The 110,895-nt window shown below is 60.0% G+C and carries 115 protein-coding genes and 1 pseudogene (2 of these 116 only partly in view); 64 read left to right on the top strand and 52 right to left on the bottom strand.

What is annotated here, in order from left to right; all coding sequences use genetic code 11:
• Together GAO09_RS17070 and GAO09_RS17065 are read right to left on the bottom strand one after the other, a co-directional pair.
• Positions 1 to 854 carry the 5' portion of a hydrogen peroxide-inducible genes activator gene (locus GAO09_RS17070; protein ID WP_153355202.1) on the bottom strand. It extends 43 nt beyond the left edge of the window, so the window shows 854 of its 897 coding nt (coding positions 1-854); it begins with the start codon at positions 852 to 854; its stop codon lies beyond the left edge, outside the window.
• Positions 855 to 948: 94 nt separating this feature from the next.
• A complete protein-coding gene (locus tag GAO09_RS17065; RefSeq protein WP_153355201.1) occupies positions 949 to 1,899 on the bottom strand; it encodes a LysR substrate-binding domain-containing protein in 951 nt (316 codons plus the stop codon).
• A 190-nt stretch (positions 1,900 to 2,089) separates the two neighbouring features.
• Here GAO09_RS17065 and GAO09_RS17060 point away from each other — a divergent pair, with 190 nt between their 5' ends.
• Entirely contained in the window at positions 2,090 to 2,383 is a 294-nt protein-coding gene (locus GAO09_RS17060; RefSeq protein ID WP_153355200.1) for a YjiS-like domain-containing protein, read from the top strand.
• Between the two features lie 82 nt (positions 2,384 to 2,465).
• Here the strand turns inward: GAO09_RS17060 and GAO09_RS17055 are convergent, their stop codons facing one another.
• The 7 genes from GAO09_RS17055 to GAO09_RS17025 form a co-directional block, all read right to left on the bottom strand.
• The gene (locus GAO09_RS17055; RefSeq protein WP_153355199.1) at positions 2,466 to 3,212 is read right to left on the bottom strand and encodes a DUF937 domain-containing protein; all 747 of its coding nucleotides are present in this window, start codon (positions 3,210 to 3,212) and stop codon (positions 2,466 to 2,468) included.
• Positions 3,213 to 3,400: 188 nt separating this feature from the next.
• Positions 3,401 to 4,774 (bottom strand): glutamate--cysteine ligase, encoded by a 1,374-nt coding sequence (locus tag GAO09_RS17050; RefSeq protein WP_153355198.1) that lies wholly within the window; start codon positions 4,772 to 4,774, stop codon positions 3,401 to 3,403.
• Positions 4,775 to 4,913: 139 nt separating this feature from the next.
• The gene (locus GAO09_RS17045) at positions 4,914 to 5,651 is read right to left on the bottom strand and encodes a 16S rRNA (uracil(1498)-N(3))-methyltransferase (RefSeq protein ID WP_153355197.1); all 738 of its coding nucleotides are present in this window, start codon (positions 5,649 to 5,651) and stop codon (positions 4,914 to 4,916) included.
• Between the two features lie 24 nt (positions 5,652 to 5,675).
• On the bottom strand, positions 5,676 to 7,181 hold the full coding sequence (locus GAO09_RS17040; RefSeq protein ID WP_153355196.1) for an inorganic phosphate transporter: 1,506 nt from the start codon (positions 7,179 to 7,181) through the stop codon (positions 5,676 to 5,678).
• 108 nt (positions 7,182 to 7,289) lie between these two features.
• Positions 7,290 to 7,817: an NUDIX hydrolase gene (locus GAO09_RS17035; RefSeq protein ID WP_153355195.1), complete on the bottom strand. Its 528-nt coding sequence runs from the start codon at positions 7,815 to 7,817 to the stop codon at positions 7,290 to 7,292.
• A 312-nt stretch (positions 7,818 to 8,129) separates the two neighbouring features.
• Positions 8,130 to 8,819, bottom strand: a complete 690-nt coding sequence (locus tag GAO09_RS17030) for a L,D-transpeptidase (RefSeq protein ID WP_153355194.1) — start codon at positions 8,817 to 8,819, stop codon at positions 8,130 to 8,132.
• A 164-nt stretch (positions 8,820 to 8,983) separates the two neighbouring features.
• Positions 8,984 to 9,829, bottom strand: coding sequence for a L,D-transpeptidase (locus GAO09_RS17025; RefSeq protein WP_153355193.1), 846 nt, complete (start codon positions 9,827 to 9,829; stop codon positions 8,984 to 8,986).
• A gap of 231 nt (positions 9,830 to 10,060) precedes the next feature.
• Between GAO09_RS17025 and GAO09_RS17020 the strand changes: the two genes are divergently transcribed.
• On the top strand, positions 10,061 to 10,684 hold the full coding sequence (locus GAO09_RS17020) for a DNA-3-methyladenine glycosylase I (protein WP_153355192.1): 624 nt from the start codon (positions 10,061 to 10,063) through the stop codon (positions 10,682 to 10,684).
• Here the strand turns inward: GAO09_RS17020 and GAO09_RS17015 are convergent.
• From GAO09_RS17015 to GAO09_RS17000, 4 genes are all read right to left on the bottom strand, one after another.
• Positions 10,671 to 11,381 (bottom strand): HAD family hydrolase, encoded by a 711-nt coding sequence (locus tag GAO09_RS17015; RefSeq protein WP_153355191.1) that lies wholly within the window; start codon positions 11,379 to 11,381, stop codon positions 10,671 to 10,673. The two genes, GAO09_RS17020 and GAO09_RS17015, sit on opposite strands and share 14 nt — an antisense overlap.
• 114 nt (positions 11,382 to 11,495) lie before the next feature.
• Complete coding sequence (copM, locus tag GAO09_RS17010) at positions 11,496 to 11,870, bottom strand: CopM family metallochaperone (protein ID WP_153355190.1); 375 nt, start codon at positions 11,868 to 11,870, stop codon at positions 11,496 to 11,498.
• A 53-nt stretch (positions 11,871 to 11,923) separates the two neighbouring features.
• Positions 11,924 to 12,295, bottom strand: coding sequence for a hypothetical protein (locus GAO09_RS17005; protein ID WP_153355189.1), 372 nt, complete (start codon positions 12,293 to 12,295; stop codon positions 11,924 to 11,926).
• 50 nt (positions 12,296 to 12,345) lie between these two features.
• Positions 12,346 to 13,122 carry a hypothetical protein gene (locus GAO09_RS17000; protein WP_153355188.1) on the bottom strand — a complete coding sequence of 259 codons (777 nt, stop codon included), beginning with the start codon at positions 13,120 to 13,122 and terminating at the stop codon, positions 12,346 to 12,348.
• Between the two features lie 185 nt (positions 13,123 to 13,307).
• Here GAO09_RS17000 and hisS point away from each other — a divergent pair, with 185 nt between their 5' ends.
• The 5 genes from hisS (at position 13,308) to GAO09_RS16975 (ending at position 17,804) form a co-directional block, all read left to right on the top strand.
• Positions 13,308 to 14,819, top strand: a complete 1,512-nt coding sequence (gene hisS / locus GAO09_RS16995) for a histidine--tRNA ligase (RefSeq protein WP_153355187.1) — start codon at positions 13,308 to 13,310, stop codon at positions 14,817 to 14,819.
• An 11-nt stretch (positions 14,820 to 14,830) separates the two neighbouring features.
• A complete protein-coding gene (locus tag GAO09_RS16990) occupies positions 14,831 to 15,217 on the top strand; it encodes a hypothetical protein (RefSeq protein WP_153355186.1) in 387 nt (128 codons plus the stop codon).
• 157 nt (positions 15,218 to 15,374) lie between these two features.
• A complete protein-coding gene (locus tag GAO09_RS16985; protein WP_153355185.1) occupies positions 15,375 to 16,484 on the top strand; it encodes an ATP phosphoribosyltransferase regulatory subunit in 1,110 nt (369 codons plus the stop codon).
• On the top strand, positions 16,484 to 17,182 hold the full coding sequence (gene hisG, locus GAO09_RS16980) for an ATP phosphoribosyltransferase (protein ID WP_153355184.1): 699 nt from the start codon (positions 16,484 to 16,486) through the stop codon (positions 17,180 to 17,182). The genes GAO09_RS16985 and hisG overlap by 1 nt, the downstream gene beginning before the upstream one ends.
• Before the next feature lie 13 nt (positions 17,183 to 17,195).
• Entirely contained in the window at positions 17,196 to 17,804 is a 609-nt protein-coding gene (locus GAO09_RS16975) for a class I SAM-dependent methyltransferase (protein WP_153355183.1), read from the top strand.
• A gap of 80 nt (positions 17,805 to 17,884) precedes the next feature.
• On the opposite strand, the gene GAO09_RS16970 is transcribed toward GAO09_RS16975, so the two are convergent.
• Entirely contained in the window at positions 17,885 to 18,340 is a 456-nt protein-coding gene (locus GAO09_RS16970; protein ID WP_153355182.1) for a DoxX family protein, read from the bottom strand.
• Positions 18,341 to 18,463: 123 nt separating this feature from the next.
• On the bottom strand, positions 18,464 to 18,595 hold the full coding sequence (locus tag GAO09_RS30260) for a hypothetical protein (protein WP_274379769.1): 132 nt from the start codon (positions 18,593 to 18,595) through the stop codon (positions 18,464 to 18,466).
• Between GAO09_RS30260 and GAO09_RS16965 the strand changes: the two genes are divergently transcribed.
• Positions 18,594 to 18,917: a hypothetical protein gene (locus GAO09_RS16965; RefSeq protein ID WP_153355181.1), complete on the top strand. Its 324-nt coding sequence runs from the start codon at positions 18,594 to 18,596 to the stop codon at positions 18,915 to 18,917. The genes GAO09_RS30260 and GAO09_RS16965 overlap by 2 nt on opposite strands.
• A 60-nt stretch (positions 18,918 to 18,977) precedes the next feature.
• Here GAO09_RS16965 and GAO09_RS16960 read toward each other — a convergent pair whose 3' ends face one another.
• From GAO09_RS16960 to GAO09_RS16950, 3 genes are all read right to left on the bottom strand, one after another.
• Complete coding sequence (locus GAO09_RS16960; RefSeq protein WP_153355180.1) at positions 18,978 to 20,519, bottom strand: cation:proton antiporter; 1,542 nt, start codon at positions 20,517 to 20,519, stop codon at positions 18,978 to 18,980.
• Between the two features lie 282 nt (positions 20,520 to 20,801).
• Positions 20,802 to 21,533, bottom strand: a complete 732-nt coding sequence (locus GAO09_RS16955; RefSeq protein WP_153355179.1) for a hypothetical protein — start codon at positions 21,531 to 21,533, stop codon at positions 20,802 to 20,804.
• A 38-nt stretch (positions 21,534 to 21,571) separates the two neighbouring features.
• The gene (locus tag GAO09_RS16950; RefSeq protein ID WP_153355178.1) at positions 21,572 to 22,297 is read right to left on the bottom strand and encodes a hypothetical protein; all 726 of its coding nucleotides are present in this window, start codon (positions 22,295 to 22,297) and stop codon (positions 21,572 to 21,574) included.
• A gap of 241 nt (positions 22,298 to 22,538) precedes the next feature.
• Between GAO09_RS16950 and GAO09_RS16945 the strand changes: the two genes are divergently transcribed.
• The gene (locus GAO09_RS16945) at positions 22,539 to 23,471 is read left to right on the top strand and encodes a lytic transglycosylase domain-containing protein (protein WP_153355177.1); all 933 of its coding nucleotides are present in this window, start codon (positions 22,539 to 22,541) and stop codon (positions 23,469 to 23,471) included.
• On the opposite strand, the gene GAO09_RS29680 is transcribed toward GAO09_RS16945, so the two are convergent.
• Positions 23,458 to 23,988: an AAA family ATPase gene (locus GAO09_RS29680; protein WP_209018743.1), complete on the bottom strand. Its 531-nt coding sequence runs from the start codon at positions 23,986 to 23,988 to the stop codon at positions 23,458 to 23,460. The two genes, GAO09_RS16945 and GAO09_RS29680, sit on opposite strands and share 14 nt — an antisense overlap.
• 72 nt (positions 23,989 to 24,060) lie before the next feature.
• Complete coding sequence (locus tag GAO09_RS29675) at positions 24,061 to 24,621, bottom strand: TetR/AcrR family transcriptional regulator (protein ID WP_209018742.1); 561 nt, start codon at positions 24,619 to 24,621, stop codon at positions 24,061 to 24,063.
• Between the two features lie 97 nt (positions 24,622 to 24,718).
• Here GAO09_RS29675 and GAO09_RS16935 point away from each other — a divergent pair, with 97 nt between their 5' ends.
• Positions 24,719 to 25,912 carry an MFS transporter gene (locus GAO09_RS16935; RefSeq protein ID WP_209018741.1) on the top strand — a complete coding sequence of 398 codons (1,194 nt, stop codon included), beginning with the start codon at positions 24,719 to 24,721 and terminating at the stop codon, positions 25,910 to 25,912.
• A gap of 127 nt (positions 25,913 to 26,039) precedes the next feature.
• Here the strand turns inward: GAO09_RS16935 and GAO09_RS16930 are convergent, their stop codons facing one another.
• From GAO09_RS16930 to GAO09_RS16905, 6 genes are all read right to left on the bottom strand, one after another.
• Positions 26,040 to 26,429 carry a hypothetical protein gene (locus tag GAO09_RS16930; protein ID WP_153355175.1) on the bottom strand — a complete coding sequence of 130 codons (390 nt, stop codon included), beginning with the start codon at positions 26,427 to 26,429 and terminating at the stop codon, positions 26,040 to 26,042.
• 10 nt (positions 26,430 to 26,439) lie between these two features.
• Positions 26,440 to 26,997, bottom strand: coding sequence for a hypothetical protein (locus tag GAO09_RS16925; RefSeq protein ID WP_153355174.1), 558 nt, complete (start codon positions 26,995 to 26,997; stop codon positions 26,440 to 26,442).
• A gap of 48 nt (positions 26,998 to 27,045) precedes the next feature.
• A complete protein-coding gene (locus GAO09_RS16920) occupies positions 27,046 to 27,588 on the bottom strand; it encodes an SMI1/KNR4 family protein (RefSeq protein ID WP_153355173.1) in 543 nt (180 codons plus the stop codon).
• 159 nt (positions 27,589 to 27,747) lie between these two features.
• The gene (groL, locus tag GAO09_RS16915; protein WP_153355172.1) at positions 27,748 to 29,391 is read right to left on the bottom strand and encodes a chaperonin GroEL; all 1,644 of its coding nucleotides are present in this window, start codon (positions 29,389 to 29,391) and stop codon (positions 27,748 to 27,750) included.
• Between the two features lie 68 nt (positions 29,392 to 29,459).
• A complete protein-coding gene (groES, locus tag GAO09_RS16910) occupies positions 29,460 to 29,756 on the bottom strand; it encodes a co-chaperone GroES (RefSeq protein WP_153355171.1) in 297 nt (98 codons plus the stop codon).
• 211 nt (positions 29,757 to 29,967) lie between these two features.
• Positions 29,968 to 30,528: a hypothetical protein gene (locus GAO09_RS16905; RefSeq protein ID WP_153355170.1), complete on the bottom strand. Its 561-nt coding sequence runs from the start codon at positions 30,526 to 30,528 to the stop codon at positions 29,968 to 29,970.
• A 153-nt stretch (positions 30,529 to 30,681) separates the two neighbouring features.
• Between GAO09_RS16905 and chrA the strand changes: the two genes are divergently transcribed.
• The 4 genes from chrA (at position 30,682) to GAO09_RS16885 (ending at position 34,260) form a co-directional block, all read left to right on the top strand.
• A complete protein-coding gene (chrA, locus tag GAO09_RS16900) occupies positions 30,682 to 32,025 on the top strand; it encodes a chromate efflux transporter (RefSeq protein WP_153355169.1) in 1,344 nt (447 codons plus the stop codon).
• 122 nt (positions 32,026 to 32,147) lie between these two features.
• Complete coding sequence (locus GAO09_RS16895) at positions 32,148 to 32,996, top strand: TIGR01459 family HAD-type hydrolase (protein ID WP_153355168.1); 849 nt, start codon at positions 32,148 to 32,150, stop codon at positions 32,994 to 32,996.
• Between the two features lie 17 nt (positions 32,997 to 33,013).
• On the top strand, positions 33,014 to 34,018 hold the full coding sequence (locus tag GAO09_RS16890) for a bifunctional riboflavin kinase/FAD synthetase (RefSeq protein ID WP_153355167.1): 1,005 nt from the start codon (positions 33,014 to 33,016) through the stop codon (positions 34,016 to 34,018).
• A 2-nt stretch (positions 34,019 to 34,020) separates the two neighbouring features.
• A complete protein-coding gene (locus GAO09_RS16885) occupies positions 34,021 to 34,260 on the top strand; it encodes a BrnA antitoxin family protein (RefSeq protein ID WP_153355166.1) in 240 nt (79 codons plus the stop codon).
• Between the two features lie 3 nt (positions 34,261 to 34,263).
• Here the strand turns inward: GAO09_RS16885 and GAO09_RS16880 are convergent, their stop codons facing one another.
• A complete protein-coding gene (locus tag GAO09_RS16880; RefSeq protein ID WP_324185419.1) occupies positions 34,264 to 34,722 on the bottom strand; it encodes a type II toxin-antitoxin system VapC family toxin in 459 nt (152 codons plus the stop codon).
• Entirely contained in the window at positions 34,719 to 34,991 is a 273-nt protein-coding gene (locus GAO09_RS16875; protein ID WP_153355165.1) for a type II toxin-antitoxin system prevent-host-death family antitoxin, read from the bottom strand. The genes GAO09_RS16880 and GAO09_RS16875 overlap by 4 nt, the downstream gene beginning before the upstream one ends.
• A 295-nt stretch (positions 34,992 to 35,286) precedes the next feature.
• Between GAO09_RS16875 and ileS the strand changes: the two genes are divergently transcribed.
• Positions 35,287 to 38,193, top strand: coding sequence for an isoleucine--tRNA ligase (ileS, locus tag GAO09_RS16870; protein WP_153355164.1), 2,907 nt, complete (start codon positions 35,287 to 35,289; stop codon positions 38,191 to 38,193).
• Between the two features lie 704 nt (positions 38,194 to 38,897).
• Positions 38,898 to 39,524 (top strand): hypothetical protein, encoded by a 627-nt coding sequence (locus GAO09_RS16865; protein ID WP_153355163.1) that lies wholly within the window; start codon positions 38,898 to 38,900, stop codon positions 39,522 to 39,524.
• Between the two features lie 163 nt (positions 39,525 to 39,687).
• On the opposite strand, the gene GAO09_RS16860 is transcribed toward GAO09_RS16865, so the two are convergent.
• Positions 39,688 to 40,140, bottom strand: coding sequence for a nucleoside deaminase (locus GAO09_RS16860; protein ID WP_153355162.1), 453 nt, complete (start codon positions 40,138 to 40,140; stop codon positions 39,688 to 39,690).
• Positions 40,141 to 40,296: 156 nt separating this feature from the next.
• On the opposite strand from GAO09_RS16860, the gene GAO09_RS16855 reads away from it, so the two are divergent.
• The 3 genes from GAO09_RS16855 to GAO09_RS16845 are packed head-to-tail and all read left to right on the top strand — an operon-like array spanning position 40,297 to position 44,019.
• Positions 40,297 to 42,555, top strand: coding sequence for a pseudouridine synthase (locus tag GAO09_RS16855; RefSeq protein WP_153355161.1), 2,259 nt, complete (start codon positions 40,297 to 40,299; stop codon positions 42,553 to 42,555).
• 6 nt (positions 42,556 to 42,561) lie between these two features.
• Positions 42,562 to 43,122 carry a 16S rRNA (guanine(966)-N(2))-methyltransferase RsmD gene (rsmD, locus tag GAO09_RS16850; RefSeq protein ID WP_324185420.1) on the top strand — a complete coding sequence of 187 codons (561 nt, stop codon included), beginning with the start codon at positions 42,562 to 42,564 and terminating at the stop codon, positions 43,120 to 43,122.
• Between the two features lie 15 nt (positions 43,123 to 43,137).
• Positions 43,138 to 44,019 (top strand): patatin-like phospholipase family protein, encoded by an 882-nt coding sequence (locus GAO09_RS16845; protein ID WP_153355160.1) that lies wholly within the window; start codon positions 43,138 to 43,140, stop codon positions 44,017 to 44,019.
• Positions 44,020 to 44,234: 215 nt separating this feature from the next.
• On the opposite strand, the gene GAO09_RS16840 is transcribed toward GAO09_RS16845, so the two are convergent.
• Entirely contained in the window at positions 44,235 to 44,666 is a 432-nt protein-coding gene (locus tag GAO09_RS16840; protein ID WP_153355159.1) for a hypothetical protein, read from the bottom strand.
• Positions 44,667 to 44,723: 57 nt separating this feature from the next.
• A complete protein-coding gene (locus tag GAO09_RS16835; RefSeq protein ID WP_153355158.1) occupies positions 44,724 to 46,544 on the bottom strand; it encodes a monovalent cation:proton antiporter-2 (CPA2) family protein in 1,821 nt (606 codons plus the stop codon).
• A gap of 109 nt (positions 46,545 to 46,653) precedes the next feature.
• Between GAO09_RS16835 and GAO09_RS16830 the strand changes: the two genes are divergently transcribed.
• From GAO09_RS16830 to lpxK, 6 genes are all read left to right on the top strand, one after another.
• A complete protein-coding gene (locus GAO09_RS16830) occupies positions 46,654 to 48,000 on the top strand; it encodes a TldD/PmbA family protein (protein WP_153355157.1) in 1,347 nt (448 codons plus the stop codon).
• Position 48,001: 1 nt separating this feature from the next.
• Complete coding sequence (locus GAO09_RS16825; protein ID WP_153355156.1) at positions 48,002 to 48,796, top strand: 3'(2'),5'-bisphosphate nucleotidase CysQ; 795 nt, start codon at positions 48,002 to 48,004, stop codon at positions 48,794 to 48,796.
• 74 nt (positions 48,797 to 48,870) lie between these two features.
• Complete coding sequence (locus GAO09_RS16820) at positions 48,871 to 49,113, top strand: DUF4170 domain-containing protein (protein ID WP_153355155.1); 243 nt, start codon at positions 48,871 to 48,873, stop codon at positions 49,111 to 49,113.
• A gap of 161 nt (positions 49,114 to 49,274) precedes the next feature.
• Positions 49,275 to 50,591 (top strand): lipid IV(A) 3-deoxy-D-manno-octulosonic acid transferase, encoded by a 1,317-nt coding sequence (gene waaA, locus GAO09_RS16815; protein ID WP_153355154.1) that lies wholly within the window; start codon positions 49,275 to 49,277, stop codon positions 50,589 to 50,591.
• Positions 50,591 to 51,304 (top strand): HAD family hydrolase, encoded by a 714-nt coding sequence (locus GAO09_RS16810; RefSeq protein ID WP_153355153.1) that lies wholly within the window; start codon positions 50,591 to 50,593, stop codon positions 51,302 to 51,304. Before waaA ends, GAO09_RS16810 begins: the two co-directional genes overlap by 1 nt.
• A 166-nt stretch (positions 51,305 to 51,470) precedes the next feature.
• Entirely contained in the window at positions 51,471 to 52,502 is a 1,032-nt protein-coding gene (gene lpxK, locus GAO09_RS16805) for a tetraacyldisaccharide 4'-kinase (protein ID WP_153355152.1), read from the top strand.
• Between the two features lie 6 nt (positions 52,503 to 52,508).
• Here the strand turns inward: lpxK and GAO09_RS16800 are convergent, their stop codons facing one another.
• Together GAO09_RS16800 and mutL are read right to left on the bottom strand one after the other, a co-directional pair.
• Positions 52,509 to 52,742 carry a DUF2093 domain-containing protein gene (locus GAO09_RS16800; RefSeq protein ID WP_153355151.1) on the bottom strand — a complete coding sequence of 78 codons (234 nt, stop codon included), beginning with the start codon at positions 52,740 to 52,742 and terminating at the stop codon, positions 52,509 to 52,511.
• Between the two features lie 195 nt (positions 52,743 to 52,937).
• Positions 52,938 to 54,875: a DNA mismatch repair endonuclease MutL gene (gene mutL, locus GAO09_RS16795; protein WP_153355150.1), complete on the bottom strand. Its 1,938-nt coding sequence runs from the start codon at positions 54,873 to 54,875 to the stop codon at positions 52,938 to 52,940.
• Between the two features lie 292 nt (positions 54,876 to 55,167).
• Between mutL and GAO09_RS16790 the strand changes: the two genes are divergently transcribed.
• The 4 genes from GAO09_RS16790 (at position 55,168) to GAO09_RS16775 (ending at position 61,170) form a co-directional block, all read left to right on the top strand.
• Positions 55,168 to 56,838, top strand: coding sequence for a response regulator (locus GAO09_RS16790; RefSeq protein ID WP_153355149.1), 1,671 nt, complete (start codon positions 55,168 to 55,170; stop codon positions 56,836 to 56,838).
• Positions 56,839 to 56,922: 84 nt separating this feature from the next.
• Complete coding sequence (locus GAO09_RS16785; protein WP_153355148.1) at positions 56,923 to 58,284, top strand: putative bifunctional diguanylate cyclase/phosphodiesterase; 1,362 nt, start codon at positions 56,923 to 56,925, stop codon at positions 58,282 to 58,284.
• 38 nt (positions 58,285 to 58,322) lie between these two features.
• The gene (locus GAO09_RS16780) at positions 58,323 to 58,940 is read left to right on the top strand and encodes a hypothetical protein (protein ID WP_153355147.1); all 618 of its coding nucleotides are present in this window, start codon (positions 58,323 to 58,325) and stop codon (positions 58,938 to 58,940) included.
• Between the two features lie 184 nt (positions 58,941 to 59,124).
• Entirely contained in the window at positions 59,125 to 61,170 is a 2,046-nt protein-coding gene (locus tag GAO09_RS16775; RefSeq protein ID WP_153355146.1) for an NADH:flavin oxidoreductase, read from the top strand.
• A gap of 336 nt (positions 61,171 to 61,506) precedes the next feature.
• Here GAO09_RS16775 and GAO09_RS16770 read toward each other — a convergent pair whose 3' ends face one another.
• From GAO09_RS16770 to GAO09_RS16750, 5 genes are all read right to left on the bottom strand, one after another.
• The gene (locus tag GAO09_RS16770) at positions 61,507 to 62,115 is read right to left on the bottom strand and encodes a PRC-barrel domain-containing protein (RefSeq protein ID WP_153355145.1); all 609 of its coding nucleotides are present in this window, start codon (positions 62,113 to 62,115) and stop codon (positions 61,507 to 61,509) included.
• Between the two features lie 205 nt (positions 62,116 to 62,320).
• Entirely contained in the window at positions 62,321 to 63,211 is an 891-nt protein-coding gene (locus tag GAO09_RS16765; protein WP_153355144.1) for an SMP-30/gluconolactonase/LRE family protein, read from the bottom strand.
• A gap of 3 nt (positions 63,212 to 63,214) precedes the next feature.
• Positions 63,215 to 63,859 carry a 2-dehydro-3-deoxy-6-phosphogalactonate aldolase gene (locus GAO09_RS16760; RefSeq protein ID WP_153355143.1) on the bottom strand — a complete coding sequence of 215 codons (645 nt, stop codon included), beginning with the start codon at positions 63,857 to 63,859 and terminating at the stop codon, positions 63,215 to 63,217.
• 10 nt (positions 63,860 to 63,869) lie between these two features.
• Positions 63,870 to 64,805, bottom strand: coding sequence for a 2-dehydro-3-deoxygalactonokinase (locus GAO09_RS16755; protein WP_324185421.1), 936 nt, complete (start codon positions 64,803 to 64,805; stop codon positions 63,870 to 63,872).
• Positions 64,802 to 65,572: an SDR family NAD(P)-dependent oxidoreductase gene (locus tag GAO09_RS16750; protein ID WP_324185422.1), complete on the bottom strand. Its 771-nt coding sequence runs from the start codon at positions 65,570 to 65,572 to the stop codon at positions 64,802 to 64,804. Before GAO09_RS16750 ends, GAO09_RS16755 begins: the two co-directional genes overlap by 4 nt.
• Before the next feature lie 128 nt (positions 65,573 to 65,700).
• On the opposite strand from GAO09_RS16750, the gene GAO09_RS16745 reads away from it, so the two are divergent.
• From GAO09_RS16745 to GAO09_RS16695, 11 genes are all read left to right on the top strand, one after another.
• Positions 65,701 to 66,501, top strand: a complete 801-nt coding sequence (locus GAO09_RS16745) for an IclR family transcriptional regulator (RefSeq protein WP_209018740.1) — start codon at positions 65,701 to 65,703, stop codon at positions 66,499 to 66,501.
• Between the two features lie 198 nt (positions 66,502 to 66,699).
• Positions 66,700 to 67,437: a helix-turn-helix transcriptional regulator gene (locus tag GAO09_RS16740; protein ID WP_235938226.1), complete on the top strand. Its 738-nt coding sequence runs from the start codon at positions 66,700 to 66,702 to the stop codon at positions 67,435 to 67,437.
• A gap of 405 nt (positions 67,438 to 67,842) precedes the next feature.
• A complete protein-coding gene (locus GAO09_RS16735) occupies positions 67,843 to 68,994 on the top strand; it encodes an Mrp/NBP35 family ATP-binding protein (RefSeq protein ID WP_153355231.1) in 1,152 nt (383 codons plus the stop codon).
• Between the two features lie 102 nt (positions 68,995 to 69,096).
• Positions 69,097 to 70,071 carry a magnesium transporter CorA family protein gene (locus GAO09_RS16730; protein ID WP_410768843.1) on the top strand — a complete coding sequence of 325 codons (975 nt, stop codon included), beginning with the start codon at positions 69,097 to 69,099 and terminating at the stop codon, positions 70,069 to 70,071.
• 269 nt (positions 70,072 to 70,340) lie between these two features.
• On the top strand, positions 70,341 to 71,516 hold the full coding sequence (locus GAO09_RS16725) for a cell wall hydrolase (RefSeq protein ID WP_235938245.1): 1,176 nt from the start codon (positions 70,341 to 70,343) through the stop codon (positions 71,514 to 71,516).
• 229 nt (positions 71,517 to 71,745) lie between these two features.
• Positions 71,746 to 72,096, top strand: coding sequence for an AtpZ/AtpI family protein (locus GAO09_RS16720; RefSeq protein ID WP_153355142.1), 351 nt, complete (start codon positions 71,746 to 71,748; stop codon positions 72,094 to 72,096).
• Between the two features lie 72 nt (positions 72,097 to 72,168).
• Positions 72,169 to 72,921 carry a F0F1 ATP synthase subunit A gene (locus GAO09_RS16715; RefSeq protein WP_324185423.1) on the top strand — a complete coding sequence of 251 codons (753 nt, stop codon included), beginning with the start codon at positions 72,169 to 72,171 and terminating at the stop codon, positions 72,919 to 72,921.
• A 69-nt stretch (positions 72,922 to 72,990) separates the two neighbouring features.
• Positions 72,991 to 73,218, top strand: coding sequence for a F0F1 ATP synthase subunit C (locus tag GAO09_RS16710; RefSeq protein ID WP_028750571.1), 228 nt, complete (start codon positions 72,991 to 72,993; stop codon positions 73,216 to 73,218).
• 85 nt (positions 73,219 to 73,303) lie between these two features.
• On the top strand, positions 73,304 to 73,930 hold the full coding sequence (locus GAO09_RS16705) for a F0F1 ATP synthase subunit B (protein WP_209018739.1): 627 nt from the start codon (positions 73,304 to 73,306) through the stop codon (positions 73,928 to 73,930).
• A 3-nt stretch (positions 73,931 to 73,933) separates the two neighbouring features.
• On the top strand, positions 73,934 to 74,419 hold the full coding sequence (locus GAO09_RS16700) for a F0F1 ATP synthase subunit B (protein WP_153355139.1): 486 nt from the start codon (positions 73,934 to 73,936) through the stop codon (positions 74,417 to 74,419).
• A 108-nt stretch (positions 74,420 to 74,527) separates the two neighbouring features.
• Positions 74,528 to 75,301 (top strand): hypothetical protein, encoded by a 774-nt coding sequence (locus GAO09_RS16695; protein WP_153355138.1) that lies wholly within the window; start codon positions 74,528 to 74,530, stop codon positions 75,299 to 75,301.
• 86 nt (positions 75,302 to 75,387) lie between these two features.
• Here the strand turns inward: GAO09_RS16695 and GAO09_RS16690 are convergent, their stop codons facing one another.
• From GAO09_RS16690 to GAO09_RS16680, 3 genes are all read right to left on the bottom strand, one after another.
• Complete coding sequence (locus tag GAO09_RS16690; protein ID WP_209018738.1) at positions 75,388 to 75,852, bottom strand: hypothetical protein; 465 nt, start codon at positions 75,850 to 75,852, stop codon at positions 75,388 to 75,390.
• Between the two features lie 272 nt (positions 75,853 to 76,124).
• The gene (locus GAO09_RS16685) at positions 76,125 to 76,793 is read right to left on the bottom strand and encodes a ribonuclease HII (RefSeq protein ID WP_153355136.1); all 669 of its coding nucleotides are present in this window, start codon (positions 76,791 to 76,793) and stop codon (positions 76,125 to 76,127) included.
• A 147-nt stretch (positions 76,794 to 76,940) separates the two neighbouring features.
• Positions 76,941 to 78,098: a PA0069 family radical SAM protein gene (locus tag GAO09_RS16680; protein WP_153355135.1), complete on the bottom strand. Its 1,158-nt coding sequence runs from the start codon at positions 78,096 to 78,098 to the stop codon at positions 76,941 to 76,943.
• A 132-nt stretch (positions 78,099 to 78,230) separates the two neighbouring features.
• On the opposite strand from GAO09_RS16680, the gene GAO09_RS16675 reads away from it, so the two are divergent.
• On the top strand, positions 78,231 to 78,743 hold the full coding sequence (locus GAO09_RS16675) for a glycosyltransferase family protein (RefSeq protein WP_153355134.1): 513 nt from the start codon (positions 78,231 to 78,233) through the stop codon (positions 78,741 to 78,743).
• 2 nt (positions 78,744 to 78,745) lie between these two features.
• Here the strand turns inward: GAO09_RS16675 and moaB are convergent, their stop codons facing one another.
• The 4 genes and pseudogenes from moaB to GAO09_RS16655 all read right to left on the bottom strand — a co-directional run bounded on the left by moaB (position 78,746) and on the right by GAO09_RS16655 (position 83,517).
• Complete coding sequence (moaB, locus tag GAO09_RS16670; RefSeq protein ID WP_153355133.1) at positions 78,746 to 79,300, bottom strand: molybdenum cofactor biosynthesis protein B; 555 nt, start codon at positions 79,298 to 79,300, stop codon at positions 78,746 to 78,748.
• A 51-nt stretch (positions 79,301 to 79,351) separates the two neighbouring features.
• Entirely contained in the window at positions 79,352 to 80,242 is an 891-nt protein-coding gene (locus GAO09_RS16665) for a 4-(cytidine 5'-diphospho)-2-C-methyl-D-erythritol kinase (RefSeq protein ID WP_153355132.1), read from the bottom strand.
• 273 nt (positions 80,243 to 80,515) lie between these two features.
• A pseudogene (locus tag GAO09_RS16660) lies at positions 80,516 to 82,354 on the bottom strand (tetratricopeptide repeat protein); the annotation flags it as partial.
• Positions 82,355 to 82,500: 146 nt separating this feature from the next.
• Positions 82,501 to 83,517: a polyprenyl synthetase family protein gene (locus GAO09_RS16655; protein ID WP_153355130.1), complete on the bottom strand. Its 1,017-nt coding sequence runs from the start codon at positions 83,515 to 83,517 to the stop codon at positions 82,501 to 82,503.
• A 102-nt stretch (positions 83,518 to 83,619) separates the two neighbouring features.
• Between GAO09_RS16655 and GAO09_RS16650 the strand changes: the two genes are divergently transcribed.
• The 4 genes from GAO09_RS16650 to GAO09_RS16635 all read left to right on the top strand — a co-directional run bounded on the left by GAO09_RS16650 (position 83,620) and on the right by GAO09_RS16635 (position 85,826).
• Positions 83,620 to 83,850, top strand: a complete 231-nt coding sequence (locus GAO09_RS16650; protein ID WP_153355129.1) for a putative signal transducing protein — start codon at positions 83,620 to 83,622, stop codon at positions 83,848 to 83,850.
• Complete coding sequence (locus GAO09_RS16645) at positions 83,847 to 84,665, top strand: tRNA1(Val) (adenine(37)-N6)-methyltransferase (RefSeq protein ID WP_324185425.1); 819 nt, start codon at positions 83,847 to 83,849, stop codon at positions 84,663 to 84,665. Before GAO09_RS16650 ends, GAO09_RS16645 begins: the two co-directional genes overlap by 4 nt.
• Before the next feature lie 78 nt (positions 84,666 to 84,743).
• Positions 84,744 to 85,607 carry a S49 family peptidase gene (locus tag GAO09_RS16640; RefSeq protein ID WP_153355128.1) on the top strand — a complete coding sequence of 288 codons (864 nt, stop codon included), beginning with the start codon at positions 84,744 to 84,746 and terminating at the stop codon, positions 85,605 to 85,607.
• Positions 85,608 to 85,631: 24 nt separating this feature from the next.
• Complete coding sequence (locus GAO09_RS16635; protein ID WP_153355127.1) at positions 85,632 to 85,826, top strand: hypothetical protein; 195 nt, start codon at positions 85,632 to 85,634, stop codon at positions 85,824 to 85,826.
• A 318-nt stretch (positions 85,827 to 86,144) separates the two neighbouring features.
• Here GAO09_RS16635 and GAO09_RS16630 read toward each other — a convergent pair whose 3' ends face one another.
• Entirely contained in the window at positions 86,145 to 86,435 is a 291-nt protein-coding gene (locus tag GAO09_RS16630) for a hypothetical protein (RefSeq protein ID WP_153355126.1), read from the bottom strand.
• Positions 86,436 to 86,549: 114 nt separating this feature from the next.
• On the opposite strand from GAO09_RS16630, the gene GAO09_RS16625 reads away from it, so the two are divergent.
• From GAO09_RS16625 to GAO09_RS16575, 12 genes are all read left to right on the top strand, one after another.
• Positions 86,550 to 86,780, top strand: a complete 231-nt coding sequence (locus tag GAO09_RS16625; protein ID WP_153355125.1) for an AbrB/MazE/SpoVT family DNA-binding domain-containing protein — start codon at positions 86,550 to 86,552, stop codon at positions 86,778 to 86,780.
• Positions 86,780 to 87,199: a PIN domain-containing protein gene (locus GAO09_RS16620; protein ID WP_153355124.1), complete on the top strand. Its 420-nt coding sequence runs from the start codon at positions 86,780 to 86,782 to the stop codon at positions 87,197 to 87,199. The genes GAO09_RS16625 and GAO09_RS16620 overlap by 1 nt, the downstream gene beginning before the upstream one ends.
• Positions 87,200 to 87,266: 67 nt before the next feature.
• Positions 87,267 to 88,223, top strand: coding sequence for a glycine--tRNA ligase subunit alpha (locus tag GAO09_RS16615; protein ID WP_153355123.1), 957 nt, complete (start codon positions 87,267 to 87,269; stop codon positions 88,221 to 88,223).
• Between the two features lie 268 nt (positions 88,224 to 88,491).
• Positions 88,492 to 89,046 (top strand): LemA family protein, encoded by a 555-nt coding sequence (locus GAO09_RS16610; protein ID WP_153355122.1) that lies wholly within the window; start codon positions 88,492 to 88,494, stop codon positions 89,044 to 89,046.
• Positions 89,047 to 89,165: 119 nt separating this feature from the next.
• The gene (locus GAO09_RS16605) at positions 89,166 to 90,419 is read left to right on the top strand and encodes a 3-phosphoshikimate 1-carboxyvinyltransferase (RefSeq protein ID WP_153355121.1); all 1,254 of its coding nucleotides are present in this window, start codon (positions 89,166 to 89,168) and stop codon (positions 90,417 to 90,419) included.
• Between the two features lie 39 nt (positions 90,420 to 90,458).
• The gene (locus tag GAO09_RS16600) at positions 90,459 to 92,411 is read left to right on the top strand and encodes a DUF2207 domain-containing protein (protein WP_153355120.1); all 1,953 of its coding nucleotides are present in this window, start codon (positions 90,459 to 90,461) and stop codon (positions 92,409 to 92,411) included.
• A gap of 74 nt (positions 92,412 to 92,485) precedes the next feature.
• On the top strand, positions 92,486 to 94,201 hold the full coding sequence (locus tag GAO09_RS16595) for a phospholipase D-like domain-containing protein (protein WP_153355119.1): 1,716 nt from the start codon (positions 92,486 to 92,488) through the stop codon (positions 94,199 to 94,201).
• 136 nt (positions 94,202 to 94,337) lie between these two features.
• Positions 94,338 to 94,463 carry a hypothetical protein gene (locus GAO09_RS30255; protein WP_274379768.1) on the top strand — a complete coding sequence of 42 codons (126 nt, stop codon included), beginning with the start codon at positions 94,338 to 94,340 and terminating at the stop codon, positions 94,461 to 94,463.
• Positions 94,456 to 96,609: a glycine--tRNA ligase subunit beta gene (gene glyS, locus GAO09_RS16590; RefSeq protein ID WP_153355118.1), complete on the top strand. Its 2,154-nt coding sequence runs from the start codon at positions 94,456 to 94,458 to the stop codon at positions 96,607 to 96,609. Before GAO09_RS30255 ends, glyS begins: the two co-directional genes overlap by 8 nt.
• A 185-nt stretch (positions 96,610 to 96,794) precedes the next feature.
• The gene (locus GAO09_RS16585) at positions 96,795 to 97,046 is read left to right on the top strand and encodes a type II toxin-antitoxin system ParD family antitoxin (protein WP_153355117.1); all 252 of its coding nucleotides are present in this window, start codon (positions 96,795 to 96,797) and stop codon (positions 97,044 to 97,046) included.
• Complete coding sequence (locus GAO09_RS16580) at positions 97,039 to 97,344, top strand: type II toxin-antitoxin system RelE/ParE family toxin (RefSeq protein ID WP_209018737.1); 306 nt, start codon at positions 97,039 to 97,041, stop codon at positions 97,342 to 97,344. The genes GAO09_RS16585 and GAO09_RS16580 overlap by 8 nt, the downstream gene beginning before the upstream one ends.
• On the top strand, positions 97,341 to 97,832 hold the full coding sequence (locus GAO09_RS16575) for a 2-thiouracil desulfurase family protein (protein ID WP_153355115.1): 492 nt from the start codon (positions 97,341 to 97,343) through the stop codon (positions 97,830 to 97,832). The genes GAO09_RS16580 and GAO09_RS16575 overlap by 4 nt, the downstream gene beginning before the upstream one ends.
• 96 nt (positions 97,833 to 97,928) lie before the next feature.
• Here the strand turns inward: GAO09_RS16575 and GAO09_RS16570 are convergent, their stop codons facing one another.
• From GAO09_RS16570 to GAO09_RS16550, 5 genes are all read right to left on the bottom strand, one after another.
• Positions 97,929 to 99,761: a methyl-accepting chemotaxis protein gene (locus tag GAO09_RS16570; protein WP_153355114.1), complete on the bottom strand. Its 1,833-nt coding sequence runs from the start codon at positions 99,759 to 99,761 to the stop codon at positions 97,929 to 97,931.
• A 172-nt stretch (positions 99,762 to 99,933) separates the two neighbouring features.
• On the bottom strand, positions 99,934 to 100,134 hold the full coding sequence (locus GAO09_RS16565; protein WP_153355113.1) for a hypothetical protein: 201 nt from the start codon (positions 100,132 to 100,134) through the stop codon (positions 99,934 to 99,936).
• A 6-nt stretch (positions 100,135 to 100,140) separates the two neighbouring features.
• The gene (locus tag GAO09_RS16560) at positions 100,141 to 100,650 is read right to left on the bottom strand and encodes a plant virulence effector HPE1-like domain-containing protein (protein WP_153355112.1); all 510 of its coding nucleotides are present in this window, start codon (positions 100,648 to 100,650) and stop codon (positions 100,141 to 100,143) included.
• Between the two features lie 143 nt (positions 100,651 to 100,793).
• Complete coding sequence (purD, locus tag GAO09_RS16555) at positions 100,794 to 102,065, bottom strand: phosphoribosylamine--glycine ligase (RefSeq protein WP_153355111.1); 1,272 nt, start codon at positions 102,063 to 102,065, stop codon at positions 100,794 to 100,796.
• 174 nt (positions 102,066 to 102,239) lie between these two features.
• Positions 102,240 to 102,437 (bottom strand): hypothetical protein, encoded by a 198-nt coding sequence (locus tag GAO09_RS16550; protein WP_153355110.1) that lies wholly within the window; start codon positions 102,435 to 102,437, stop codon positions 102,240 to 102,242.
• 241 nt (positions 102,438 to 102,678) lie between these two features.
• On the opposite strand from GAO09_RS16550, the gene GAO09_RS16545 reads away from it, so the two are divergent.
• The 6 genes from GAO09_RS16545 to ubiA all read left to right on the top strand — a co-directional run bounded on the left by GAO09_RS16545 (position 102,679) and on the right by ubiA (position 107,737).
• Positions 102,679 to 104,979, top strand: coding sequence for a Tex family protein (locus GAO09_RS16545; protein ID WP_153355109.1), 2,301 nt, complete (start codon positions 102,679 to 102,681; stop codon positions 104,977 to 104,979).
• A gap of 61 nt (positions 104,980 to 105,040) precedes the next feature.
• Positions 105,041 to 105,295, top strand: a complete 255-nt coding sequence (locus GAO09_RS16540; RefSeq protein ID WP_153355108.1) for a hypothetical protein — start codon at positions 105,041 to 105,043, stop codon at positions 105,293 to 105,295.
• Positions 105,296 to 105,567: 272 nt separating this feature from the next.
• Entirely contained in the window at positions 105,568 to 105,777 is a 210-nt protein-coding gene (locus GAO09_RS16535; protein ID WP_153355107.1) for a cold-shock protein, read from the top strand.
• A 315-nt stretch (positions 105,778 to 106,092) separates the two neighbouring features.
• Entirely contained in the window at positions 106,093 to 106,407 is a 315-nt protein-coding gene (locus GAO09_RS16530; protein ID WP_153355106.1) for a hypothetical protein, read from the top strand.
• The gene (locus GAO09_RS16525) at positions 106,404 to 106,724 is read left to right on the top strand and encodes a YkgJ family cysteine cluster protein (protein ID WP_153355105.1); all 321 of its coding nucleotides are present in this window, start codon (positions 106,404 to 106,406) and stop codon (positions 106,722 to 106,724) included. The genes GAO09_RS16530 and GAO09_RS16525 overlap by 4 nt, the downstream gene beginning before the upstream one ends.
• 56 nt (positions 106,725 to 106,780) lie before the next feature.
• Positions 106,781 to 107,737, top strand: a complete 957-nt coding sequence (gene ubiA, locus GAO09_RS16520) for a 4-hydroxybenzoate octaprenyltransferase (RefSeq protein WP_153355104.1) — start codon at positions 106,781 to 106,783, stop codon at positions 107,735 to 107,737.
• 74 nt (positions 107,738 to 107,811) lie between these two features.
• Here ubiA and GAO09_RS16515 read toward each other — a convergent pair whose 3' ends face one another.
• Positions 107,812 to 108,378, bottom strand: a complete 567-nt coding sequence (locus tag GAO09_RS16515) for a DUF6101 family protein (RefSeq protein WP_153355103.1) — start codon at positions 108,376 to 108,378, stop codon at positions 107,812 to 107,814.
• 341 nt (positions 108,379 to 108,719) lie between these two features.
• Here GAO09_RS16515 and GAO09_RS16510 point away from each other — a divergent pair, with 341 nt between their 5' ends.
• Positions 108,720 to 110,895 carry the 5' portion of a DUF1217 domain-containing protein gene (locus tag GAO09_RS16510; RefSeq protein ID WP_153355102.1) on the top strand. 194 nt of this gene lie beyond the right edge of the window, so only the first 2,176 of its 2,370 coding nucleotides appear in the window; the start codon lies at positions 108,720 to 108,722; its stop codon lies beyond the right edge, outside the window.

The following is a 110,895-nucleotide window of genomic DNA, read 5'->3' as shown; positions in this document are numbered from 1 at the left end:
GCCTCCATGTCCTTCCCTCGCCCACTCGATCGCCGCCAGATCAGCCCGATCCGCCGTGATGGCATCGGTTCCGCAAAGGGGACGATGCGCAGGTCGTTGCGCGCCGCTTCGGTGGCGATCGCCATTTCCGGGATCAGCGTCATGCCCATGTCGTGCGAGACCATCTGCAGAAGCGTGGTCATCGAGGTGGCGCCAAAATTGACGAGGCTACGTTTTCCGGCCGTGCCACAGACGGCCAGCGCCTGATCGCGCAGGCAATGGCCTTCCTCCAGCAGCAGAAGCCGCTCGGCGTCCACCTGCGTTTCCGTCAAGGGAGAGGTCAGCACATCGCTGTCATTATTGGCCATGGCCATGAAAAACCGGTCGGCAAACAGCGGCAGGCTTTCCAGCCCGTCGCCGTCGATCGGCAAAGCCGCAATCACCGCGTCGATGCGGCCTTCGCTCAGGTCGGCGACCAGCCGGTCGGTGACGGCCTCACGCAATTCGATCTCGACCTCGGGATAGGTTTTGCGCAGATGCGGTACCAAAGCCGGCACGAGATAAGGGGCAACCGTCGGAATGATGCCGATCCGTGTCAGCCCCTGCAGCACACCGCCGCCATCACGCGAAAATTCTTCCAGCCCTGCCACATCCTCAAGAATACGGCGCACTCGCTGCAGCACGGCTTCGCCCTTCGGCGTCAGAAGCACGCCGGAACGATGGCGCTCTACGAGAAGGACGCCGAGATGGTCTTCCATCTCCATGATCTGCGCCGACAGAGCCGGCTGGCTGACATTGACCATCGCCGCCGCCTTGCCGAAGTGGCGGGCAGCAGCCAGCGCTTCAAAGTAGCGCATCTGGCGCAATGTCAGCATGATAGATTTTTCCGATCTCAGTTGATGTTCACGATTGGAAAATATCGTGAGCGATTAACCGGCGCAACTGTTCACTGGTAGATCGGGAAGGCTGTCACCAGCCCGGCATCACCTGCGCCATGCGTGGCCGCACCAGCCGTGTCACCGTCTTCATGTCGCCATCCACATCGTCCGAAACGGGGGCGGGCGAGATGTTGTCGAGACAGGCGGTGATGTGGTCGGTAATGGCATGCAGCAGAGAAGGCGACAGGCCGGGGCGCTTCATCAGGCCGATCTGCACCGGCGGCAGCGGCGGGAAACCGTCGGCTGCGGTCAGCACTTTCATGCCGGTGCGCAGTGCCGATTCCGGCAGGACGGAGACGGCAAGGCCGGTCAGCACGGCAGCGGCAACCACGGTCGCCGACCAGCTGGTGAACAGGACCTGATAATCGCGGCCATCGGCATCGAGCGCCGAACAAGCAAGTTGCCGCCACAGGCAGTCCCGCCGCCCGACCGCCAGCGGCACCGGCGCATCGTCCTTCAGCGGATGGTTGGCGGAGCCGACCCAGCACAGCGGTTCGGTGCGCACCACGTCGGAGACGCGCAGGCGCGGATTGTGGGTGACAAGCGCGATATCCAGCTCGCCGCGTGACATCTTTTCGGCAAGGCTCGGCGAGGGTTCGCAGACGATGTAAAGCTCGACATTCGGATGCGTCTTGGCAAATCGGCCGATGATTTCCGGCATGTAGCGGTCGGCATAATCGTCCGGCGTGCCGATGCGCAACATGCCCTCCAGCCGGTTGTCGTCGAAGGCGGCCATGGCCTCGTTGCTGAGGCGGATGATGCGTCGCGCGTAATTCAAAAGCTTGTCGCCTTCGGCGGTCAGCTTGTTGCCGCGCCCGTCCTTCATGAACAGCTGCTTGCCCACCCGTTCTTCCAGCCGACGCATCTGCATGGAAACCGCCGATTGCGTCTTGAACACCCGGTCCGCCGCCTTGGTGAAGCTGCCAGTGTCAACGATGGCGACAAAGGTGTGCAACTGGTCGATATCGAGCGGGGCGGACATGGGTGTGATCCATCAGGTTGGTTGATGATAACCATTAGAAACATTCGTTGGACTGATCAATAGTGATCTCGCATAACGAAACGCAATTCCAGAGCAACAACGCTTCGAAAGAGCGAAGTTCCCCTGACCGCTTGCCGGCCGTTTACAGCGTCGGAGCGGTCTTTCCCGTGCCTGACGAGAGGATAAGGCCATGCGCACGAATGAACGGATGACAGAACTTGGATTGGTTGGCGTAACCCGCGGCACCACGTTTCTTGGCCGTCTGAACGTGCGTTTTGCCAGCCTGTGGCGCGCCTTGAAAAATCGCGCCGCGCTCAATCCCTTGCTGGATTTCGACGATCAGCAACTGAGCGACCTCGGTTTGACACGCAGCGATGTCGAGCGGGCGCTCACCCAGTCCGGCGTGCTGGACGATCCCTATCGCCTTCTTTCCGCAGCAAGACAGCGCGGCCGTCGCGCCTATCTTCTGTCGCTGGAAAGATAAGTCAGAGTTTTCCCCGCAGGGTCATGCCAATAGCCCTGCCTCTTGCCCGGCCCGGTCCGCCCCGTGCCGGGCTTTTTCGTGTCTAAGGCTTTTCGGCAGGACCGAGATAATGGTCGAAGATCGCTTCCATGTTTTTCTGGTAGCTCTTCTGAACTTCAAGCCCGCTTTCGAACATGCTGATGAGCGCATCGACAAGTGGACTGGATAACGGCGTGGGCAATTGCGGTTTTTCCGGCCCTTCCAGTCCCCACATGGCCCGCATCGCCTGGGCATAAAGGTTGTCGAAGGCGGACTGGAAGGCTTCATTGCCGCTTGTCGTCGCCTTTGAGGCGGCCTGGCCGAACCCCATGATCTTCATCCAGTTCTGACTGATCGCCGCCATCGGATAGATCTCCGTATCGCCCAACTGACCGGTTGCCTGCTTGAACAGCCCGCCCATCATCGTGCCGGCGATCACCGGCAGCATGCGTTTGAGAACGTCCTGTCCGATGCCGGTAAACTGTTCGGCCTGTGCGGCAACGGCACGGGAAACTTCCTTGGAACCGAACAGGTGTTCGAGCACGACATTGCCGTCCGCCTTGCCCTGATCGCTAAAAGCCTTGCCGATGTTGTCGAAATACTTGCCGTAAGTGCCGGAAAACATCGCCGATATCAGCGGGCCGAGATCGTAGGGATTGGCGGTCGTGCGTTTCAGGCCGGACGAAAAGGCCGGCATCAATGCCTCGATCGCGTGTTCCGCTTGGCTCTGCGCCAGGCCGAACTGCTTTGCCAGCGCCTCGGTCACGGCACCATTCTGCGCCTTCAGCATCATCTCGAACAATGGCAGCATGTGCCACGACCTCCCCAACACATCTGCCGCGTCCCTGCGCCTATCGCGCTTCTGGACATGCAGCGTTTTGATCTCCCGCATCCGCCTGTCGAAAATCGAGAAGATTTTCGAGGCGATGCGAAAGATTATATCGGGAAAGATTTTGCGCGAAGCTTGGTTCCGAAATCGCGCAATAAGTGTTGCAAGATTTAGTACTGGTACTGTTCGAAAACAGGATCGACGCTGTTCAGCCAGCTGCCATTGTAAAGCGTCAGCAGTTCCTGGGCGAGCGTTGCCTTGTTCTTGAGGATGCCGTCCAGCGGTGCCAGATAGACACTCTCATCCGCGCCTTCCGCATTACGAAAATCACGGGCTTTCAGGCCGGCAGAAGAGATGTCGAGAATATCGCGGGCGACATCGAAGAGCGGCATGCCGCGCAGTTCTGCTGAAAGGCCGACCGTCGGCACGGCATCGCGCATCGACTGCACGTCCTCGAAAGTCCAGTTCGCCGTCATCGCCTCGGCGGCATCGAATGCCGCGTCATCATAAAGCAGGCCGACCCAGAAGGCCGGCAGCGCACAGATATGCGACAGCGGGCCACCATCGGCACCACGCATTTCAAGGTAACGCTTCAGGCGCACATCGGGGAAGAGCGTGGAAAGGTGGTTGGTCCAGTCGCCGAGCGTCGGCTCCCATTCCGCGATCTTGCCCTTCAGCGCGCCGTCCATGAACTGGCGGAAGGTAATGTCGGTGCAGTCGCGGTAACGGCCATCACGGACGATGAAATACATCGGCACGTCGAGCGCCCATTCCACGTAACTGTCGAAACCGAAACCTGGCTCGAAGGCGGCGCGCAACAGGCCGGAGCGCGCATTGTCGGTATCGCCCCAGATATTGCCGCGCCATGAGAGAAAACCGTTCGGGCGGTTTTCGGTAAAGGGCGAGGCGGCAAACAGCGCTGTTGCTAGCGGTTGCAGCTTCATCGACAGCGACAGTTTTCGCGCCATGTCGGTTTCGGAGGCGAAGTCCAGGTTCACCTGGATAGTGCAGGTGCGGTACATCATGTCGAGACCGCGTGTGCCGACCTTCGGCATGTAGCGGGTCATGATGTCATAGCGCGATTTTGGCATGCGCGGGGTTTCCGCCAGAGACCATTTCGGGCTGCCGCCGATGCCGAGGAAACGGATGCCCATCGGGTCGGCCACTTCCTTGAGGGCGGCCAGATGGTGTTCGGTCTCGGTCCTGGTTTCGTGCAGCGTCTCCAGCGGCGCGCCGGAAAGCTCGAATTGACCGCCCGGCTCGATCGAGATCGCGCCCATGCCGCTGGTATCGGAAAGGCCGATAATGTTGCCGGCATCGGTGATCGGCTCCCAGCCAAGCTTGTCCTGCATGCCCTTGAGAAGCGCGGAAATGCTGGCCTCGCCCTCGTAGGGAACGGGCGCGAGATTACTGGTGAAGAAGCCGAATTTTTCATGTTCCGTGCCAAGGCGAAACTTGTCCTTGGGCTTGGCGCCGCCAGCCAGATAGGCCGACAGTTCGGACACCGAAGTGAGGGGCGTATGATCGGTGGTGTCACGTGCCATTTAAAGTACCTTTTGGAGTGCCGTTTTGTCTCACGAACGTCCGGCTGCTTGAACCGCTTTCATGTGCGGTGCAAGTGAATTTGTTTCAACGAGCCTTCAGAAAATCAGGTAGTTGTGTGTCAAATCTGCCGCTGTGGCTTTACTGCCAGTCGCCAATGCTTGCCTGAATGACGGTTAAGGCTGCCACGGCCGCCGTATCTGCCCTCAGGATGCGAGGCCCGAGTGGGATCGCTGTGACGAAAGGAAGGCTCCGCAAAACCTGCCTTTCCTCATCGGAAAAGCCGCCTTCCGGTCCCACCAGCAGCGCCAGTTTGGTTTCCTTGATGGCGGAAAGGATCGGCAGCGGGTTCTGTCCCTGGTCGCCTTCGTCGCAAAAGATAATACGCCGATCCGCCGGCCAGTTCTCCAGAAGTTCGCCAAGTTTTTTAGGGGGTGTTACTTCAGGGATCGACAATATGCCGCACTGTTCGGCGGCCTCGATGACATTCGCAGCCAGCCGGTCCATGCTGTTGATCTTGCCCTGCACGTGCTGGGTCATGACAGGCTGCAGCAGGCCGGCGCCCATTTCCACCGCCTTCTGCACCAGATAATCCAGCCGTCCGGTCTTCAAGGGTGCGAACAGGTAGTGCAGGTCGGAAGCTTGCGGCTGCGGCCGTGTCTGCTCCACGGGCTCAAGCAGCAGTTTCTTGCGGCTGGGGAAGGTGAGGCGCGCCCGCCACTCGCCATCGCGGCCGTTGAAGATCAGCACCTCGGCATCCGCCACCATCCGCAGCACGTTGACGAGATAGTTGAACTGTTCCGATGTCGCCTCGATCGCAGTGCCTGAGGTGATGTCGTTTTCAACAAAAAGCCGCTGCATCCGGAAATTGGCGCGCATGATTTCAAAATCCCGTTTTGGCGATCAAAGGAAGATCGCGAACATGATCAGGCTCATAACGACCGAAAGGGCTGCTGCGCAAGGAAGCGTGATCGTCCATGCGGCAATGATGCTCAAGAAATGCGAGCGGCGTACCAGATATCGGTGACGAAACTCGTCGTCGTTACGCTCGATCGGTTCCGCCGCATCGGGTTCTTCGCCGGCGCGCACGCGCAGATATTCGTAACGCCTGCGGGAGTGGCGCGTGTACCATTCGCGAAAGAAACCGACACCGAAAACCGCGCCGACAGCAATATGGGTGGAGGACACCGGCACACCGATCCATGCCGCGGTCATCACCGTCATCGCAGTCGACAACGAGACACAATAAGCCCGCATCGGGTTAAGTTTGGTGATTTCCGAACCCACGAGCTTGACCAGTTTCGGGCCGTAAAGCACAAGCCCGAGCGAAATGCCGAGGCCGCCGATTACAAGTGCCCACATCGGCACCTGCACCTGACCGATAACACCATGGCGTGAGGCTGACACAATCGCTGCCAGTGGGCCGATGGCATTCGACACGTCATTGGCGCCATGCGCAAACGACATCAGCGCTGCGGCAAAAACCAACGGAATGCGAAACAGTTTTCGAAGCGACTGGTTGCGGTTCTCAAGTCCCTCCGCCTGTCTGGCGATGACAGGGATCAGCAGCCGCCATGAGATCAGTCCGGTGCCTACCGTGACGAGGGTCGCGTTCAGCGTCGAAACCTCGATCAACTGCCCCAGCCCCACCAGCGCAAGGTAACCGGCAAAGGTGCCGGTCATGATACCGATCAGCACCGGCACCCAGCGTTTCGCCCCGGCGATCTTGTCGCTGCGGTAGATGATGGTTTGCTTGATGAAATACAGAAAGGCAGCCGCGAACACGGCGCCCAGTAGCGGCGATATCATCCAGCTCAGGGTAATGCCGCCCACCGTCGTCCAGTCGATGGCGGAAATCCCGGCCGCAGCAATGCCAGAGCCCATCACGCTGCCGACGATCGAATGGGTGGTGGAGATCGGCCAGCCCAGCCAGGTGGCGATATTGATGAAAAGCGCGGCGGAAAGAAGGGCGGCCATCATCGCCCAGATCAATACGTCCGGGCCGGTGATCACGCCTTCGCGCATGATGCCGTTGGCTATCGTGTTTGCCACATGGCCACCACCGATCACTGCGCCGGCGATTTCGAAGACGGCCGCCAGCGCAAGGCCGAAACCCATGGTCATGGCGCGGGCACCGACCGCCGCGCCGATATTGTTGGTCACATCATTGGCGCCGATGTTCATCGCCATGTAGCCGGCAATCGCGGCCGCGCAAACGACGAGAATGACATCGCTACGCCCGGTGGCGAAGCTGCCGGCCATCGCCGCCATCAGCACCAGAAAGATCAATGCCGCGCCATGAATGGCGAAGCCACGCGTCAGGTAACGCGAGGCTTCCTCGATCGTCGAGATTTTGGCGAGATCCTTGTCCAGCGTAGGTTTCGCCAGACGGGGTCTGTTGGCGGACATTCCTGTTCATCCTGATGGGCAAAGCGCTCTCTTCCTGAGGCGCTACCGGTGGCTATCGAACGCAACCGATGCCGGCACCGTTCCATTGGCATCTGCGTGGGGATTAATTCAGGCTTCGGCCGTTTTTGTGATGGTCATCGGTGCGGAAGCGTTGTTGGTGTTGGAATGCATCCCTCCGCCAAACTGCATGAACAGGACTTTCAGTTCCGGCTCGTTGACGCGGTTGGCCGCTTCTTCGCAATTGACCCACTCGTATTTGCGGCTGCCCTTTTCGGGAAAGCTTTTCAGCATGTCCTCGACTTCGAGCGCGTGCACCTGCACGATGACCGGCACTTTCATGCCGTTGGACAGCGTTTTGCGGTAGTGGAAATAACCGAGGGGATCCTTCGAAACCTTGCCCTTCACGCCCGCCTCTTCATAAGCCTCGCGTTCGGCAACGGCATGCGCCTTCTTGCCTTCCATCGGCCAGCCCTTGGGGATCACCCAACGGCCCGTATCACGGCTGGTCATCACCAGCACTTCCAGTTGACCCGCCTGCTTCTTGCGAACGCGATAACACAGGGCCGCATATTGCTGTCGCGGCGGGCGCTTCAGCATCAGACGGACATTGGCGGTAACGCGGTCGATAAAGCCCAATTTCTGCGAATCTCCTAGTTTATATGATTCTAATATAGAATTTGCCTGTCACAATCGAGAGTATATCTCCTTCGGGTAAAGGAGAATCACATGCTCTCTCGTTGATTCGAGTGATTGTGATTAACGGTTTTAAAGCGTCAAGCGGCGCTTTGCACAGCTGTTCACTTATCCATACATTACGTCTGAATCTGTTCTTAATACGACGGAAATGTCGGATTTTGCCTTGCTGTATGACAGTTTTGAGATTTGGCTGTCAGCTTTGGCGCAGAGCGGGAGGCCCGGCAGCGTTTTCACGCTGACGGGCCGGTGGATTTAACCACCAAAAATGGTTCGGAAAATATCAACGCCACGATCCCTGAAGGCGACGTCGCCCGGCTTCGAGCCCGGGCCGATGACGACAACCTTGGCGCCAACGGCGGCGCGGGCATAGAGATGCTCGACATCCTTGTTCATCAGGCGGATGCAGCCCGACGACAGGTTGAGGCCGATCGACCATGGCTGATTGGTGCCGTGAATGCGGAAGATGGTATCTCGGCCGCCCTTGTAGAGATACATGGCGCGGGCGCCGAGCGGGTTTTCCGGGCCGCCCTTCATGACGACCGGTAGGTTGATGCCGCGGCGGGCTTCGCGGGCACGCATTTCGGCCGGCGGCGTCCATGTCGGCCACTCGGCCTTGCGACCGATCTTTACTTCGCCCGACCAGCCAAAACCTTCGCGGCCGACACCAATGCCGTAACGCGTCGCGCGGTTCTTGCCTTCAACGAGGTAGAGGAACTTGTTGTTGGTATCGACGATGATCGTGCCGGGCGCTTCATTGGTGGCGAAGCGCACCATGCGACGCTTGAACTTTTCCGGAACCGGCTTGTTGCGCACCGAAGGCGCGACATCGCTTGCCGTGGTCTGCGGCTGGCGCGACTGCGCGCTCGCCTGCGTGACCGGCAATGCCAGCGACATGCTCAAACCCATCGCCGCGATGGCGAACAACACTTTACTCGACTTCATCGAGACCCCCTTCAATATAAAAAACCGGGACAAGATGTCCCGGCCTACTGATCACGGCAAGATCAGGCATGACAAATGTGAGGAACCAAACAGCATTATACGCCTGCCATCGTGTCTATCTTGTCACAATCATGCGGGCAAAATACCGGATTACATAAGCTTGCTCAGATGACGATGACGCGTGTGCCGACATCGACGAGACCATAAAGGTCGGTCACATCCTCGTTGCGCATGCGGATGCAGCCGGAGGAAACGGCGCTGCCGATCGTCCATGGCGCGTTGGTGCCGTGGATGCGATAGAGCGTCGAGCCGAGATAAAGCGCACGCGCGCCAAGTGGGTTTTCCGGCCCGCCGTCCATGCGCGCCGGCAGGTAATGGCCCTTGGCGGCTTCACGGCTGATCATTTCCTGCGGCGGGATCCATGTCGGCCATTCGGCCTTGCGGGTCACCTTGTGTTCGCCGGCCCATTCGAAACCCGGCTTGCCGACGCCCACGCCGTAGCGTTTGGCCTGACCGCCGTCCATCACGAGATACAGGAAGCGGTTATTGGTATCGATGACGATCGTGCCGGCCGGGTATTTCGTCTCGTAGGAAACCATCTGTGGCAGGAATTGTGGCTCGATCCTGCCCTGAATGACCGGCAGATTGGGGCGGCGCATGGACACCTGTTGCGCACCCTGCTGCTGACGCGTTGGACGTGCATCGCGCGAAGGGGCTGGCGGAAAACCGTATTGACGGGCCTGCTGGCTGCGACGGGGCTGTGCCTGCGGGCGATAATATTGGGGCTGGCCGTATTGCTGCTGGGGAGCGGCGGTACGGTAACGCGGTGCAGCCTGACGCGGGGCTTCACCCAACTGCATCAGCCATGGCGCGGTCAGGTCGGGGCTGACGACGACCGGCGGGCGCTCGCGGTAGCGATCCTGCGCGTTCGCCGGGGCAAAGGACAAGGTGGTGGCAAGGCCGAGGGCCAGAAGACCCAAAAATCTGGCGGAAGGCAGGTTCTTCTTCATCGTCATCGGCTCCAACGCTTTTCACTGGCCGATTGCGGGAATTCTTCTTCCGCTTCCGGCTTTGATCTTGCGGAACCTTGGTCGCCAATTCACAAGCGAATGGTAAATTTGATCTCGGTTGAAGATATCACCGCGCGTAAAGCTTTCAGCAGGGTTACCGGGTGGTTGGAAGACGTGGTTGACGTGTTATGAATGCCGCCGAAATCGCGTTAACGGGCAGGAAGAACGGGCATGACGGGCATTATCGAGGGGCCGGACGGAAAATTTCGCTGCGCCTGGCATGGTGGGCTGGAGGACTACCGGCGTTATCATGACGAGGAATGGGGGCACCCCGTCACCAACGATTTTCGCCTGTTCGAAAAGATCTGCCTTGAAGGGTTTCAGTCCGGCCTTTCCTGGCTGACGATCCTGCGCAAGCGTGAGAATTTTCGTGCGGCCTTCGCCGGTTTCGATTTCGACAAGGTGGCGCTGTTCGGTGAGGACGATATCGCCCGCTGCCTTGCCGATGCCGGTATCATCCGCCACCGTGGCAAGATCGTTTCGACGATCAACAATGCCCGCCGCGCCATAACCTTGCGGGACGAGTTCGGTTCGCTGGCCAGATTTTTCTGGTCCTATGAGCCGCAGGGCCATGAACGCCCTGATGTGATGGATCTGGAGACGTTGCGCGCCAACCCGACCACGCCGGTTTCCACGCGCCTGTCAAAAGACCTGAAGAAACGCGGCTGGACCTTTGTCGGGCCGACCACCGTCTATGCCTTCATGCAGGCCATGGGCATGGTCAACGACCATCTGGAAGGGTGTTTCTGCCAGCCGGAAATCGATCGCCTGCGGAAAGATTTCAAGCGCCCGTGATCGCCTCGAGAATGTCCGGCAATTCGCCAAGATGTGCGATCTGGCGAAAGCGCGGCGCGTCCTGCGGCGGTTCCACCTGTTCCAGAACCCAGGTCAGTTCATGCGGCACGAACACGCCGTAAGCACCGGCGGCAATGGCCGGCACGATATCCGATTTCAGCGAGTTGCCGATCATCATCGCCCGTTCCGGCCCGTCCGCCACGCGTGAAAAGACGCGGCGATAGGTGGTGGCGGTCTTCTCCGAAACGATCTCGACGGCATCGAAAAAATCGCCAAGTCCCGATTGTGCCAGCTTGCGCTCCTGATCGAACAGATCGCCCTTGGTGATCAGCACCAGCATGTAATGGCCGGACAAGGCCTCAAGCGTCTCGCGCACATGCGGAAGAGTTTCCACCGGGTGCCGCAACATTTCGCGGCCGACATCGAGAATATCGCCGATCGTGCGCGCCTCGACCTTGCCATCGGTGATCTCGATCGCGGTTTCGATCATCGACAACATGAAACCCTTGATGCCGTAACCGTAGAAATCGAGATTACGTTTTTCCGCTTCCAGAAGTTTTTCGGAGACGATCTCGTGCTCGGCAAACTCTTTGAGCAGACCGGTAAAATGGCTTTCGGTCGATCGAAAGAACTGTTCGTTCTGCCATAGCGTATCGTCGGCATCGAAGCCGATCGCGGTAATCGGGCGCATCGTCATGACAAAAATCCTCCAGCCGGAATATGGGCAGACGCGGAAAATCCGGCAAGTCGGAAAGTTTTTAGAGAAGATCGGGGCGAAGTTTTGATGCCTCGCCCCGGCTGCTTCGCTGGCTTACTTGGCGTGCGCCTTCAGCCATGCCTTCATGTCGGCGATCTCGGCCGTCTGTGCCGATATCACCGCTTCCGCCAGTTTGCGGATTTCCGGGTCCTTGCCGTATTCGAGTTGCACCCTGGCCATGGCAATCGCGCCTTCATGATGCGGGATCATGCTCGCCACGAAATCCACATCGGCATCGCCGGTAAGTTCGATCGCCATATCCTTGTGCATGGTGTCATTGGCCTGCCAAAAGGCCTGCGAGGAGGGCGTTTTCGCCGCGTCGCCCTGCTGCGCCATCGGTCCATGATGGGCGCTGTGATCCTGTGCTGCGAGCGGCGTGGCGGCAACCAGCGCGAGAACAATGCAGGCGCCAAAGAGTTTCGGAGACATGGTTTATCCTTCCGTGTCCGAGAATAGGTTGAGTTCGAGTGTAGGCTTGAAACTCAGGCTCGGGGAGGCGGAAGATTGAGGGCGGGTGCATGCGGCACCAGTTCCGATGCCGGTGAAGGGGCAGGATAGGAAAAGGCGATACGGCTCAGTGGCTGGAAGGCCTGATCGGGCAAAATGACAAGGCAGGCGGCGCAGAACGGCGTGACGCAGCCTTGTGCACCATGCGGGCAGGGTTTTGCGCTTTTGCCGGAATGGTTCGCATGATCCGTCACCATGGCCGACATGTCATGACTGTCGTGGTCATGCACCATCGCGGCCATCTCCATTGACGGCACGGCAACCGTGCCCATCGGCGTGGCCCATACGGGCATGGCTGCATAAAGCAGGCAGGCAATGGCCATCAATGTTGCGGCGAAGCGGTTCATGACCGTCAACCTATCCACGGATTGTGGCAAAGCAATCTACGGTGCGGCGATCAGACGGAAAATCGCGACAAGGCGGATGTGGCAATCACGTCATGCACGACCTGATAATCCCGGCTCTCCTCGCCAAATGGCGCGACGGGCCACGACCAGGATTGCGCGGCAGGCGGCGGTGTGATGCCGCACAGAAGGTCCGTGTCTTCCAGCACCGCGCCGCTGCGTTCGCTTACCCGATAGCGCGTATCGGTCAGCAGTGCCACTGTGCAGGGCAGGCCGGCAAGACCATTGATATGCGCAGAGATCAGTTTTGGCACGACCTCGGTCGCGTCACCGCTTTTGTCCGTCTCAAGCCTGCGGGTCGCGCCGACACCGATCTGCGAAAGGATGTTGGCGGAGATGACGAGGTCGAGATACGGCACCTGCCGCAGGAAAGAGAGCGGCTCCGTTTCCCGTCCAGCCAGCACATCGTCGAGCCCGGAAAGATCGCGTGAGATCAGTCGAACATTTCGCGGCCTTTTGGCCGAGAGCCACAGCCTGACGCTCGCGAGATGGACGAGATCGACCAGCACCACCGTATCGAAAGTCTTGCTGAGAAACGCCAGCGGCACATCCCGCAGCAGGCCGGACCCCAGAACCACGACGGTGCGACGCTCCTTCATTCCGGATACGGTCTCGCGGACAAAGGTCTGGCACTGCGCCTCATGCGTCGCCCAGTCTTTTGCGCAACGCCCGGCGCGCGCCCACAGATTGACCGAGGAGCGGATGAACGGGCGAAATGGTTTGGGCGTGACCGGATAGGTCGCCGCGTATTGCAGGGCTTCGAGGATCATGGGTTAGCGGTAGATTTCACGGCGATGCCGCTGTCAATCGTGATGATCCTTCAAGGCAGTCACTCTATCCCATCGCGCGGCACTCTTCGCCAGCGCTCGCCCTTGCCGCCCAAGGCTTGATCCTCTAAGAAACCGCACAATAATCCGGTCTTTCCCGAAGGCCCGCAGGCAATGGATATCCGATCATGAGCGACAAGCAGAAGAAGCCCCAGAAACTCAAAGCCCGCCTGCCGCGCGGTTTTGTCGATCGCTCGGCCGCCGATATCCATGCCACCAACGAGATGACGGCAAAGATCCGTGAAGTTTACGAGCGTTACGGTTTCGATCCGGTCGAAACGCCGCTGTTCGAATATACCGATGCACTCGGCAAATTCCTGCCCGACAGCGACCGCCCCAACGAAGGCGTGTTTTCGCTGCAGGACGATGACGACCAGTGGATGTCGCTGCGTTATGATCTGACCGCGCCGCTTGCCCGCCACGTCGCGGAAAATTTCAACGAGATCCAGCTGCCGTTCCGCACCTATCGCGCTGGTTACGTGTTCCGCAATGAAAAGCCGGGTCCGGGCCGTTTCCGCCAGTTCATGCAGTTCGATGCCGATACGGTTGGCGCGCCAGGCGTGCAGGCCGATGCCGAAATGTGCATGATGATGGCCGACACGATGGAAGCGCTCGGCATCAAGCGCGGCGATTACGTGATCCGGGTGAACAACCGCAAGGTTTTGGATGGCGTCATGGAAGCCATCGGTCTGGGTGGTGACGACAAGGCCGGCCAGCGTCTGAACGTGCTGCGCGCCATCGACAAGCTCGACAAGTTCGGCCCGGAAGGCGTGACGCTGCTGCTCGGCGAAGGCCGCAAGGATGAATCGGGTGACTTCACCAAGGGCGCCGGCCTGAACGCTGAGCAGATCGAAAAGGTCCTGTTCTTCGTCGGCATCAAGGATTACGCGGAAAGTGCCGCCCAGCTCGCTGAACTGGTTGCCGGCACCGCCAATGGCGGCGAAGGCGTCGATGAGCTGAACACGATTGGCGCGTTGGCAACCAGCGCCGGTTACGGCTCTGACCGCGTCAAGATCGATCCTTCGGTCGTGCGCGGCCTCGAATATTACACCGGCCCCGTTTTTGAAGCCGAACTTACCTTCGACGTCACCAATGAAAAGGGCGAAAAGGTCGTCTTCGGCTCTGTCGGCGGTGGCGGCCGTTATGATGGTCTCGTCTCGCGTTTCATGGGCCAGCCGGTTCCGGCCACGGGCTTTTCTATCGGTGTCTCGCGTCTGATGACGGCGCTGAAAAACCTCGGCAAGCTCGGTCAGGATGACGTCGTTGCTCCGGTCCTCGTCACCGTCATGGATGGCGATGTGGACAGCATGGGCCGTTACCAGCGGTTTACGCAGGCACTGCGCGCCGAAGGCATCCGCGCCGAAATGTATCAGGGCAACTGGAAGAAGTTCGGCAACCAGCTGAAATATGCCGACCGTCGCGGCTGCCCGATCGCCATCATTCAGGGTGGTGACGAGCGCGCGGAAGGCGTGGTGCAGATTAAGGACCTGATCGAAGGCAAGCGCCTCTCCGGCGAGATCGAGGATAACGCTTCGTGGCGTGAAGCCCGCGTTGCGCAGGAAACCGTTGCCGAGGCCGATCTGGTCGCCAAGGTGAAGGAAATCCTCGCCGCACAGGCGGAAGATCGCGAGCACCGGTAAGGATCAAACCCGTGACGGCAGGCGAAGCAGACTTGCCCTGGGGCCGTTTCGCCTCGCCCGTCAGGATCGAGCATTTCTGCAAGTTCGGGGATCGCGGGACCGACGGGGCGTTCGGCTTCAGCTACAATTACCTCGACTATTTCTTTCTCGATGAAAACGGCGAGGAAAAGTATATGGCGCGCAGCTATCTCGACGAGATCGGGACGGTCTCTGTCAAGCGGTCAATGGCGGAACTGGCGTCTCCGGCGATGGAGGCCATCCTCTGCTATCTGGCTCTGCGCTTTTCGCGCATTCTGGCTCTGGGCGGCGAGGGGTATCGCGAACTGGATGGCCCGATTGCCGCATCCGTCGAAAAACGGGTGGAGGACTTTCTTTCCAATTCCGAAGAAACCGCCTAACCGATTTTACCCCGTGCCGCGCATACATCGGGCCGACGCGATCCATATGACAAAAAAGGCATGGACATCGTTGACTCCGGCGGCAAAGGGTGGTGTTCGCAGTGTGCCGATACACGACGTGTCGCGAAGAATACGAATTGCATAGGCCGGATCCCAGATGCCTCTGATCAACATGCCCGAATTTTCGGGCCGTCTGCTCGATGAATTTGCCGCTCGTGGCACGGCGCGCATCGATACGCCGGTCATCCAGCCGGCTGCACCGTTTCTCGACATGGCCGGCGAAGACCTGCGTCGCCGTATCTTTCTCACCGAAAGCGAAACCGGCGAGAGCCTGTGCCTGCGTCCGGAATTCACCATTCCCGTCTGCCTGCGCCATATCGAAAGCGCCACCGGCACGCCGCGCCGTTACGGTTATCTCGGCGAAGTGTTTCGCCAGCGCCGTGAAGGGGATAACGAGTTTTATCAGGCCGGTATCGAAGACCTAGGCGAAACCAATATCGCCTCGGCCGATGCCCGTGCCGTCAACGATGCTGTGCAGATCCTCGAAAGCCTGATCCCCGGCCGCAAGCTGGATATCACGCTCGGCGATCAGGCGGTGTTCGAAGCCGTGGTCAAGGCATTGGGCCTGCCCGGTGGCTGGCAGAAGCGCCTGATCCAGTCGTTCGGCAACAATGCGCATTTGGCGCAATTGCTGATGACGCTGGCAAGCCCGCAAACCCCGTCCGGCCTGTCGCCGCAGCTTTCCGAGCTGTTGGCCAAGGATGATGCGGCCCTGATTGCTCATATCGATCAGACGATGCAGGATACCGGCTATTCCACCAATGCCAGCCGTTCGCCGCGCGAAATTGCGGCCCGGCTGAAGGAAAAGCAGTCGCTGACACAAACCCGTTTGGATGGCTCGGCGCTGGCGCTTCTGACCGAATTCCTGTCCTTGGAAATACCGCTGTCGCAGGCACCGGCAGCACTGGCCGGTTTTGCCGATGCGGCGGGTCTGGCGCTCGGTGCAGCGCTGGTCACCTTCGAGGCGCGCACGGCGGCCATGGCCGATCTCGGCGTCGATCTCGACAAGGTTACGTATCGCGCCGCCTTCGGACGTCCGCTCGATTATTACACCGGCCTTGTGTTCGAGGTCAGCCGCGACAATGCGGTTCTGGCTGGCGGCGGCCGTTTCGACCGGCTGATGACGCTGCTCGGCGCCAATGAAGACATTCCGGCCGTGGGCTTTTCGCTCTGGCTTGACCGGATCGAACAGGCGAGGGCGCGCTGATGTCCATCATTACGATCGCACTGCCCTCCAAGGGCCGCATGAAGGAAGATGCGTCCGCTATTTTCGAACGCGCCGGCCTGCCGATTGTTGCCGTCGGCAATGAACGCTCCTATCGCGGCCGCATCGAAGGCCATGACGATATCGAGATCGCCTTCCTGTCTGCCTCGGAAATCGCCCGCGAAATCGGGGCTGGTACGGTCGATTTCGGCGTCACCGGCGAAGATTTGATCCGCGAAGGCCTGATCGATGCCGACGCCAAGATGGAGATCGCTGCCCGCCTCGGTTTCGGCCATGCGGATGTCGTGGTCGCCGTGCCGGAAATCTGGCTCGACGTCGATACGATGGCCGACCTTGGCGATGTCGCCGCCGACTTTCGCGCCCGCCACGGTCGCCGTTTGCAGATCGCCACCAAATACTGGCGGCTGACGCAGCAGCATTTTTCTTCGCAACACGGCATCCAGCTCTATCGCATCGTCGAAAGCCTCGGTGCCACCGAAGGTGCGCCGGCTGCGGGTCAGGCGGATATCATCGTCGATATCACCTCCACCGGCTCGACGCTGAAGGCCAACCATCTGAAAATCCTGTCGGATGGCGTGATCCTGAAATCGCAAGCCTGTCTGGTTCGCGCCCGCAAGAGCGAACACGAAAACGACCCACGCGTGAAGCGGATCGTCGAAGCGGTTCGTTCCGTTTTCTGATGGTGTCATTCTAATGGCTGGCGAAGACGCCGATATCATCGATCTCTATGAGCGGCATGCGCTGGGTTTCGACCAGTTGCGCGGCCGCACCCTGTTCGAAAAACCCTGGCTGGATCGTTTTCGGGCGCTGATGCCGGCGCGCGGCCATGTGCTCGATCTCGGTTGTGGGAGTGCAGAGCCGATTGCGGGGCACCTCATCCGTGACGGTTTTCGCCTCACCGGTGTCGACAGTTCGAAAACGCTGATCGGTCTGGCACGCGAACGTTTTCCAGGCGTCGCCTGGTATGAAGCGGACATGCGCCAGTTCTATATCCCGACCAAGTTCGACGGGATCATCGCCTGGCACAGCTTTTTCCATCTGAACCCGGATGACCAGCGGGAAATGTTCCGCCGTTTCGCGGTCATGACCGCGCCGGGGGGCGCGCTAATGTTCACGTCGGGCCATTTCGAAGGCGTTGCGATGGGCGAGTTCGGCGGTGAGCCGCTCTATCATGCTTCGCTTTCGGGTCGCGATTATGCGGAACTTCTGGGCAAGAACCGTTTTGAACTGGTGGGCCATCAAGCGCAGGATCCGCAATGCGGCGGCGCTACCGTCTGGCTCGCCCGTCGGCGAAACGCCTGAAATCAGACGCTTTTGCAAACAAATGCCCGCCGGATGACAATCCGGCGGGCTGATCTGTTCGGGCAGGGAATGAGGGAATATTACCCTGCGATTGCGACAGAACCGCGGCGGGCATCGAGCGAGTAGAGGCCCGGGCCGAATGTGGCGAGCAGGATATAGGCGCCGGTCAGCGTAAAGTTCTTCTGTAGCATGATGCCGTTTAGGGCGTTGATCCAGCCAAGGGCGGCATCCGGCCAGCCGGGAACGGCAACCGTACCCGAGTGGAACATGACGCCGGTGAAGATGCAGAAGACTGCAAGCGCCCAGCCGACGATGCGGGTCTGGAAGCCGACGAGAACGGCAAGGCCGGTCACGAATTCAAACAGGCCGGCGAGATAGGCAAGCGCGGTTGCTGCCGGCAGGCCGGCACCGGTGATCATGCCGGCTGTGGCGGACGGATCGGTCAGCTTGCCGAAGCCGGCAGTGATGAAGATGTAAGACAGTAGGATGCGGGCAACCAGAATGATGATGTTGCCGGTCTGCGTATTGGCGGACATTTTTGGGTCTCCAGATCGCGGCCATTGGTGGCGGCGTTTGTTTCTCTGGAGCCTTATGTGCGCCATCTTTTTCGTCTTCGATAGATGAACGAAAGTTGACGGATTGTCGTCAATTAATGAACATCACGTCGCCGTGAGAATCCGCTTCATGAACGGAACCTTCATCAGGGGTTCAGGGTTGAAGCGCCACTTTGGTTTCATCGAGAAAAGAAGATTCAAAGCGAAGAACATCGCGCGATCAAGGAGGATACCCATGAAAAAGATCATCATCAGCGCTCTCGCCCTGCTGACCATCACCTTTGCGGCCGCGCCGATGGCGCAGGCTCAAAGCTACCGCAGCGAAGCGCGTGAATCGCGCCAGGATTATCGTATTCACCGCAGCGCGCGCCGTGGCGACCTGACGCCGCGCGAATATCGTAACCTGCAGCGCCAGCAGCACCGCATCGATCGCGCCAAGCGCTCCGCTGCCCGCGATGGCCGTATAACCCGCAGCGAACACCGCCGGATCGAGCGCATGCAGGATCGTGCCAACCGCAATATCTACCGCAAGAGCCATAACGGTCGCGGTTATTACTGATCCGCGCTGACACGACAGGAATACAGCCGCCCGGTTCCGAAAGGACCCGGGCGTTTTTTGTCAGATTTCCTCGATCCGCCGCGCATCCGCCGGCAGCACCGAAAGCTCGCGCCAGTCGATCTCTTCCAGCAGAAAATTGTACTCCTCGACATTCACCAGATGTTTGGAGCGCAAATATTCGAGCTTTTCCCGCTGGGCGGCGATCGCCTTCAATGCCAGCTTGCGATAGGCATTGAGTGATTGTTCTGCCGTTTCGTCGGACACGGCCGTACGCTCTATGGAAAATTTGCTGCGCAGGAGTTCGGCTTCCGGCCCGGTTATATCCTTGAGCCGCGAGAGGCCTGCCTGAGCGATCTTTCCGCGCAGATGAATCATCTCGCCATGGCCCGCCTCACGCCGATCAAGGTTCAGCCAGCGAATGATCGGCGTCAGCGTCAGGCCCTGAACGACAAGTGTCGCCAGCACCACGGCAAAGGCGGTCAGCACCACGATATCCCGCTGAGGAAAATCAGCGGGCAGGGCGAATGCCGTTGCAAGCGTCACCAGTCCGCGCATACCACACCACCCGGCCAGCAGGGATTGCGTCACCGTTGCCGGTTCCGGCTCGCCGCGACGCACCACGAACCAGGCATGGATGCGGTTGAAGCCGAAGCAAATGACAAGGCGCACGACCACCACAACCGCGATCACGACAAGCGCAAAGCCGATGGCCTGGCCGAGATGCCCGGCTTCCATTTCCCGCACGATGTCGCGCACCTGCATGCCCATCAGCAGAAACGCCATGACATTGAGCACGAAGACGACCACTGTCCATACCGCATAGGATTGTACCCGCATGCGGGTGGAAGAGCGGCCGGGCGAGCTGCGCGCCATGGCCATTGCGAAGGTGACGATGGCAAGGACGGCTGACAGTTCCAGCCGTTCGGCGATGATCCAGAGCAGAAACGTCTGCACGAATTGCAGCACGATGCCGCCGAGCGTGCCGGCCACGAAACGGCGCAGCCGCTGTGCTGCCCAGGCCGCCGCCAGACCAAGCGCGATGCCGCCCGGCACCGCAAGGCCAAGGTGCAAGGCCACCTCGCGATCGACCCCTCCGGCCGACTGGATGGCGAGCGCCGCATCGAAGATCAGAAGTGCGGCAGCATCGTTGAACAGGCTCTCGCCGCGCAGGATCGTGTCGGTGTCGCGCGGGATCGTCATCGATGACAGCACCGCCGTGGCCGCTGCCGCATCCGGCGGGGCCACTATGGCACCCAGTACGAGGGCCGCAGCAAAAGGCAGGCCGGCGAAAGCCCAGCCGATCCAGGCCACGCAGGCGGCGGTGACGATGACGCCGCCGATCGCAAAGACAAGAAGCGGTAGCCAGAAACGTTTCGCTGTGCCGACCGGAAAATCGAAGGCCGCATCCATGAGCGCAGGGGCGATGAACAGGGCGAGCGCCACATGCGGATCGAGGGCAATATAGGGCATGCCCGGTACCAGCGCGACAGCGGCTCCCGCGATGGCGAGCATGGAAGGATAAGGGACGCCGAGCCGCCGGGAAAACTGCAAAAGCACGACGGCGACGAGCAGAAGGATAAGCAGGCTTTCAAAAAAGCTCATGCGGGGATCCTGACGGCAAATAGGGCAATGTGGCGGGGCGGATGCGGCATCGTGATAGACGTCAGATAGGCCGGATCGGCTGCTTGGCCAGCGCGCTCAGTCGTCAAACAGCCTGAAGGCCCAGTTGGTCTTTGCTGCCGTGACGGACATGGCAACGACATCGAATGGCCTCGCAAAGCCTGCCGACGTGTCTGCAAGGATCAGCGAAAGCCGCTTTTCCGATGCGAAGTCTCCGTCAGTGTGCCGGCGCTCATCTGGTTGCCAGTGTCGCCAAAACTGTTTTCACCGCAGCAGATCATCTGCGGCCCAGCGCACCGTTTTTCCCAGCGCGGCAGCATCGATATCCGCCAGCGGCACGAAACGCGACCTGCCATCCTTCACCACCAGCACGCCCTCGTAATTGCGCAGGCCGATCACGGTTTCGCAAGGCAGTGCTTCTCCAGATTTCAGCACGAGTGCGGCCTGACATTCCGTGCTCTCGTCCGTCATCGCCCGGCCAAACAGGTCGGCGCCCGTCCAGCCGATGGCAAACCACAGGGCCATGAGCGCAATGCGGCCAAGAGCGCCGAGCGGCAGGAACAGCGGACCGCAATACAACACGATCGCCGCCATCAGAACGGCGGCAAAGCCATGGCCTCCGAATGCGAACCATGCGGGCAGGAAGAACAGGGCAGGGGCAACGAGGAGCGTGATCAGCATCTTGTCGAGATCGCGCAGCCGGTGAAACACATGGCCCGGCGTCTTCCGTCCCGTCTCCGGTTCGAGCCCCACGGTTTTCACCGAAAGCTGGTCCCAGAACAGCAGAAAGACCAGTGCCAGCCCAGTCCGCTTCAGCGTCAGCCAACTCACGACGGCGTTTTCCACAAGCACGTCGCGGTTCTCCGGCATGGGGCGAAGGGAGCCGATAATGCCGACATGCATGCCTGCCACGAAGGCGATCGCGCATAAAAACACCAGCCACAGCGCAAACCGCGAGGGTGTCGAGCGGGTCACTGTCGGGTTTGCTGCCGTCATGGTTTTGTCCCTGAAAAAAGCGATGTGGTCAGTCATGTTCAAAACAGCAGATTGCCCATGCGCCCCACCGCCTCGATCACCGATTGCTGATCGAGTTCATCGATCGGCACGAAGGTCGATTTCGTTTCGCTGCGGATCAGCACGCCGTGATAGAGGCCGAGTTCCTGAATGGATGAGCAGGCAAGGGGCTCGCTACTTCTGAGCATGATCTGTGCACCGGGGCGACAGTCTTCATGAAGATCATAGGAGCGGCGCATCATGTCTTCGGACAGCATAGAGCCTGCCGTGACCCATGCAACCGCTAGAACGGCGTAACCGGCCACTCCCATATTGATCAGCAGCGCTCCGCCAAGGACGAGAAAACCGATGCCGATCAGAAGCTTGGGAAGAAACATGCTGGCGCCGATGAGCAGTGGCAGGCCAAAAATGGAAGTGCCGATCACGGCAGCGACATGTCGTCTGTCCAGCCCCTGCAGCCGATCCCGCGCGGCATCCATCAGGTCGGTCAGTGATCGGAACGCCTGAAGGCCGGCCAGCGTCACGGTCGCGAACAGCAGGAAAATGACGGTTCCGGCGCCGCGAAATACGCGCCCGCTGAAGGGCGCATTCCACAACAGCGCGTCCATGTTTTCCGGCCATGGACGTGCGATTGCTGCGATCTGGCCGATATGGATGCCGCAGATATAGAGAAGAAAGCAGCCGACGATAAACAGCAGGTACGGCCATCCGCCTTGCGCGATCTTCGTCTTCTCAGCCCTGTTCATGGCGTCTTTTGTCCCATCCTCGCCTGGTGGCAGATTTAGGGCGTGGGTGAGCAAACACAACCGGATATTCCGCGAAAACCATTGGTGTTATTACCCTTTTTAAGGAAGCATGAGGGTGAGGTAATATCCCGAAGCCCGGGCTTGGGCCCCGAAACACGGACCGCCTTTCAGGCACCGTTGCGCCCGGATCGAAACCGGCTACCATCCGGGTCCGATCAACGCATGGGAGTGTCAGGTCCGGATGGGTTTCGCGCGAAGATCCGTGTTGTTGACCGGCAGTGCCCTGCTGTTTCTGGCCGGAGTTTTCGGCCCGGCCGAGGCGGCGCAACCGACCGGACCGCCGGACAAGAACAAATGTCTCTACGAACGCCCCGATGCCTCGCCGACGCTCTGCATGAGGCGCGAAACATTCAACACCGATCTGTGCCGCACCATCGAACATTTCGCCCGCGCCCATGCTGTTCCGCCAGCCTTTTTCGCCCGGCTGATCTGGCGCGAAAGCCTGTTCCGGCCGGAAGCAGTCAGCCCAAAAGGCGCGGAGGGCATTGCCCAGTTCATGCCCGGCACGGCGCGCATGCGCGGGCTTTCCAACAGTTTCGATGCAATCGAGGCGCTCGATGCCTCGGCGAATTATCTGGGCGAGATGAAAACCCGTTTCGGCAATTTCGGCTATGCCGCCGCCGCCTATAATGCCGGAGAAAACGGTCTTGGGCGGTTTCTCTCGAATGAGCGCCTGCCGATCGAAACCCGCGATTACGTCTTTGCGATCACAGGTGCCACGATCGAGATGTGGCGGGACAAACCACCCGAAACGGCAGCACCGGAGCTGGATGAAAAGCGCCCGTTCCTTGAAGCCTGCACCGTGCTGGCCGACACACGGCGAATGAATGAACCGGTGTTTGCCGGCTCTGCCGATTGGGCGCCGTGGGGTGTGCAGCTTGCCGCGCATTATCGCCCGGCCATTGTCGACCAGCTGTTTACGCGCGCCATCCTCCGGTTGCCGGAGCCATTGAATGTCGAGCGTGCGCTGATCGTACGCCAGCGCGGCGGCAATTTCGGTTATCGCCCGCGTTATGCGGCACGCATCGGCCGCGAAACGCGCGAGGAAGCCGACAAGCTCTGCGCGGCGATCAAGGCGGTGTCGGTGCCATGCACGGTGTTCAGGAACCGGTGATGCATTTCGCCAGCAGATCATCAACCACAGATGCGAGCGGTCGTGTCGCGTTGATGGCCACTGCACTGGCGGGAATGTCTTCTTTTGTGGCGTGCAGGCGCAGGATCAGTGCCTGTTCGCCCGGATTGCTGCCGAATTCGCCGTCCGGTCTCTCGGCAAGCCGGCTCTTCAAGGTCTCGACATCGATATCTAGCACAAAAACGCCGTCGAACAGGCCGATGAATTGATGAAAATTCCTTGAGCCGCCGCAGAAGAACGAGACCGGATGGTTTTGGTCGACCAGCAAGGTTCGAACCTTGTTTATATCCCACACGTGATGTGCGTGAACGAAGCCGGGATCGTGACTGTTCGTGTGCCACGCGGTGTTTTCTAGTGGTTCACCGGTTCGTGGATCACCGCTATAAGCCAGCGTTCGATCGCCGTGGATGACATGGTAACCGCGCCGTTCGAGTTCCGTCGCAACCGAGGTTTTGCCGGCGCCGGAGATGCCCTCGATCAGATAGTTTCTGATAGCCATTTCATCTCCGCGCAGGTCATGACGCCGAGTATAGTCACCTAATATGATGTTTCGGACGTCATACGGGTTTTGTCAGCTCGACAGCTTTGCCACGATGCGCCGGGCCGCCTCGCGCGGTATCCCCTCGGGATACATGAAATTGTGGATCGTTGCGCCCTCGATTATGGCGTCAAGCGATGTGGCCACATCGGGCGAAAAATGTCGCTCGAGCGCCTCCCGGCTCTTGGCCATCCATCCGGTCATGACGTGGCGGATATCCGGCTTGCGCGCCACATAGGCGTATAGCTCCAGAATAAGGGTCATTTTCCGTTCGGTCATGGCGAACCAGCCGCACATGACGTCCACCACTGCCTCACGCGCTTCCTCTGCCGTTTGCGCCTTTTGAAACGCCGCGTCGAAGTGGTGGGCGATCTCCTGCGTGAGTTTGAGAAACGCCTGCTCGATCAGGTCGTCGAGGCTGGCGAAATGATAGGTCATCGAGCCCAGCGGCACGTCGGCCGCTTCCGCCACCCGCCGGTGTGTGGTGCCGGATACACCCTGAACGGCAATGACCTCCAGCGTCGCCTCGATGATCCGCGCCTTGCGGTCGGGATCATATCGCCTGTTGCCGCCCGAAGATCCTTCTGCCGCCATCTGTCTATTCCCTTCATTCACGCCTTGACGTCTTATGCGTACAAACGTACATAGCGCAAGTGTACATTTGTTCCTAACGTGGCCGATGGAGTTTTTCTTGACCACCTCAATTCAGAAACGCCGGTTGGCATTGTTTGCGTTCTTCTTCATTCCCGGCCTCTCCATGGCATCCTGGGTCACACGCACCCCGGCCATCCGTGACAGTCTCGGCGTGTCGATCGCCGAAATGGGAGCGGTGCTGTTCGGCCTGTCCGTCGGCTCGATGACAGGCATCCTGAGTGCCGGCGCGCTGGTCGGCCGTTTCGGCACACGCAAAGTGATGTTCACGGGGCTTTGTTTCATCATCTTGTCGCTGGCCACTTTGGCATTCGGCGTCACGATCGCATCGTCGCTGACGGTTGCCCTGGGCTTGGCGTTTTTCGGCCTTGGCGTCGGTGCGGCGGAAATCGCCGTCAATATCGATGGCGCAGACGTGGAGTGCATCACCGGCAAACATCTTCTCCATGCGCTGCATGGTTTTTTCAGCCTCGGCACGGTCTTTGGCGCCCTGATCAGTATCGCTCTCAATGCCCTGCATTTCCCGGTTGCATGGCACATGGCGGTGATCGCACTGATCTGCATCCCGGTCATCGCCACCGCGATCAGGCATATCCCGGTCACTTCCGTCGTTCAGGAAGGCGAGGGCACCCATACGGATGGTTCGGCCCGACACACCCCCGTCTGGAAAGAACCGGTCGTTCTGCTGATAGGCTTCATTGTTCTGGCGATGGCGCTCGCCGAAGGCGCTGCGAACGACTGGCTGCCCTTGCTGATGGTCGATGAATACGGTTTCAGCCCGACAGCCGGTTCGATGGTCTTTCTCGGTTTCGCCACCGCCATGACGGTCGGCCGTTTCGGCGGCGGCGTGCTTCTCAACCGTTATGGTCGGGCGGCCGTGGTGGCGGTCAGCGCCGTCACCGGGGCGGCGGGCATCGCCATCGTCATCTTCGCCAGCCATCCGGCTCTGGCGGCAGTGGCCGTGATCTTGTGGGGCCTCGGCGCATCGCTCGGTTTTCCTGTCGCGCTCTCGGCAGCCGGCGATTCCGGCCCTAACGGTGCGGCCCGCGTGAAAATCGTAGCCGTTGCGGGGTATGTCGCCTTCCTCGTCGGCCCGCCGCTTCTGGGTTTCGTGGGCGAGGAATACGGTCTGCGCAATGCGATGATCGTCGTGCTTGTTCTGGTCGCGCTGGCAACGTTTTGTGCCCCTGCCATCCAGCGTCGGGGTGCGGGAGCCAAGGTGGTCGAGGTGTAAACGGAAACCGCCGCAAGGCCTTGGAGCGATACCCACAATGCGAAAGGGCGGCACGAATGCCGCCCTTTCGTCGATCATTTTTCTGAACAAAGCATAGAGACAACATTCCGCGCCTTGTGGGGGAAATCTAGCGCCGACGTTTTGCCTCATCGGCGGTGATCGTCATGGCAGGCTCAGATTCAAGCACACTGCGTACGAGGTTCAAAACCGGGTTGGGTTCGATAGCGTTGCCCTTCAGATGGGCCACCTGCACCGCATGCCGTTGCGTTGCCTCGCTCTCGGTTTCAAAGTCGCAGGAGCAGACGACGAGATAACGGCCCCCCTCATGGCGGATCTCGAAATCCCATCCGTGGTCCTCTGCATAAGGCTCGCCGCAATTCAGCCCTTTCTCCACCAGCGCGGCCTGCAGCCAGGCCGCCATTTCATCGCCGCCGATCATCTCGTTGATCCCGCCCGGACGCGAAGCAGTGCCCTGAAACAGGGCGGTCTCGATTTCAAAGACGTGATGGAAATGCATGGACGTGTTCCTATTGGGAGATATGGACTGGCAACGGCCAGTATCTGGCGCGAATGCCGCTGGCCTGCAGCAACTCTCTCATCGGCTCGGTGACCATGAATTGATGCGGTCGTTTGAGATCGACGAACAGGCCGAGTGCCTGTGGCGGAAGCGCCGTGATGACATAATCTTCAAGCTTGAATGTCTTGAGTTTCGGCCAGAAGCGCATCGGGGTGAGGTTTTCGTCGATAATATCAACGATCCTGGGCCGGACGACGTAAAACCCCTCGATCTGGCCTCCCACCCATTCGAGCAGGTCTTCCTTGCCCCAGACAAGCCGCACTTGGTGAAACTCCACCGCCCCCGGCGCGAGTGCCTCGCAAGCCTGTTTGAAACGGGCGTTGAAGACCGGCACGCAAAAACTGTCGATGACGTCGGTGAAATGGAAATCGTCGCGGTTCATAGCATTCGCATCGAAATCCCCGACATGGATGTCGCCGCTATACATGGCCTCGCGGCACTCTTCGTCGCGAACAGCTTGAAGCCGGCCGAGCGGGTGGTCGTCACTTCCGGAAATGCTGTAAATCATATTGATGCCTTAACCTGGGAGCTCGAGGTTTTGTTGCCGGGCCTGCCGTCAATCCGGAATAAGCCGCCAGTCCAAACTCTCAAACAAGGCGGAAAAGCTTTTCGCCACGCAAACGAAATCAGCCTGCGTGATCGGCTCGTCCTCGCGATATTTGCGATGGGTCTCATAGGAGCTGAACAGAACCTCGCCGCGCCTTTCTCCATCGAGGCAGAGAAAATATTGGGCATTGCCCATCTGGCTTGCGATGGCAAGCAGTTCGGGCGGCATCTCCTTGAAGCGGAAAGCGTGTAATTCGGCAATATCACCATAGTCGCCCGGTTGGCGCAGAAGTCCGTAAAACGGCGCAATGTCCCAAAGATTGCCCGGGGCGTAATAGTCTATCTCGGCCAGTTCGGGGCTGATGGTTTCGCCCGGAAAACACAGCGCGATCCCCTGTTCAAGGGCATTCACCGGTTGGGGAAATCTGCCGCCATTATAGGTGAGCAGAAATTGCCGGTAGGCGTCCGGAAGGCGGTAGCCGATCGCCGTCTCAAAGGTCTGCAGGTCAGTCCCGGTCGGCAGGTTTTCATAAGGCAGGATTGTCAGTGACATGCGATGGGGGAGCTTCTGCTTGCGTCAATGCCATCAGGCATCTAGGGCACAATAACTTGCACTCAACCGGTTTTGCGCATCAAACACGAAAAAGGGCGGCCTTGCGACCGCCCTTTCCGTATTCTGAACCGGTTGGCTCAGACATAAGACCTTTCGGTCTTACATCATGTCCATACCGCCCATGCCGCCCATGCCGCCAGGCATGCCGCCGCCAGCCGATTCCTTCTTCGGAAGTTCGGCGATCATGGCTTCGGTGGTGATCAGCAGCGAAGCAACCGAAGCTGCATTCTGCAGAGCCGTGCGAACAACCTTGACCGGGTCGACGATGCCCATGGCGATCATGTCGCCATATTCAGACGTCTGGGCGTTGTAGCCGTAGTTGTCTTCGTTCTTCTCGAGGATCTTGCCGACCACGATCGAAGCTTCGTCACCTGCGTTTTCTGCGATCTGGCGAACCAGCGACTGCAGAGCGCGGCGAACGATGTTGACGCCAGCTTCCTGGTCGTCGTTCTCGCCCTTGACGGTGATCTTGGAAGCAGAACGGAGCAGGGCAACGCCGCCGCCCGGTACGATGCCTTCCTGAACGGCCGCGCGGGTCGCGTTCAGAGCGTCGTCGATGCGATCCTTGCGTTCCTTGACTTCGATTTCGGTCGAGCCACCAACGCGGATGACGGCAACGCCACCAGCGAGCTTGGCAAGACGTTCCTGCAGCTTTTCGCGGTCGTAGTCCGAAGTGGTTTCTTCGATCTGCGCCTTGATCTGGGCAACGCGGCCTTCGATGTCGGTCTTCTGGCCAGCACCATCAACGATGGTGGTGTTTTCCTTGGAGATCGAAACCTTCTTGGAACGGCCGAGCATGTCGAGCGTGACATTTTCGAGCTTGATGCCGAGGTCTTCGGAGATGACGGTGCCGCCCGTGAGGATGGCGATGTCTTCCAGCATGGCCTTGCGGCGATCGCCGAAGCCCGGAGCCTTGACGGCAGCAATCTTCAGGCCGCCACGCAGCTTGTTGACGACGAGGGTCGCAAGAGCTTCGCCTTCAACGTCTTCAGCAATGATGACGAGCGGCTTGCCGGTCTGAACGACGGCTTCCAGAACCGGAAGCATCGCCTGCAGGTTCGACAGCTTCTTCTCGTGAAGGAGAATGTAAGCGTCGTCGAGATCGGCGATCATCTTTTCCGGGTTGGTCACGAAGTAAGGCGACAGGTAGCCGCGGTCGAACTGCATGCCTTCGACGACTTCGAGTTCGGTTTCAGCGGTCTTGGCTTCTTCGACGGTGATAACACCTTCGTTGCCGACCTTCTGCATGGCTTCAGCAATGTCTGCACCGACCTGCTTGTCGCCGTTTGCGGAGATCGTGCCGACCTGGGCAACTTCAGCCGAGGTGGAGATCTTCTTGGCCTTCGCCTGCAGGTCCTTGACGACTTCTGCAACAGCGAGATCAACGCCGCGCTTCAGGTCCATCGGGTTCATGCCGGCAGCAACAGCCTTTGCACCTTCGCGAACGATCGCGCGGGCCAGAACGGTTGCAGTCGTGGTGCCGTCACCGGCGATGTCGTTGGTCTTCGAAGCAACTTCGCGGACCATCTGGGCGCCCATGTTTTCGAACTTGTCTTCAAGTTCGATTTCCTTGGCGACCGATACACCGTCCTTGGTGATGCGCGGAGCGCCGAAGGACTTGTCGATAACGACGTTACGACCCTTCGGGCCGAGCGTTACCTGCACTGCGTCAGCGAGGATGTCGACGCCGCGCAGCATCTTTTCGCGCGCAGAGCGGCCGAACTTTACTTCTTTAGCTGCCATTTTGAGAACTCCTAGAGCTTAAGCTCAATGGTGATTTCTGATTATCGAAAGGAAGGATCGACTGAAAATCAGCCGATAACGCCCATGATGTCGGATTCCTTCATGATCAGAAGGTCGACGCCATCGAGCTTGACTTCAGTGCCCGACCACTTGCCGAACAGAACGCGGTCGCCAACCTTGACGTCGAGAGCAACAAGCGTGCCCTTGTCGTCGCGTGCGCCAGCGCCGACAGCGATGATTTCGCCTTCAGCCGGCTTTTCCTTGGCGGTGTCAGGGATGATGATGCCACCCTTGGTCTTTTCTTCAGACTCGACGCGCTTGACGACAACGCGATCGTGCAGGGGGCGGAAAGTTGTGCTTGTCATTGTCTAATCCCTCGATCAAATGACATGGACGGGCCGGTGAGGCCCGCGTGATGATGTTAGCACTCCTCATATGTGAGTGCCAGCGCAACCGAGATAAGACCGGGTCAGAGCCGAGTCAAGGAAGCCCCGTAAAATTTCGCTACAGGCTGGCTGGGCTCGCCAAACAGCGTTAACGGCGCTGTGTGACAAGAGTTAACGCCTCGCGACGTGATTATGCCCCGCAGTGCAGCTGCGGCAGAAGCGAGCGGAAAACAGCCTCGGTGTTGGCCGAAATCTTTTCCCGGTCGGCCAGAGGCGCGGTCCCTCTCACGGTCAACACCTTGCCGCCGTTATACAAGGCGTATCGGCGCTGGACTTTTTCGCCAAACTTGTTTTCGAGCGTGTAACCGACAGACGGTCCTTCAACAAACGTCTTTGCGCTGCAATTGGGTCCGGTTTTCAGGCATTTCTCGGTGAGGGTATCAGCCGTCACAGTGCCGTCTCTCAAGCCCTGTTCCCGGTCATCGTTGGTGCCCAGAAAAATTGCGATCGTGCGAGTATCTGCGCAATCGGCGCATATGATCTGCGCAGAGCCGTCATCCATGGGATCGACGGTAAACCCTTCGCCCACAATGGCGGGGTCAAGCTTGAGATCTCGGACTTTTCCCGTGCAGAAGCCGGATTGTGCAGCCGCCTGGGTCGCTCCGAGCGCCAGAAAAAGTGAGAGACTCAACGCTGCTTTTGCAGATCTGCGCATATTTGTTCTTATCCGAATGTGTTTTGAAACTAACAATACTGGTTATATGACCGTAACGCTTGTGTCTGAACACAGGCTAGGAAGTGTAGCCGCGGCATGGTCACAACCCGTAAGCTTCGTCATACGGCCTTTACATGACGTTTTTAGGGAATGTTTTGTGGCCATAGTGTCGCAGGGCAAGGGGAACACATGACGGCATTCGACGGCGCAGACAGTCAGGTTGGCACGCGGCCCACACTTTCCGAACTGACCGGCGTTTTTGCCCGCATCGGGTGTTTGAGCTTTGGCGGTCCGGCCGGCCAGATCGGCATGATGCATCGCAGCCTGGTAGAAGAAAAACGCTGGATTTCCGAAGAGCGTTTTCTGCATGCGCTGAACTACTGCATGCTGCTGCCGGGGCCGGAAGCGCAGCAGCTTGCCACCTATATCGGCTGGCTGGTCGGCGGTATCAGAGGCGGCATCATCGCCGGTCTGCTGTTCATCCTCCCGGGTCTGTTCGTCATGATCGGCCTGTCTGCAGCTTATGCAATCTGGCAGGAAACAGCATGGCTGGATGGCCTGTTTTTCGGCCTGAAAGCGGCGGTGCTGGTGATCGTCGTCGAGGCGGTGATCCGGCTCGGCCGCAAAACTCTGAAAACCGGATTTTTGCGGGGCATCGCAGCTTTTGCTTTTGTTGCGCTGTTTTTCTTCGGTCTGCCGTTTCCGCTGGTCGTGCTCGGTGCCGGCATTGCCGGTTTCGTGGCCGCAAGGATGGGCGATAAGCCGGATTTGCCGCTGGCACAGTCGGCCGACCTGCCGGAGAAGCGTCGCCCTTTGCGCGCCGTCGCTTCGCTGCTGTTGTGGATCGCCGTCTGGCAGGCGCCGCTGTTGCTGCTCTGGGCACTTTCCGCGCCGGAAAGCCTGGCCGCAATGTTTTCGTTCTTCTCGCGCATGGCGCTGGTCACCTTTGGTGGTGCCTATGCGGTTCTGGCCTATGTGGCGCAGGTTGCGGTGGAAGATCACGGCTGGCTGCGTGCCGGTGAAATGGTCGATGGGCTGGCGCTCGCCGAAACGACGCCCGGCCCGCTGGTTCTCGTCCTTTCCTTTGTCGGCTTCCTCGTCGGTTTTCGTGAGGCATCGGGCTTGGGCGTCATCGCCGGCGGCGCTTTGGGCGCGGTTCTGGTGGCGTGGGCAACCTTTGTGCCCAGCTTCATTTTCATCTTCGCCGGTGCGCCCTTCATCGAGCGGCTGCGCGGCAACGCGGTCATGTCGGCGGCGCTGTCGGCCATTACCGCCGCCGTCGTTGGCGTCATTCTCAATCTGGCTTTGTGGTTCGGCCTGCACGTCCTTTTTGCCGAAGTCGTCAAACTTCCGATCGTGCCATCACTCGGCCTCACCGTCTCGTCGCCGGTACTCTCCAGTATCGATCTCGCCGCCGTCGCGCTGTTCATTTTGTCTGCTTTTCTGCTGTTTCGCTTCCGGCTTGGCCTGGTGCCGGTTCTCTTGTTCTGCGCCTTCGCCGGGCTGGCGCTGCGGCTATCAGGCCTTGTGTGAACCGCAGCTTTGCATGTGACGCAGAGGTGAAATATCGACAGCGAACAGCAAATGCCCTTGCCATCGTCATTGTGCTTTGCGACATGAACGCCTGATTTTTCTTAAAAGAACGGGCAGCAGGCATGACACAGCGTATCCAGAGCTTGAGCGAAGTGACCGGCGGCTATGACGTCGTTCTTTCCGATGTCTGGGGCGTCGTGCACAATGGCGTGGAAGCCTTTCCGCAGTCCTGCGAGGCGCTTGCGGCCGCCAGCAAGGCCGGCGCCACCGTCGTTCTGATCACCAATTCGCCACGCCGCTCCGCCGATGTCATCATCCAGATGCGGGCACTCAATGTTGCCGACGAAACCTATGACCGTATCGTCACATCGGGCGACGTCACCCGCAAATTGATCGCCGAAGGTCCGAAAAAGGTGTTTCTGCTCGGGCCTGAGCGCGACATCAACCTGCTCGATGATCTCGGCGTCACCGTCACCTCGGCCGAAGAGGCGGAGAGCATTGTCTGCACCGGCTTTTTCGATGACGAGAAGGAAGTGCCGGAAGATTACACCGACATGCTGAAGGCATGGGTCAAGCGCGACCTGCCGTTCATCTGCGCCAATCCGGACCTGATCGTCGAGCGCGGCCACAAGATGATCCCCTGCGCCGGCGCCGTTGCCGCCTATTACGAACAGCTCGGCGGCAAGAGCCAGATTGCCGGCAAACCGCATCACCCGATCTACGAAGCGGCGATTGCGCAAGCCGAACAGGCGCGCGGACCGGTGGAGCGCTCGAAAATCCTCGCGATCGGCGACGGCATGCCGACCGATGTGCGCGGTGCGCTTTCACAAGAACTCGACCTGCTTTATATCAGCGGCGGCATCCATGCTGCCGAATACACGGTGGACGGTCAGACGGACGAAGCGATCCTGAAGGCCTGGCTCGCCGGTGAAAATGCCACGCCAAAATTCTGGATGCCACGGCTGGCCTGAACGGAAATGTTTGCGCAATGACCGTCTTCCATCGCAATGAGAAAAAAGACCCGCTGCCCGAAAACCTCAAGGGCGGCGTCATCGCCATCGGCAATTTCGATGGTGTGCATCGCGGCCATCGCAGCGTGCTGGAACGGGCGCTTGAGCTGGCGAAAGAGCGCGGCGTGCCAGCCCTCGTTCTGACCTTCGAACCGCATCCGCGTACCGTCTTCAAACCGGATCAGCCGGTCTGCCGCCTGACGGCAGCCCCGCTGAAAGCCCGTATTCTCGAAGCGATGGGTTTTTCCGCCGTCATCGAATATCCGTTCGACCGCGAATTTGCCGGTCGCTCGGCGGAAGAATTCATCCAGACGATCCTGATCGACTGGCTGGGCGCAAGTGCCGTCGTCACCGGCTTCGATTTCCACTTTGGCAAGGGCCGCGAAGGTGGCCCGGCCTTCCTGATGGCATCGGGCGAGCGCCACGGTTTCACCGTCTCGCTGGTCGATGCCTTTCGGGATGAAAACGCTGATGTCGTCTCGTCCAGCCGCATCCGTGAGCTGATCGCTGAAGGCGACATGGTCGGTGCCGCCGGCCTGCTCGGATATCGTTATACGGTGGAAGCGGAAGTCATCGATGGCCAGAAGCTCGGCCGCCAAATCGGTTTCCCGACCGCCAACATGTCGCTGCCGGGCGAGGCCGAACTGCGCAACGGCATTTACGCCGTGCGTTTCCGCCGCCCCAATGGCGAGCTTTATGATGGTGTTGCCAGCTATGGCCGCCGCCCGACGGTGACGGAAAACGGTGTGGCGCTTCTGGAGACCTATCTGTTCGATTTTTCCGGCGATCTTTATGGCGAGGTTTGCGCCGTGTCCTTTTTCGGTTTTCTGCGCGACGAGGCGAAATTCGACGGGCTTGACCCGCTGATCGCCCAGATCAAGCGTGACGAGGAAGAGGCGAGGGCGCTTCTGTCAGGTGTTCAGCCGCTCGGCCCGGTGGACAGGGATATTGCTTTCGCGCAGACTGCGAAAAACGGAGAATAACCATGGCCACCACCCCGCGCCGCCCGACCAACCCGAAGGATGCCGCCGAAGCCCTGTTCGCACCGGTGAAGAAGGCGGCGGCTCCTGCCGTGGAAAAACGCGCTCCGCCTTCGGTGAAGGAACAGGTGGCGATCAAGCTCGACAGCGCGGTGATCGAGTATTTTCAGGAAGACGGCCCCGGCTGGCAGGATCGCATCAATGATGCGCTGCGGGCGGTGATGGAAGCCAATCCGAAGGATTGATCGTCAAAGCGGTCTAAGTGGAAAAAGTGCCAACTCGTCAGCCCATGGGTCGAATACCGCTGCCCCCGAGTTCAGGACGTCCTTCTTGTTCGGCGTGACAAGATAGAGGTCGTGTTCAAGCGCCGTCGCGGCGAGAAGCGTATCGATGACGGGCGGCGCATTACGTGTTGCCAGCTTGATCCGACCACTGATCTTCCCCCACCGTCGGACAACATTATCCGAAACCGATAGAGTACGGCCGGCAAAGCGCATCTCCAATCCATCTCGAGCGACCGTGTAACGATGGCGGTTCTCGTCGTCTGCTGGAAGTTTTTCGATACCCTTGTCATACTCGGCCAGCGTCAGCACGCTGATAAATACACGTGCTTCCGACTGTCCTGCCGCCCATCGTTTTACCGAGGGTGCGCCGTTCGGGTTGATCAGCGCAGAAATTACATTTGTGTCGAGCAGCCAGCCGTTCACAACTCGACATCCCGTCCACGATCGTCATCACGCGTGATGTTCAGGGTATGGAGGCCGAGGCTTTCCATGAACTCGACAAGAGGTTTTTCCGGCTTGGGCTGGGTCAGCTTTGCCAATTCTTCCGTACTAATGATGACGACGCTGTCTTGCCCGCGTACGGTTACATGTTGGGGACCTTCGCTGCGGGCGCGCCGTACGACTTCGCTGAAACGTGCCTTGGCATCCTCCAGCTTCCAGATGTTATCCTGAGCGGTAGCTTTTCCGGGCATGCGAACCTCCAACTGGTCAGATAGTCAGTTATATGCTCGGTCACCACAACAGTCCAGATTGCATCGTCGCCCAATTCCCCCTTCCTTTCCGCCATAAAACCCCGTAATAACCGCGGTCATGACAGATTTCCGGTCGGCCCAGATCAAGATGATCATACGAATTATCGGCCCGGCTTTCCGCGCGCTGTAAGCAGCGGCCGGAAGGTCCGGGATTTTGGCGCTTGTTCACGCGCCTCCGCCACCGACATTTTCCCGCACGCGCCCCCTTGTCGGCGCCAAGAGACGATTGCCCAAAATGACCGATAACGTTGAAAAGCTCGATTACTCGAAGACTCTCTATCTGCCGGAAACCGAATTCCCGATGCGCGCCGGCCTGCCGCAGAAGGAACCGGAAACCGTTGCCCGCTGGCGCGAGATGGATCTTTACAAGAAGCTGCGCGCTTCCGCCGCCGGTCGTGAAAAGTTCGTGCTGCACGATGGCCCTCCCTATGCCAACGGCAACATCCATATCGGCCACGCGCTCAACAAGATCCTGAAAGACGTCATCACCCGCTCGTTCCAGATGCGTGGCTACGACAGCAACTACGTTCCGGGCTGGGATTGCCATGGCCTGCCGATCGAATGGAAGATCGAGGAAGAAAACTACCGCGCCAAGGGCAAGGCCAAGCCGGACCTGAAGCAGCCGGACGCGATGATCGAATTCCGCAAGGAATGCCGCGCCTATGCCGAAAAGTGGATCAAGATCCAGGCGGAAGAATTCAAGCGCCTCGGCATCGTCGGTGATTTCGACAACCCGTATCTGACGATGAATTTTCACGCCGAAAGCCGCATCGCCGGCGAACTGCTGAAAATCGCCATGAGCGGCCAGCTGTATCGTGGTTCGAAGCCGATCATGTGGTCGGTCGTCGAGCGTACGGCGCTGGCGGAAGCCGAGGTCGAGTACCACGATTACGAGAGCGACACGATCTGGGTGAAGTTTCCGGTGGTTTCCGGTTCTGCGGAACTGGCTGACGCCCACGTCGTCATCTGGACGACCACCCCATGGACCATCCCCGGCAACCGCGCCATCGCGTTTTCGCCGCGCGTCGCCTACGGCCTCTACGAGGTCACCGAGGCTGCCAACGATTTTGGCCCGCAGCCGGGCGAAAAGCTGATCTTCGCCAATGGCCTGTCGGAAGAATCCGCTGCCAAGGCAAAGCTCGCCTTCAAGCGTCTGCGCGATGTTTCCGCCGAAGAACTCGGCGCCATCAATGCTGCGCATCCGTTGAAGGATCTCGGCTACGACTTCCCTGTCCCCCTGCTCGCCGGTGATCACGTCACCGACGATGCCGGTACCGGTTTTGTCCACACTGCACCGTCGCACGGTCGCGAAGACTTTGATGCATGGATGTCCAGCGTCAAGGAACTCGAAGCGCGTGGTGTCGATCCGCGCATCCCGTTCCCGGTTGATGACAGTGGCACTTACACCGCCGACGCCCCCGGTTTCGAGGGTGGCCGCGTCATGGATGATAACGGCAAGAAGGGTGATGCGAACGACCGCGTCATCAAGGCGCTGATCGAACGCAACGCACTGTTTGCCCGTGGCCGCCTGAAGCATCAGTATCCGCATTCCTGGCGTTCTAAAAAGCCGATCATCTTCCGTAATACGCCGCAATGGTTCGTCTATATGGACAAGGATCTGGCCGATGGCACGACGCTGCGCACCCGTGCGCTAAAGGCGATCGACGACACGCGTTTCGTGCCCATCAGCGGCCAGAACCGTCTGCGCGCCATGATCGAACAGCGCCCGGATTGGGTGCTTTCGCGTCAGCGCGCATGGGGCGTCCCGATCTGCGTGTTTGCCGATGAAGACGGCAATGTCCTGCAGGACGAAGCCGTCAACGCCCGCATCCTGGAAGCCTTCGACGCCGAAGGTGCCGACGCATGGTTTGCTGCCGGCGCCAAGGATCGTTTCCTCGGCAATGGTCACGACCACGCCAAGTGGACCCAGGTCATGGACATCCTCGATGTCTGGTTCGACAGCGGCTCCACTCACACGTTCACGCTGGAAGATCGTCCTGACCTGAAATGGCCGGCCGACGTCTATCTCGAAGGCTCCGACCAGCATCGCGGCTGGTTCCATTCCTCGCTTCTGGAATCGGCTGCCACCCGCGGCCGCGCCCCTTACGACACGGTCGTCACCCATGGTTTCACCATGGATGAAAAGGGCCAGAAGATGTCGAAATCGGTGGGCAACGTGGTAGCCCCGCAGGACGTGATGAAGGATGCCGGCGCCGATATCCTGCGTCTGTGGGTCATGACGTCGGACTATGCTGAAGACCTGCGTGTCGGCAAGACGATCATCCAGACCAATGTCGATGCCTATCGCAAGCTGCGCAACACCGTCCGCTGGATGCTTGGCACGCTGGCCCATGACGATGGCGAAGAGATCGCCTACGCGGAACTGCCTGAACTCGAAAAGCTGATGCTGCACCGTCTGTCCGAGTTGGATAAGGTCGTGCGCGAAGGGTATGACGCGTTCGAATTCAAGAAGATCGCCCGCGCGCTGATCGATTTCTGCAATATCGAACTGTCGGCCTTCTATTTCGATATCCGCAAGGATGCGCTCTATTGCGACGCCCCGTCGTCGTTGCGTCGCCGCGCGGCGCTCGCCGTCATCCGCAAGATTTTTGAATGCACGGTGACATGGCTTGCACCCATGCTGCCGTTCACCACGGAAGAAGCATGGCTTTCCTTGAAGCCGGATGCGGTGTCCGTTCACCTCGAACAGTTCCCCGATGTCCCGGCCGAGTGGAAAAACGAAGCCGTTGCCGAAAAGTGGGCAAAGATCCGCAAGGTACGCTCGGTTGTCACGGGCGCTCTCGAAATCGAGCGCAAGGACAAGCGTATCGGCTCGTCGCTGGAAGCGGCGCCTGTCGTTTACGTTGCCGATGCCGAATTGTTGAAGGCGCTGGAAGGTCTAGAGTTCGAGGAAACCTGCATCACCTCGGCCATCACGATCACGTCGGGCGAAGGCCCGGCTGACGCGTTCCGTCTGGCCGAAGTGGCAGGTGTTTCGGTCGAACCGAAGCTTGCGGAAGGCGTAAAATGCGCCCGTTCGTGGCGGGTGACGACCGATGTCGGTTCTGATGCCACTTATCCCGACGTTTCGGCGCGTGATGCCGAGGCATTGCATGAGCTGGCCAAGCTCGGCAAGCTGTAAGCTTCGCTGAAACAGGTACATTAAAAAGGGGTGCGGTCCATTGGATCGCGCTCTTTTTTGTTTTGGTCCAATATCCGACAAACCAGCCGCAACATTGCATGCAGATGCTTTTGAACTTTGGTGATCCATGACCGTAAGACATTTAATCGTGAGCGCTTTGATTTCGGTGTCTTTTGTCGGTTGCCTGTTCCTGATCTGGCTCAGTCCTTATCTGCTTCTCTCAAGGGTAGCGGAAGATCAGTTTGGAAGTGACTTCAGGTATGTCTTTCCCGATTACAGCGTGCGGAACTCGGTTGGAGAGCCGGAGTCGTTTTGCACAGGCAATGTGTATGATCTGAGCGCGCTGTCGTTTTTGCTGAGATCGGCCAACGCCGCCTTGAACATATCCCGCCCCGATACAATCCCGATCCATGCAGCCGTTTACAAAGGGGAGAATGTCTATCTCTGGAGCTTCAGGAACATGCGATATGTAGCCGTCGCGCATGGCACTATGGTTTACAACGGCGAGCGATATGCTTGCGAGCAGAGACCTTGGTAGGGGCGACGGTTGGGCGTGTCAGGCTTTCATGGAGAATTCAAATGCGACGGATGATTGCGCATCTGTGCATCATCCGTTAATCCTGCCTGAAATTGGCCGGATTTTTCCGTCAGGCCGAAAGCGATAGAGTTTTGCGTCAAGGACGGGCGCGGCTGGAAGGGTTTTGATGAAGACGTCACGGGTGTTTCGTTCCGGCCTTGGTGTAACGGCCATCGTCGCGGTGCTTGCAGGCCTGTCGGGATGCCAGAGCCCGACCTACGGAACCAGCAAGAGTGCGGCCGAACAACTGGCTGACGACCTTGGCAGCGCCGTTTCCATCGGCGGCGGCGACAAGAAGAAGGACGTGCGTTACAATCCGCGTCCGGGTCTCGTTGTCGCCGGTAAGGGGCCTGGCGATCTGCCGGCGCCGCAGCAGTCGATGGCGAACCGCGAAAACAATCCCAACTGGACGGAATCGCCGGAAGAAACCCGCCAGCGCTTGCGCGAGGAAGCGGCCGCCAACGAAAACAACCCGCGTTACGTCTCGCCGCTGACTGTCGGCAAGGGGCAGGGCGGTCAGTTGACCGAAAGCCAGAAATGGGAAGCCTTCCGCAAGGCCAAGGAAGACGCCAAGGCCGGTAATACGGTTGGTACTGGCCAGCGCCGTTTCCTTACCGATCCGCCGACTGAATACCGTCAGGCCGAAAATATGGATGACCTCGGCGAACCGGAACGCGTCAAGGAACGCCGTCGCAAGAAGGAAGCCGAATCCAACGGCAAGCAGAATTCGGCGTGGTGGAAACCGTTCCAGTAAGCATTTGATGGCCGGGATCTTTCCCGGCCATTTTCATTCGCGGGAGAGTGCGGATAATCTCTCCGTCGTCATCCTCGGCCTTGAGCCGAGGATCTAACCACGCAAGACATCGAAGCGCAGCAGATCCTCGGGACAGGCCCGGGGATGACGGGAGGAACGTTTTTCAATCCCGCCTTGCGCGAAAAAACTCCGTAAGAATTTCAGCCGACGCCGTTTCGCTCAGGCCCGCATAGACATCCGGCACATGATGGCAGGTCGGCGCCGCGTAAAACTGCACGCCATTTTCCACCGCGCCGCCCTTCGGATCATGTGCGCCGTAATACAGCCTACGAATGCGTGCGAAGGAAATGGCGGCGGCACACATGGTGCATGGCTCCAGCGTCACATAGAGATCGGCGCCAGTCAGTCGCTCCTGGCCGAGTTCCTCGCAGGCCATGCGGATGGCGACGATTTCGGCATGCGCGGTGACGTCGTTCAGTTCTCGCGTCCGGTTTCCGCCGCGCGAGACGATACGTCCATCCATGACCACAACGGCGCCGATCGGCACTTCGCCACGCTCTCCGGCGGCTTTTGCCTCGGCCAAAGCCTCGTCCATGAAACGATTTGTCCCGCTCATTGCGCGATTTCCTCTTAACCCGATCCGCACGAACTGGTAGGACGGGTTCAACCTGCGTCGCCCGAAGCACAAGGCAACGGGCAGGATGCGACCTAAACTCAACATGATATGTCCGGCATTTCGCCGGAGACACATCACGCTTCAGGCAAACAACAAATGAGCTTTAAAGACAAGCCGAAGCGCGGCGGGCAAAAACCCTTCGAGCGCGAAATCAAGCCCCGGTCCAACCCGAAGCCGAAAGCGGCAGAGGCGGCACCGGTGAAAAAAGCCCCCCGCAAGCTGCCGGCAGCCCCTGCCACGGTGGAAGCCGAGGGCAAGCCCGAGCGCATTTCCAAGATCCTTGCCCGCGTCGGCGTGGCATCGCGCCGCGATATCGAGCGGATGATCATGGAAGGCCGCGTCACCCTCAACGGCAAGCTGCTGGAAACCCCGGTCGTCAACGTTACCTTCGAAGACAAGATCGAAGTCGATGGCGTGCCGATCCGTGGCGTCGAGCGCACCCGCCTGTGGCTGTATCACAAGCCCGGCGGCCTGGTGACCACCAATTCCGATCCGGAAGGCCGCCCGACCGTTTTCGAAAACCTGCCGGAAGACCTGCCGCGCGTGCTGTCCATCGGCCGTCTCGACATCAACACCGAAGGCCTGCTGCTGCTCACCAATGACGGTGGCCTGTCGCGCGTTCTCGAACTGCCGACCACCGGCTGGCTGCGCCGTTACCGCGTGCGCGCCCATGGCGAAGTCGATCAGGCCAAGCTCGACGCGCTGAAGGACGGCATTGCCGTCGACGGCGTGCTCTACGGCTCGATCGAAGCCACGCTCGACCGCGCCCAAGGCCGCAACGTGTGGATCACCATGGGTCTTCGCGAAGGCAAGAACCGCGAAATCAAGAACGTGCTCGGCGCGCTCGGTCTCGAGGTCAACCGCCTGATCCGCGTCTCCTACGGTCCGTTCCAGCTCGGTGATCTGGAAGAAGGCCGCGTCATCGAGGTCAAGGGCCGCATGCTGCGTGATCAGCTCGGTCCGCGCCTCATCGCCGATGCCAAGGCCAATTTCGACGCGCCGATCTACGGCAACGCCGTCGATGCCGAAGAGGCACCGGCTCCGGCACGTGGTGCACGGCCTGAACGTTCGGAGCGCCCAGAGCGCGCTGAGCGTAATGAGCGCCCGGAACGTGCTGAACGCTCCGAGCGTAGCGGCTGGGGTCAGGAAAAGCCGGCTGAACGTCGCTCCGACGACCGTTTTGGCGACAAGCCGCGTGGCCCCAAGGCCGGTGGTGATCGTGGTCCAAAGAGCTTTGGCAACAAGGGTCCTGCGCGCGGCGGTTTTGCCGATCGTGGTCGTGATGGTGAAGGCGAGGAGCGTCCCAAGAAGCGTCCGGCACTCGGTACCAGCCGCACCGCAAACGTGTGGATGGCGCCCGGCGCGCGCCCGACCACCGATGAGCGTGGCCGCAAGATTTCCGCGCGTTCCGAGGCCGAGCAGCTGTTCAAGAAGCCGGCTCCGCAGAACGACCGCCCCATCGTGATCAACCGCGTCGAAGGCGACAGCGACTGGATCCGGGCCGACAGCCCGCCGGAACCGGAACGCGGCGACAAGCGCGGCGGTTTTGGTGATCGCGGCGACCGCGGAGACCGTGGTTTCGGTGATAAGCCACGCGGCGAGCGTTCGTTTGGCGACAAGCCGCGCGGCGACCGCAGCTTTGGCGATAAACCCCGTGGCGAGCGTTCCTTCGGTGACAAGCCTCGTGGTGATCGTCCGTTCAGTGATCGCCCGCGTGGCGACCGTCCGGCTCGTGATGGCGAGCGCTCGTTCGACAAACCCCGTGGTGACCGTTCCTTTGGCGATAAGCCGCGTGGCGACCGCCCCGCAGGAGATCGTCCTCGCTCCGACCGTCCTTATGGCGACAAGCCACGCGGCGAACGCTCCTTCGGCGACAAACCCCGTTTCGATCGCAAGCCGCGCGAAGAGGGTGACCGTCCGCGCAGCGACCGTCCGTATGGCGACCGCCCACAGGGTGATCGCCCCCGTGCTGAACGCCCGTTTGGTGACAAGCCACGTGGTGACCGCCCGTTCAGCGACCGCCCGCGCGGTGATCGCCCGGATCGTGGTGGCTCGGATCGTGGTGATCGTCCGGCACGTTCCTTCGGTGGTGAAGGCCGCTCCGAGCGTCCGGCCGGTGACCGTCCGTATGGCGACCGCCCGCAGGGTGATCGTCCCCGTGGCGGCAAGCCCGGCGGTTTTGGCGGCGGCAAGCCCGGTTTCGGCGGCAAGCCCTCCGGTGGCCGTGGCAAACCCGGTGGTGGTAAACCCGGCGGCGGAAAATCCTTCGGCGGCAAACCCAGTGGTGGAAAGCCGGGTGCTCCGCGTTCTGGTGGCCGTCCGGCGGGCGGCAAGCCGCGCACGCCGAGAGGGTAAGGCCACGTGCGGATTGTAGGTGGTGAATTCCGCGGCCGCGCATTGGCCGCTCCGAAAACGAACGATATCCGGCCGACCATCGACCGGACGCGCGAAAGCCTGTTCAACATCATCGGCCACGTCTATCCCGAGGCCATCGATCAGTGCCGCGTCCTCGACCTTTTCGCAGGCACCGGCGCGGTGGGGCTTGAAGCCCTGTCGCGCGGTTGCCGGTCGGCGCTGTTCGTAGAGAATGGCGTCGAAGGTCGTGGCCTGCTCTGGGAAAACATCGAGAGTCTGGGTCTGCACGGCCGCGCCCGCATCCTGCGGCGCGATGCCACAAAGCTTGGCACTGCCAACAATATCGAGCCTTTCCAGTTCGTTTTCGCCGATCCGCCTTATGGCAAGGGGCTTGGCGAAGCCGCTTTGTTGTCCGCCCATGAGGGCGGCTGGATCGCGCCGGGCGCGCTTGCAATTCTGGAAGAACGTACCGATGTAACGGTCACGGTGGATGCCTGTTTCAAGCCGCTCGAAAGCCGCAATTTCGGCGATACGCGGATCGATTTTTTCCGTTACCAGCCGGCCTGAGGAAACCTGTCCAAGATGAACACCCGCCTCTCCATCCCGCATGCTCCGGCATTTCAGTCGGGTGGAGAACCAAGGGTGGCGATCGCCTTTGGCGGCGGCGGCGCGCGCGGCATCTCGCATATCCCGATCATCGAGGCGCTGGACGAACTCGGCATCCGCCCGGTGGCAATCGCCGGCTCCTCGATCGGCGCCATCATGGGCGCCGGCATGGCGGCCGGCATGCGTGGCCGCGAAATCCGTGATTACACCAGGGCGACGGTCGGCAATCGCCGCCTGATCGCCAACCGGCTTTGGGCGCTGGGGCCGGCCAGCATGCGCGACCGTATCGGTGGTTTCAAGCTCGGCCATTTCAATCTCGAACCGATCCTCGGCGCGTTTCTCCCCGCCGCCATCCCTGAAAATTTCGACGCGCTGCATATCCCGCTGAAAGTGACCGCGACGGATTATTACGGCCAGAAGGAAGTCATTCTGGAAGAAGGCGAACTGCTTCCGGCGATTGCCGCTTCCGCTGCCATCCCGGCCTTGTTCATGCCGGTGCGGGTCAATGGTCGCATCATGGTCGATGGCGGTATTCTGAACCCGATCCCCTATGATCATCTTCTCGATCTTGCCGATATCGTCATCGCCGTCGATGTTGTCGGCGGCCCGGAAGGCGATGGGACCGACATGCCCAACCGCATCGACAGCCTGTTCGGCTCCAGCCAGTTGATGATGCAGGGCTGTATCGCGCTGAAACTGAAGCTGCACCCGCCGCACATTTTCCTGCGCCCCCGCGTCGCCCGTTTCGGCATTCTCGATTTCCACAAGGTCGGGGAAATTCTCGATGAGGCGAGCGAGATCAAGGATGAGCTGAAACGTTCGGTGGATGCCTTGTGGAAGGTGGCGGCGAGCGGGTAGGGCTTTGGGGTTTTACGCTACACACCCTGGAAATCTTGACTTTCGCGTGTAACTGCGTACTATCGCCAATGTCATAAAGAGCATGACGAGTGTGTGCCCCTGCGCCAGTGCCCACTCGCTAGGATGACCGGGCTTTGCGGGAAGCCTGCCGACAGGACACTTCGGGTGGTTTCCGAACCCTTGAGCTTAGGAAACGCTGCTACTGTCACATTTGCCTATCGATAATCGCTCACTGTGCCGATGCGGGTGCCGTGAGCGTTTCTTTGTGCGAATGCCGTCACCACCGAATAATGGAAATCGTTGCCGGCCTGCTTGTGTTCCAGGACGGCGATTCCAGTAGCTGTGCGAACAACGGTGATGCGAACATCCCGCAGTTGCGCGAATTCGCAAAAAATAGGCGAGCCGGGGCGGACGATCTCCGCGACATATCGTGCGACATCCTCAATGCGTGTGTATCCTCTGGCTCGTACTTCACGTTCATGCCTCGCCCATATGTGCCGGACGCCAAAGCCACCACGACCGCCGTGTTTGCCAAGCTTTAAAACGATCGGTGCGCCGGGAATGAGAAAGTCGCGCACACGCTTCTCTGGCACAATGCCGAAAAAATACGTCCCATTGGTTGGGTGAAGGATAAGCGTGTTGGGCATCGTCGCCTCGGATGAGAGAGGCGACGATATCGAAATGCAATCAGGAGTCGAGTGCCCTCACCACTTCCCGATCGCCACCTTTTTCGCATCCTCCTCGGCAATCTCTTCCCCCACACTGCCGCGTTTGGGTTTCATCAGCGGTTCCGGTCTGACCGGTTGATTGTGCAGCATGTCGCGGCCGGCGGCGATGCCTTCGACGGCCTGTAGCTGCAATCGCTGTTCGTCGCGCTTGCGGATGTCGTCGCCGATCGCCTCTGCATCCGTTTCCGGCATGCCCAGCGCCTCCAGCGTCCGGCGTCCGAACAGCAGGCCGGATTCCAGCGTTTCGCGCAGTTCGTATTCCACGCCCTTGCCACGCAGCTCGATCGTATGGATGCGGTCATAGGAGCGCACGAACAGGCGCGTATTCGGAAATTCCTTGGCGATGAGGTCAACGATACGGTCGGTGGTTTCGCGCTTCTGGGTCAGCACCGCGACGATCTTGGCCTTTTCGATACCCGCCGATTGCAGCACGTCACGGCGGGTGCCATCGCCAAAATAGATGCGAAAACCGAACAATGCGGCCTGACGGATACGATCCGGGCTGTCGTCTATGACGGTTACCGACCGGCCGCCGGCCAGCAGGATTTGCGAGGCGATCTGGCCAAAACGCGAAAAGCCTATGATCAGCACATCGGCGCCGGCGCCCTCGAAATCCTCTTCCAGTTCCTCGCGCTGCGCGTCTTCCTTGCCGATCAGCCTTTTACCTAAAAGCGAACCGAGCGGCGTCAGCGCCATGGAAATCGTCACGCTGGCGATCAGCAGCGACGTTGCGCTCTGCGACAGGAGACCGGCGGCGGTCGCGGTGGTGAACAGCACGAAACCGAATTCCCCGCCCTGCGGCAGCAGGAAGGCGATACGCACCGCATCCGCATGCGACGAACCCCATAGTCGCGAGATGCTGTAGAGAACCGCCGCCTTCACCAGCATGAACAGCGGTACGGCGGTGAGGATGATCGTCAGGTTATTGGCGATGGCGGAAAGATCGAGCGACAGGCCGACCGCCATGAAGAACAGTGCCAGCAGCAGGCCGCGAAATGGCTCGACATCCGCTTCCAGCTCGTGCCGGTAGGAGGATTCCGACAGCATGACGCCGGCCAGAAACGCGCCCATCGCCATGGAAAGGCCGACTGCCTGCATCGCGGCAGCCGATCCGAGCACGACGAGAAGGGCAGCGGCGATCATCACTTCGCGCGCGCCGGTACGCGCAATGATCTGGAACATCGGCGTCAGCAGGTAACGACCAGCCAGAACCACGGCGCCGATTGCGCCGATCGCCACGGCAAAATCCTGCGCGATCGGTGTCGTATCCTCGCTTGGGCCGCCAAGAATGGTGACGAGCGCCAGAAGCGGCACGATCGCCAGATCCTGAAACAGCAGGATGGAGAAGGCGCGTTGGCCATAGCGCGTATTCGTATCGCTGTTGTCGGCCAAAATCTGCAGCGCAAAGGCGGTCGAAGACAGCGCAAGACCGAAACCTGCTATCAGCCCGCCACGCCAGCCGGCCATGCCGGTGAGGTAAGCCAGACCCGAGAGTACCAGCCCGGTGATCATCACCTGCGCCGTGCCGAGCACAAAAACGTCGCCGCGCATCTGCCACAGGCGCGAAGGTTTCAGTTCCAGCCCGATGATGAACAGCAGGAACACCACGCCGAGTTCCGAGACATGCAGAACCTCGCCCGCGTCCGTAATGGTGTGCAGGATCGGGCCGATGACAACGCCGGCTGCCAGGTAACCGAGAACGGTGCCCAATCCCAGTTTGCGGAACAGCGGTGCGGCCAGCACCGCGCCGCCGAGCAGCAGCAGGGTTTCGGTAAACAGGGTTTCGGGCGCGGCCATGGCGGGCTCTTCATGCAGGAGTGAACGGGGCGGCCCTTAAGAATCGCTGGTACGCCCTTGATGCGTCATGTAGTGCACAATAAATGGATTCGGAACGAAAGGCCTGCACATGTCCGCTGAAATCGATTCCGAAAATCTTCTCTCCCGCGCCTCCGAACTGATCGACCTCGCCATCAAGGCGGGCGCGGACAAGGCCGATGCTGTCGTCATCCGCTCCAGTTCCCGCTCCGTCAGCGTTCGCCTCGGTAAGGTGGAGGGTACGGAAGCTTCGGAAAGCGACGATTTCGCCCTGCGCGTTTTTGTCGGCAACCGAGTGGCGAGCGTTTCCGCCAATCCAGGTTTCGATATCAAGGTTCTGGCCGAACGCGCCGTATCGATGGCCAAGGTTTCGCCGGAAGATCCTTATGCCTGTCTGGCGGACGAGGCCAATCTGGCCCAAACCTACCCCGATCTCGAATTGTATGATCCGACGGAGGTTTCGACCGACCAGTTGCGGGATGCGGCGCTTGCCGCCGAGCAGGCCGCCTTGGACGTGCAGGGCGTCACCAATTCGTCGGGCGCCGGTGCGTCTGCCGGAGCGGGCGGTCTCGTCCTCGTCACCTCGCACGGTTTTTCCGGCTCCTACATGGGTAGTCGTTTCGGCCATTCCGTCAGCGTCATTGCCGGCGAAGGTACGAAGATGGAGCGTGACTATGATTTCGACAGCCGCCTCTATTACGCCGACCTCGACGATGCCGCGCTGATCGGCCGCCGCGCCGGGGAACGGGTGGTCAAGCGCATCAATCCGCGCCAGGTCGATACCGGCAGCAACGTCACCGTTGTTTTTGATCCGCGCATCGCCCGCGGTTTCGTCGGCACCATTGCCGGCGCCATCAATGGCGCCTCTGTTGCCCGCAAAACCAGCTTTTTGCGCGACAAGATGGGGCAGCAGGTTCTGAAATCCGGCCTCCACATCACCGACGATCCGCTGATCGTGCGTGGCTCATCCTCGCGTCCCTTCGATGGCGAAGGTGTTTCGGGCGAGCGTATGGTGATGATCGAGGACGGTGTGCTGAAGCACTGGTTCCTCTCCACCTCCACCGGTCGTGAGCTTGGCCTGCAGACCAATGGCCGTGGCGTGCGCGGCGGCACGTCGGTAACGCCTGCCTCCACCAATCTGGCGCTGGAACCGGGTGACATCGACCCGCAGGACCTGATCCGTCAGATCGGTAACGGTTTTTACGTCACCGAACTGATCGGTCAGGGTACCAACATGATCACCGGCGAATATTCGCGCGGCGCCACCGGTTTCTGGATCGAGAATGGCGAACTTTCCTTTGCCGTCTCGGAAGTGACCATCGCCTCCAATCTCAAAGACATGTTCATGCGGCTGACGCCGGCAAACGATATCGACCGCAAGTTCGGTGTTGCTTCGCCGACCATCGCCATCGAGGGCATGACGCTGGCCGGACGCTGACATGATGGAAAGCGACCGCTGGAGCGCCGATCTCGATCTCATCCGTGATGCCGCAAGGCAGGCGGGTGCGGTTGCGCTTGGTTTCTTCGGCCAGTCGCCGGAAGTCTGGTGGAAGAACGAGGGCGCATCGCCCGTCAGCGCGGCCGATTTCGCCGCCAACGACCGCCTCCTCAGTGTGTTGAGGGCGGCCCGGCCCGATTATGGCTGGCTGTCGGAGGAAAACGACGACGATCCGGCACGGCTGTCGGCGGAAACTGTCTTCGTGGTCGATCCGATCGATGGCACGCGTGGGTTTATCCAGGGCGCCACCAACTGGTGTGTCAGCGTTGCCGTCGTGCACAAGGGCTCGCCGGTAGCAGGTGTTCTGTTTGCACCGGCCTTGTCGGAAGAATTTTATGCCGTCCTCGATGGTCCGGCACTGAAAAACGGGGAAGTCATTTCAGTTGCCGAACACCACCCGGACAAGGTGCTCAACATTGCCGCCTCCGCCGAGATGGTCAACAAGTTCGAGCCGGAATACCGCAAGCTGCTCAGCCGGGTGAAGCATGTGCCGTCGCTGGCCTATCGTCTTGCGATGGTCGCGGATGGCCGCATCGACGGAACGCTGGTCGCCCGCAACTCGCATGACTGGGATCTGGCGGCGGCCGACCTGATCCTTTTTCGCGCAGGTGGCAGGCTTGTGGAAACCGATGACAGCCGCCTCGTTTACAATCGCGAAACCGTGAAGCACGCAACGCTCTTTGCCGGTGGCGAATCAGTTATCAAAAGCCTGCTGCGTCAAGCCCATTCGGGTTGACCTTTGGGGTGAAATACCTCAATGACAGCCAAATAAGGCAGGCCTTTTGACCCACACGTCCTTGAGAGATTGACATGACCGGAACCACCGAAAAGAAACAGCTTCTGCACCTCGTTTTCGGAGGCGAATTGTCCGACCTCACCGACGTGCAGTTCCGCGATCTGTCGGCACTTGATATCGTCGGCATCTTCCCGGATTACGCCTCTGCTCTCACGGCCTGGAAGGCCAAGGCGCAGCAGACCGTAGACAACGCCCATATGCGTTATTTCATCGTGCATATGCACCGCCTGCTCGATCCGAAGGCGACCGGTCTCTAATACTGTCGTTTCGGCTGGGACCGATACCTGTGGTTATCGGTTCTTGTACTGCAGCCCCCCTTTTTTTGACGTATTTGTAAAGCAGAACGCGGGCGCTATAAGCAATATATGCTAAGGGTTGGGCAATTGACATCGATGGTGACGGATCAGGGGATGATGCGATGAGCAAAGGCTTGGCGCGCATCGCTTTGACGGGATACCGCGTTGTCGGTGTCCTCGCCTATCCGTTGACGGGCGGCTATCTGACCTATCGCGCCTTCAAGGGCAAGGAAGACCGACAGCGCCGGCTGGAGCGCTTCGGTTATGCCAGCCAGCCGCGCCCGTTCGGGCCGCTGGTCTGGATGCACGCTGCAAGCGTTGGTGAAACGCTTGCAGTCATTCCGCTCATCCGCGAATTCGGCCGCCGCGGCATTCATATTCTTCTGACGACGGGCACGGTCACCTCGGCCGCTCTGGTGGAAAACCGCCTCGGCAATGAGGTCATCCATCAATATGTACCGCTCGACGTCAAATTCGCCATCAAGCGTTTCATCCGTTACTGGCGTCCCGATGTGGCGATCACGGCGGAATCCGAAATCTGGCCGACCACGATCGCCGAACTCACCCGCCGCCACATTCCGCAGATCCGCGTCAATGCCCGCATTTCCGACCGGTCTTTCGATCGCTGGAAGGGTTTTGGCGGCATTGCCGAGCAGCTGTTCGGCAAAATGGCTCTGGTTGTGGCCCGTTCGGATGTCGATGCGGAACGTTTTCGCGATCTCGGTGCCTGGCCGGTGACGGTCTCGGGCAATCTGAAGGGCGATACCGATCCGCCGCCGGCTGATCAGTCTGCCGTCGACGCCTATCTGGCACAGATCGGCAACCGCAAGACATGGGCCGCCATCTGCACCTTCGATGGCGAGGAAACCGCCGCCGCCACCGTGCACAAGGCACTGAAACCCCGCAACGGCCAGCTCACCATCATCGTGCCGCGCCATCCCGAACGCGGTGACGAGATCGAGGCAGGACTTGTCGAGCAGGGGCTGAAGGTCGCGCGTCGTTCCCGGGGTGATGTTATTACGCCCGATACCGACATTTTCCTTGGCGACAGTATCGGTGAGATGGGCTTGTATCTGCGCCTCACCGAAGTCTCCTTTGTCGGCCGCTCGCTGACGGCCGAAGGCGGCCAGAACCCCATTGAGTCGGCCATGCTCGGCTGCGCGATACTGTCCGGCAGCAATGTCCAGAATTTTCGCGAAACCTATCAGCAGCTGATCCGCAAGGGCGGCGCTCGTATGATCCGCGATACCGAAATGCTGGCCAAGGCCGTGCATTACTTGCTGAACAACGATATCGCCCGCCGCAATATGATCGATGCGGGTCAGGAAGCCATTCAGGACATGCGTGGCGCGCTGTCGGCCACCGTCAAGGCGCTGGAACCCTATATCAATCCGCTCGCCGTGTCCGCCGCGCTTCAGCCCAAGACTGCCGCACAGTAATGACGGATCCAGATTTTTCGGCGATCAAGGCTATCCTGTTCGACAAGGACGGCACGCTTCTGCGTTATGACGAAAGCTGGGGCCCGGTAAACCGCGAGGCGGCCCATATTGCCGCCAACGGCGATGCCGCACTCGAAGCCCGCCTGCTCGATGTGGGCGGCATGGATGACGCCTCCGGCCACACGCGCGCTGACAGCCTGTTTGCAGCCGGAAGTGCTGCCGATATCGCCCGTGGTCTGATTGCCGTCGGCTCACCGCTGGATGCAGAAGACCTGACGCAAAAGCTCGATGCGCTTTTCCTGCGCGCCGCCGACTATTCCGTGCCGGCTGCCGATCTTGCCGGTTTTTTTGGAAAGCTGAAGGCGAGGGGGCTGAAACTGGGCGTTGCCTCAAGCGATAACGAAGCTGCCATCCGCGCCACGGCGGATCGGTTCGACTTCGCCCGATATCTCGATTTCGTCACCGGTTACGACAGCGGCCATGGCGTGAAGCCGGAACCCGGCATGTTGCTCGCCTTTGCCAGCGCCGTTGGGGTTGATCCGTCGGAGGTCGCCATGGTCGGCGACAACAGCCACGACATGCATGTCGGCCTCTCGGCAGGCGCGGGCCTCAGGATCGCGGTGCTGACCGGTACCGGCACGACCGAAACATTGTCGCCGCTCGCCGACATCGTACTTGCGGATATTACCCTGATTGAAGATCTCCTCCCGTAAAACCTTGCCTTTTTGTCGGTTCTGCCGTTTCTGAAGCAATTCCGGCAAAAGCGGCAACCGGTTTTGCGTTCGGAATTACGTAAAACCAGAAATCGAGAGCATTGCTGGCAATTGTTAAATCGCCAGCAATGCTCTCGCCGAAAATAGACAAGAGCAGAGACGAAAAATGGTTTCGGAAGCGCCGCCGTTCTGGTGGACAAAGGCCGATTGGCGCGCCTGGGGCCTGTCCCCGATTTCCTTCCTCTACGGCCGCATTGCCGGCCGCCGCATGCGCAACGCCAAGCGCGGCAGCGTCCCCGTTCCGGTCATCTGTATCGGCAATTTTACTGTCGGCGGCGCCGGCAAGACCCCGACTGCCATCGCCATTGCCCGCGCAGCGATTGCGCGTGGCCTCAAGCCCGGTTTCCTTAGCCGCGGTTACGGTGGCTCGCTCGATGTCGTCACCGTGGTCGATCCGCATCACCACCGCGCCGATGCGGTGGGCGACGAGGCGCTGCTTCTCGCCCGTGAAGCGATGACGGTGATTTCCCGTCGCCGCGTCGATGGCGCGAAAAGGCTGGTCTCGGAAGGCGCCGATATCATCATCATGGATGACGGTTTCCAGAGCGCGAGGCTGGAACTGGATTTTGCGCTTGTGGTGATCGACAGCAATCGCGGCATCGGCAACGGCCATCTCGTCCCCGGCGGCCCCGTGCGTGCGCCGATCTCCGAACAGATGCATCAACTGTCCGCCATCCTCAAGGTCGGCAACGGCCCTGCTGCCGATGCACTGGTCCGGCAGGCAGCGCGTGCAGGCAAGCAGATCCACGTGGCCTCGGTCGTGCCGCGCCCCGACCCGTCACTGGTCAACCGGCATGTGTTTGCCTATGTCGGCATTGCCGACCCGGAAAAATTCTATCGCACGGTGGTCAGCCTCGGGGCCGCCATCGTCGAGCGTCGCGCCTTTCCCGATCATCATTATTTCACCGAGGACGAGATCGCGGATCTTCTGAAGGACGCGGCGAAACAGGATCTCCTGCCGGTCACCACATCCAAGGACGCGGTGCGGCTGACGGGGCATTCCGGCAAGGCGAAGGAACTGGCGGATAAAACCACGGTTGTCGAAATCGACATGGTGTTCGACGATCCGCGCGCGGCCCATCACATCATCGATGCGGCGATTGCAAATTGCCGCCAACGGTTGCTCAAGGCCAGGTAAAAAAGATCAGGCGCGTTTCTGATTGGGCAGGATGCCGGCGCGTTTGTCGGCTTCCAGCGAGGCAGCGCAATCGGCATAGGGCTCCTGCCGCGCCACGCTCCAGTAGCGCAGTTCGTCGAGCGGAATATTGGCGCCGGTCATGGCGCAAATGACGAACGAACCGGAGGTGATGATCTGGTAATCGCCGTCGAGATAACGAAGTTTTGCCTCGCGAAAACCTGCGCCTTCAAAACGGTTCATCCTGCGTCTCCTGCCGAAAATCTTTGATCCGAAAATCATAAATGGTGATTACCGCGAAGGTGAGTGGATGGGAAGGGGTTGCGTGTCGTTGGAAGGTGCCGTCAGATTATCGGGGGTGTGGCGCACCGCCCTCATACAAATAGGACAGCACCGCTTCACGCGGCTTAAACACGCAAGCGGCACTGGCCAAAACACTCAACTGCGCCCGAACAATCTTTCGATATCCGTCAACTTCAGCTCGATATAGGTCGGGCGACCGTGGTTGCATTGGCCTGATCCCGGCGTCGCTTCCATTTCCCGCAGCAGCGCGTTCATCTCTTCCGGCTTCAGGCGCCGTCCCGAACGCACAGAACCATGGCAGGCCATCGTCGCCGCCACATGTTCCAGACGGCCCTTCAGTCCACCCGCCGTATTCCACTCGGCCACCTCGTCGGCGAGATCGCGGATCAGGTCGGAGGCATCGACTTCGCCCAGCATGGCCGGTGTTTCGCGCACGGCGATCGCGCCGGGGCCGAACCGTTCAATGGCCAGCCCCAGACGGTCTAGCCCATCGACATGCACCATCAACCGGTCGCAATCCTCTTCCGGCAGGTCGATGATCTCGGGGATCAGAAGAACCTGCGAGGGCAGCCGGTCGGCATCCAGCGCCTTGCGCATCGCCTCGAAGACAAGTCGTTCATGCGCCGCATGCTGGTCGACAATGACAAGCCCGTTCTCCGTCTGCGCAACGATATAGTTTTCATGCAGCTGTGCCCGTGCCGCGCCCAGACGATGGCGGATCGGTGCCTCTTCAGACACCGCCGCAGCCTCGAAATGGTCGGCCCGCGCGCTCGGCATGGTCATGGTGTCGAAACCCGCCTGCCGCTCGGCAAAACCGGCCTGCTGAAACGGGCGGGACGGTGATGTTGCGGCGTTCCACGGCTGGCTTGACGCGGAGGCATAACGCGATGCCGACCAGCCGCCGCCGAAACCGCTGCCAGCGCTACCCGTGCCCGATCCACCTAAGCCCGATCCTCCCGTGGCTGAGCCGCCATAGCCGCCGGAACTGCCATCGCCTTGCGCCGCAAACCCCTGCGGCTGATAGCCGCCCGGCGCTTCGGGCCGGAAGGCCCGCAGCAATCCGCTCGCCCCGGTCGTGGCTGCCCGGTCGCCCTCGCGTGCCAAGGCCTGCCGGATCGCCCCGACGATCAGGCCGCGCACAAGGCCGGGATCGCGGAACCGCACGTCGGATTTGGCCGGGTGAACGTTGACATCCACCAGTGCCGGATCGAGCCCGATCGACAGAACCGCGATCGGGTACCGTCCCGACGGAATGGTTTCGGCATAGGCGCCACGGATGGCGGACAGGAGCAGCTTGTCCTGCACCGGTCGTCCGTTGACGAACATGTATTGATGGCCGGAATTGCCGCGGTTGAAGGTCGGCACGCCCGCAAAACCGGTCAGCGTCACATCTTCGCGCGCCGCATCGATCTCGATGGCATTGTCCTTGAACTCGGCGCCGAGGATCTGTGCCATGCGGGCAAGATGATCGTCGCCGGTGGCCGGCAGTTCCAGCGTCGAACGGTCAGGCCCCGACAGCACGAAGCGCACTTTTGGAAAGGCGATCGCCATGCGCTTCACCACTTCGGTAATCGCGCCGGCCTCGGCCTTTTCGGTTTTGAGGAATTTCAGGCGGGCAGGGGTGGCGAAAAAGATGTCGCGCACTTCCACCACCGTACCGGGGTTCGCGGCCGCCGGTTTGACGGCCGATGTCTTGCCGCCGACAACGCTGACTTCATAACCTTCCGATGCGCCCTGCTGGCGGCTGGTGATCGTCAGCCGCGCCACCGAACCGATCGACGGCAGCGCCTCGCCGCGAAAGCCGAGCGTGCGGATATCGTCGAGATGGACGTCGATCTTGGAGGTGCAGTGGCGGCGCACGGCAAGCTCCAGATCGGCCGCATTCATGCCCGATCCGTTGTCGGTGATGCGCATCAGGCTTTTGCCGCCACCGGCAGTGGCGATCTCGATACGGGTGGCGCCGGCATCGATGGCGTTTTCGATCAGCTCCTTGGCGGCGCTGGCCGGGCGTTCGATGACTTCGCCGGCGGCGATCTGGTTGATCAGCGTTTCTGAAAGAAGTTTGACTGGCATGTGGCCATTTTCCCGGATTCGAGCGGCGCTGCATAGGGGCCAGTTTCAGTGGAGGGTAGAAATCCGACGATTAATTCGACTTTAAGACAAAAGCGCTATTTCTGCGCTGGGTATAATGCCTGTCGATCGCTTTCTGAAGGTGCCGTGCACCGAATGGACATCCCGGCCGAAAACGCTGATCTGCGGAGTTTGAAAACCGCATTATCAGCAATCGGAGGCCGGAGCGGTTGGTTGTCAGGCTTGGCGGTCCGGTTTTCGCCGGGGCGTTTGTGGGGTGCAGGAGTCGATTTTGATGGATGATTTGACGTCCGAGGACGCAAACATTCAATCTGCCATGCTGGACGTCGTTGCCGAATCCGTTTCGGGCGCGTTCCTTGTCTATGACCGCAACGACCTCATCCTTTTCGCCAGCCCGCAACTGCGCAATTTTTTCCCCAAAATCATGCCGGCCGCCGGTGGCCGCATGCGCGACTTCTTCGGGTCGATCTACGATACGGGCAAACTTTCCGGACGTGACGCCCTGTCGCGGCCGCATCGTTCGCATCTGCCGCGCGAGGACTGGGTGGCCGAGCAGATCGCCAGCTTGTGGAAGGAGCGCTCGGAAACGCTGGAGCGTTGCGGGCCTGAGCGCTGGATTTCCTACACCAAGCGCCGCCTGCCGTCCGGTTACGGCGTTTGCCTCGTCCGGGACGTATCCGAGACCAAGAAACGCGAAGACCAGTGGCGCGCCGATCTGGAGCGCGTGCAGGTCACGGAGGATATTCTCGACAATCTGCCGGTGCCGATCCTAGTCAAGGACCGCAATTTCCAGTTCGTCGCGGTCAATAAGGCGGCCTGCGCGCTCTATGGCCTGCCGGCCACCGCCATCCTTGGCCGCCGGCTGTCCGATCTGCACAAGAACGATTTCGTCGAGCGGCTGGATGATCCCGCCCGCCAGGTGATGGAAAGCGGTAATTCGCTGGTCACGCCGGAACAGATGATCCGTGCCGATGGCCGCGAGGCCTCGATTGTCACCAGCCGGTATCGCATCGGCAAGCCGGGGCGCTATTTCGTAGTGTCCGTCATCAACGATATTTCCGCGCTCGCCGAAGCCGACTTTGCCGCGCCGTCGAGCGATCCGGTGCCGAGCCTCGATTTTTCCGCTTCCGGAATGAGCGACGAAGCTGCGGCCGCGGCCCTGCGGCCCGCGCCGCCCATGCCGGAAGGCCGCCGCGTCCTGCTGGTGACGGCGGATGAGGCCCTGGCATCGGATACGCTTGCCATCCTGCTCGAAGCCGGTATCGATTGCTCGCAGGTCGACGATGCAGCGGAGCTTGAAGTTTTTCTGGATATTGCCGCTGAGGCGGATGTTTCGGTCGATCTGGTTCTCTGCGAACCCGCCATGCAGGCAACCCTTTGTAAGGCGACCGAAGAATACGGCATCGATCTTCTGGCACTGGCGCCGTCCACGCTACGCGGCGATCTGATGGCGGCGCTCGCCCGCAATTTCGCCGAACGGTCGGGCCGGTCGCAAGCCGCCGCCGCCGACGACGACTGGCAGATCGAAGGTTCGTCGCAGATCGATGTGCTCGTGGCGGAAGACAATGCCGTCAACCAGATCGTCTTCTCGCAGATCCTTGAGGGGCTCGGTTATCGTTATATTGTGGCGGCTGATGGCGCAGAAGCGGTGCGCATCTGGCAGGAGCAGCGCCCGCGTGCTGTGCTGATGGATATCACGCTGCCAAGCTTGAACGGTTTCGAGGCAACCCGCCGCATTCGCGAGCTGGAGGGCGGTTCCGGCGCCACTGTTGTTATCGGCGTGCTGCAGCCGGCTTTCGAGAATGATCGCGAGCAATGCCAGCAGGCAGGCATGGATGCGGTTCTGATCAAGCCCGTCAGCAGCGATGCCGTGGAGGCCGTGTTCAACGCCCTCGGGCTGGGTGGCAATGATTCTGCCGAGGACGCGGATATTCTCGCCGTTTGATCAGCTGTGCATGCGCACGCTACGGTTTTCTTAATCTTTTCATCTCATCCTCCTTTGAGCCTAAAGGTGATACGGGATCATGAAATGAAATTGGCAGGCGCCCAGTTGCCTCAGGTCAGCCACAACGAGCTACAGGCTATGGCCTATAGCGATCCGTTGACGGGCTTGGGCAATCGTTACCGGATGCGCGACAAGGTGCGCATGCTGGCGGCTGAACGTGCCGACGATCCTGCTCCATTTGCCATCTGCATCGCCAATCTCGACGGTTTCAAACCCATTAACGATCTTTTCGGCGCCGAAGCGGGCGACGAGATCCTTTGTCAGGTCGGTCATCGCCTGAAAGCCTGCATTCCCGACGGCGCCACAGTCACCCGTCACGACGGCGACGAATTCGCCTTCGTTTTCCCGTTGGTCTTCGAAAAGAATGGTGCCGAACGCATCGGCCAGATGATCAAGGACGTGCTGTCAGCCCCTTATGATCTCGGCGACCGCAATGTGCGCCTGTCCTCCTCCTTCGGTTTTGCCATCTATCCCTTTGCCGGCGAGGAATTCGAGGAGCTTCTGAAAAGCGCCGAAACCGCGCTTTACCGCTCGAAACGTCGCGGTCGTGGCCAGATCACGGTCTATTCCCAGGAAATTGCGCAGGAGATGAAGCGCGCCACGCAGCTTGAACAGGCGCTGCGCAATGCCATCATCGCCGATGCGGTCGATGTCCATTTCCAGCCGATCGTGCGCCTGCGCGATGGCGCAGTCCTCGGTTTCGAGGCGCTCGCCCGTTGGATTGATGCCGATCTCGGTTTTGTGTCTCCCGCCGCTTTCGTGCCGCTGGCCGAAGAGCGCGGCTTCATCGATGCACTGTCGGAAACGCTTCTTCGCAAGGCGGCGGAAGCGGCCCTTGCATGGCCGCGAGAACTGTTTCTCTCGTTCAATCTCTCGTCGGCCCAGCTGATGGATCCGGGCACGGCGCAGTCCATGCTGCAAACACTTGCCCGTGTCGGTCTTGATCCCAACCGTGTCGAGCTGGAGATCACCGAAACGGCGGTGATGACCTCGGCCGATACGGCTCACCGCATCATCACCGAACTGCGCCAGGCCGGCGTGCGTATCTCGCTCGACGATTTTGGCACCGGTCAGTCGAGCCTCGGGCGGCTTCGCGATTTCACCTTCGACAAGGTGAAGATCGACCGCGCCTTCGTGTCGCGCATCACCACCGACCGTGCGTCCGAACACATCATCAAGGCGATCGTCGCCATGTGCGATGGTCTCGACCTGCAGGTGGTGGCGGAAGGCATCGAGCAGATCGAGGAAGCGGAAAAGCTGAAGGCGCTCGGCTGCGGCATGGGGCAGGGCTATTATTACGGAAAGCCGGCCGACAGCATGGCGACGCTCAGATATCTCGAAGCGCATTACCGCGAATTCGCCCGGATCGAACGCATTACCGCCTGATACGGTACAAAGGGCAATCGTTTGGGACACAAGAGCCAATGATGAATTCCTTTGATCGTTCCAAAATCTCAGTGAATCCAGCGAAGAGTGAAGCGTCTGAAGCAGGGTTCGAGGGCATTCGCAAACTTGGCGAATGGAGCAGTCTTCTCGAGAATGGCTCCGAGGAAGGCCGCCTTCTGGCTATCGCTTACGACTATACGAGTTCCCTCAGATGGATGAAAAAGAATCGTGGATGCTGGCATGGCCTAACCGTTGGAGGCCTCTGCGGGGTTTTCCTGTTTCGCATCGAAGCTTATAACAAAGTTCCGGAATATCACTGGGTCGTGGTTGGTCAGAAATGGCCTTATCCCAAATGGAACGATCAGAAAGTGGATGAAAACGCGGTTGCCAATGCAACATATGCCGGTTTGCCGCATGCCTATATTTGGACGGGTATGCCGCCGGAGTTTCCTGGGGCAGATTGCTCACCCGATCCGTTGACGGCACTGGAAGCTTATGTTGGCGTCATTCAGGATTGGATAGATGCGGTCAGGGCTGATGGCGATTTGACGGAAGTTTTCCCGGTTGAGGTTCCCGCCAATCGCAGTGCTGTTGAATATGCAGGGGATGTGGAGCGTTTGTTGCTTCGCATTCAGCGTGAGCTGATCGCCGGTTGATAACTGCCGGCATCGATCATTCCGACTGATGACAACCGGCATGCAATCGTCCGGCGACGACCAGCGCTTCGCCCTTCTTTCACAATCTGACGCTGCAAGAACATTTTGCGCCGCTGATGACGCTCGCCATATCCAAGCCTGTCCGTGATTATCTCCTCATCCGTGATGGTGAGGGGAGAATGGCATGCTTGCGTCCAACGATCCGCTGCTTCAACCATTTCAGCTGAAACACCTGACACTCAAAAACCGCGTCATGTCCACCGCGCACGAACCGGCCTATTCCGAAGGCGGCATGCCAACCGATCGTTACCGGCTGTATCACCGCGAAAAGGCAAAGGGCGGCATCGCGCTCACCATGACCGCAGGCTCCGCCATCGTCTCGCGTGACAGCCCGCCCGCCTTCGGCAACCTGCATGCCTATCGCGACGAGATCGTGCCTTGGATGAAAAAGCTCGCCGATGACTGTCACGAGTACGGCACGGCGGTGATGATCCAGCTGACGCATCTGGGTCGTCGCACCAACTGGAACAAGGGTGACTGGCTGCCGGTACTTGCACCGTCGCCGATCCGTGAACCGGCCCACCGTTCCTTTCCCAAGGAGATCGAGGATTGGGATATCGCGCGCATCGTTTCAGATTATGCCGATGCGGCACAAAGGATGCAGGCTGCGGGTCTGGATGGCATCGAACTCGAAGCCTACGGCCATCTGACCGACCACTTCTGGTCCCCGGCCACCAATCGGCGGGAGGATGAATATGGCGGCTCGCTGGAAAACCGGCTGCGTTTCACGCATCTGATCATTGATGCGGTGCGCAAGGTGGTCGGCCCGGATTTCATCGTCGGCATCCGCATGGTGGCGGATGAGGACTGGGATAAGGGGCTTTCGAAGGAAGAAGGTCTGGCGATCGCCCGATGTCTTGTCGATACGGGAAAGATCGATTTTCTCAATCTTATCCGTGGCCATCTCGAACATGACGCGGCGCTCAACGAGGTCATTCCGATCCAGGGCATGAGGGCCTCGCCGCATCTGGATTTTGTCGGTGAGGTGCGGGCGGCCACAAAATTCCCGGTCTTTCACGCTGCCCGCATCGCCGATGTCGCCACTGCCCGCCATGCCATAGCGGAAGGCAAACTCGACATGGTCGGCATGACCCGCGCCCATATCGCCGATCCGCATATCGTCGCCAAGGTGATGGCGGGGGAGGAGGCGCGCATCCGTCCCTGTGTCGGCGCCACCTACTGTCTCGACCGTATCTATGAAGGCGGCGAGGCGCTCTGCATCCACAATGCCGCCACCGGCCGCGAGGCAATGATGCCGCACCGGATCGACGAAGCGGCGGTGCCGCGCAAGGCCGTCGTCATCGGTGCCGGTCCGGCAGGGCTGGAGGCGGCACGGGTTCTGGCCGAACGCGGCCATGTCGTCACCGTGCTTGAGGCGACGGGGGAGGCGGGCGGACAGGTCAATCTTTTGACCCGCAACCCGCGTCGCCGCGAAATGGTCGGCATCATCGACTGGAGACTGAATGAGCTGGAACGGCTGGGGGTGACAATTTCCTACGACACCTATGCCGAAGCCGAGGATGTGACGGCGCTTGGCGCTGACCTCGTGATCGTCGCCACTGGCGGTTTGGCGCAGTTTCCGGAAATCGAAGCAGGCGAGGAGTTGTTGACCTCCAGCTGGGACATTCTCGCCGGTGCCGTCAAACCGGCTGAAACCGTGCTGCTGTTCGATGACAATGGCGGCCATCAGGGCATGAGCGCTGCGGAAGTGATTGCCCGCGCCGGTTCGGAACTGGAGGTCGTGTCGCCGGAGCGGTTTTTCGCACCGGAAATGGGCGGTATGAATCATGTGCCCTATGCCCGCATCTTTGCCGAAAAGAATGTGCGGGTGACGATCAACACCCGGCTCCATTCGGTGCGGCGTGATGGCAATGCGCTGGTGGCGGTGCTGTCGTCGGATTTCGCACCGGATGTGTATGTGCAGCGACGGGTGGCGCAAGTGGTGGCCGAACACGGCACCATGGCCAATGATGAACTGTACCGTGCGCTAAAACCGTTGTCGCGCAATCTTGGCGCAGTGGATTATCCGGCGTTGATCGAACGGCGGGCACCCTTGCCGCAAACCATGCCGGAAGCGGACTTCGATCTGATCCGTATCGGTGATGCGGTGTCGAGCCGCAATATTCATGCGGCGATCTATGATGCGCTGCGGATGTGTTCGTTGTTGTGAGGGGTGGGCTGCTAGTGTCGCCATGCGTCGTCCGCTGTCGAAGCTGATGCGGGAAACTTCTCCCGCGTCATCCAGCCCTCGGGTTAAATCCGAGGGTTGAGCCAGGATCCAGTCAGCCCAAGTCCTTGAGTTGAAAAGACACTTTCGCCGCGCAGACGCGCGTCGGCTGGTTTCCTGTGACGAGCACAAGGAATGACGGAGATAGGAGCCGCGCCCTTCTGCAAGTCACCGCGCTCAAACCCGGATAGGCAAAAACCACGAAAAAAGGGCGATGCCAAAAGCACCGCCCTTCGAATTGGACCTATAACGGGTCCCTCGGTCCAGCTTGCAAAACCGTTATGGCTTGGCAGGCGTTGCCGGGGTAGTGGCGTTATCGGCCGGAGCGGCAGGTGCCGCCGGGGTTGCAGGAGCCGCGGTCGACGACGTCGTCGTGGCATCCGTACCCGAGGTGGAAGCGGTCTGCTGTTCGGCCAGCGTCATGAATTTCGGAGCGGCCTGAAGCGATTCCGCGGTTTCCGTCGTGGTCAGGCGCACGCTGTTTTCTTCACGCGTCACCGTCAGCTTGTCCATCGGAATGGCGACATTCTTTTCACCGATGCCGAGGAAGCCGCCGACACCGACCACGGCTGCGACAACGCCGCCGTTTTCTTCCAGGATCAGGTCGTTCACATCGCCGATGCTCTTGTCTTCGGCATTATAGATCGACTTGCCCATGTAATCGCTGGCGGCGACCTGCGTGGCGGCCTGTTCGGTCAGATAGGTGCCAGCGGCACCGGCATCAGCCGATTTCATGGCAGGCGCTGCGGGTTTCGCCATCGTATCAGCGGGGGCCGTCTGTTCGGCGGGGGCCGCCGGGGCTGGCGCGGTCGTCTGGGCGAATGCCGGAGCAATCGCGGTGGATGCCATCAGAGCTGCGGCTGCCATCGTGCTAAGGATCTTGCTCATATCAAACCTGCCTTTCTTGTCGTGGATGACGCGGGTTCCGCCCTCTTCGTGAGGGAAGATTTCCCGTGCCGGATCGACAGGAGAATGGCTGGATCAGGCAATTGGTTCCGATTTTAATGACTAAAAAATAGGCGAAAACTTGCGGAACAATTCATCATCCCGCAAGTTAGGTCCCTTCGATTGATTCTACTTTAAGTAGAGTAAGCTAAAGTAGGTAGTCCGGCTCGAAACGGCCTCTGACGCTGATGCCGAGGTCGACGAGATTGCCTGCCTTAGCGTCTGTCTTGCGTGCATTTTCGTCCATGCCCTGCCATGCGGATGTGGTCAGCAGACGATCGGCATTCTCGCCGAAAAATGCCGGGCAACTCGGCTGTTTCACCGGCACTTCATAACGGCCAAGCAGCGTTCCGTCGGGTGCGTAACAATCCAACAAGCCGGCACCCCAGCGGGCATTCCAGATTTTTCCCTCGGCATCGCACACCGCGCCATCCATGCCGCCGGGCTCGCCCTTGTTGTCGATCAGCACGGATGGCTGGCCGGTCGGCAGTCCTGTTGCGGCATCAAGCGCCACCTGCATCAACTGATTGACCTTGGTATCGACGAAATAACCGATCGTGCCATCCGGCGAGAAGCAGATGGCATTGGTGATGCTGATATTGTCGAACAGTTTGGTCACCTGGCCCTTGGCGACATGGTAGATCGCGCCTGCGCCATCTTCCGCCTTGCGGCCCATCGTGCCGATCCAGAGCGCGCCCGATTGGTGAACGCGGCCGTCATTGGAACGGTTGCCCGGCTTATCGGCTTCCAGATCGACATAATGCGCAAACTCGCCGCTCACCGTATCGCGAATGAACAGGCCCTTGTCGGAGGCGATCAATTGCCGTCCGGCATCGATACGGGCAAGCACGCTGCCCATGAAGGGCAGCGGATGGACGCGGGTTTCTCCGCTCACCGTATCCAGTTCATGCAATTCCTGGCCAACGATGTTGAACCACCAGGCCTTGGCCGCGTGCGGATCGAAGGTCGGTCCTTCGCCGAGCTCGCTGGTGGCGGATGAGAGCACGGTGCCCTTGAACGGGATGTTTTGCGCCGTCATGCCTCAGCCTCCCTTTTTCGCCGCGATGGCCGCGTCATAGGCCGCGATCGTCACTTTTGCCCGCTCGCCCACGTCGTCGGCGCTCATGCCCGGCTTGTAAAGGCTGGAGCCGAGGCCGAAGGCAAGGATGTTGGCATCGACATATTCGCCGAAATTGGCATCGGACACGCCGCCAACGGCCGCGATCACCAGTTCCGGCGGCAATACGGCGCGGATGGCGTTGATGCCGGATGGGCCGAGCACGCTTGCCGGGAAAAATTTCAAGCCTGTCGCACCGGCTCGTGCCGCGGCCAGTGCTTCGGTCGCGGTGAAGACGCCGGGCAGGGTCACCATACCCTTGGCTGCCGCGGTTTCGATCACCGCCGGCTCCACATTCGGGCTCACCATCAGCCTGCCACCGGCGGCCTCAAGCGAATTCACCTGCTCGACGGTGAGAACGGTGCCGGCACCGATCAGCACATCGGCCGGGGCAATTTTCGCTGCCATCTCGATGGAGCGGAACGGATCGGGCGAATTGAGCGGGATTTCGATGGCGGTGAAACCGGCTTCGATCAGTGTGCCGACAACGGCGACGGCTTCGGTCGGCTTCAGGCCGCGCAGGATCGCCACCAGCGGGCGCTGCATTTCCGGAAAGGGGATACGGGTCATTGTCATGTCCTTAAGTGTTGCCGCCGAAAACGGTTTTTGCCGCCTGTGAAAGCCCGCGGCGCACCGCCTCGTCGGCGTCTATCGTGTTAAAGGGAAGGTTCAGGGCGTCGAACGCCGCTTCGTAAAGGTCTTGCAGGCGGCCGGAGGCAATCAGCTTGATCGGTGCGTCGAGTTCCTTGCGCTGCCAGCCATCCGCCATGCCGCCGGCAATTTCGGCGCCAATCAGCGTTCCGGAAAGACGGGCGGCGGCCCCGGTCGCGTCCAGCCCGTCCAGCAACTGGCCGGAACGCACGGTGAAGACCAGATTGGTGGCGCGCGCCGGATGGTCGAACGCGCTTTTGATCGCTGCCAGAAACACCGGGTGGCTGCCGTCGAAATCCCCGGCATCCTTGACCGCATGCTGGAGGATGGAGTTTTTCGAGATGACGTCGAAAAGTTCGCCGGTCATGAAACTGGCAAACCCGGTCACCGTTTCGCCAGAGAGCCGCACCCATTTCGAATGCGTACCGGGCATGCAGAACAGCTGTTCGCCGATAACCGACCCGTCGCGGGCGCCAAGCAACTGCGTTTCCTCGCCGCGCATCACATCGGGTGCCGTGCCGCGCTGGGCAATGCCGGGCAGGATGCGGATATCGCGTTTCGCGTCAGGCACCACGGCGGCAGCGGTCAGGACGGCGGGAAGGGCGGCAGGCACATCCACATAGCCGGCTTCCACCCAGCCCTGGCGCGCGCCGGCCATGCCGCAGATGATGACGGGTAAATCATCAGGTGCCGAAAAGGCGCTGAGGTGGCTTTCCAGAATGGTGGAAAACCCGGCCTTTGCCGCGGTAGTCATGCCTTCGCTGCTGCGGCTTTCTTCAAGAACCTGGCCTTCGGTATCGATCAGCCACAGGCGAAAACTGCTGGTGCCCCAGTCCACTGCGGCGTAAGCGGGAGATGTCGTCACAAAATTCCTCCGTCAACGATAATCCATTGGGCCGTCATGGCGGCGGATGCCGCCGAGGCCAGAAACAGGGTTGGTCCGGCCAGATCGTCAGCCACCAGCATGCGCTTCAGGCACTGGCGCTCGATCATCGCGGCAATCGATTGGTCCGTCAGCCACAGGCGCTTCTGCCTCTCGGTTACGATCATGCCGGGCAGAATGGCATTCACACGGATATTGTCCGGCCCCAGCCGGCCGGCAAGGCTTTTGGTCAGGCCGAGAATGCCGGCCTTGGCGGTTGCATATGCCGGCAGTTCACCCATGTTGAGCATGAAGGCGATCGACGAAAAGTTGACGATCGCGCCACCGCCCTGCTGCCGCATGAATGGCACCGCCGCCTGCGACACGAAGAAGACCGGCTTCAGGTTCACCGCGAGGTTTTGGTCCCAATAGTCGTCGCTGGCCGTCTCCAGATCATGCCGGTCATCGCGGGCGGCATTGTTGATCAGAATGTCCAGCCGCCCCAGCAGCCTTGCCGCTTCAGTCACCCCATCCTGCGCGGTGGCGACGTCGGAAAGATCGGCTTCGATGAAATGCACCGGATGCTGCGAGGTCGCCGTCAGGGCATTCGCCAGCGCCCGGCTTTCTTCCACCGCAATATCGATGAATGCCACCCGGCACCCCTGCGCGGCAAAGGCCGATGTCAGCGCCGCACCGATGCCGGTGCCGCCGCCGGTGATCAGCACGCCACGTCCGGCAAGGTCGGGATGAAGGGCAGGAAGTGCCGGCACGGTCTCCTCCAGAGCGGCATCTGAACAATAGAGTTCCGTTAATTGGAACACTGTTTGATTATTTGGAATAGTTCGGCTATGCAGGAAAAAATGTCAAGACGACAATGGGGGCGGCAGCACGGCGCAGCATGGCGGAACGGGAAGAGCATAAGGCAGTTTCCGGCGGCGATACCGGCACGCTCGGCAAGGCGATGGCGTTGGTCGAGCTGATTGCCGAAGCACCGCGGTCGCTTCGCTTTACCGATATCCTCAAAACATCGGGGCAACCCCGTGGAACGCTGCACCGGCAACTGAAGCATCTGGTCGAGGAAGGGTTGATCGAGACGGATGGCGATGGCGGCTATGTGCCGGGATTGCGTCTGCTGCGGCTTGCCTCGCGCAGCTGGTCGCGCAACGAGTTCCGGCAACTGGCGGCGGCGCATCTGCAAGTGTTGCACGAAGCGACAGGCGAGACCGTGCATCTCGCGCTTTTGCGCGGAGCGGAAGTCATTTATCTCGACAAGGTGGAAGCGCGGCAAGCGGTGCGCATGCATTCGCTGATTGGCAATGCCTCACCGGCCTATTGCACGGGTGTCGGCAAGGCGGCGCTTTCGGCTTTGGAGGATGCAGAGATCCGCGCGCGGCTCGAAGGCATACGCTTCGAGCGATTTACCGATAGCACGCATGAGAATGTCGCCTCGCTTCTTGCGGATATCCATGACATCCGCAAGCGCGGTTTTGCCTATGATCTGGAGGAACATCAGCCGGGCATTCGTTGTGTCGCCACATCCATCCACGTGGCGGAACAGAACATTCTGGCCGGTGTTTCCGTCACCGCTCCAGCCTATCGCATTGGTGATGGTGTTCTGGATTCGTGGTCAGGCCCGCTTCTTGTGGCGGCTGATGCGATCGCGCGGGATGTTCATATCGGTCTAGGTCCGCGGCAATAACCATGTCCGGTCAATTCCCCGTAATTTTACGGAGAAAACACAACAAATGTTTGCAAATCTAATCATGTGTCATCATTGTCGGGCGTATTGCGAATAGAGTGATAATCCTTTCGTGAACAGCCGACCGAAAGTCGAATGGGGGCGCTTGGGGTCTGGTCACAGGTTTTGTGTGGCCAAGCGACAGCGAAAAGACAAGAAATGAGACAAATCGATATGGAAAATCTGGGCGCATCTGCGGCCGAGGGCGTCGATATTACCGAAATTCCTGCGCTTAAGACACAATTTGACGTCTTCCGCTTTATGAAGCGGCTGGCGGAAACTTACCGTCAACGTGCTTTTATGGTGATGAACTTGCCGGCCGCGACTGCAACGGAACTGGCTGGCAACACCATCATCACCAATTGGCCGGCGGAACTGCTCACGGCCTTCGATCAGGCAAAGATGCTGACCAACAGCACATTGGTGCGCAAGCTGCGGCGCACCTCCGTTCCTTTCGCCTATGATCTCGAGCAGGTTGTCAAGGCAAGCGGCAACGCAGTTGCCAAAAACATGTTTGAGCGTTTCAATCTGGTGCGTGGTGGTTATTTCCCGGTCAGCGATATCGCCGGCCATCGTGGCGTCGTGTCGATCATCGGCGATGGCCCGGCCTTTTCCAGGCAGCAGATGATGGAACTGATGTATGTTTCCATCCACGTGTTCGAACGCCTGTCGGATATCCGCAGCCTTGATGTCCGCGTCACCGAGCAACTGAGCGACCGTGAGCTCGATTGTCTCAACTGGACCGCCGCCGGCAAAACCAGCAGCGAGATCGCCGGTATTCTCGGTCTGTCAGAGCATACCGTGAACCATTATCTCAACCGTGCAACCAAAAAGCTCGATACCGTCAACCGTACACAGGCAGTGGCAAAAGCATTGCGCGTCGGGCTGATCAAATAGTCATCTTTTGCACTGCAGCATTCCCTTTTTTCTGCTTAAAAAACAGACGCATCCCGCAGTGCATTATTTGCAATGCGCAAAAAGTAACGATCGATCATAATTAACTTTCTGATTTACAACGTTATTTTTGCTATTGAACAAACTGGCACGATCCCTGCATTATTGTCTGCAGGTCCAGAGGGGACTGGAAGCGCACCAAGAGGCGCGAAAGAAGAGAAGAACCGCCGTCGGTTGCCAGTGCGCCTCTCATGGCCCTGCACGGTAACCGGCGGCGGTTCTTTTTGTATTCCTGTTTATTTGCCGGTTCTCCTTTATTTGCTTCATGGCAATCACGACCTATAAGCGTCGCTGTAAATCTGCGCGGCGCACCGTTGCGCTTGGGAATGGATGAAGAGGTTGTTGGTCATGGCGGAAGTCACCAAGGAGCAGGTTCTCGAAACCCTTTCGAAGGTGCGCGGGCCGGATCTCGAAGGCGATATCGTTTCGCTCGGCATGGTCTCGGATGTCTTCATCTCCGATGCAAAAGTCTATTTTTCCGTCAGTGTGCCGGCAGAGCGCGCGCAGGAACTGGAGCCGCTGCGCGCCGCCGCCGAGCGGATCGTGAAAGCCATTCCCGGTGTAAAGGGCGTGCTGGCCACGCTGACCGCCGATCGCAAGGCAGGATCCGCCCCGTCGCCGCGGCCGCAGCCGTCTGCCCCTGCGGGCGGCCATGCGCATCCGCATCCGCCGGCGGGCGGCCCGCAAAGGCCTGCCAAATCGGGCGTGCCCGGTGTCGGTGCCATCATCGCGGTTGCCTCCGGCAAGGGTGGCGTCGGCAAATCCACCACTGCCGTGAATCTCGCGCTCGGGCTTCAGGCCAATGGCCTGCGCGTCGGCCTGCTCGATGCCGATATCTATGGGCCCTCCGTTCCGAGACTTCTGAAAATCTCCGGCCGTCCCGAACAGATCGATGGCAAATACATCAAGCCCATGGAGAATTACGGGCTGAAAGCCATGTCCATGGGTTTCCTCGTCGATGAGGAAACCGCGATGATCTGGCGCGGACCTATGGTCCAGTCGGCGCTTTTGCAGATGCTGCGCGAAGTCGCCTGGGGTGATCTCGATGTTCTCGTCGTCGACATGCCGCCCGGTACCGGTGATGTGCAGTTGACCATGGCGCAGCAGGTGCCGCTGGCCGGCGCCGTCATCGTCTCGACCCCTCAGGATCTGGCGCTGATCGACGCACGCAAGGCCGTGAACATGTTCCGCAAGGTGGAAATCCCGCTTCTCGGCATCGTCGAGAACATGAGCTATTTTCTCGCCCCCGATACCGGCAACCGTTACGACATCTTTGGCCATGGCGGCGCCAAGGCGGAAGCGGAGCGTATCGGTGTGCCCTTCCTCGGCGAAGTACCGCTGACCATGGAAATCCGCGAACGTTCCGACGCCGGCACGCCGGTCGTCGCTGCCGTGCCGGATGGTCCGTCGGCTGCCATCTACCGCGATATCGCCACGGCTGTCTGGGCACAGGTATCGGGGCGGCCACAGCGGAAGGCTCCGGCAATCGTCTTTGAATAAAGGCGTTTTTGAATAGAGGCGCTCGGGGGAGAGGTGGGAACCGTCTTCTCCCTTCGCCGTTTTTGCGATCGTATATGCGGGTGATGCCGTGGAGAGACTGTCGTGATCAATGCCTATCATTCCCACGGTTCGGTCACTGTTCTGACCGCCGAAGAAAATCCTCCCGCACTTGCCGAAGATATCGTCTGGCTCGATTTGGTCGATCCGACACCCGAAGAGGATCGTCATGTCGAACAGCTTCTCGGTATCGAAATCCCGACGCGTGCTGAACTGAAGGATTTCGAGCCTTCCAGCCGGCTCTATATCGAAAAGAACGCCGTGTTCATGACCGCCTCGCTGGTCTGGAAGGCGGATTCCGAAGCGCCCGAAATCACCGACATCGCCTTTATCCTCACCGCCGGCAAGCTGGTGACGGTGCGTTACGCCGATCCTAAATCGTTCAAGCTGTTCACCGCCGAATTGTGCCGCAAGCCCGCAGAGGCGCCGTGGGTGGGCAAGATGCTGCTCGCCCGCCTGCTCGAAACCATTGCCGACCGCACGGCGGAAATCCTCGAATCTGCCGTGGTGCATATCGATGAGTTGTCGAAGGAAGTCTTTCGGCCACGCTCCACGCGTCGCCCGCCGCAGTTTCTGGAGAACAAGCTCGCCGACATCGCCGCCCATCACCGGCTGATCAGCAAGGTGCGCGACAGTCTTGGTTCGCTGTCGCGGATGCTGACCTTCCTTTTGAACGTGCCGCAGATCCACCATCACCCGGAAATCGAAGACCTGTGCAAGACAGTGGCGCATGACATTGCCACGCTGTCGGAACATGCCGGCTTCGTTTCCAGCAATATCGGCTTTCTGCTCGATGCCTCGCTCGGCCTGATCAGTGTCGAGCAGAACGCGATCATCAAGATCTTCTCGATCGCCTCCGTTGTCTTCCTGCCGCCGACGCTGGTCGCCTCCATATACGGTATGAATTTCGAACACATGCCGGAGCTCAGCTGGACGATCGGTTACCCTCTGGCTTTGTTCGCCATGGTTCTGTCTGCCGTCATTCCGTTTTTCTTCTTCCGCTGGAAGGGCTGGCTGTAACGGCTTGCGCCAAACCCCGCCGAGCCGATAACCACACGGTTTTTCTTCACATTTTTGTCTCGTATGCGGCGTGGCCTAAAGGTCACGTCGCGCTGACGTTTGTGTGAAAACGCTAAAACGCCAGGGTTTGCAAGGCTTGAGCCCAAGGACGTTAACCGCTCATCAAGGTTAATGATTCATCTTCAGGGGCATCGATTTGCCTTCGCCTGCTTTGTGTTTTGCCAGCGGCCTGCCTTGTGGAGTACCCGGTTTTGCGTTCGATCAGCGTTTTGCGTCGCAAGTCCTCGTTCCGTATGGAAGGGTGGACATCCCCCGCCGTGTTCGGCCTTGCTGCATGGCTGGTGTTCCCCGCCGTTCCGTCGAATGGCGATCTCACCGATCTTCTGTCCGGCTTCGAGCGTGACGGCGCCCAGTGGCGCATGGTCATGACCAATTCCCCGGCGGGCTCCATCCACAATGCCGAACTGGCTTTTCCTAATGCGCGTGATGCCGGCATGCAGTTGCCGGATGGCCGCAAGGTCGCCTTTGTCGGCAACGGCAATACGAATGCGGAAAAGGATAATCCCGGCGACGGCACGACTGACGAGGAGCGCGTCAACCGCGGCGCCAAGAAGGGCCGTGTCATGGCGGTGGAGCGCATGCAGCCGCCCAAGGCGTTTACTGCCGGTTCTGTTCTGCAGCGCACCAGCTATCTCTTGAGCAAGCCGGAAAAGGGCGGGGAAAAAGTCGCCTTCGTAAAGCCGAAGAAGGGCGAAAAATCTGTCGAGCTTGCCGCCTTCTATTTCCGCAAGAAGGAAGACAAGCTTATCGATGGCGGCATGGACCCGATGATCGCCAAGCTGGTCACCAACACCAGCCCGGATATCCTCGCCACCGCCTATGCACCGGCCAAGCCCGATTATTCCCGCCAGTCACCGTTTGATGCCATCCTGACCGACCCGTCGAAATCCGATCCGAATGCCGGCCGTTTCGTTCCCGAGATCGGCCCCAAGGATCACGCCTGGGCGGCAACCGCGCTGCCGGCAGCGACGTTTTCGCCCAAGGAACAGCAGTGCCTTGCCTCCGGCATCTATTTCGAAGCACGCGGAGAATCGGTGAAAGGACAGGCGGCGGTCGCGCAGGTTATCCTCAACCGCGTGCGCAACCCGGCCTATCCCGACACGATCTGCGGTGTGGTTTACCAGAACGAGGATTGGCGCAACCGCTGCCAGTTCTCCTTCGCCTGCGACAATATCAAGGATCGCGTCCGCTCGGAAGAGCACTGGAAGATGGCCCGCGAGGTTGCCATGGCCGTCACTGCCGGCAAGATCTGGCTGACCGAAGTCGGTTCCGCCACCCATTATCATGCCGTCTACGTACGCCCCGGCTGGGCTCGTTCCATGCAGAAGGTCGGTCGCATCGGCCTGCATGTCTTCTACCGCACCTATGGCGGCGGCTGGAGTTGAGCGGTCGTCGATTTTCCCGCCAGTTTGGCGCGGACTCTCCCGAAAACACCTAAGTTCATGTTTTTCATCGGTTAATTTGTACTGGATGAAGCGCCTGCAACGCCTTGACTATAAGGGCGGGCAAAACTATGTTGCGGCGACTTCAAAACGGGCCGGAAGGCGCGATTTCCTCGGGCCCAGGCATCTCTGGACCGGCTTGCCGGGATGAGATGGGGAGAGGATGACGCGAATGACGGATGACCGGGACGAAGGTCTGGAGCAGCGCCGAAAGCGTTTGACCGCGGAACTTGCGGGAAAACGTACGGACGACGCGGCAGGGGTGGCGAGGGAAGAGCAGTCGGAGGCGAGCCGCAAAGGCATGGCCCTCGGACTGAAAATATCCTCCGAATTCATAGCTGCGATCGCGGTTGGCGCTATGCTGGGCTACGTCCTTGGACTGGTTTGGCCGGCGTCGAAGCCGTGGGGGCTGATTATCCTGCTCCTTCTTGGTTTCTGTGCCGGTGTACTGAACGTACTTCGTTCTGTCGGAATGGTGGCGCCGTCGCCGTTTTCCGAAAAGGATGAAGCGAACAAGGACTGATCGGCGAAAAGCCGTTTGGTTATACAAGAGAATACAAAGCGCGATATTCGCGGCGAAGGAAGAGGGCAAGCGGTGGCAAACGATCCGATCCATCAGTTCCAGATCTCCAAGATCGTTCCGATCGAGATCGGCGGCGTTGACCTGTCGTTCACCAATGCATCGCTGTTCATGGTTGCTACCGTCGCGGTCGCCACCGGCTTCCTGTATTTCGCATCCGCTTCCAAGAGCCTGATTCCGGGCCGTGCGCAGTCGGTTGCCGAAATGTCTTATGAATTCATCGCCAACATGCTGCGCGAAGGCGCCGGCAGCCACGGCATGAAGTTCTTCCCGCTGGTCTTTTCGCTGTTCATGTTCGTTCTGACCGCGAACCTGCTGGGCCTGTTCCCGTATTTCTACACGATCACCAGCCAGATCATCGTCACCTTCGCGCTCGCCGTTCTCGTTATCGGCACGGTCGTTGGTTACGGCTTCTACAAGCACGGTTTCCACTTCCTGAAAGTGTTCGTGCCGTCGGGCATTCCGGGCATTCTTCTGCCGCTGGTTGTCATGATCGAAATCATTTCCTTCCTGTCGCGTCCGATCTCGCTCTCCGTTCGTCTTTTCGCGAACATGCTCGCAGGTCACATCACGCTCAAGGTTTTCGCAGGCTTCATCGTCTCGCTCGCGGCTCTCGGCCCGATCGGTATCGGCGGCGCGATTCTGCCCCTCATCATGACCGTTGCTATCACCGGTCTCGAATTCCTCGTTGCCTTCCTCCAGGCCTACGTCTTCGCGGTACTGACTTGCATGTACCTCAATGACGCAGTTCACCCCGGCGGGCACTAAGGATAACTACCCATTGGCGTCCTGAAGGCGTCAGTCATCAGCCGCAACACCCATTCTAAGGAGATCATCATGGAAGCGGAAGCAGCAAAGTTCATCGGCGCAGGTCTCGCTTGCTTTGGTATGGCCGGCACGGCCCTCGGCCTCGGCAACATCTTCGGCAGCTACCTGTCTGGCGCCCTGCGCAACCCGTCTGCCGCTGACAGCCAGTTCGGCCGTCTGGTATTCGGCTTCGCCGTTACGGAAGCTCTGGGCATCTTCTCGCTGCTCATCGCGCTTCTGCTGCTTTTCGCAGTTTAATTCGCGGCGATTGATTGCATACGGATGGCGGCGGCCCCTTTGAGGGTGGCCGCCATCTTCGATATTCGAATTCCACCTGGAGGTGATGATGCTCGTGACACCGGCACATGCGCAGACCGCGCCGGACGCCACACAGACGCCGGTTGCACCGGGCGCCGCTCCCGCGGGCGAAGTGCATACCGAAACGGGTGTTGCTCATGATGGCGCCCATGCTGGCGGCGTATTCCCGCCCTTTGACAGCGCCCATTTTGCTTCGCAGCTTCTGTGGCTCGTCATCACTTTCGGCGTATTTTTCCTTCTGATCCAGAAGGTTCTCGGCCCCCGTCTGGCAGGCATCCTGTCGGATCGCCATGACCGCATCGCCGCCGACCTTTCCGAGGCAAACCGTTTGCAGGCCGAAGCCGATGCAGCCGTCGAGACCTACGAAAAGGAACTGGCAGCAGCACGCGCCAAGGGTGCCGGCATTGCCGACGCCGCCCGCGAAGCTGCCAAGACCAAGGCAGCGAACGATCGCGCCGCTATCGAGGCTGAACTGGCTGAAAAGCTGAAAGCCGCCGAAGCCAGCATTGGCGAGATCAAGGCAAAGGCTTTCGCAAACGTTGGCGACATCGCTTCGGAAACCGCTTCCGCCATCGTCGATCAGCTGATCGGTGGCAAAGCCACCGACGCCGAGATCAAGACCGCGGTCGCTGCCGCCAAGCAGGGAGCCTGATCCATGGCTTTTGATGCAACATTTTATGCTCTCGTCGGCCTGATCCTTTTCCTCGCGCTCGTTGCCTATCTTAAGGTTCCGGGCATGATGGGCCGCTCGCTCGACAAGCGCGCCGACAACATCCGCTCCGAACTGGACGAAGCCAAGCGTCTTCGTGAAGAAGCCCAGGCGCTGCTCGCTGAATACCAGAAGAAGCGCAAGGAAGCCGAAGAAGACGCCGCAAACATCGTGGCAGCTGCCGAACGCGAAGCCGCTGCGCTGACCGCCGAGGCAAAGCAGAAGACGGAAGAATTCGTTGCGCGCCGCAACGCGCTTTCGGAACAGAAGATCAAGCAGGCCGAAGCCGACGCGATCGGTTCCGTCCGCGCAGCTGCCGTCGATCTGGCTGTCGCTGCTGCCGAAAAGGTGATCGCCGCGAAGGCCGACGCAGCCACCCGCAACGCGCTGTTTTCCGACGCCGTTGCCCAGGTGAAGACGCGCCTGAACTGATCGATCGGTCAGATTGAAATTTGAAAAGCCGGGTGGTGACACCCGGCTTTTTTGTTGGTTTGGCTTCGGAAAAAATCCATTTCAGTCTGGCTTATGTCTGAACTCATCATGTTTTTCCTTGTTTCATTTCTGGTTCTGGCTGTGGTCAGCCCATTCCTGCCGTTGCGTTTCATGTGGCGAACGGCCGGCCTGTCGCTTCTCGCACTGGTGGCGTTCCGGCTGATGCAGGCGCCTGTGCCTGAAGTTGCTGAGGCCTTGGAACTGTTGCCCGTGGCGGGCTTTTTCGGTGTCGTTTTCACCGTCCGGCTCGGCATCGCGGCCTATTTCGGCTGGCTGAACGTGGATGCGCTCATCGGTGAAAAAACGGCCTGGCTGGATGTTCCCCTTCTGATTTTTGTTGGTGCGATCGGCGGTGTCGTGCTGACGATCTGCCTGGCTGACGTTCTTGGCGGAAGCGGCGGCGGCCGTGCGCTTGATCTGGGCGTGGGGTTGGCAGCGGGGTTATCCGCCGCGAGTGTTTTTTATATCGCAAGACGCCATCTTGCCGTCGGCATTCCTCTTGGCGCCGCCTTGTCGGTGCTGACGGTAATTTCATTCGTAGGCTCCGGGCAGTCTTTTCGTATTCTGGAAGAGGCAGAAAAACTGGCGCAGGGACGGCCATGGTGCATCAGTATCCCGATATGGCCAAAGCGGCAGGCGACGTCCGCCGATCTCGGCTTCTTTTCGCTGTCGAAGTACGACAGGCCATATCTCGCGTTTTCCCGCGACGGTCGCATAGAAACTTGGGCGCGTTGGTCGATACGCAGACAACGTTTTGTGGAACGCAAGAGGGACTGGGTCGCATGCGAACCGCAAGCGGATTTCAGGTCGCGTTTGAACTGATCGACGTGTCAGGATGAATTTCATAAAGCCGGGTGGTAACACCGACCTATTTGTTTGGTTGGCGTGACAGGCCGGCGTGTCGCTCGTCAATTGCGGCTCAGCCAGATCTTTGCAAGCTCGAAGAAGTTCAGCGACGGCCTTCTTCCTGTCGCATCCAATGGCATCTGTTTGTCGATGGCGCTCAAGGTGATCCTGCAATCCAAGGCGCCGGCGAGCACATCACTACAAATCATCTGCGCAGCTTGACGGCCTCCTGCGCAAATGCGGTCAAGCACGCATGTCTGATGATAGCGATAAGGCTCATGCCGAGGTTCGGCGGCTATCACATCGTTCAGATCATAATCCTTCCACAGGGCAGGCTTTCCATGGCAGTTCCGGGCAAACGAAAGCATCTGGGACGCGAGCGCTTCGGGAGAGCTGGTTCTGACAAAATCCATATGGTCGAGAGCCGGTGTGTCGCATGTGAATGCGCCGGTGAACCGAAAACTGGCAGGCAGTTTCTCATTGCCGTCAATCTGGAGGGTCGACCAGAGAAGATCGTCCCATGCCAATGGCTTGGCTCGGAACTCGAAGATATCGGGCGCGCCTCTGCGCGGATGTATAGCCAGAACCGAATTGTCGACCCGTCTGGTCAATAGATCACGTCTTGCCGTCCACCCGCTGCCCTTGGCCGATGCGCGAAGTGCGGAAGACAGTTTATCGCGCATTTTTCGTTCCATTACGCCGGGATGTCATCGCGGGTGTATGGGAATGAGTTTAAGAGGAGTTTTACAGTCGTGGGTAGTCAGCGCTGGTCTTGACGCGCTGTCGTGCCGTCGCGTGGTCACTCCACCACGACCCCATCCTTCTTCAGCGGCCGAAAACTCATCCGGTGCAGCACGCACGGGCCATGGCCCTCGATTGCCCCCCTGTGCTGCGCCGTTCCATACCCCGCATGGCCCTCGAAGCCGTAGACGGGATAGACGATGCCGGCACGCACCATCATACGGTCTCGTGTTACCTTGGCGACGATGGAGGCCGCGGCGATCGAGACGGAGCGGGCATCCCCCTTGATGACGGCACGGCCGTGGCAGGTGATGCCGGGCACGACGTCGCGACCATCCGACAGGACGAGGGCAGGGGGCGTGACGAGCCCCGCCACAGCGCGTCGCATGGCATCGAGACTGGCGCGCAGGATATTGCGCTGGTCGATCAGGCGGGGACCGGAGGAGGCGATCGACACTTCAGCGGTCTCGATGATCTCCTGGAACAGTTTTTCGCGCTGTTTCAGGCTGAGTTTTTTCGAATCGTTCAGGCCGGCCGGAATATTGTTAGGGTCGAGAATGACGGCAGCGGCCACCACCGGACCGGCCAGTGGGCCACGTCCGGCTTCGTCTGTACCGGCAATCGGCCACAGGCCTTCGCGGCGTGCGGCGTCCTCAATGCTGAAATCGGGTCTCAGCGGCAGGTCATCAAACAGTTTGGGAGAATCGGGCGGCGTGCTTTTTTTCATGGCGGCGAAAATCGCACGCCGACCCGATCTCCTGCAAGCCCCGGCTTGAACGGCGGCAACGTTCCCGCAAGGGGCAGCGGGAGCCGGGGTTTTTCGACACGGAAAGCGGCGGTGGACCGTGTCGAATTCTTTTGAACTTTTGAAAGGTCAGAGCAGCGACAGCTGCACGCCCCCTCCATCCGGGCGGACAAACAGATCGTCGCGCAGCGACATGCCGCGCCGGGCGAGACCCAGTCGCTTGGTTGCCATCTCGAAACGGCGGCCGATCTGCCAGGCATAGGGACCGGCGCCCTTCATGCGTTTGGTGAAGTCGGCATCGTAATCCTTGCCGCCGCGCATCGAGCGTACCAGGTTCATCACATGCCGGTAGCGGTCAGGGTAGTTCTGCAAGAGCCAGTCGCGAAACAACGGGCTCACTTCCAGCGGCAGACGCAACAGCACATAGCTTGCCTCGCGCGCGCCGCTCGCATGGCCCGCCTCGAGCACCCGTTCGATCTCGTGGTCGTTGAGCGCCGGAATGACCGGCGACATCATCACCGCTGTCGGAATCCCGGCTTCGGTCAGTGCCTTGATCGTTTCCAGCCGCCGCGACGGCGTGGCGGCACGCGGCTCCATGGAACGGGCCAGCTTGCGGTCGAGCGTCGTCACCGAAATTCCCACCTTGGCCAGCCCCTTGGTGGCCATGTCCGCAAGAATGTCGATGTCACGGGTGATCAGCGATCCTTTTGTGACGATCAGGACTGGGTGTCCTGCTTTCTGCAGCACTTCGAGAAGCTGACGCATGATGCGCCATTCCTTCTCGATCGGCTGGTAGGGGTCGGTATTGGTGCCGATGGCGATCGGCCGCACCTTGTAATCCGGACGGCTGAGCTCACGCTCCAGGAGGCGCGGCGCATCAGGCTTGGCAAACAGTTTTGCCTCGAAATCCAGCCCCGCCGACAGGCCCATATAGCTGTGGGTGGGGCGGGCAAAGCAGTAGATGCAGCCATGCTCGCAGCCGCGATAAGGGTTGATCGAACGGTCGAAGCCGATATCGGGTGAGTCATTGCGGGTGATCGCCGTGCGTGGCTTTTCGATCTGAACCTCGGTGCGGAACGGTTCCAGCTCTTCCAGCGACTGCCAGCCATCGTCGAAGGTTTCGCGGCGCTGTTCCTCGAAACGGCCGCTCGGGTTGATGCCCGCACCACGTCCGCGCCGGCGGTCTATCTCGATCCGAAGACCGGAAGCGCTCACCAGTGCGTTGGCAATATCTGCCGTATGGCCAGGTGCCAGCGCACCCTGCCTCAAGTCTGACAGCTCGTTCATCGGAATCTCCCGCAGCCGGCGAGGCGCCTCTGCAATGACAAAATTCCTATCCCACCAATGAGAACATTGCAAGAACAAAATTGCGAGAAACCGCGAGTGGCCTTTCATGCTGCAATGCGCTAACTGTCACAAATGCTGACTGTCCTTATGGAATGCCGTGATCAGGAAACCGAACTGGCACAGACACTGTCTGTGCTGGTGGCAGGTGCCGTGGAAGGGCTTGTGAGCGATGTCGTGGTGCTCGACCACGGTTCGCATGATGCCTCCGCGCGGGTGGCTGATGCCGCCGGTTGCCGGTTCCATACCCATTGGGATATCAAGGACATCGTTCGTTCCGTGCGAGGCGAATGGCTGTTGTTGATGCAAGCCGGTGCGCGTCCGCAGATCGGCTGGATCGACGAGCTTGGCGAGCATCTGGCCATGAACAGGCAGCCGGCAAAATTTTCGCCGTCACGCAATCATCGCCCTTCGCTTTTCAAGCGGCTCAGCCGTCGTGTGCCGCCGCTCGAATACGGTTTTGTCCTGCCGAAGAAACAGGCGATCGCGCTGGCCAAATCCGGCATGGCGTTGGAACAGCTGGCCCTGCACCAGAAGCCGTTCACGCTGATCAGCGAAATGGTGCCCGCCTGGGCGGCACGGGGATAGGCTCAGGCTTTTCCTGTGCCACGCTTCAGATGTTCGTCCAGCCGCGGCAATATCTCGATGAAATTGCAGGGCATGTGGCGATAGTCCAGCTGCGGTTTCAGGATGCCGTCCCAGGCATCCTTGCAGGCACCGGGAGAGCCGGGCAGCACAAAGATATAGGTGGCATTGGCGACGCCGCCGGTGGCGCGCGACTGGATGGTCGAGGTGCCGATCTTGTCGTAGGAAATCCGGTGAAACACTTCCGAAAAGCCGTCCATGCGCTTTTCGAACAGCGGCTCGATGGCCTCAGGTGTGACGTCGCGGCCGGTAAAGCCAGTGCCGCCGGTGGTGATGACGACGTCGATCGCGTCATCCTGCGTCCACGCCTTCACCTGCGCGGCGATCTGTTTCTTGTCGTCGGGCACGATGGCGCGGCCCTTGAGGACGTGGCCGGCCTCAGTGATGCGGGCAACCAGCGTGTCGCCGGAGCGGTCGTCTGCCAGCGTCCGCGTGTCGGACACGGTCAACACGGCAATGCCGACGGGAATGAAGGGGCGGCTTTCGTCGATCCGGTTCATGGGGTTTCTCCCTGCATGGCGTGTGGCGGTAGATGTGTAGCTGTGGCGAGGTCAGGCAGACATGGTACTGGTGGCGCAGAAATACCAGTCCGGCCGTTGGCGGCGCAGCTTTGCCGCCGCATCCTTTGCCTTTTCGATGGTCTCGAAAATGCCGAAACAGGTGGCGCCCGAGCCGGACATGCGTGACAGTAGCGCACCCTCGGCATCGAGCATGGCGCGCAGCGTGGCGATCTCCGGCACCAGCATTGTTGCCGCGGGTTCCATATCGTTGCGCAGGGCGGACAAACAGTCGATCCAGCCCCCGAGGTCTGACAAAGCAGGTAGCGCGCCGACAGGCGGGTTGTCGCGCCGTTCCAGCGCCTTGAAGATGGCGGGCGTCGAAACTCCGATCAGCGGGTTGCCAAGAACCAGCGCCATGGCCGGCATCTGCGGCAGGGGCGTGATGTCCTCGCCGATGCCACGTGCGGCAAGCGGCGTGCCGACAAAACACATGGGCACGTCGGCACCCAGAGACAGCAGAAGCGCCTTGCCCTCCTGCGGCTCCAGATCTGCCTTCCAGACGCGCAACAGTCCGTGCAGCGCGGCGGCTGCATCGGCAGAACCGCCACCGATGCCGGACGCGACGGGAAGGTTTTTTTCGAGATGGATAGCAACCGGGCCGGTGATGATACCGGCAGCAGCGAGGCGCTGACGCAGCCCGTCCCGCGCCTTTAGCACCAGATTATCGGTGGGCGCGCCCAGCGCTGCGGAAAAAGGGCCGGAAACGGAAAAGCTGTTTTCCTGCGCTTCAGCAATCTCCAGCCGGTCGCCGGTTTCGCAAAAGGTCACCAGACTGTCGAGCAGGTGATAACCATCGGCACGCCGGCCGGTGACATGCAGCGCGAGATTGATCTTGGCTCGCGCCACTTCGCTCGCCTGCGTCACCGGGGGCATTTCGGTCATGCTTTGCCTGCCGCGTCAGTTGCCGGCAGGTGCCGACGAAGGGTTAATGGCAGGGTCAGTGGCAGGGGCGGTAACACCCGGCAGGTCGAGAACCTGACCCGGAAAGATCCGGTTCGGGTTGCGGCGCAGACGCGGGTTTGCCTTGATCAGCTCGATGAACAGGTCGCCGTCGCCAAGTGCCTCATGCGCGATCTTCCACAGCGTGTCGCCGGGATTGACCGTGTAATTGGTCGGCTTGACCGCGCCATCGGCCGGAGGGGTGACAAGTGCGGTTTCCGTCGGTGGTGTGGCGGCCGGCGCCGTCTCTGAAGGCTTTTCCGCAGCGGCTGCCGCCTTTGCCTTCATCGCCGCCAGCTCTGCCGCGTCGAGCTCCGGCAGGCCGTTTTCGATCTTCGCCTTGATCTTTGGAATTTCCGCTTCTTCCGGCTCCAGCGTCAGCGCGCGCTTCCACTGGTAATTGGCTTCCAGCTTGCGGTCCACGCGCCAGTAGGCATCACCCAGGTGGTCGATGATGGCGGCGTCGCCTGCACGCAGCTGCGCGGCGCGCTCCAGTTCCGTCACGGCCTCGTCGAACTGGCCAAGCCGATAATGCGCCCAACCGAGCGAATCGACGATGTAACCGTCATCCGGCCGTGCATCCACGGCCTTGCGGATCATTGCCATGCCCTCATCGAGATTGCGGTTCATGTCGACGAAGGAATAACCGAGATAGTTGAGAACCTGCGGCTGTTCCGGGTTCAGCTCCAGCGACTTGCGGAAGGCAGGCTCGGCCTTGTCCCACTGTTTCAGGCGCTCATAGGCGATGCCCTGCTGGAAAAAGATCGTCCAGTCGGCTGGCCGGGCAATCGGGCCGATCACCTCGGCAGCCTTGTCGTAATTCTCCGCCATCGCCTTGTAGTCCTTGGCGTCGGAAAGAACCGCGCCATAGGCAAGATAGCTGCGCAGGTCCGTCGGGTCGGAGGTGATCAGGTTTTTCAGGTGCTCGCGGGCCTTGTCCACTTCACCGGTCTGCGCAAGCGTCAGGCCCAGCTGCAGTTCGGAAATGCGGCGCATCGGCGAATCCGCCGGCACCTTTTCATAAAGAGCGATCGCCTGTTTAGGCTGTTCCAGCTTTTCCGCAATACCGCCGAGCATGATCAGCGTGTCGGCGCTTTTCGGATCCAGCGCATGCGACATGTGCAGGTAGAGCGACACCATTTCTTCCGCGCCCTGGCGGTTCAGTGCACCGCCGACGGAAAACAGCACGGATGCAGCACCCTCGGTTGCGGTGGTCACCTGCTGGTCGGGTTTGTCGCCGGCCTCGATGCTCTGGCGCAAGGCCTTGAGCGGCGCGTAATTGCTGATCAGCCGGTCGCCGACCGCGATCGTGTCCAACGCCTTCTGCTTGTTGCCCTGCGATGCTTCAAGACGTGCGAGTGCCATGATCGCGCGCATGAACGTGTCGGGCGTGGTGGCGACGCCATCGTCATTGGTGATCGCCGCCGTCAGGCTGGAACGTGCCGCGCTGATGTCGCCGGCAACCAGCGCCATGGCGCCGAGATGGTAATCGGTAAACACCTTGAACCAGGCCGGGCCCTTGATGCCGCGCACCAGCGCCTGTGCTTCCTTGCCCTTGCCGGCACCGACACGCGCCCATGCTGCCAAAAGCGTGTGGGTGATGCGGTCGAGATCGTTGGTGCCCTTGTAGGTCAGAAGCTTTTCAGCTTCAGAAAATTTCTTGTTGCGGATATCGTCCAGCCCGCGAACGATGATGGTAATGCGCTCCACCGCCTCATCGGCCTTCAGGTCCTGCGCGATCGGAAGCGCCCCATCGAAATCACCGCTCATCAGCAGCGACAGCATCAGCCGCTCGCGGATTTCCGTATTGGCCGGCTCCAGTTCCAGAGCCTTGCGATACAGCGTGATGGCGTTGGGATAATCGTGATCCACATCGGCCGTGCGTGCGGCCAGGAATGCGCCGGAGAAGGTGTTGACCTTTCCGGCATTGAAGGTCTGGGCCTCTTCTGTCGCCGGCTTTTCATTGCCGGCGGCGGCAAGCGCCTGACCACCCAGCATGAGGGCTGCGGCGAAAGCCGCGCCGGAAAGCAGACGAAGGGCGAATTGCTGCCGCATAAAAGTGCCTCTCATGAAAAGCGCAGGGCGACAGAATGGCCGCCGAAGGTATCAGTGCCGATGATTCACGACAGAATGGCTTTTTTGAAGCAGGTCCGCAAGAATATCGCGGGACCTGCCTTGTCCGTTCAATCTGCCGACAGGTGTCAGTTTACCCGGTCGATACAGAAATCGATGACCTCGAGAAGCGCTGATTTGTAAGCGGAATCGGGCAACGGGGCGAGTGCGTCGCTGGCAATCGTGCCATAGTGCTTCGCTCTCGCAATCGTGTCCTTGAGACCGTTATATTTGGTGATCAGGGCCAGCGCCTTTTCGAGATTTTCCTCGGTGCTTTCGCCGTTCTCGATCGCCTGACGCCAGAAGGCGCGTTCCTCGGTCGTGCCGCGACGGTAGGAGAGGATGACCGGAAGGGTGATCTTGCCCTCGCGGAAATCGTCGCCGACATTCTTGCCGAGATCGGCAGCCTTGCCGCCGTAATCCAGCGCATCGTCGACCAGTTGGAAGGCAAGGCCGAGGTTCATGCCGTAGGAACGCAGCGCGCTGCGGGTCGCCTTGTCGGTGGCGGCAATGATCGGACCCACTTCGGCGGCCGCGGCAAACAGCGCCGCCGTCTTGGCGCGGATGACAGACAGATAGTCGTCCTCGGTGGTTTCCATGTTCTTGGCGACGGAAAGCTGCAGCACTTCGCCTTCGGCAATCACCGATGCGGCGGTGGCGAGCACATCGAGCGCTTCCATGGAGCCGACTTCGACCATCATCTTGAAGGCCTGGCCGAGCAGAAAATCGCCGACGAGAACGCTTGCCTGATTGCCCCAGATGGTGCGGGCTGTGGATTTGCCACGACGCAGGTCGCTTTCGTCGACCACGTCGTCATGCAAAAGCGTGGCAGTATGCATGAACTCGACCGAGGTCGCGAGCTTGATATGGCCTTCGCCTTCGTAACCGAACATGGCGGCGGAAGCGAGGGTGAGCATCGGCCGCAGACGCTTGCCGCCTGATGAAATCAGGTGGTTGGCAACCTCCGGGATCATCTGTACGTCGGAGCCGGCCTTCGACAGGATCAACTGGTTGACACGCTCCATGTCACCCTTTGTCAGATCGACGAGGGGCTTGACCGAAGCCTGTTTGTTCTTGCTCTCTTCGAGCGGAATGACGACGCCCAAGAATGCGTACTCCTGTTCAAATTTTGCCGGGGACCATAGAAAGGGCAGGGTGAACCGGCAAGGGGCAAAAGGCTCCGTACCGGTGATTTTGAGGGAATTGTGATGAAAGAACTGATCCGCACCAACGATGTCGTGCTTCTGTCCTTCGCGGAAAGCCTGATGAAGGACGCCGATATTCCCTGCATGATCGCCGATCAGTCGATGAGCGTGCTGGAAGGTTCGCTCGGATTGCTGCCGAAACGCCTGCTGGTGGCCGAGGATCTGGCTGATGAAGCGCGCCGGCTGCTGATCGATGCCGGGCTGGAAGCCGAATTGCGGGACGAAAAGCGGTGAGCAGCGACAAGCCGACCCTGAGGCCAGAAACCCTCGACGCCTTTCATCGCGGCAATTTCCATGTGCTGCAGCCGAAAGGCGAAGGGCATCGCTCCGGTGCCGATGCCATGCTGCTGGCCTCGCTGGTGGCACAGGAGGGGCCGATCACGGTTGCCGATCTTGGTGCCGGTGCAGGTGCTGCCGGCATGGCGGTCGCCTCGCGCCTGGCCGGTGCTCAGGTTACGCTGGTGGAGCGCTCGCCTCTGATGGCCGACTATGCGCGCCGCAGCGTGGCGCTTGCTGAAAACGCGCATCTTGCGGATCGGGTATCGGTGATGGAGGCGGATGTAACGCTGACGGGACGCGCGCGCGTCGCGGCGGGATTGCCCGATCACAGTTTCGACCACGTCATCATGAACCCACCCTTCAACAATGCCGATGACCGCACCACGCCCGACAGGCTGAAGGCGGAAGCCCATGCGATGACGGACGGCCTGTTCGAGGCGTGGCTGCGCACGGCAGGCGCCATCACGGTGTCCGGCGGGCAGTTGTCGCTGATCGCACGGCCGGAATCGGTTTCCGAGATCATCGCCGCCTGCGGCAAACGGTTTGGCGGCATCGAGATGACGCTTATTCATCCGCGCCCGGATGCCGATGCCACCCGCATTCTCGTCACCGCCATCAAGGGCTCGAAAGCGCGTCTCATTTTCCGTGCCCCGCTTTTCCTGCATGGCGAGGATGGTCATGCCTTCCTCGAACGAGCGGACAGCCTCAACAATGGCCGCACCGCTTACGCGCGTCGAACAAGCCGACAGGCACGTGTGACGGTAATTTGACATCCATATGGAACGCAGTGATTGCGCTGGCCGTTCAAATCCCTACATGAACAGCTGTTCGATTTGGAAGGATGACACATGGCCGGATTTCTGACACGCCTGCTGCCGAAACGCCTGCGCAAGAAGGGCGTGTCGATCCCCGTCGTGCGGCTGCACGGCACGATCATGGCAGGTGGCAGCCAGTTCCGGCCGGCTCTCAACATCGCAACCGTCGCGCCACTTCTGGAAAAGGCGTTCTCCAAGAAGGATGCGCCGGTTGTCGCCATCTCCATCAATTCGCCCGGCGGCTCGCCGGTGCAGTCGCGCCAGATCTTTCAGCGCATTCGCTCGCTTGCCGAAGAAAAGGACAAGCGCGTCCTGATGTTCGTCGAGGATGTCGCGGCATCGGGCGGCTACATGATCGCGCTGGCCGGTGACGAGATTTTTGTCGATCCGACCTCGATCGTCGGTTCGATCGGTGTCGTGTCCGGCGGTTTCGGTTTCCCGGAATTGCTCAAGAAGATCGGCGTCGAACGCCGCGTTTATACGGCCGGTGAAAACAAGGTCATTCTCGACCCCTTCCAGCCGGAAAAGGAAGGCGATATTGAATACCTGAAGACGCTGCAGCTGGAGATCCACAAGGTCTTCATCGAGATGGTGAAGATGCGCCGCGGCGAAAGGCTGGCCGATGAAGAGACGATTTTTTCAGGTCTGTTCTGGACCGGCCTGCGCGGCGTCGATCTCGGTCTTGTTGACGGCATCGGCGAGATGCGCGAAACGCTGAAACGTCGTTACGGCCCCGAGGCCAAACTGGAACTGATCGGCGGCGGGCGCAACCTGTTTGGTCGCCGCGTGCCGGGCGTGGTGTCGCAAGCCGGCGCGACGGAGTTGGCGGCGGGTGCCGCGTCAGGACTGGCGGCGACGCTGGAAGACAAGGCGATGTGGAGCCGTTACGGGCTCTGATAAACAGGGACGTCTGAGGGGACAATGGCGCAAATCATATTCCTGGCTATCCTCGTGGTGGGCGGCTGGATGATCTACAAGAAATTCGTCGGCGACGCGGAAAAGCTGACCGCGCGCTCGAAAAAGGCCGAACGCGAACGCCAGACCGGCGCCATGGGCACGCTGGAAAAGGACCCGGTGACGGGGGAATACCGGGTGAAGCGCGAAGAGGACGAATGAGGTTAGCAGCGGTCCTTGACGCGGGAGGACCAGTCGGAGCCAGCGTAGCTGAAACAGGTGGTGCGTACGGTGGCAGTGTCGTCATCCACGAGAAAACGGATCACCGCCTTTTCAGCCGCCACGAGGGTTCGCAGACGGGGCCTCGTTTCATAGCGAGGGGTGCTGACTTTCGGGTAATCCGCTAGCCGATAAACCGCTGCTTCGATCTCCGAAATCTTTCGGTCCGCAACAACGTCCCCCGCATAAGCGCGATAAATGCATGAATGTCGTCGAGTTCGATAACGGCTGCATCATGATATTCCAGCCGATACTGCGCCATCACTTCGCCTGCTGTCTGTCCGCGATCCGGGCTCTGACGCGGTCGAACAGATTATCCTCCTCCATGGAGATCCATTTGTCTCTGGGCCCATCCAGTCGCCGATTGATCTCATTGGCCATCGCCGTCACCGCATCATGATGCTCCTGCGTCATGCCGTCACCTGATCGCATCAACTCGTCGAGCCCTGCCTCGACGACCTTTTCCACGGATGGAAACTGTCCGTCTTCGACCTGCTGTTCGGCATAACGCATATAGCGATCCGAAAGGGTGATGGTGTTCTTGACGTTCATGGCGGTGGCTCCAGGATATGCGCAGAATATCCTGTGCAGCCGGGTTTTGACAACGTTCTTTCGCCACCACGCCACCGGTGATATAGATGCCGGTATCCAGTTTGGAGACATCCGATGCGCGTAACCCGATGGAATGATGCGCTTGCCGTTCAAATCCCTGCTGACGTTGCCAGGTCGCTCGATTTGAAGGAGGGCGACGAGGTGACAGTTGCGGTCGCCAATGAACCTTCGCAGGAGGCCGGGCGATTAAATGCGAAAAAACAGGCGCTTGAGCGTATCAAGGCGTTGAAGCTGGAACTGCCTAACAATTGGAAGTTTGATCGCGAAGAGGCAAATGCCCGCTGATGCCGGCGATTGCGAACTTCCTTGATACCAATGTTCTGGTTTATTCCACGACGAGCGAAACCAAGGCCGTCGTGGCTCAAAAGCTGATGAGCGAACCATTCGTCATCAGCGCTCAGGCTCTCAATGAATTTGCGAATGTTGGACGGCGCAAGCTTAGCTTGTCCTGGGAGCGGATAACTCAAATTGTCAGCGATCTGACGGAGGCTGCCGAGGTAGTAGTTTCCGTTGAACCAGGCATGACCAAGACGGCTCTGAGACTGGTTCAGCATTACAATCTCGCATTCTACGATGCCGTCATGATTTCGGCTGCGCTTAAGGCGAAATGTACGATTTATTATTCCGAAGACCTCCAGCACGGTCTCATCATCGACACCACATTGACCATCCAAAACCCCTTCCGCGAACCCAGCCCCTCATAAAACCTTGACCCCCGCCGCCTTGCATGGCACTCGTCCGCATCCTCAATCAACCGATGCCGATATGCCCATGACCGATCTGCCCGAACACATGGACCCCAAGCGCTCTTTCCAGGCGCTCATCCTGACGCTCCATAATTATTGGGCAGACAAGGGTTGCGCCGTTCTGCAGCCTTACGACATGGAAGTCGGCGCCGGCACGTTTCACCCTGCAACCACTTTGCGCGCCCTCGGCCCCAAGCCGTGGAAGGCCGCTTACGTGCAGCCGTCGCGCCGCCCGTCGGATGGTCGTTATGGTGAAAACCCCAACCGTCTGCAGCATTATTACCAGTATCAGGTCATCCTGAAACCGAACCCGTCCAACCTGCAAGAGCTTTATCTCGGCTCGCTCAAGGCGATCGGCCTCGATCCGCTTCTGCACGATGTGCGTTTTGTCGAGGACGATTGGGAAAGCCCAACTTTGGGCGCCTGGGGTCTCGGCTGGGAATGCTGGTGCGATGGCATGGAAGTCTCGCAGTTCACTTACTTCCAGCAGGTCTGCGGCATCGAATGTTCGCCGGTTGCCGGTGAGCTGACCTATGGTCTGGAGCGTCTTGCCATGTATGTGCAGGGCGTCGACAATGTCTACGACCTCAACTTCAACGGTCGCGAAGGCGAAGAGAAGATTTCCTACGGCGACGTCTTTTTGCAGGCCGAGCAGGAATATTCCCGCCACAATTTTGAATTCGCCAATACCGAAATGCTGCATCGCCATTTTATCGATGCGGAAAAGGAATGCCTGGCGCTTCTGGCCTTCGGTGCGCCGGTCGAAAATTCCAACCAGATGCTGCACAAATGCGTCTTCCCGGCCTATGATCAGTGCATCAAGGCATCCCACGTCTTCAACTTGCTTGATGCGCGTGGCGTGATTTCTGTCACCGAACGCCAGAGCTATATTCTGCGCGTCCGCACGCTGGCCAAGGCGTGTGGCGAGGCGTTTCTGTTGACGGATGCCGGTGGTGCGAACCTGGGTGAAAAGGCGGCCTGAGGCTATCATTGACCTGCCGGCAAGGGGTCAAATCTCTCGGTCGTCATCCTCGGGTTTGATCCGAGGATCTGCAACAGACTGATATTGTTGAGGTGGTTAGATCCTCGGCACAAGGCCGAGGATGACGGAGCCATCGAGTGGGAGCTTTGTCAGGCAGATGCGAGCGTCCAGACTATCTTGCCCATTCCTACCAAGTCTTTCCGCTATCCACTCTTCAATAAAGCGCAGATTGCGTTAGATATATCCTCGTAAACAGGGGACTATCCGCATGCTCTATATCATTCTCGGCATCATCGTCGTCGCCGCACTTTACGTCGTCATGATATATAACGGCCTCGTCAAATCCCGGCAGATGGCCGAGGAGGCATGGTCGGGCATCGATGTGCAGCTGAAGCGCCGCGCCGATCTCATTCCCAATCTCATCGAAACCGTCAAAGGTTATGCCGCCCACGAAAAGGGTACGTTCGAGGAAGTCGTGCGGCTTCGCAATCAGGCGCAGGCGGTGCCGGCGGGTGATGTGGAGGGCAGGGCTGTGGCCGAGGGCATGCTCTCCCAGGCGCTCGGAAAACTGTTCGCGCTGGCCGAAGCCTATCCCGACCTCAAGGCCAACCAGAATTTTCTGGAGTTGCAGACCTCGCTGGAAACGCTGGAAAGTGAAATCCAGATGTCGCGGCGGTATTACAACGGCGCGGCGCGTGACCTCAACGTCAAGGTCGAGAGTTTTCCGTCCAACATCGTGGCCGGCCAGTTCGGGTTCGCCAAAAAGCCGTTCTTCGAGATCACCAACGAAGCCGATCGCGCCGTCCCAAGCGTCAAGTTCTGATCGCTTCCGCCTCCGGTGCTTCCCCTTTGCGCAGCGACGGTCTATGACGCTGCCACACGATATTCTGGCCTGAAAACCCGGACGGCCTTTTGTGCCGCCGGGTGAGGAATGCAAAGACAATGCCCAAGGAAAAGCTGACCATCGTTCCCCATCCGGCGCCGCTTTCCGGCCGCGCCGTGCCGCCCGGCTCGAAGTCGATTACAAATCGCGCCCTGCTTCTGGCCGGTCTCGCCAAGGGCACCAGCCGGCTGACCGGCGCGTTGAAAAGCGATGACACGCGTTATATGGCCGAAGCCCTGCGCGCCATGGGCGTTGTGGTAGAGGAACCGGATGCGACCACCTTCGTGGTCACCGGCAATGGCGAACTCAAAGCCCCCGCCAACCCGCTCTTCCTCGGCAATGCCGGCACCGCGACCCGTTTCCTCACCGCAGCGCTCGCGCTCGGCCATGGCCGTTACGTGGTCGATGGCGACGAGCATATGCGCAAGCGGCCGATCAAGCCGCTGGTCGATGCACTGAAATCGCTGGGCGTGGCGATCGAAGCCCCGACCGGCTGCCCGCCGGTCACCATCGATGCCAATGGCACATTCGCCAGCAACAAGGTCGTCATCGATGCCGGCCTGTCGAGCCAATATGTCTCGGCCCTGCAAATGGCCGCCGCCTGTGGTTCCGAACCCTTCACCATCGAGCTTGCCGGTGCCGATATCGGTGCCCGCGGTTATATCGATCTGACGCTGGCGGCCATGCGCGCCTTTGGGGCAAAGGTCTCGCAGCCGACGCCATCTTGCTGGGTGATCGAGCCGACCGGTTACACCGCCACCGATTTCGTCGTCGAGCCGGATGCCTCCGCCGCCACCTATCTCTGGGCCGCCGAAGTGCTGACCGACGGCAAGATCGATCTCGGCGTCGCCAATGAAGAGTTCACCCAGCCGGACGCCAAGGCTTTTGACGTCATCCGCCAGTTCCCCAACCTGCCGGCCGAAATCGATGGTTCGCAGATGCAGGATGCGGTGCCGACGATCGCCGTGTTGGCTGCCTTCAATGAAACGCCGGTGCGTTTTGTCGGCATCGCCAACCTGCGCGTCAAGGAATGCGACCGTATCCGTGCCGTCTCGACGGGCTTGAACAGTATCCGCGAAGGTCTCGCCACCGAAGAGGGTGACGATCTCATCGTTGCCTCCGATCCGGCGCTGGCAGGGCAAACACTGCCGGCATCCATCGACACGTTTGCCGATCATCGCATCGCCATGAGCTTTGCGCTGGCCGGTCTGAAGATCGGCGGCATCACCATTCTCGATCCAGATTGCGTGGGCAAAACCTTCCCGGAATATTGGGATGTGCTGTCCTCGCTCGGCGTTTCCATCGAGGAATAAATCTGCACGTTGAGACGTTGCAAACGGAGAAGAGTTTTGATGCGGCGGATTTCCGGTTTTTGTCTTGCTCTCCTCCTCCTGCTGGCTCTGCCGCTTGCCGCGTTGGCGCGTGAGGAAATTCTCTCCTACCACTCGGATATCGTGGTGGAGCCGGATGGCGCCTTCACCGTCACGGAAACCATCCGGGTCAATGCCGAGGGCGTCAATATCCGCCGCGGCATCTTTCGCGATTTTCCGCTGCGCGCCCGCACCCAGTCCGACCGGCTGATCACCGCCGGTTTCGAGCTCCTGTCGGTGGCGCGTGATGGCCGGCCGGAAGCCTCGCATACGCAAAACATTTCCGGCGGCATCCGCATCTATGCCGGCAATGAAAATACCCGGCTGTCGCCGGGCGCTCATACCTACACGTTCCGTTATCGCACCGACCGCTGGATCCTGCGTTACGACGATCAGGACGAGGTATATTGGAACGTCAACGGCACCGGCTGGCAGTTCCCGATCCGAAAAGTCTCGGCCATGGTGCGTCTGCCCGGCGCGACCGCGCCCATCGCCACCGATTATTTCACCGGCGGCTATGGCGCAGAAGGCAAGGATGCCCGCGTCCGCATCGATGGCAACACCGCGTTTTTCGAAACGACGCGTCCTTTTGCTCCCGGTGAAAACCTGACGGTGCTCGTGGGCATGCCCAAGGGTGTCATTCCCGAACCGACGGCCATGGAAGCCTTCTGGTTGTTCGTGTCCGATAATGCCGGTTGGTTTGTCGGTGGTCTGGGTGTTGCCATTGTCGGCTTTTATTACTGGTGGGCATGGAACAAGGTCGGCCGCGATCCGCAAAAGGGCGTGGTCGTGCCGCGCTGGGATGCACCCGAAAACCTGTCGCCGGCTCTGGTCAATTATATCGAGAACAAGGGTTTTTTCGGTGCCGGCTGGACCGCCTTTTCCGCGACGCTTCTGCATCTTGCGGTCGGCGGCTACGTCGAACTCGATGATTTTTCGAGCGATATTGTGGTGCGACGCACGCAAAAGCCGGCACCGGCCGATCTGCCCTCCGGCCAGAAGGCCATCCTTGCCGCCGTCGGCCAGTCCGGCGAACAGCTGACCATCAACAAGGACACGGGTCCCGAAATCGAGCGCCTGGGTGTGCGTTTCCGCAGCGCCATCGAGAAGGAACATCGCGGCAAATATTACCTGACCAATATGGGCCATGTACTGGCCGGCATCGCGCTCAGCGTGGTGGTTCTGGTGCCGCTTTTCATGTTCGGCGGTTTTTCGGTAGAGACATTTGTGACGGTCGGAATACCGCTGCTGTTTGGCTCCATTGTCGCTTATGTCTTTGTCGCCGCCATGGGCAAGGGTTTGCGGCGCGGGGCATCGCTGCCCCAGCGCATTCTGTCCATCCTCGTTCTTGCCGTCGTCAGTTTCAGCATTCTGGTCACCATTCTCGGGTCCGGTGTTTTGCACCTGCTTGGAGAACTGTTGCACGGCGGCGATATCGGCGGGCCGGTGGCGATTGCCGCCATCGCATTGATCAACCTCGTGTTCTTTTTCCTGATGGGCGCGCCGACGCCGCTCGGACAGAAGCTGACCGACGGCATCGAAGGTTTGCGCCTTTACCTGACGGTCGCCGAAAAGGACCGCATGAACATGGCCGGCGCCCCCACCATGTCGCCGCAGCATTTCGAAAAACTGTTGCCCTATGCCGTGGCGCTGGGCGTCGAAAAACCGTGGTCCCAAGCCTTCGAGCGCTGGCTGGCAACGGCCGCTGCCGGTGCCGCCGCGGGGGCCGCCTTCTCCTATAGTCCCGGCTGGTATCACGGCGGTTCGATGGGCGATTTTTCCGGCCGCGTCAGCGACTTTTCCGCCTCCATGGCGTCCACCATTTCCTCCACCATTCCTGCGCCCAAGACCAGTTCCGGCGGTAGTGGCGGTTTTTCGGGCGGCGGCGGTTTTTCCGGTGGCGGGGGTGGTGGCGGCGGAGGCGGCGGTTGGTAATGCGCGCTTTCGCGCTTCACGGCGCTGTCATAACCTCAATCTAGGGTGGGCCTTCACCAAGGAGGGTGGACATCATGCGGGTTGAAAAAGACGGTATCAGTATCCGGCCGATCGCCGGTTCCCATACGGTGCTTTTCGGCTTCGATGCCACGGATAAGGCACGCAAGGGTCTGCTCGGTTTCGCTCTGGCGCGGCGGGATGGCAAGACCGGCGATCTCAAATGGATGCGCGGTTTCAAGTTCTTCGAGGAAACCAATCCCGACCCCAAACCCGGTGAACGTCGCTCCACCCGCGAGCACCCCATCCAGGATTTTCAATGGGGTGATTATTCCGCCGAACCGGCCACGACCTATGACTATGTGATCCAGGCGGTTTACGGCAAACCTTCGGCCCTGACATACGGCCCGGAAATCCCATTGACGGTGAAGACCGCCAATGACCGCAACGATGTGCACGGCGTCTATTTCAACCGTGGCGCCATTCCCAGCCAGTCCTTCGCCGATCGTTTCGGCAATGTCGGCCCGACGGCAGACGAGCAGAACGATCCGCAAAACGAAAAGGTCAAATGGCTGTCGCGCGGTCTTCTGGAAGCCGTGCTTGCGTATATCGCGCAGGCCGATGGCAAGCGGTTCGAACTGCATGTCGCGGCCTACGAGTTCTTTTATCCGCCCATTCTGGAAGCCCTGAAGGTCGCGGCCGGCAGCGGTGCGACGGTGCGTATCTGTTACGATGCCGGAGACCGCAAGCGTGATGGCACGGTGACGCTCGACGAGACCAGCACCGCCAATGTCGCGGCCATCGAAGCCGCCGGGCTTGCAAAGGTGAAGAACCTGACGCTGCACACACGCAGCAACTTTTCCAAAATCCCGCACAACAAGTTCATCGTGCTGCTGGAAGATGGCAACCCGCGACAGGTGCTGACCGGCTCGACCAATTTTACGCCCTCGGGTTTTCTCGGCCAGAGCAATGTCGCTCATATCGTTCGCGATCCGGCCCTGGCCTCGACCTATGACACCTATTGGCAGAAGCTGGCCATCGATCCGCAGACCACCGAGTTCAAGACGTTCAACGCCAAAACCTTTCCCGATCCGGCAGGCGAATTGACGCCGGATGCCATCAAGGCGGTGTTTTCGCCACGCAAGGAAGGGCTGCTGGAATGGGTGGCGGAGCGCATGGGGGCTGCCACATCTTCCGTCATGTTCACCGCCGCCTTCGGTGTGGCCGACCAGCTTGTGCAGAAGTTTGCCGAGGACAGGGATTTCATCCGTTTCATCCTGATGGAGCGCCCCTCGGCCAATGCGCAAACGCAGGCCATGCTGGAACTGGACCGCGACACCCGCATCGCGCTCGGCGCAAAACTCAACAGCGAAACCATCAAGCTGAAACTCAACGGTTACGCGCTCGACCAGTGGTTTCGCGAGGAAGAGCATTTTCGCGCCAAGGGTAATATTTTCTACATCCACACCAAGATCATGCTGATCGATGCGCTCTCCGACGATCCGCAAATCTTTTGCGGTTCGGCCAATTTTTCCAATCCGTCCGTCACCGGCAATGACGAGAACATGATGCTGATGCGCGGGCCGGGCATTCGCGCGGTCTCGGATATCTACGTCAACGAATATATGCGGCTGTTCAACCACCTCTATTTCCGCACGGTGGCCCTGAAGCTTGCCCGCGAAAAACGCGGCGATCCGCGCAAGGCCGCCATTCTGGAACCGTCCGACAAGTGGGTTGCCTCCTATTTCCGCGCCGGCAGCTATCACGAGCGCATGCGCTCGCTGTTCCGATAATCATCCTGTCCGGCGTGCTCTGCAGGCATGAGCGGGCTGGCGCGCTTTCGGCGCGGCAAATCCGCTTTCATGGATGACTTTTGCTCCCCGGCTTGCTAAGCCCGCCTCACTGTTTCCATTCGCAAAAGACATCATCATGCCCGATCTTCTGCTTGAACTCCGCTCGGAGCAAATCCCAGCACAGCCGCTCGCCCGCAGCGCCGCAGGCGCAAGGACGACCAAGCAGGAAAGCATGCGGGCCAAGGAACGCCTCAATGCCTGATCTCCTGCTAGAACTTCGCTCGGAAGAAATCCCCGCACGCATGCAGCGCAAGGCAGCGGGCGATCTGAAAAAGCTCGTCACCGACGCGCTGGTGGATGCGGGCCTCACCTATGAGGGTGCACGCGAATACTGGACGCCACGCCGTCTGACGCTGGATATCCGCGGCCTCACGGCCCGTTCCGCCGATCAGCGCGAAGAGATCAAGGGGCCGTCCACCAAGGCACCGGAACAGGCCATCGCCGGTTTTCTGCGCAAGGCGGGTCTTTCGGATGTTTCGGAAGCGCAGGTCGTCTCCGATCCGAAGAAGGGTGATTTTTACGTCGCCATCGTTTCCAAGCCCGGTCGTGCTGCGGAAGAGATCATTTCGGACGTGATGCCCGGCATCATCCGCAATTTCCCCTGGCCAAAATCCATGCGTTCGGGTTTCGCCTCCATGCCCAAGGGCATGACGTATGGCGGCATCGACGGCAAGGGTTCGGAAAGCATGCGCTGGGTGCGCCCGCTGCAATCCATCGTCTGCCTGTTCGGTCCCGAACATGACGAAACCCAGGTCATTCCGTTTGAGATCGACGGCATCGTCGCCGGCAATGTCACCTACGGTCACCGTTTTCACGCGCCGGAAGCCATCACCGTGCGTCGCTTCGACGATTACGTGGCGAGCCTGGAAAAGGCCAAGGTCATGCTCGATGCGGACCGCCGCAAGGACATGATCCTGCACGACGCCCGCGATATCGCTTTCGCCAACGGCCTTGAACTGGTCGAGGATGAAGGTCTGCTGGAAGAAGTGTCCGGCCTGGTCGAATGGCCGCATGTGCTGATGGGCACGTTCGAGGAGGATTACCTGCAAATCCCGGCGGAAATCATCCGTCTCACCATCAAGACAAACCAGAAATGTTTTGTCACGCGCCCGCAAGGTGCGGAAGAAGGCCTGTCCAACCGCTTCATCCTGATTTCCAACATCGACGCCAAGGATGGCGGCAAGGAAATCATGCATGGCAACGGCAAGGTTGTTCGCGCACGCCTGTCCGACGCCAAGCATTTCTGGACCCGCGACCAGGGCGACCTGCCGGATCTGGAAACGCTCAAGGCGTCTGCCGCAAAATTCGATCTCGACCTGAAAAAGCCGCTCGACCAGCGTATGGCCAAGCTCGATGCGCTCAACGTCACCTTCCATGCCAAGCTAGGCAGCCAGGGTGAACGCGTTGCCCGCATCCGCGCACTGGCAAAACAGCTTGCCGCGATCACCGGTGCTGACGCCGCTTTGGTGGATCGCGCCGTGGTGCTCGCCAAGGCCGATCTGCGCACCGAAGCCGTCGGCGAATTCCCCGAATTGCAAGGCCTGATGGGCCGTCGTTATGCGCTCTTGCAGGGCGAGGACGTCTCCGTGGCCGCAGCCATCGAAGACCACTGGAAGCCGAACGGCCCCTCCGACCGCCTGCCGGAAGACAAGGTGGGCCTGACGGTCGCCCTCGCCGACAAGCTCGACACGCTGACCGGCTTCTGGGCCATCGACGAAAAGCCGACCGGCTCGAAGGATCCGTATGCTCTGCGCCGCGCGGCTTTGGGTGTGGTGCGCATCATTCTGGAGCGGAAGGTGCGGTTGCCGCTGCTGAGCGTCGTCAAGGACGCCGATCTCCTCTCCTTCTTCCACGACCGCCTGAAAGTCTATCTGCGGGATATGGGCGCCCGTCACGACATCATCGATGCCGTGCTGACGCCCGAGGCCGACGATCTGCTGCTGGTCGCCCGCCGCGCCGAAGCGCTCACCGCTTTCGTAACCTCGGAAGACGGCAAGAACCTGCTGGCCGGCACCAAGCGCGCCACCCAGCTTCTCGCCGCTGAAGAAAAGAAGGGCACTGTCGTCGCCGATAGCGTGTCCGATGCGCTGCTGAAGCTCGATGCCGAAAAGGCGCTCTGGGCTGCCATCACCGCCGCTTCGAAGGACGCGTCGGAAGCCGTCGCCAAGGAAGACTTCATCGCCGCCATGGAAGCGCTGTCGAAGCTGCGTGCACCGGTCGATACATTCTTCGAGGACGTTCTGGTCAATGACGAGGACAATGCCATCCGCGCCAACCGTCTGGCTTTGCTGAAGGCCATCCGCGAGGCGACCGGAACAGTTGCGGATTTTTCCAAGATTTCGGGGTGAGGCAGGTTCGCACCCCGCTTGGACGTCATCCTCGGGCTTGACCCGAGGATCTGATCACACCCGCAAAATGAGCCGCAGTAGATGCTCGGGTCAAGCCCGAGCATGACGATGGTGGGTGGACTGCCGGCCTGACAAGACTGCCACGCCATGTTAATCTGCGTCTGAACGCCAGACCCGGAGCCGTCATGAACAAGCCTGTGCAAGTGACTGTCAGTGAGCATGCTGCAAGCTTTGTCGCGCGGGAGCTGGAAAGCGGGCGTTTCGGTACCGTTGACGAAGTCGTAGAGGCCGGCCTCAGAATGCTCGAAGAAGAGCAGATGCAGGTCGAGCGGCTGCGCGAGTTGTTGATCGAGGGGGAAAACAGCGGAGAGACTGTTCCTTTCGATCCCGAAGCGCTTATGGCTTCCGTCCGCGCGTCGTGGCAACGCCGTGGCTAATGTCCGGCTCCGCCCCAGCGCAGAACAAGACTTCGTCAAGATCGGCGACTATACGCGGGAAACATGGTCGGAAGAGCAAGCGCAGATTTATCTTCATAAGCTCCTGCAGACCATAAGGCAGATAGGTGAGCGCCCTCTGTCTGGAAGGCTATTGGGTGGTGTTCGTGCTGAATATCGCAGCCGGCGGTCAGGATCACATTTGATATTCTACGTTGCCAAACCAGATGGGCTTGTTGAAGTCGTGCGCATTCTCCACGAAAAGGTGGATATCCGCCGCCAGCTGCAAGACCCAGAATGACCGCCTCCAAAATCCTCGTCAGTGCCTGCCTGCTCGGCCATGCCGTCCGTTATGATGGCAAGGGCAAGCCGCTTGCGCATCCGCTGCTGGAACGCTGGAGGCAAGAGGGCAGGGTGGTGACGATCTGCCCGGAAATGGCGGCCGGCATGCCTGTGCCAAGGCCACCAGCGGAAATCGAAAACGGCATGTCGGGCGAGGATGTGCTTTCCGGCCGCGCAAGGGTGATGGAAATCACCGGCGGCGATGTCACCGCCGAATTCATTGCGGGTGCGGAAAAGGCGGTGGTCTTCGCGCAGGCAAACGGTTGCCGCCATGCGCTCTTGATCGATGGCAGCCCGTCCTGTGGCTCCGGTTTCATCTATGACGGATCGTTTGCGGGCAAAAAGCTGGCCGGTAATGGCGTCACAGCCGCTCTCATGGCTCGCGCCGGTATCGCGGTCTATTCCGATCGCCAGATCGAGGAACTGGCCAAATCACTCGGTTTCTGAAGACGTGCCGAGGGCCTGAAACGAAAAAGCCGCCAGCACCTTTCGGCACTGACGGCTTTCTCACCCCGCGTCCCCCGCGTAGCTCGTAATAAGACGTTAGCTTGCCCGGCGCATCTGGCCGGCCATGTGATGCAGGTTCGCACCTGCACCCGCATTGCCGATCTTGAAGCCGCGGATCAGGCCCAGCAACTCGCCGGTATCGGCGGCCAGCGTTTCCGCCGATGCCGTGGTTTCTTCGGCCATAGCCGCATTGCGCTGGGTTGCCGCATCCAGCTGGTTCAGCGAGGATGTGATCGAGCGCAGCGTCGTGTCCTGCTCGGCCGCCGAATGAGCGATCTTGCTGACTTCGTCGCTGGCCGCCTTCACCTGATCGGAAATCCGCTTCAAGGCCTCGCCGGCTTCACCCACAAGGCGAACGCCGTTCTGTACCTGGCCGGAGGAGCGGGAAATCTGGTCCTTGATTTCCTTGGCGGCGGCGGCCGAGCGCTGTGCCAGTTCGCGCACTTCCTGGGCGACGACGGCAAAACCCTTGCCGCTTTCGCCGGCACGCGCGGCCTCGACACCGGCGTTGAGCGCCAGAAGATTGGTCTGGAAGGCGATCTCGTCGATCACGGAAATGATCTTGGTGATCTCCACCGATGACTGTTCGATGCCGCCCATGGCGTCGATCGCCTGCGTTACCACCGCATCGCTGCGGGTGGCTTCGCTGCTGACCGAGGAGACACGCTGCGAAGCTTCCTTGGCGCCGGATGCGGTCTGGCGCACGGCAACGGCCAGTTCGTCCAGCGCTGCCGAGGTTTCTTCCAGGTTTGCCGCCTGGCGCTCTGTGCGCTGCGAAAGCTCGTTGGAGGCGCGGCGGATCTCTTCCTTGGAGCCGCCGATATCGACGCCCTTGGCATTGACCTTGGCCATCGCGGCTTCGAGGTGAGACAGCGCCTCGTTGAAATTGTCACGCAGATCGGCGTAACGCGAACCGAGATCGCCGCAACGAACGGTCAGGTCGCCCTGGGCAAGCGCTGCAAGCGAGGTGCCGATGGTGGAAACGACGCGGGCCTGAAGTTCTGCCTCGCTGCGCTGGTTGTTGAGGTTCTGCTGGCGTTCGCCGTCGAGCTCTTCTTGGCTGCGCTGCTGGCGTTCTTCCATGGCATGGCGCTCGCGCACCTTCTGCTGCAGGGCCTGCGTGGCGCGGGCCATCAGGCCCACTTCGTTCTTCATCCCGGTATGCGGAATGGCAAGATCGACATCCTCGTCTGCAACCGCGTTGAGCGCCGAGCGGATATCACCGAGCGGGCTGGAAATGTTGCGGATGACGACGAAGGCGAGCAGCGAGCCGAGCACGAGAATGACGGCGCCGATGCCGACGGCCTTGTAAACCTCGCCACGGATCTGCGCTTCCAGATCATCCACGTAAACGCCGGTGACCAGAACCAGCTGCCACGGCTCGAAGGACAGCGCGTAGGAACTCTTGCGGAAGCCGTCGCCCTGCTGGCCCGGCTTCGGGCCGAGGAAGTCTGCGGTGCCGCCGCCGTTGCGGCCGATCTTGACCAGTTCGTCGCGATACATGAAGCCGGTGACGTCAGGCTTGCCCTTGAAATTCTGGCCCAGACGCTTCGGGTCGGGATGAAGGCGCATGGTGATGTCGTAGTCATAGGCGTAGAGATAACCGTCCGGCTGGAAGGTCATGGCGGCGATGGCGGTGAAAGCCTGTTTCTGGGCGTCCTCGCGGCTCATCTCGCCCTTGGCCTCGCGGGCCTGGAAGGACTTCATGATGCCGATACCCGATTCCACCTGCGTGCGCAGCATGGCGTAGCGCTCGGCATAGATGGCATTGGTGGAAGCCTGGAGAATGAAATAGGTGCCGACCGCAAATCCGACCATCAGGGTCAGGACAAGCAGCACGAGCTGGTGGGAGATCTTCAGGTTCTTCATGGAGCCCTCAAGGTGGATCGGGCAGCAACGGATGCAGCCTCAACGTGTTTATGTATCGGGAAGAAAAGCGCATCCTGCGCCGGAACTATGCTGCATCGCACTCCCCTGCATTTATACGGGATACTTAAATAAAAATTTAATTACGACTCTTGCTCGCGTCGGGCGGCAATGTTTAGTTTTGCTGATCAAAGATGAGGTATGTCAGCGGTTGTGTTTTGCGCTGTCGATCGCGGAAAATCTCAAATAAATCTGTTTTTGTTACTTTTTGTGCGAAAGTAGAGCGACCACGGATGTCTGGTGTCGAGGCTTGAAAAGAAAAAGGCGCCACCGGGGTGACGCCTGCGCAAGCCATGGTCTGTTTCAAAAGGCTCACGAGGGCCTATTCGCCACGAATCTCGAACTGGTTGAAACTGCCCGGCTCTTTCTCGGAACCACCGGCGCGTTCGCTTGGCTGTTCGCCGACGGCTGCGGTCGTTGCATCAGTGTCGACACCGTCCGGGTTGGACGAGGGAAAGATGCGGGCGGTATTGAGCGGACCGCTGCGGACCGGAAGCGTGGCGTCGTTTTTCTGCTCGGGCGTGGTCATCCACCCGGGCATCTTGCTGATGAAGGTTACCGGCGAGCCGCCCCACCAGCCTTCGGTGCGCACCAGCTTTTCCTCGCCGTTGATGTCGCGGATTTCCGTGCGCTGCACATCTGCTCCAAGCGTCGGAACCTTGTAAATGCCGGCTCCATCATCTTCCTTGGCGACCGTCACCGCTCCGCATGCCGTGCACAGCTTCTCGACAATGCTGCCTTTCGCGCCGGTCGTGGCCAGTTCCGTAATGGACGACGCCAATGCGGGGCTGCCGATCGAAAGGATCGCCGCAGTCAGAACAAGGTGACGCATGACAAGTCTCCGGTGTGCTGCCGCGTATTGGCGGCTGGACGCAATTTTGCTGTCCGCAAGCTTACCCCCGGCTTCCTTGCCATCCGGTCACGAGATTTGGTAAATATTGAACGAATGCCGAATTGAGGCAGGGTAGGATAGGCTCAGCCCTGTTCGCGGGCCACGGCCCGCCAGCCGATATCACGGCGGCAGAAGCCGTTTTCCCACTCCACCCCTTCGACCAGCGCATAGGCGCGTGCCTGCGCCTCGGCGACACTCGGACCGGTCGCCGTCACGTTCAGCACGCGGCCGCCGGTTGCTACGAGCTGGCCATCCTTCAGCGCCGTGCCGGCATGAAAGACTTTTTCACCCTCGGTTGTATGCGGAAGCGCTGCGATCGGCGTGTTCTTCTCATAATTGGCCGGATAGCCCTTGGAAGCCATCACGACGGTCAGCGCCACGTCATCGCTCCATTCGGCGGAGACCTGATCGAGCGTGCCGGTGGAGGCCGCGTAGAGCAGGTCGAGAAGATCGCTTTTCAGGCGCATCAGCAGGACTTGGGTTTCCGGATCGCCGAAGCGCACATTGTATTCGATCAGCTCCGGGCCCTTCGGGGTGATCATCAGGCCGGCGAAAAACACGCCGGTAAACGGATAACCGCTTTCCGCCATGCCGCGGATGGTCGGCTCGATGATTTCCTTCATGGTGCGTTCCACCATGTCGGGCGTCATGACCGGGGCAGGGGAGTAAGCGCCCATGCCGCCCGTGTTCGGGCCGGTATCGGCATCGCCGACACGCTTGTGGTCCTGCGCGGTGGCGAGCGCAAGGGCGGTCTTGCCGTCGGACAGGCAGAAGAAACTGGCTTCCTCGCCGTCGAGATAGGCTTCCACCACCACTTCCGCGCCGGCTGCACCGAATGCGCCGTCAAAACAGTCGGTGATGGCGGCCAGCGCTTCCTCGATCGTCATGGCGACGGTCACGCCCTTGCCGGCGGCAAGGCCATCGGCCTTCACAACGATCGGTGCGCCCTGTTCGATCACATAGGCCTTGGCCGGTTCGGCGCTGGTAAACCGCTGGTAGGCGCCGGTCGGAATATCGTAGCGGGCGCAGATATCCTTGGTGAAGCCCTTGGAACCTTCGAGCTGGGCGGCTGCCATGGACGGGCCGAAAACGGCAAAACCTTCGGCACGCAGGAAATCGGCAATGCCGGCAACCAGCGGACCTTCCGGGCCGACGACGACAAAATCGATCGCCTTGCTCTTGCAGAAGTCGAGAATGCCGGCGTGATCATCGACACCGATATCGACCAGCGTGGCACTATCGGCCATGCCGGGATTGCCGGGAGCGACGAAAAGTTTGGTGAGGCGGGGCGACTGGGCCAACTTCCAGGCCAGCGCATGTTCGCGGCCACCGGAACCGATCAGGAGAACTTTCATATTCCGCCTCTTCTTATCGCTAGAAATTTAGCCCAGAAATGTAGCTAAGGGGCGGTTAATTCGGGGGGCGGGAAAGGTCAAGAGCCAGTTAACTCTAAGGGGCAAACTTGCCACCTTACCCTCAGATTTCGCCCCCCTGGAATCCCCGGCCGTGGGGCGGCCGGAGATGCATCATCATGGGGCAAACGGGTCGGTCCTTATCCTGAGTGTCGCTTCGAAAATCCGTCGATTTCGATAGGTCAGGAAGGGAACGGGTTCGCCGTTGATTTTTGCTAAGTACAACTTATTGTTGAGGTAATGGATAACTGCCTCCAGCTCCTCAGTGCCGACGGCGTCGTCGGCTGCAAGAATCCTGGCAACCTTCTTTGGCATGAACATCTCCACTTTTCATGTCGCATCATGCGACAGGGAGGAAGTATAGGAAGGCGCCCCAATATGAGAACCTGTCATTTAGCATGGCTGCCAATATGGTTAGGATACGGTAACGGTTTGTGCCGGAACGGTGCAGGCGGGCGGCAAAGCTGTGGAACCGCTTTTCATTGCCCCATCACTGCGTTGCCATGCCACAATGTTCGACTATGGTCGCCGCTCCGAATTTTGAACTGGGAACACCATGGCTGCTGATATCCGCTCCCTCGCCGTCACCATTGCTGCCGAGATCAACTCGAGGCCGGATCAGGCCGTCGCCGCGATCGGATTGCTGGATGAGGGCGCGACGGTGCCGTTCATCGCCCGATACCGCAAGGAAGTGACAGGCGGGCTCGACGATACGCAGCTGCGTAACCTCGCCGAGCGTCTCGTTTACCTGCGCGAACTGGAAGCCCGCCGCACATCGATCGTCGACAGCATCAACACTCAAGGCAAGATGACCGACGAACTGGCGGTCAAGCTCGCCAAGGCCGTCACCAAGGCGGAACTTGAAGACCTTTATCTTCCCTACAAGCCCAAGCGTCGCACCCGCGCCGAAATCGCTCGCGAGCGCGGTCTCGGCCCGCTGGCCGAAGCGATCTGGGCCGACCGTTCGTCGGATCCGGCCACACTTGCGCAGGCCTATATCACCGGTGAAGTGACCGACCTGAAGGTGGCGCTGGAAGGCGCACGCGATATCGTTGCCGAAACCATTTCCGAAAATGCCGACCTGCTCGGACGCTTGCGCAATCATATGCGCACCGGTGCCCAGCTGAAGGCCCGCGTGGTCGACGGCAAGCAGGAGGCGGGCGCCAAATTCGCCGACTATTTCGACCATACCGAACGCTGGGCAACCGCCCCCGGCCACCGCGCGCTGGCCATGCTGCGCGGCTGGAACGAGGAGTTTCTGACGCTCACCATCGAGGTCGATGCCGACGACACGTCGCCGATCAAACCTGCCCAGCGCATCATCGCCATGGCCTTCAACATTTCCGACAAGGGTGCGAGCGACCGCTGGCTGATGGAAGTCGCCGGCTGGACATGGCGCGTAAAACTGTCGATGTCGCTGTCACTGGACCTGATGCGCGAAATGCGTGAGCGCGCCGAAGAAGAGGCGATCCACGTTTTCGCCCGCAATCTCAAGGACCTGCTGCTGGCAGCGCCGGCCGGCGCACGCGCAACCATGGGCCTTGATCCGGGCATCCGCACCGGCGTGAAAGTGGCGATTGTCGATGCCACCGGCAAGGTGCTGGAGACATCGACCGTTTACCCGTTCCAGCCTCGCAATGACGTGCGCGGCGCGCAGACGGAACTGGCGGCGCTCATCCGCAAACACAATGTCGAACTGATCTCCATCGGCAACGGTACCGGCAGCCGCGAGACGGAAAAGCTGGTGGCCGATCTGCTCACCAATCTGCCGGGCACCAAGCCCACAAAAGTCATCGTGTCGGAAGCCGGCGCCTCGGTCTATTCCGCTTCGGAAACCGCAGCTCTTGAATTCCCCGGCCTCGACGTTTCCTTGCGCGGCGCCGTTTCCATCGCCCGCCGCCTGCAGGACCCGCTTGCCGAACTCGTAAAGATCGAGCCGAAGGCCATCGGCGTCGGCCAGTACCAGCACGATGTCGATCAGGGAAAACTTGCCCGCTCGCTCGATGCCGTCGTCGAAGACGCGGTGAATGCCGTTGGCGTCGATCTCAACATGGCCTCGGCACCGCTGCTGGCGCGCGTTTCGGGCCTCAGCAAATCGATCGCCGAAGCCATCGTGTCTCACCGCGATGCCAATGGCGCCTTCGCCAGCCGCAAGGATCTGCTGAAGGTCGCGCGCCTCGGCAACCGCACGTTTGAGCAGGCGGCCGGTTTCCTGCGCATCCCGAACGGCAAGGAGCCGCTCGATGCCTCTTCCGTCCACCCGGAAGCTTATGGCGTTGCGAAAAAGATCGTTGCCGCCTGCGGTCGTGATCTGCGCGCGCTGATGGGCGACAGTGCTGCGTTGAAAGCCGTCGATCCGCGCCAGTTCATCGATGAACAGTTTGGTCTGCCGACCGTCAAGGACATCATTTCCGAACTGGAAAAACCCGGCCGCGACCCGCGCCCCAGCTTCAAGACCGCGACCTTTGCCGATGGCGTTGACGAAATCACCGACCTGAAAATCGGTATGCTGCTGGAGGGCACCGTCACCAACGTTGCCGCTTTTGGCGCCTTCGTCGATATCGGCGTGCATCAGGACGGTCTCGTCCACGTCTCGCAGCTGGCCGACAAGTTCGTCAAGGACCCGCATGAGGTGGTGAAGGCCGGCGATGTGGTGAAGGTCCGCGTCGTCGAGGTGGATGTGAAACGCAAGCGCATAGCGCTCACCATGCGCAAAGATGGCGGCGAAGCGCCTGCACCCGGCCCACGTGGCGGCGATCGCGGCAAGCCGGTGAACCCGAAACTGATGAACACGGAAAAGCCGGCCAGTCAGGGCGCATTCGGCGCGGCTTTGGCGGAAGCGATGAAGAAGCGGTGAGGGGCGGTTGCCGATCTCTCCGGTTGAGAGAGATCGGTATGACCGGAAGGACATTCATCACGTGACCCGTATCCACGATGTGACGAGAACGGACGAAAAAGCCTGCTTCACGCTCATTCGCAACTCCGATGGATTTTATTCATTCGGTGAAGAACAGGAGTGTTGGGGTGAAGTGCCGGGGTTTGATCCTTACGCTTATTGGACAACGACCTATACGTCAGGGCTTTACGACGATCTTGCCGCAGCCGAACGTGACGCGAAAGCGGCGCTCGGCTGGTTGCGGGGCTCCGATGTAAAATGGTCGTCGGACGCCTGATCACAAGGCTCGCGACAGCCGCTGCGGATTGGCAAATTTTGCCGTCCGGCCGCGTCATTGCCGCCGTCTCCTCGCATGGACAAATGATCGAAAACGAAAAGTTGACATTTGGCGTCAGTGTATCTATCTAGGGTTTATCGATATTTTCTTGCCGAGATATTCTTACTGCGCGTGGTATCGCGTGTTGGACGACCCTCCCTCTAAAGCATCGTTATCATCATCCGCGACGTGTACGCGTGGCGGTCCCTCTTGTTGCTAAGAAAGGGTTCATCATGACCACTGGCACAGTAAAATGGTTTAACTCCACCAAGGGCTTCGGCTTCATCCAGCCTGACAACGGCGGCGCTGACGCGTTCGTTCACATCTCGGCTGTTGAGCGCGCTGGCATGCGCGAACTCGTAGAAGGCCAGAAGGTCTCCTTCGAGTTGGAGCAGGACAAGCGCTCCGGCAAGATGTCGGCCAGCAACCTCCAGGCCATCTAAGATCGGTTTTCCGCTTTCCTTTGACCACGGATGTACTGGCATTGTTGAAAGCGTGAGACCACGTGAAGGTCAGGTGAAAACCTGGCCTTTTTTGTTATTGTGGTCGGCAGAAGTGCCGCGACCGGCAAGGACAAAGTCATCACGGAATGCCGAAGCCTATCCAGCGCGGCATGACTGGAGGGCTGCATACGTGGCGTGCTTGTCAGGACGTCATGCCCGGCATATTTTACCAGCGGCAAACCTCACAGCTGGGGAAAGCATGTTCCTTGCCAGGGCATCACAAGCTGCCGCGACCATGAGAAGGAACACGATATTATGGAAAAAAACGCTGCCGCATCGCTTACGGTGGAACTGACCCCAACCCAGGTCAGGGGCTTGAAGCTTGCAAAGGATGGCGACCTGTTCCCGCAGGAAGGCAAAAAGTGGACGCATCTTGACGCCCAGGTGACCTATGCACCGTCGGACCGCTTCAAGGAACGCCCGCGCGCGGTGAAAACCGCAACGACTGTCACCGTCAACCAGCTGCGAGAGCACGGCCTCTTGCGCGAGCTGAACCCGGACGTTGATGCATCGGAATCTGCGCATGGAATTACCATGGCCGGCAAGATCTGGCTGCTGAAGCACAAATGACGTTTCTGGAAGCCGAGGTCACTTGGGATTGTCAGACATGCGGTGCATGTTGCTCGTACTCTTCCGAATGGCCCCGCTTCACCATGGAAACAGATGAAGCTCTGGATCTTATTCCGGAGAAACTGGTCGCAGCGGACGGGCGGGGCATGCGTTGCGAAGGCGAACGCTGTTCGGCCCTTTCAGGGCAGGTTGGCGTCGGCGCAGCCTGCCAGATCTACGAGGTCAGGCCCGATGTGTGCCGAGCCTGCAATCCCGGTGACGACGAATGCAGGACCGCCCGCGCGGCCTTCGGGCTGGATAGTGTGGGCCACGCGTAAAAGCGCGCCTCCATCCCACGCTTGACCAAATCATCCTCGCGGGGCAGAAACCGGGCATGACAAACAGCCCCGATGATACCGGCCGCGTGGCCGATGCGCCTTCCGACAACTGGGTCTATCATGTGCTGCCGCGCGCCGCCTGGCCCTATGCGCAGCTTGCCCGCTGGGACCGGCCGATCGGCTGGCAGCTTTTGATGTGGCCGTGTTTCTGGTCGGTCGGCCTCGCCGCCAATCACGATGTTGCCGATGGCCGTTTTTCGCTCGGCTGGGTGCTGTTCTACCTCTTCCTGTTTTTTGTCGGTTCGGTCGCCATGCGCGGTGCTGGCTGCACCTATAACGACCTGGTCGACCACGATATCGACATGGAAGTGGCGCGCACCCGCTCGCGTCCGCTGCCGTCGGGCCGGGTCAGCCGCTCCGAGGCAAAACTGTTTCTAGGCGCACAGGCGCTTGTCGGCCTTTGGGTGCTTTTGCAGTTCAACCTGTTTTCGATCGGCCTCGGGATCCTGTCGCTGGCGGTGGTTGCCATCTATCCCTTCGCCAAGCGCTTTACGGATTGGCCGCAATTCTTCCTCGGCCTTGCCTTTTCATGGGGCGCTCTGATGGGCTGGTCGGCGCTGTTTGCCGAAGTGTCATGGGCGTCGTTTTTCCTCTATGTCGCCGCTGTTCTGTGGACGATCGGTTACGACACGATCTACGCCCATCAGGACAAGGAGGATGACGCGCTGGTTGGCGTGCGCTCCACCGCCCGCCTGTTTGCAGAAAATACCAAGGCCTGGCTGATTGGTCTTTACGGAATGGCGCTGCTGTTCCTGATCCTGGCCTTTGCCGCAGCCGGCGTCGGTTTCCTCGGTTATTTCGGCCTTGCCGTGGCGGCGATCATGTTCGCCTGGCAGATTCTCATTCTGGAAATCGACAACCCGGATCACTGCCTGCGCCTGTTCAAGTCGAACGGCCGTGTCGGCGCGGTGATCTTTGTTGCACTTATGGCCTCGCTGGCATCGTTTGCCTGAAACGTTTTCATCGCTGAAACAGACAAAAGGCCCGGTCTCGCGACCGGGCCTTTTGCGTTTGAACCATGCCACCCTTAACGGCGGGCGATGATTTCCTTGCCTTCGATCTTCATCGTCACGCCAAGGCTGCCGGTCGAGCGGCGCACCAGGAAACGTGGGCGACGGGCGGCGAAATAGGAGTGGCGGCGGCGCTGGGTGGGCGCGCTCTGGCGCACTTCGCCAAGGTGGTTTTCAAGCGGGCGGGCAACGCCGTCGGCTTCCACCATCAGCATCGGGATGTGGAAGGCTTCCGACCACGAGCGCCAGTCGGCCGCGATATCGCAAAGATCATGGGCAACGAGAAGCGGTACGCACAGATCCGGATCTTCGTGATGCAGTTCGAGCGTCACCGTCACCTCACCGTCGCCATGGTCGATGGCGCGGGCGGCCACACCCTTGAAGGCGCGGGCCGGCAGGGCAAACGACATCGGCAGGCCGCTCTGTGGCAGGATCTTGCGCAGAACAGCGCCCCGCTCATCGATCGTGATGGAAACATCGCCGTCGGCGCCGCGCAGGCTGTAGCTGATCTGCTGGAGAATTCTTGCGGGGTCGAGCCGCAGAGCTGATCCGGCCCATGCGGGCTTCAGAACGGATTGTGTCATCTAATGCACCCTTGTTTTACCTGAGAGCCGTTTCCGACGTCTCACCGGGACTTTTGTCCTCTGATGGCTCCAACATAGGCGCGCCCCTTCCAGAACGACTTAAAAATCGCGGTTAAGAAATCCCTGCCGGTTCAGATGGTTAGCAAAACCGAATCTGTTACGGTTTCGGATTTATGAACATCGGCGGTTTTGTGCGGAGCTGAAACGCGGCGTATCAAGGCGGAACAGGGCAAGGCTGAGACAAGCCTAGGGTGAGAGAATTACGCAAGGAATTCCTTAAGCGGACCTGTGTAAAACATCAGGTGAACGACACCGCGAAGGCATGAGACGAGGGCATCCGCATGGTATCGACATATCTGAGCTACGATCTGGTCAACCGCGATCTGTCGACAAGTCTTAAGCGTGTGTCGAACCAGTCTGCCGTCAAGCGCGAGGCCGATTATTACGAGGCAAATATCGGCAAGATCACCAGCGTCGACGAATTCATGGACGATTACAGGCTTTATGCCTACGCCATGAAAGCCTACGGCCTGGAAGACATGACCTATGCCAAGGCCTTCATGCAGAAGATCCTGGAAAGCGACCTGTCCGACGATGACAGCTTTGCCAACAAGCTGGCGGACAGCCGCTACCGCGATTTTGCCACGGCCTTCAATTTTTCCGTACAGGGTGCCGCAGCCCAATCCGAGACCCAGATCGGAAACTTTACCGATCTCTACGGTACGACGATGGATGACAAGGGAGCCGGCGTTGCCACCGAAACGGGTTATTTCAACGCCATGATGAGCCAGGTGGGCAGTGCCGACGCGCTGCTCAACAATGAACGCCTGCGTTCTTATGTTTTTACCGCTTTCGGGGTCGACGAGAAATATTACAATCGCGCGGTGGTAAAGGGTGTCCTGTCCAGCGATACGACGGACCCGGACAGCTACATCAATACGACATTGGGCGTGCAGCGCGATGATCTCGGCAACAGGCTGACCGATGCGCAGGCCCGGTTCGAGGCCGCGACCACCACCGCCGACAAAAACCTGATACAAGCCGAGATCAACGGTTACGAATCGTCGCTCGACACGATCCAGACCTATTACGACATGGCCAATGCGTTCAATTTCAACGCTGATGGAACCATGCCCGCCGAAGGCGCGCAGTCTGCCGAGCAGCAGACGGCGGTTAACACGCTGTATCTCGCCAACCAGGAGCGGCTGTCATCGGCAACAGCTGCGGCCGAACGCGATTATGTGAATGCCAAGATGGCGACGGTGACCGATGTCAACGAGATCCTGACCGACAACAGGGTTTATAATTATATCAAGGTCGCCTTCGATCTGACCTCGGCAACGGTAGTGCGTTCCACCATCGAGCAGATTCTGACCAGCGATCTCAACGATCCCGGCAGTTATGCCAATATCTACGGCGCCACACGACCTGCCTATCTGGACTTGGCAAAGGCGTTCAATTTCGGAACCGATGGCAAGGTGGCTGCGGGCGCTGCGCAGACCACACAGCAGGCGGCAGAAGCCGCCAGCCGTTATTTCAGCCGTTACGACGACGCGCAGGATGCCGCTGATGAAAAGGCGGTCAGCCTCTACAAGACCGCGATTGCCGACGTGAAGACCGTCGATGAATTCCTGACGAAGCCTGACGTCTTCAATTTTGCCTTGAAGGCGGTCGGTCTCGACCCGGCTTCCGTCAGCAAATCCACCATCAAGCAGGTGCTGACCAGTGATCTTACCGACAGCAAGAGTTATGCCTACAAGCTCAATGACGAACGTTACCTGACACTCGCCCGTGCCTTCAACTTCACCAAGGATGGCGGCATTACCACGGCGCTTTCGGCGCAGACGGAGGGTACGGTCAAGTCCGTCGCGTCGGAATACATCATCAAGGTGACCCGTTTCATCGACGATGAAAAGCGGCTGGGCACCAAGGAAACGGAAAACGAGAGCGGCAAGAAGGTGCGTGAAAACATCACCGCGCGCACCAAGGCCAAGGAAGAAGCATCGGTCGAAACGAAATATTATTCGGAACAGATGCTGAAGATCAAAACAGCATCCGAATTTATCGACGACGACCGCCTGACCACGGTGCTGTTAACCGCTTACGATATCGATCCGAAATCGGTGGACAAGGATTTCCTCAAACAGGTCTTCGCCTCCGATCTCAGCGATCCCGAAAGCTTCGTGAACCAGCAGAAGAATTCGGTCTGGGCGGAAATCCTCGGTACATTCAATTTCGATACGAAGGGCAATCTCGCCAAGCGCGATGACGGCACCTCGATCCAGACGCAGGGCAAGGTTCTCGAAACTGAAAACCGCTACAACCGCCAGACTTTGGAAGAGGAGCAGGGCGAAAGCAATAACGGCGTGCGTCTTGCGCTTTATTTCGAACGCATGTCGAAATCGATCACTAGCGCCTACGACATCATCGGCGATACCGCACTTCTGGAATTTTTCCGCACCACTTATTCGCTGCCGGAGGAATTCAGCAACATGGATGTCGACAAGCAGGCGGAAC

The organism is Endobacterium cereale (assembly GCF_009617585.1).
Lineage (GTDB): Bacteria > Pseudomonadota > Alphaproteobacteria > Rhizobiales > Rhizobiaceae > Neorhizobium > Neorhizobium cereale.
Note: the sequence above shows the minus strand (reverse complement) of the source record. Positions and strands in the feature narration are given on the sequence as shown.

Bases quoted from the DNA above. Each gene is read 5' to 3' on its own strand.
- GAO09_RS17065 (WP_153355201.1), bottom strand. From the start codon at position 1,899: ATGTCCGCCCCGCTCGATATCGACCAGTTGCACACCTTTGTCGCCATC.
- GAO09_RS17060 (WP_153355200.1), top strand. From the start codon at position 2,090: ATGCGCACGAATGAACGGATGACAGAACTTGGATTGGTTGGCGTAACC.
- GAO09_RS17055 (WP_153355199.1), bottom strand. From the start codon at position 3,212: ATGCTGCCATTGTTCGAGATGATGCTGAAGGCGCAGAATGGTGCCGTG.
- GAO09_RS17050 (WP_153355198.1), bottom strand. From the start codon at position 4,774: ATGGCACGTGACACCACCGATCATACGCCCCTCACTTCGGTGTCCGAA.
- GAO09_RS17045 (WP_153355197.1), bottom strand. From the start codon at position 5,651: ATGCGCGCCAATTTCCGGATGCAGCGGCTTTTTGTTGAAAACGACATC.
- GAO09_RS17040 (WP_153355196.1), bottom strand. From the start codon at position 7,181: ATGTCCGCCAACAGACCCCGTCTGGCGAAACCTACGCTGGACAAGGAT.
- GAO09_RS17030 (WP_153355194.1), bottom strand. From the start codon at position 8,819: ATGAAGTCGAGTAAAGTGTTGTTCGCCATCGCGGCGATGGGTTTGAGC.
- GAO09_RS17025 (WP_153355193.1), bottom strand. From the start codon at position 9,829: ATGAAGAAGAACCTGCCTTCCGCCAGATTTTTGGGTCTTCTGGCCCTC.
- GAO09_RS17020 (WP_153355192.1), top strand. From the start codon at position 10,061: ATGACGGGCATTATCGAGGGGCCGGACGGAAAATTTCGCTGCGCCTGG.
- GAO09_RS17015 (WP_153355191.1), bottom strand. From the start codon at position 11,381: ATGACGATGCGCCCGATTACCGCGATCGGCTTCGATGCCGACGATACG.
- copM (WP_153355190.1), bottom strand. From the start codon at position 11,870: ATGTCTCCGAAACTCTTTGGCGCCTGCATTGTTCTCGCGCTGGTTGCC.
- GAO09_RS17005 (WP_153355189.1), bottom strand. From the start codon at position 12,295: ATGAACCGCTTCGCCGCAACATTGATGGCCATTGCCTGCCTGCTTTAT.
- GAO09_RS17000 (WP_153355188.1), bottom strand. From the start codon at position 13,122: ATGATCCTCGAAGCCCTGCAATACGCGGCGACCTATCCGGTCACGCCC.
- hisS (WP_153355187.1), top strand. From the start codon at position 13,308: ATGAGCGACAAGCAGAAGAAGCCCCAGAAACTCAAAGCCCGCCTGCCG.
- GAO09_RS16985 (WP_153355185.1), top strand. From the start codon at position 15,375: ATGCCTCTGATCAACATGCCCGAATTTTCGGGCCGTCTGCTCGATGAA.
- hisG (WP_153355184.1), top strand. From the start codon at position 16,484: ATGTCCATCATTACGATCGCACTGCCCTCCAAGGGCCGCATGAAGGAA.
- GAO09_RS16975 (WP_153355183.1), top strand. From the start codon at position 17,196: ATGGCTGGCGAAGACGCCGATATCATCGATCTCTATGAGCGGCATGCG.
- GAO09_RS16970 (WP_153355182.1), bottom strand. From the start codon at position 18,340: ATGTCCGCCAATACGCAGACCGGCAACATCATCATTCTGGTTGCCCGC.
- GAO09_RS16965 (WP_153355181.1), top strand. From the start codon at position 18,594: ATGAAAAAGATCATCATCAGCGCTCTCGCCCTGCTGACCATCACCTTT.
- GAO09_RS30260 (WP_274379769.1), bottom strand. From the start codon at position 18,595: ATGGGTATCCTCCTTGATCGCGCGATGTTCTTCGCTTTGAATCTTCTT.
- GAO09_RS16960 (WP_153355180.1), bottom strand. From the start codon at position 20,519: ATGAGCTTTTTTGAAAGCCTGCTTATCCTTCTGCTCGTCGCCGTCGTG.
- GAO09_RS16955 (WP_153355179.1), bottom strand. From the start codon at position 21,533: ATGACGGCAGCAAACCCGACAGTGACCCGCTCGACACCCTCGCGGTTT.
- GAO09_RS16950 (WP_153355178.1), bottom strand. From the start codon at position 22,297: ATGAACAGGGCTGAGAAGACGAAGATCGCGCAAGGCGGATGGCCGTAC.
- GAO09_RS16945 (WP_153355177.1), top strand. From the start codon at position 22,539: ATGGGTTTCGCGCGAAGATCCGTGTTGTTGACCGGCAGTGCCCTGCTG.
- GAO09_RS29680 (WP_209018743.1), bottom strand. From the start codon at position 23,988: ATGGCTATCAGAAACTATCTGATCGAGGGCATCTCCGGCGCCGGCAAA.
- GAO09_RS29675 (WP_209018742.1), bottom strand. From the start codon at position 24,621: ATGGCGGCAGAAGGATCTTCGGGCGGCAACAGGCGATATGATCCCGAC.
- GAO09_RS16930 (WP_153355175.1), bottom strand. From the start codon at position 26,429: ATGCATTTCCATCACGTCTTTGAAATCGAGACCGCCCTGTTTCAGGGC.
- GAO09_RS16925 (WP_153355174.1), bottom strand. From the start codon at position 26,997: ATGATTTACAGCATTTCCGGAAGTGACGACCACCCGCTCGGCCGGCTT.
- GAO09_RS16920 (WP_153355173.1), bottom strand. From the start codon at position 27,588: ATGTCACTGACAATCCTGCCTTATGAAAACCTGCCGACCGGGACTGAC.
- groL (WP_153355172.1), bottom strand. From the start codon at position 29,391: ATGGCAGCTAAAGAAGTAAAGTTCGGCCGCTCTGCGCGCGAAAAGATG.
- groES (WP_153355171.1), bottom strand. From the start codon at position 29,756: ATGACAAGCACAACTTTCCGCCCCCTGCACGATCGCGTTGTCGTCAAG.
- chrA (WP_153355169.1), top strand. From the start codon at position 30,682: ATGACGGCATTCGACGGCGCAGACAGTCAGGTTGGCACGCGGCCCACA.
- GAO09_RS16895 (WP_153355168.1), top strand. From the start codon at position 32,148: ATGACACAGCGTATCCAGAGCTTGAGCGAAGTGACCGGCGGCTATGAC.
- GAO09_RS16890 (WP_153355167.1), top strand. From the start codon at position 33,014: ATGACCGTCTTCCATCGCAATGAGAAAAAAGACCCGCTGCCCGAAAAC.
- GAO09_RS16885 (WP_153355166.1), top strand. From the start codon at position 34,021: ATGGCCACCACCCCGCGCCGCCCGACCAACCCGAAGGATGCCGCCGAA.
- GAO09_RS16875 (WP_153355165.1), bottom strand. From the start codon at position 34,991: ATGCCCGGAAAAGCTACCGCTCAGGATAACATCTGGAAGCTGGAGGAT.
- ileS (WP_153355164.1), top strand. From the start codon at position 35,287: ATGACCGATAACGTTGAAAAGCTCGATTACTCGAAGACTCTCTATCTG.
- GAO09_RS16865 (WP_153355163.1), top strand. From the start codon at position 38,898: ATGAAGACGTCACGGGTGTTTCGTTCCGGCCTTGGTGTAACGGCCATC.
- GAO09_RS16860 (WP_153355162.1), bottom strand. From the start codon at position 40,140: ATGAGCGGGACAAATCGTTTCATGGACGAGGCTTTGGCCGAGGCAAAA.
- GAO09_RS16855 (WP_153355161.1), top strand. From the start codon at position 40,297: ATGAGCTTTAAAGACAAGCCGAAGCGCGGCGGGCAAAAACCCTTCGAG.
- GAO09_RS16845 (WP_153355160.1), top strand. From the start codon at position 43,138: ATGAACACCCGCCTCTCCATCCCGCATGCTCCGGCATTTCAGTCGGGT.
- GAO09_RS16840 (WP_153355159.1), bottom strand. From the start codon at position 44,666: ATGCCCAACACGCTTATCCTTCACCCAACCAATGGGACGTATTTTTTC.
- GAO09_RS16835 (WP_153355158.1), bottom strand. From the start codon at position 46,544: ATGGCCGCGCCCGAAACCCTGTTTACCGAAACCCTGCTGCTGCTCGGC.
- GAO09_RS16830 (WP_153355157.1), top strand. From the start codon at position 46,654: ATGTCCGCTGAAATCGATTCCGAAAATCTTCTCTCCCGCGCCTCCGAA.
- GAO09_RS16825 (WP_153355156.1), top strand. From the start codon at position 48,002: ATGATGGAAAGCGACCGCTGGAGCGCCGATCTCGATCTCATCCGTGAT.
- GAO09_RS16820 (WP_153355155.1), top strand. From the start codon at position 48,871: ATGACCGGAACCACCGAAAAGAAACAGCTTCTGCACCTCGTTTTCGGA.
- waaA (WP_153355154.1), top strand. From the start codon at position 49,275: ATGAGCAAAGGCTTGGCGCGCATCGCTTTGACGGGATACCGCGTTGTC.
- GAO09_RS16810 (WP_153355153.1), top strand. From the start codon at position 50,591: ATGACGGATCCAGATTTTTCGGCGATCAAGGCTATCCTGTTCGACAAG.
- lpxK (WP_153355152.1), top strand. From the start codon at position 51,471: ATGGTTTCGGAAGCGCCGCCGTTCTGGTGGACAAAGGCCGATTGGCGC.
- GAO09_RS16800 (WP_153355151.1), bottom strand. From the start codon at position 52,742: ATGAACCGTTTTGAAGGCGCAGGTTTTCGCGAGGCAAAACTTCGTTAT.
- mutL (WP_153355150.1), bottom strand. From the start codon at position 54,875: ATGCCAGTCAAACTTCTTTCAGAAACGCTGATCAACCAGATCGCCGCC.
- GAO09_RS16790 (WP_153355149.1), top strand. From the start codon at position 55,168: ATGGATGATTTGACGTCCGAGGACGCAAACATTCAATCTGCCATGCTG.
- GAO09_RS16785 (WP_153355148.1), top strand. From the start codon at position 56,923: ATGAAATTGGCAGGCGCCCAGTTGCCTCAGGTCAGCCACAACGAGCTA.
- GAO09_RS16780 (WP_153355147.1), top strand. From the start codon at position 58,323: ATGATGAATTCCTTTGATCGTTCCAAAATCTCAGTGAATCCAGCGAAG.
- GAO09_RS16775 (WP_153355146.1), top strand. From the start codon at position 59,125: ATGCTTGCGTCCAACGATCCGCTGCTTCAACCATTTCAGCTGAAACAC.
- GAO09_RS16770 (WP_153355145.1), bottom strand. From the start codon at position 62,115: ATGAGCAAGATCCTTAGCACGATGGCAGCCGCAGCTCTGATGGCATCC.
- GAO09_RS16765 (WP_153355144.1), bottom strand. From the start codon at position 63,211: ATGACGGCGCAAAACATCCCGTTCAAGGGCACCGTGCTCTCATCCGCC.
- GAO09_RS16760 (WP_153355143.1), bottom strand. From the start codon at position 63,859: ATGACCCGTATCCCCTTTCCGGAAATGCAGCGCCCGCTGGTGGCGATC.
- GAO09_RS16745 (WP_209018740.1), top strand. From the start codon at position 65,701: ATGGCGGAACGGGAAGAGCATAAGGCAGTTTCCGGCGGCGATACCGGC.
- GAO09_RS16740 (WP_235938226.1), top strand. From the start codon at position 66,700: ATGAGACAAATCGATATGGAAAATCTGGGCGCATCTGCGGCCGAGGGC.
- GAO09_RS16735 (WP_153355231.1), top strand. From the start codon at position 67,843: ATGGCGGAAGTCACCAAGGAGCAGGTTCTCGAAACCCTTTCGAAGGTG.
- GAO09_RS16720 (WP_153355142.1), top strand. From the start codon at position 71,746: ATGACGGATGACCGGGACGAAGGTCTGGAGCAGCGCCGAAAGCGTTTG.
- GAO09_RS16710 (WP_028750571.1), top strand. From the start codon at position 72,991: ATGGAAGCGGAAGCAGCAAAGTTCATCGGCGCAGGTCTCGCTTGCTTT.
- GAO09_RS16705 (WP_209018739.1), top strand. From the start codon at position 73,304: ATGATGCTCGTGACACCGGCACATGCGCAGACCGCGCCGGACGCCACA.
- GAO09_RS16700 (WP_153355139.1), top strand. From the start codon at position 73,934: ATGGCTTTTGATGCAACATTTTATGCTCTCGTCGGCCTGATCCTTTTC.
- GAO09_RS16695 (WP_153355138.1), top strand. From the start codon at position 74,528: ATGTTTTTCCTTGTTTCATTTCTGGTTCTGGCTGTGGTCAGCCCATTC.
- GAO09_RS16685 (WP_153355136.1), bottom strand. From the start codon at position 76,793: ATGAAAAAAAGCACGCCGCCCGATTCTCCCAAACTGTTTGATGACCTG.
- GAO09_RS16680 (WP_153355135.1), bottom strand. From the start codon at position 78,098: ATGAACGAGCTGTCAGACTTGAGGCAGGGTGCGCTGGCACCTGGCCAT.
- GAO09_RS16675 (WP_153355134.1), top strand. From the start codon at position 78,231: ATGCTGACTGTCCTTATGGAATGCCGTGATCAGGAAACCGAACTGGCA.
- moaB (WP_153355133.1), bottom strand. From the start codon at position 79,300: ATGAACCGGATCGACGAAAGCCGCCCCTTCATTCCCGTCGGCATTGCC.
- GAO09_RS16665 (WP_153355132.1), bottom strand. From the start codon at position 80,242: ATGACCGAAATGCCCCCGGTGACGCAGGCGAGCGAAGTGGCGCGAGCC.
- GAO09_RS16650 (WP_153355129.1), top strand. From the start codon at position 83,620: ATGAAAGAACTGATCCGCACCAACGATGTCGTGCTTCTGTCCTTCGCG.
- GAO09_RS16640 (WP_153355128.1), top strand. From the start codon at position 84,744: ATGGCCGGATTTCTGACACGCCTGCTGCCGAAACGCCTGCGCAAGAAG.
- GAO09_RS16635 (WP_153355127.1), top strand. From the start codon at position 85,632: ATGGCGCAAATCATATTCCTGGCTATCCTCGTGGTGGGCGGCTGGATG.
- GAO09_RS16630 (WP_153355126.1), bottom strand. From the start codon at position 86,435: ATGAACGTCAAGAACACCATCACCCTTTCGGATCGCTATATGCGTTAT.
- GAO09_RS16625 (WP_153355125.1), top strand. From the start codon at position 86,550: ATGCGCGTAACCCGATGGAATGATGCGCTTGCCGTTCAAATCCCTGCT.
- GAO09_RS16620 (WP_153355124.1), top strand. From the start codon at position 86,780: ATGCCGGCGATTGCGAACTTCCTTGATACCAATGTTCTGGTTTATTCC.
- GAO09_RS16615 (WP_153355123.1), top strand. From the start codon at position 87,267: ATGACCGATCTGCCCGAACACATGGACCCCAAGCGCTCTTTCCAGGCG.
- GAO09_RS16610 (WP_153355122.1), top strand. From the start codon at position 88,492: ATGCTCTATATCATTCTCGGCATCATCGTCGTCGCCGCACTTTACGTC.
- GAO09_RS16605 (WP_153355121.1), top strand. From the start codon at position 89,166: ATGCCCAAGGAAAAGCTGACCATCGTTCCCCATCCGGCGCCGCTTTCC.
- GAO09_RS16600 (WP_153355120.1), top strand. From the start codon at position 90,459: ATGCGGCGGATTTCCGGTTTTTGTCTTGCTCTCCTCCTCCTGCTGGCT.
- GAO09_RS16595 (WP_153355119.1), top strand. From the start codon at position 92,486: ATGCGGGTTGAAAAAGACGGTATCAGTATCCGGCCGATCGCCGGTTCC.
- GAO09_RS30255 (WP_274379768.1), top strand. From the start codon at position 94,338: ATGCCCGATCTTCTGCTTGAACTCCGCTCGGAGCAAATCCCAGCACAG.
- glyS (WP_153355118.1), top strand. From the start codon at position 94,456: ATGCCTGATCTCCTGCTAGAACTTCGCTCGGAAGAAATCCCCGCACGC.
- GAO09_RS16585 (WP_153355117.1), top strand. From the start codon at position 96,795: ATGAACAAGCCTGTGCAAGTGACTGTCAGTGAGCATGCTGCAAGCTTT.
- GAO09_RS16575 (WP_153355115.1), top strand. From the start codon at position 97,341: ATGACCGCCTCCAAAATCCTCGTCAGTGCCTGCCTGCTCGGCCATGCC.
- GAO09_RS16570 (WP_153355114.1), bottom strand. From the start codon at position 99,761: ATGAAGAACCTGAAGATCTCCCACCAGCTCGTGCTGCTTGTCCTGACC.
- GAO09_RS16560 (WP_153355112.1), bottom strand. From the start codon at position 100,650: ATGCGTCACCTTGTTCTGACTGCGGCGATCCTTTCGATCGGCAGCCCC.
- purD (WP_153355111.1), bottom strand. From the start codon at position 102,065: ATGAAAGTTCTCCTGATCGGTTCCGGTGGCCGCGAACATGCGCTGGCC.
- GAO09_RS16550 (WP_153355110.1), bottom strand. From the start codon at position 102,437: ATGCCAAAGAAGGTTGCCAGGATTCTTGCAGCCGACGACGCCGTCGGC.
- GAO09_RS16545 (WP_153355109.1), top strand. From the start codon at position 102,679: ATGGCTGCTGATATCCGCTCCCTCGCCGTCACCATTGCTGCCGAGATC.
- GAO09_RS16535 (WP_153355107.1), top strand. From the start codon at position 105,568: ATGACCACTGGCACAGTAAAATGGTTTAACTCCACCAAGGGCTTCGGC.
- GAO09_RS16530 (WP_153355106.1), top strand. From the start codon at position 106,093: ATGGAAAAAAACGCTGCCGCATCGCTTACGGTGGAACTGACCCCAACC.
- GAO09_RS16525 (WP_153355105.1), top strand. From the start codon at position 106,404: ATGACGTTTCTGGAAGCCGAGGTCACTTGGGATTGTCAGACATGCGGT.
- ubiA (WP_153355104.1), top strand. From the start codon at position 106,781: ATGACAAACAGCCCCGATGATACCGGCCGCGTGGCCGATGCGCCTTCC.
- GAO09_RS16515 (WP_153355103.1), bottom strand. From the start codon at position 108,378: ATGACACAATCCGTTCTGAAGCCCGCATGGGCCGGATCAGCTCTGCGG.